The 82,995-nt window shown below is 73.7% G+C and carries 78 protein-coding genes, 2 tRNA genes and 1 pseudogene; 31 read left to right on the top strand and 50 right to left on the bottom strand.

What is annotated here, in order from left to right; all coding sequences use genetic code 11:
- Positions 1-289: 289 nt before the first annotated feature.
- Together ACFYML_RS26910 and ACFYML_RS26905 are read right to left on the bottom strand one after the other, a co-directional pair.
- Positions 290-1,834 (bottom strand): sensor histidine kinase, encoded by a 1,545-nt coding sequence (locus ACFYML_RS26910; RefSeq protein ID WP_387423285.1) that lies wholly within the window; start codon positions 1,832-1,834, stop codon positions 290-292.
- A gap of 25 nt (positions 1,835-1,859) precedes the next feature.
- On the bottom strand, positions 1,860-2,891 hold the full coding sequence (locus tag ACFYML_RS26905) for an SIS domain-containing protein (RefSeq protein ID WP_387423329.1): 1,032 nt from the start codon (positions 2,889-2,891) through the stop codon (positions 1,860-1,862).
- A 183-nt stretch (positions 2,892-3,074) separates the two neighbouring features.
- Here ACFYML_RS26905 and ACFYML_RS26900 point away from each other — a divergent pair, with 183 nt between their 5' ends.
- Positions 3,075-4,901, top strand: a complete 1,827-nt coding sequence (locus ACFYML_RS26900) for a tetratricopeptide repeat protein (protein ID WP_387423284.1) — start codon at positions 3,075-3,077, stop codon at positions 4,899-4,901.
- An 88-nt stretch (positions 4,902-4,989) separates the two neighbouring features.
- Here the strand turns inward: ACFYML_RS26900 and ACFYML_RS26895 are convergent, their stop codons facing one another.
- Positions 4,990-6,582 carry an MDR family MFS transporter gene (locus ACFYML_RS26895; protein WP_387423283.1) on the bottom strand — a complete coding sequence of 531 codons (1,593 nt, stop codon included), beginning with the start codon at positions 6,580-6,582 and terminating at the stop codon, positions 4,990-4,992.
- A 113-nt stretch (positions 6,583-6,695) separates the two neighbouring features.
- Between ACFYML_RS26895 and ACFYML_RS26890 the strand changes: the two genes are divergently transcribed.
- Positions 6,696-7,265, top strand: a complete 570-nt coding sequence (locus ACFYML_RS26890; protein ID WP_387278838.1) for a TetR/AcrR family transcriptional regulator — start codon at positions 6,696-6,698, stop codon at positions 7,263-7,265.
- Between the two features lie 16 nt (positions 7,266-7,281).
- Here the strand turns inward: ACFYML_RS26890 and ACFYML_RS26885 are convergent, their stop codons facing one another.
- Entirely contained in the window at positions 7,282-7,794 is a 513-nt protein-coding gene (locus ACFYML_RS26885; RefSeq protein ID WP_387423282.1) for a GNAT family N-acetyltransferase, read from the bottom strand.
- Positions 7,791-8,012 (bottom strand): biotin/lipoyl-binding carrier protein, encoded by a 222-nt coding sequence (locus ACFYML_RS26880; RefSeq protein ID WP_198940289.1) that lies wholly within the window; start codon positions 8,010-8,012, stop codon positions 7,791-7,793. The genes ACFYML_RS26885 and ACFYML_RS26880 overlap by 4 nt, the downstream gene beginning before the upstream one ends.
- Positions 8,013-8,221: 209 nt before the next feature.
- On the opposite strand from ACFYML_RS26880, the gene ACFYML_RS26875 reads away from it, so the two are divergent.
- Entirely contained in the window at positions 8,222-8,296 is a 75-nt protein-coding gene (locus tag ACFYML_RS26875; protein WP_369700219.1) for a 50S ribosomal protein bL37, read from the top strand.
- 109 nt (positions 8,297-8,405) lie between these two features.
- On the opposite strand, the gene rsrA is transcribed toward ACFYML_RS26875, so the two are convergent.
- From rsrA to ACFYML_RS26850, 5 genes are all read right to left on the bottom strand, one after another.
- A complete protein-coding gene (rsrA, locus tag ACFYML_RS26870; protein ID WP_387423281.1) occupies positions 8,406-8,693 on the bottom strand; it encodes a mycothiol system anti-sigma-R factor in 288 nt (95 codons plus the stop codon).
- Between the two features lie 2 nt (positions 8,694-8,695).
- Positions 8,696-9,502 carry a sigma-70 family RNA polymerase sigma factor gene (locus ACFYML_RS26865; RefSeq protein ID WP_387423280.1) on the bottom strand — a complete coding sequence of 269 codons (807 nt, stop codon included), beginning with the start codon at positions 9,500-9,502 and terminating at the stop codon, positions 8,696-8,698.
- A 294-nt stretch (positions 9,503-9,796) separates the two neighbouring features.
- Entirely contained in the window at positions 9,797-10,414 is a 618-nt protein-coding gene (locus tag ACFYML_RS26860; RefSeq protein WP_387423279.1) for an alpha/beta family hydrolase, read from the bottom strand.
- A 251-nt stretch (positions 10,415-10,665) separates the two neighbouring features.
- Positions 10,666-11,058 carry a WhiB family transcriptional regulator gene (locus ACFYML_RS26855; protein WP_073834731.1) on the bottom strand — a complete coding sequence of 131 codons (393 nt, stop codon included), beginning with the start codon at positions 11,056-11,058 and terminating at the stop codon, positions 10,666-10,668.
- A gap of 211 nt (positions 11,059-11,269) precedes the next feature.
- Positions 11,270-11,980: an SOS response-associated peptidase gene (locus ACFYML_RS26850; protein ID WP_387423278.1), complete on the bottom strand. Its 711-nt coding sequence runs from the start codon at positions 11,978-11,980 to the stop codon at positions 11,270-11,272.
- 102 nt (positions 11,981-12,082) lie between these two features.
- Between ACFYML_RS26850 and aroA the strand changes: the two genes are divergently transcribed.
- The 4 genes from aroA to ACFYML_RS26830 all read left to right on the top strand — a co-directional run bounded on the left by aroA (position 12,083) and on the right by ACFYML_RS26830 (position 16,434).
- Positions 12,083-13,384, top strand: coding sequence for a 3-phosphoshikimate 1-carboxyvinyltransferase (aroA, locus tag ACFYML_RS26845; RefSeq protein WP_387423277.1), 1,302 nt, complete (start codon positions 12,083-12,085; stop codon positions 13,382-13,384).
- Positions 13,354-14,460, top strand: a complete 1,107-nt coding sequence (rsgA, locus tag ACFYML_RS26840; RefSeq protein ID WP_387423276.1) for a ribosome small subunit-dependent GTPase A — start codon at positions 13,354-13,356, stop codon at positions 14,458-14,460. The genes aroA and rsgA overlap by 31 nt, the downstream gene beginning before the upstream one ends.
- A gap of 237 nt (positions 14,461-14,697) precedes the next feature.
- Positions 14,698-15,507: a histidinol-phosphatase gene (hisN, locus tag ACFYML_RS26835; protein ID WP_387423275.1), complete on the top strand. Its 810-nt coding sequence runs from the start codon at positions 14,698-14,700 to the stop codon at positions 15,505-15,507.
- A gap of 60 nt (positions 15,508-15,567) precedes the next feature.
- Positions 15,568-16,434, top strand: a complete 867-nt coding sequence (locus tag ACFYML_RS26830; protein ID WP_387423328.1) for a hypothetical protein — start codon at positions 15,568-15,570, stop codon at positions 16,432-16,434.
- Here ACFYML_RS26830 and ACFYML_RS26825 read toward each other — a convergent pair.
- Positions 16,431-17,627 (bottom strand): glycosyltransferase, encoded by a 1,197-nt coding sequence (locus ACFYML_RS26825; protein WP_387423274.1) that lies wholly within the window; start codon positions 17,625-17,627, stop codon positions 16,431-16,433. The two genes, ACFYML_RS26830 and ACFYML_RS26825, sit on opposite strands and share 4 nt — an antisense overlap.
- Before the next feature lie 180 nt (positions 17,628-17,807).
- On the opposite strand from ACFYML_RS26825, the gene ACFYML_RS26820 reads away from it, so the two are divergent.
- From ACFYML_RS26820 to ACFYML_RS26810, 3 genes are all read left to right on the top strand, one after another.
- Complete coding sequence (locus tag ACFYML_RS26820; RefSeq protein ID WP_387423273.1) at positions 17,808-18,806, top strand: SDR family oxidoreductase; 999 nt, start codon at positions 17,808-17,810, stop codon at positions 18,804-18,806.
- Positions 18,807-18,865: 59 nt separating this feature from the next.
- Positions 18,866-19,594: an ATP-binding protein gene (locus ACFYML_RS26815; protein WP_387423272.1), complete on the top strand. Its 729-nt coding sequence runs from the start codon at positions 18,866-18,868 to the stop codon at positions 19,592-19,594.
- 109 nt (positions 19,595-19,703) lie between these two features.
- Entirely contained in the window at positions 19,704-20,279 is a 576-nt protein-coding gene (locus ACFYML_RS26810; RefSeq protein WP_387423271.1) for a DUF5709 domain-containing protein, read from the top strand.
- Between the two features lie 13 nt (positions 20,280-20,292).
- Here ACFYML_RS26810 and ACFYML_RS26805 read toward each other — a convergent pair whose 3' ends face one another.
- Positions 20,293-20,937 (bottom strand): response regulator, encoded by a 645-nt coding sequence (locus ACFYML_RS26805; protein WP_387423270.1) that lies wholly within the window; start codon positions 20,935-20,937, stop codon positions 20,293-20,295.
- Complete coding sequence (macS, locus tag ACFYML_RS26800) at positions 20,934-22,058, bottom strand: MacS family sensor histidine kinase (protein ID WP_387423269.1); 1,125 nt, start codon at positions 22,056-22,058, stop codon at positions 20,934-20,936. The genes ACFYML_RS26805 and macS overlap by 4 nt, the downstream gene beginning before the upstream one ends.
- A gap of 115 nt (positions 22,059-22,173) precedes the next feature.
- On the opposite strand from macS, the gene ACFYML_RS26795 reads away from it, so the two are divergent.
- Positions 22,174-22,608 carry an ATP-binding protein gene (locus ACFYML_RS26795; RefSeq protein WP_387423268.1) on the top strand — a complete coding sequence of 145 codons (435 nt, stop codon included), beginning with the start codon at positions 22,174-22,176 and terminating at the stop codon, positions 22,606-22,608.
- Between the two features lie 95 nt (positions 22,609-22,703).
- Here ACFYML_RS26795 and ACFYML_RS26790 read toward each other — a convergent pair whose 3' ends face one another.
- Both ACFYML_RS26790 and ACFYML_RS26785 read right to left on the bottom strand, forming a co-directional pair.
- Positions 22,704-23,642 carry a ribose-phosphate diphosphokinase gene (locus ACFYML_RS26790; RefSeq protein ID WP_387423267.1) on the bottom strand — a complete coding sequence of 313 codons (939 nt, stop codon included), beginning with the start codon at positions 23,640-23,642 and terminating at the stop codon, positions 22,704-22,706.
- 92 nt (positions 23,643-23,734) lie between these two features.
- Positions 23,735-24,568, bottom strand: coding sequence for a phosphoribosylaminoimidazolesuccinocarboxamide synthase (locus ACFYML_RS26785; RefSeq protein WP_387423266.1), 834 nt, complete (start codon positions 24,566-24,568; stop codon positions 23,735-23,737).
- Positions 24,569-24,718: 150 nt separating this feature from the next.
- Here ACFYML_RS26785 and ACFYML_RS26780 point away from each other — a divergent pair, with 150 nt between their 5' ends.
- Positions 24,719-26,038, top strand: a complete 1,320-nt coding sequence (locus ACFYML_RS26780) for an ABC transporter substrate-binding protein (RefSeq protein ID WP_387423265.1) — start codon at positions 24,719-24,721, stop codon at positions 26,036-26,038.
- Positions 26,039-26,133: 95 nt separating this feature from the next.
- On the opposite strand, the gene ACFYML_RS26775 is transcribed toward ACFYML_RS26780, so the two are convergent.
- The 7 genes from ACFYML_RS26775 to ACFYML_RS26745 form a co-directional block, all read right to left on the bottom strand.
- Positions 26,134-26,382, bottom strand: coding sequence for a hypothetical protein (locus ACFYML_RS26775; protein ID WP_387423264.1), 249 nt, complete (start codon positions 26,380-26,382; stop codon positions 26,134-26,136).
- A 95-nt stretch (positions 26,383-26,477) separates the two neighbouring features.
- A tRNA-Met gene (locus ACFYML_RS26770) sits at positions 26,478-26,551 on the bottom strand.
- A gap of 146 nt (positions 26,552-26,697) precedes the next feature.
- Positions 26,698-26,774 (bottom strand) — tRNA-Met (locus ACFYML_RS26765).
- A gap of 48 nt (positions 26,775-26,822) precedes the next feature.
- Positions 26,823-27,737 (bottom strand): hypothetical protein, encoded by a 915-nt coding sequence (locus tag ACFYML_RS26760; RefSeq protein ID WP_387423262.1) that lies wholly within the window; start codon positions 27,735-27,737, stop codon positions 26,823-26,825.
- Positions 27,727-28,236, bottom strand: a complete 510-nt coding sequence (locus ACFYML_RS26755; protein ID WP_387423261.1) for an RNA polymerase sigma factor — start codon at positions 28,234-28,236, stop codon at positions 27,727-27,729. Before ACFYML_RS26755 ends, ACFYML_RS26760 begins: the two co-directional genes overlap by 11 nt.
- A 149-nt stretch (positions 28,237-28,385) precedes the next feature.
- A complete protein-coding gene (locus ACFYML_RS26750) occupies positions 28,386-31,370 on the bottom strand; it encodes a UPF0182 family protein (protein WP_387423260.1) in 2,985 nt (994 codons plus the stop codon).
- A gap of 124 nt (positions 31,371-31,494) precedes the next feature.
- The gene (locus ACFYML_RS26745) at positions 31,495-32,508 is read right to left on the bottom strand and encodes a PDZ domain-containing protein (protein ID WP_387423259.1); all 1,014 of its coding nucleotides are present in this window, start codon (positions 32,506-32,508) and stop codon (positions 31,495-31,497) included.
- 184 nt (positions 32,509-32,692) lie between these two features.
- Here ACFYML_RS26745 and ACFYML_RS26740 point away from each other — a divergent pair, with 184 nt between their 5' ends.
- Positions 32,693-33,898, top strand: a complete 1,206-nt coding sequence (locus tag ACFYML_RS26740; RefSeq protein WP_387423327.1) for a zinc-dependent metalloprotease — start codon at positions 32,693-32,695, stop codon at positions 33,896-33,898.
- Positions 33,899-33,960: 62 nt separating this feature from the next.
- On the opposite strand, the gene ACFYML_RS26735 is transcribed toward ACFYML_RS26740, so the two are convergent.
- Positions 33,961-34,608, bottom strand: coding sequence for a hypothetical protein (locus ACFYML_RS26735; RefSeq protein ID WP_387423258.1), 648 nt, complete (start codon positions 34,606-34,608; stop codon positions 33,961-33,963).
- Positions 34,609-34,792: 184 nt separating this feature from the next.
- Positions 34,793-35,323: a M48 family metallopeptidase gene (locus ACFYML_RS26730; RefSeq protein WP_387423257.1), complete on the bottom strand. Its 531-nt coding sequence runs from the start codon at positions 35,321-35,323 to the stop codon at positions 34,793-34,795.
- 524 nt (positions 35,324-35,847) lie between these two features.
- Here ACFYML_RS26730 and ACFYML_RS26725 point away from each other — a divergent pair.
- From ACFYML_RS26725 to ACFYML_RS26715, 3 genes are all read left to right on the top strand, one after another.
- Positions 35,848-36,015: a DUF5679 domain-containing protein gene (locus ACFYML_RS26725; protein WP_165945332.1), complete on the top strand. Its 168-nt coding sequence runs from the start codon at positions 35,848-35,850 to the stop codon at positions 36,013-36,015.
- A gap of 201 nt (positions 36,016-36,216) precedes the next feature.
- Positions 36,217-37,329, top strand: a complete 1,113-nt coding sequence (locus ACFYML_RS26720) for a TOMM precursor leader peptide-binding protein (protein ID WP_387423256.1) — start codon at positions 36,217-36,219, stop codon at positions 37,327-37,329.
- Positions 37,330-37,339: 10 nt separating this feature from the next.
- Entirely contained in the window at positions 37,340-38,686 is a 1,347-nt protein-coding gene (locus ACFYML_RS26715) for an AarF/ABC1/UbiB kinase family protein (protein ID WP_073834752.1), read from the top strand.
- 365 nt (positions 38,687-39,051) lie between these two features.
- Here ACFYML_RS26715 and ACFYML_RS26710 read toward each other — a convergent pair whose 3' ends face one another.
- The 3 genes from ACFYML_RS26710 to ACFYML_RS26700 all read right to left on the bottom strand — a co-directional run bounded on the left by ACFYML_RS26710 (position 39,052) and on the right by ACFYML_RS26700 (position 42,089).
- Entirely contained in the window at positions 39,052-39,417 is a 366-nt protein-coding gene (locus ACFYML_RS26710; RefSeq protein WP_089005380.1) for a WhiB family transcriptional regulator, read from the bottom strand.
- Positions 39,418-39,550: 133 nt separating this feature from the next.
- Positions 39,551-39,805, bottom strand: a complete 255-nt coding sequence (locus tag ACFYML_RS26705) for a hypothetical protein (RefSeq protein WP_357439837.1) — start codon at positions 39,803-39,805, stop codon at positions 39,551-39,553.
- A 130-nt stretch (positions 39,806-39,935) separates the two neighbouring features.
- The gene (locus ACFYML_RS26700; RefSeq protein WP_387423255.1) at positions 39,936-42,089 is read right to left on the bottom strand and encodes an ATP-dependent DNA helicase UvrD2; all 2,154 of its coding nucleotides are present in this window, start codon (positions 42,087-42,089) and stop codon (positions 39,936-39,938) included.
- Between the two features lie 89 nt (positions 42,090-42,178).
- On the opposite strand from ACFYML_RS26700, the gene ACFYML_RS26695 reads away from it, so the two are divergent.
- Entirely contained in the window at positions 42,179-42,421 is a 243-nt protein-coding gene (locus tag ACFYML_RS26695; RefSeq protein WP_357439833.1) for a mycoredoxin, read from the top strand.
- 82 nt (positions 42,422-42,503) lie between these two features.
- On the opposite strand, the gene ACFYML_RS26690 is transcribed toward ACFYML_RS26695, so the two are convergent.
- Positions 42,504-43,781 carry an MFS transporter gene (locus ACFYML_RS26690; protein WP_387423254.1) on the bottom strand — a complete coding sequence of 426 codons (1,278 nt, stop codon included), beginning with the start codon at positions 43,779-43,781 and terminating at the stop codon, positions 42,504-42,506.
- Positions 43,782-44,007: 226 nt separating this feature from the next.
- On the opposite strand from ACFYML_RS26690, the gene ACFYML_RS26685 reads away from it, so the two are divergent.
- The 3 genes from ACFYML_RS26685 (at position 44,008) to ACFYML_RS26675 (ending at position 45,825) form a co-directional block, all read left to right on the top strand.
- The gene (locus ACFYML_RS26685; RefSeq protein ID WP_387423252.1) at positions 44,008-44,988 is read left to right on the top strand and encodes a helix-turn-helix domain-containing protein; all 981 of its coding nucleotides are present in this window, start codon (positions 44,008-44,010) and stop codon (positions 44,986-44,988) included.
- Positions 44,989-45,062: 74 nt separating this feature from the next.
- Positions 45,063-45,302 (top strand): DUF397 domain-containing protein, encoded by a 240-nt coding sequence (locus ACFYML_RS26680; protein WP_387278895.1) that lies wholly within the window; start codon positions 45,063-45,065, stop codon positions 45,300-45,302.
- A gap of 247 nt (positions 45,303-45,549) precedes the next feature.
- On the top strand, positions 45,550-45,825 hold the full coding sequence (locus ACFYML_RS26675; protein ID WP_073834759.1) for a hypothetical protein: 276 nt from the start codon (positions 45,550-45,552) through the stop codon (positions 45,823-45,825).
- Positions 45,826-46,107: 282 nt separating this feature from the next.
- Here ACFYML_RS26675 and nudC read toward each other — a convergent pair whose 3' ends face one another.
- The 3 genes from nudC to ACFYML_RS26660 are packed head-to-tail and all read right to left on the bottom strand — an operon-like array spanning position 46,108 to position 49,737.
- Positions 46,108-47,052 (bottom strand): NAD(+) diphosphatase, encoded by a 945-nt coding sequence (gene nudC / locus ACFYML_RS26670; RefSeq protein WP_387423326.1) that lies wholly within the window; start codon positions 47,050-47,052, stop codon positions 46,108-46,110.
- 40 nt (positions 47,053-47,092) lie between these two features.
- A complete protein-coding gene (locus ACFYML_RS26665; RefSeq protein WP_387423251.1) occupies positions 47,093-48,430 on the bottom strand; it encodes a M16 family metallopeptidase in 1,338 nt (445 codons plus the stop codon).
- Entirely contained in the window at positions 48,427-49,737 is a 1,311-nt protein-coding gene (locus ACFYML_RS26660; RefSeq protein WP_387423250.1) for a M16 family metallopeptidase, read from the bottom strand. The genes ACFYML_RS26665 and ACFYML_RS26660 overlap by 4 nt, the downstream gene beginning before the upstream one ends.
- 229 nt (positions 49,738-49,966) lie before the next feature.
- Between ACFYML_RS26660 and ACFYML_RS26655 the strand changes: the two genes are divergently transcribed.
- Genes ACFYML_RS26655 through ACFYML_RS26640 form a run of 4 tightly spaced genes read left to right on the top strand, consistent with a single transcriptional unit; the run spans position 49,967 to position 53,129 of the window.
- Positions 49,967-51,031, top strand: coding sequence for an ABC transporter substrate-binding protein (locus ACFYML_RS26655; protein WP_387423249.1), 1,065 nt, complete (start codon positions 49,967-49,969; stop codon positions 51,029-51,031).
- Positions 51,028-51,807 (top strand): ABC transporter ATP-binding protein, encoded by a 780-nt coding sequence (locus tag ACFYML_RS26650; protein WP_387278905.1) that lies wholly within the window; start codon positions 51,028-51,030, stop codon positions 51,805-51,807. The genes ACFYML_RS26655 and ACFYML_RS26650 overlap by 4 nt, the downstream gene beginning before the upstream one ends.
- Entirely contained in the window at positions 51,797-52,681 is an 885-nt protein-coding gene (locus ACFYML_RS26645) for an ABC transporter permease (protein ID WP_387423248.1), read from the top strand. The genes ACFYML_RS26650 and ACFYML_RS26645 overlap by 11 nt, the downstream gene beginning before the upstream one ends.
- Before the next feature lie 4 nt (positions 52,682-52,685).
- Entirely contained in the window at positions 52,686-53,129 is a 444-nt protein-coding gene (locus tag ACFYML_RS26640) for an RrF2 family transcriptional regulator (RefSeq protein WP_387423247.1), read from the top strand.
- 25 nt (positions 53,130-53,154) lie between these two features.
- Here ACFYML_RS26640 and ACFYML_RS26635 read toward each other — a convergent pair whose 3' ends face one another.
- From ACFYML_RS26635 to ACFYML_RS26605, 7 genes and pseudogenes are all read right to left on the bottom strand, one after another.
- A complete protein-coding gene (locus ACFYML_RS26635) occupies positions 53,155-53,346 on the bottom strand; it encodes a hypothetical protein (protein WP_387423246.1) in 192 nt (63 codons plus the stop codon).
- 198 nt (positions 53,347-53,544) lie between these two features.
- The gene (locus ACFYML_RS26630) at positions 53,545-54,852 is read right to left on the bottom strand and encodes a DEAD/DEAH box helicase (protein WP_387423245.1); all 1,308 of its coding nucleotides are present in this window, start codon (positions 54,850-54,852) and stop codon (positions 53,545-53,547) included.
- Positions 54,853-55,070: 218 nt separating this feature from the next.
- A complete protein-coding gene (locus ACFYML_RS26625; protein ID WP_007464836.1) occupies positions 55,071-55,274 on the bottom strand; it encodes a cold-shock protein in 204 nt (67 codons plus the stop codon).
- A gap of 205 nt (positions 55,275-55,479) precedes the next feature.
- Positions 55,480-58,986, bottom strand: a complete 3,507-nt coding sequence (locus tag ACFYML_RS26620) for an ATP-dependent helicase (protein ID WP_387423244.1) — start codon at positions 58,984-58,986, stop codon at positions 55,480-55,482.
- A 16-nt stretch (positions 58,987-59,002) separates the two neighbouring features.
- Positions 59,003-62,578 (bottom strand): ATP-dependent helicase, encoded by a 3,576-nt coding sequence (locus ACFYML_RS26615; protein ID WP_387423243.1) that lies wholly within the window; start codon positions 62,576-62,578, stop codon positions 59,003-59,005.
- Between the two features lie 160 nt (positions 62,579-62,738).
- Positions 62,739-63,284 carry a TIGR00730 family Rossman fold protein gene (locus ACFYML_RS26610; RefSeq protein WP_387278916.1) on the bottom strand — a complete coding sequence of 182 codons (546 nt, stop codon included), beginning with the start codon at positions 63,282-63,284 and terminating at the stop codon, positions 62,739-62,741.
- Between the two features lie 134 nt (positions 63,285-63,418).
- Positions 63,419-64,252: pseudogene (locus ACFYML_RS26605) on the bottom strand (TIGR00730 family Rossman fold protein); the annotation flags it as partial.
- 156 nt (positions 64,253-64,408) lie between these two features.
- Between ACFYML_RS26605 and ACFYML_RS26600 the strand changes: the two are divergent.
- Positions 64,409-64,570, top strand: a complete 162-nt coding sequence (locus tag ACFYML_RS26600; RefSeq protein ID WP_357439789.1) for a hypothetical protein — start codon at positions 64,409-64,411, stop codon at positions 64,568-64,570.
- 67 nt (positions 64,571-64,637) lie between these two features.
- On the opposite strand, the gene dapE is transcribed toward ACFYML_RS26600, so the two are convergent.
- Positions 64,638-65,708: a succinyl-diaminopimelate desuccinylase gene (gene dapE, locus ACFYML_RS26595; RefSeq protein ID WP_387423242.1), complete on the bottom strand. Its 1,071-nt coding sequence runs from the start codon at positions 65,706-65,708 to the stop codon at positions 64,638-64,640.
- Between the two features lie 130 nt (positions 65,709-65,838).
- Between dapE and dapD the strand changes: the two genes are divergently transcribed.
- The 3 genes from dapD (at position 65,839) to ACFYML_RS26580 (ending at position 67,588) form a co-directional block, all read left to right on the top strand.
- Positions 65,839-66,798 (top strand): 2,3,4,5-tetrahydropyridine-2,6-dicarboxylate N-succinyltransferase, encoded by a 960-nt coding sequence (dapD, locus tag ACFYML_RS26590; protein ID WP_387423241.1) that lies wholly within the window; start codon positions 65,839-65,841, stop codon positions 66,796-66,798.
- 102 nt (positions 66,799-66,900) lie between these two features.
- Complete coding sequence (locus ACFYML_RS26585; protein ID WP_387423240.1) at positions 66,901-67,023, top strand: hypothetical protein; 123 nt, start codon at positions 66,901-66,903, stop codon at positions 67,021-67,023.
- 7 nt (positions 67,024-67,030) lie between these two features.
- On the top strand, positions 67,031-67,588 hold the full coding sequence (locus ACFYML_RS26580) for a sugar O-acetyltransferase (RefSeq protein WP_387423239.1): 558 nt from the start codon (positions 67,031-67,033) through the stop codon (positions 67,586-67,588).
- 12 nt (positions 67,589-67,600) lie between these two features.
- On the opposite strand, the gene ACFYML_RS26575 is transcribed toward ACFYML_RS26580, so the two are convergent.
- Together ACFYML_RS26575 and ACFYML_RS26570 are read right to left on the bottom strand one after the other, a co-directional pair.
- Positions 67,601-68,254: a nucleoside/nucleotide kinase family protein gene (locus ACFYML_RS26575; protein WP_387423238.1), complete on the bottom strand. Its 654-nt coding sequence runs from the start codon at positions 68,252-68,254 to the stop codon at positions 67,601-67,603.
- 5 nt (positions 68,255-68,259) lie between these two features.
- Positions 68,260-69,285 (bottom strand): prephenate dehydrogenase, encoded by a 1,026-nt coding sequence (locus tag ACFYML_RS26570; RefSeq protein WP_387423237.1) that lies wholly within the window; start codon positions 69,283-69,285, stop codon positions 68,260-68,262.
- 274 nt (positions 69,286-69,559) lie between these two features.
- Between ACFYML_RS26570 and ACFYML_RS26565 the strand changes: the two genes are divergently transcribed.
- Complete coding sequence (locus ACFYML_RS26565; protein ID WP_387423236.1) at positions 69,560-71,401, top strand: M48 family metallopeptidase; 1,842 nt, start codon at positions 69,560-69,562, stop codon at positions 71,399-71,401.
- Positions 71,402-71,463: 62 nt separating this feature from the next.
- Here the strand turns inward: ACFYML_RS26565 and dapC are convergent, their stop codons facing one another.
- Both dapC and fdxA read right to left on the bottom strand, forming a co-directional pair.
- The gene (gene dapC, locus ACFYML_RS26560; protein ID WP_387423325.1) at positions 71,464-72,573 is read right to left on the bottom strand and encodes a succinyldiaminopimelate transaminase; all 1,110 of its coding nucleotides are present in this window, start codon (positions 72,571-72,573) and stop codon (positions 71,464-71,466) included.
- Positions 72,570-72,896 (bottom strand): ferredoxin, encoded by a 327-nt coding sequence (gene fdxA, locus ACFYML_RS26555; RefSeq protein ID WP_007464872.1) that lies wholly within the window; start codon positions 72,894-72,896, stop codon positions 72,570-72,572. Before fdxA ends, dapC begins: the two co-directional genes overlap by 4 nt.
- A 79-nt stretch (positions 72,897-72,975) precedes the next feature.
- On the opposite strand from fdxA, the gene ACFYML_RS26550 reads away from it, so the two are divergent.
- On the top strand, positions 72,976-73,971 hold the full coding sequence (locus ACFYML_RS26550) for a GNAT family N-acetyltransferase (protein ID WP_387423235.1): 996 nt from the start codon (positions 72,976-72,978) through the stop codon (positions 73,969-73,971).
- Between the two features lie 22 nt (positions 73,972-73,993).
- Here the strand turns inward: ACFYML_RS26550 and ACFYML_RS26545 are convergent, their stop codons facing one another.
- The 3 genes from ACFYML_RS26545 to mshB all read right to left on the bottom strand — a co-directional run bounded on the left by ACFYML_RS26545 (position 73,994) and on the right by mshB (position 76,525).
- On the bottom strand, positions 73,994-74,458 hold the full coding sequence (locus ACFYML_RS26545) for a hypothetical protein (protein WP_073834779.1): 465 nt from the start codon (positions 74,456-74,458) through the stop codon (positions 73,994-73,996).
- Between the two features lie 649 nt (positions 74,459-75,107).
- Positions 75,108-75,584: a hypothetical protein gene (locus tag ACFYML_RS26540; RefSeq protein WP_387423234.1), complete on the bottom strand. Its 477-nt coding sequence runs from the start codon at positions 75,582-75,584 to the stop codon at positions 75,108-75,110.
- Between the two features lie 17 nt (positions 75,585-75,601).
- Complete coding sequence (mshB, locus tag ACFYML_RS26535) at positions 75,602-76,525, bottom strand: N-acetyl-1-D-myo-inositol-2-amino-2-deoxy-alpha-D-glucopyranoside deacetylase (RefSeq protein ID WP_387423233.1); 924 nt, start codon at positions 76,523-76,525, stop codon at positions 75,602-75,604.
- 86 nt (positions 76,526-76,611) lie between these two features.
- On the opposite strand from mshB, the gene ACFYML_RS26530 reads away from it, so the two are divergent.
- Positions 76,612-78,756: a prolyl oligopeptidase family serine peptidase gene (locus tag ACFYML_RS26530; protein ID WP_387423232.1), complete on the top strand. Its 2,145-nt coding sequence runs from the start codon at positions 76,612-76,614 to the stop codon at positions 78,754-78,756.
- 87 nt (positions 78,757-78,843) lie between these two features.
- Here the strand turns inward: ACFYML_RS26530 and ACFYML_RS26525 are convergent, their stop codons facing one another.
- The 4 genes from ACFYML_RS26525 to ACFYML_RS26510 all read right to left on the bottom strand — a co-directional run.
- Positions 78,844-80,589: an ABC transporter substrate-binding protein gene (locus ACFYML_RS26525; RefSeq protein ID WP_387423231.1), complete on the bottom strand. Its 1,746-nt coding sequence runs from the start codon at positions 80,587-80,589 to the stop codon at positions 78,844-78,846.
- A gap of 94 nt (positions 80,590-80,683) precedes the next feature.
- Complete coding sequence (locus tag ACFYML_RS26520; protein ID WP_387423230.1) at positions 80,684-81,670, bottom strand: ABC transporter permease; 987 nt, start codon at positions 81,668-81,670, stop codon at positions 80,684-80,686.
- 12 nt (positions 81,671-81,682) lie between these two features.
- The gene (locus ACFYML_RS26515) at positions 81,683-82,681 is read right to left on the bottom strand and encodes an ABC transporter permease (protein WP_387423229.1); all 999 of its coding nucleotides are present in this window, start codon (positions 82,679-82,681) and stop codon (positions 81,683-81,685) included.
- A partial coding sequence (locus ACFYML_RS26510) for an oligopeptide/dipeptide ABC transporter ATP-binding protein (protein WP_387423228.1) occupies positions 82,678-82,995 on the bottom strand: 318 nt, incomplete at its 5' end. The genes ACFYML_RS26510 and ACFYML_RS26515, both read right to left, overlap by 4 nt.

Genomic DNA, 82,995 nt, shown 5'->3' with positions numbered 1-82,995 from the left:
CCTCGCCCTCGCCCTCGCCCTCGCCCTCGCCCTCGCCCTCGCCCTCGCCCTCGCCCTCGCCCTCGCCCTCGCCCTCGCCCTCGCCCTCGCCCTCGCCCTCGCCAAGATCCTCACAACTTCCCCGAAAGAGTGCCCTCGACGCGCCAGGAGGCCACTCTTTCCGAGAACTAGTGCGGACCTTGCGCGCAGGCGCGAGGCGAGGCGGGCGCGAGGCGAGGCGGGCGCAAGACGAGGCGGGCGCGAGACGAGGCGGGCGCGAGACGCGCGGGGGCGAGACGCGGCGGGGGCGTCAGGTGGTGAGGCGGTCGGTGGTGCCGCGCGCGAGCGGGACGACCAGCACGGCCTCGGTGCCGCCGGTGGCGCCGTTGCGCAGTTCGATGGTGCCGCGCAACTCGCCGGTGACCAGGGCCCGGACGATCTGCAGCCCGAGGTTGCCGCCGCGCTCGGCGTCGAACTGCTCGGGCAGGCCGCGCCCGTTGTCGGTGACGGAGACGTGCAACTGCTTGCGGAACCGGTGCGCGGAGACCACCACCGCGGGCTCTGCCCCGTCCCGCGGGCCGGCGGCACCCTCCTCGCCGGCCGGGAAGCCGTGCTCGACGGCGTTGAGCAGCAGCTCGTTGAGGATCATCACCAGCGAGGTGGCGATCTCGGCCGGCAGTACGCCGAAGCTGCCCTGCCGGCGCATGCCGACGCTCACCTCGGTGGCGGCGACCTCGGTGGCCGCGCTGGCCACCCGGTCCACGATCCCGTCGAACTCGACCGCCTCGTCGCTGGACATCGAGAGGGTCTCGTGGACCAGGGCGATCGAGGCGACCCGGCGTACCGACTCCTCCAGGGCGACCCGGGCCTCGGGCATGGCGACCCGGCGGGCCTGGAGGCGGAGCAGCGCGGCGACGGTCTGCAGGTTGTTCTTCACCCGGTGGTGGATCTCCCGGATGGTGGCGTCCTTGGTGATCAGGGCGCGGTCCCGGCGGCGTACCTCGGTGATGTCGCGGACCAACACCAGCGCGCCGATCGGCACGCCAGCCGGCATCAGGGGCAGGGCGCGGGTGAGCATGGTGGCGCCGCGGGCGTCGATCTCCCGCCGGGGCGGGGCCTCACCGCGCAGCGCGGCCAGCACCGCGTTGCCCGCGTCGGTGCCTTCGAGGGGGTCGCCGGCCAGCCGGCGGTGCAGCTTGGCCAGGTCCTCCCCCACCAGATGGGAGGCGTAGCCCAGCCGGCGGTACGCGGACTGCGCGTTCGGGCTGGCGTAGGTGACCTTGCCGTTGGCGTCGAGCCGGACCAGCCCGTCGCCGACGCGGGGCGCCGAGGTGGTCTCGCCCGGGTGCCGGGGCGGCGGGAAGGTGCCGTCGGCGATCATCTGGGCCAGGTCGTCGGCCGTGGTCAGGTAGTTCAGTTCGAGCTGGCTGGGCGTCCGCGCGGTGGACAGGTTGGTGTCCCGGCCGACCACGGCGATGACCTCGCCGGCCTCCCCGTCGGCGGTCCGCAGCCGCACCGGGATCGCCTCGTGCCGGGCGGGCACGTCGCCGTACCAGACCGGGTCGCCCTCCCGCCAGATCCGGCCCTGCCCGTGGGCCACGTCCAGGTGCGCCACCTCCGGCCCGCCGACGATCCGCCCGACCTGGTCGTCGAGGTACGCGGTCGGCGCGGTCGTGGGCCGGACCTGGGCCACGCAGAGGAACGTGCCGTCGCCGTCCACCGGCACCCAGAGCAGCAGGTCGGCGAAGGACAGGTCGGACAGCAGCTGCCAGTCGCCGGCGATCCGGTGCAGGTGGTCGATGTCGCTCGGCCGGAGCTGGGTGTGCTCCTCGGCAAGGTCGCGCAGGGTGGACACGCTGACCAGCGTGCCACGCCGGGCGTCACATCGTCGCGGTGACCTTTTTCAACCCGCGCGGAGCGTCCGGGTCCTCGCCCCGGGCCAGCGCCAGCGCCAGCGCCAGCCGCTGCAGCGGCAGGATGTCCAGCAGCGGGGCGTACCGCTCGTCGACCTCGGGCACGGCCATCCGGGCGGTCACCTCGACGTCGGCGGAGCCGACCACCACCACGTCGGCACGACGCTCCCCGAGCCGGGGCAGCACCTCGCGCATCGACTCACCGCCGGGGCCGGAACCGACCACGGCGAGCACCGGCACGTCCGGGTCGGTCATGGCGAGCGGGCCGTGCAGCAGGTCCGCGCCGGAGAAGGCGAGCGCCGGCAGGTACGACGTCTCCATCAGCTTGAGCGCCGCCTCCCGGGCCGTCGGGTACGCGTACCCCCGGCCGGTGGTGACGAGCTGGGCGGCGAACCGGTAGCGCGGGGCGAGCTGCGCCGGAGTGGCGTCGGACAGGGTGCGTTCGGCCAGCTCGGGCAGGCGGGCGAGGGCGGCCCGCTCCTCGACGGGGAGCACCCCGTCGCCGGCGCGTACCCCCTCGATCAGCATGAGCAGCGCGAGCAGCTCGGCCGTGTACGTCTTGGTCGCCGCGACCGCCCGCTCGTGCCCGGCGGCGATGTCCACGCTCAGCTCGGCGGTGCCGACCAGCGGCGAGTCGGGGTTGTTGGTGACGGCGAGGGTGAGCGCGCCCGAGGCGCGGGCCACCCGCAGCACCTCGGCCAGGTCCGGCGAGCCGCCGCTCTGACTCACGCCGACCACGAGGGCGTCGGACAGGTCCGGCCGGGCGCCGAAGACGGTGATCGCGCTCGGCGAGGCGAGACCGGCGGGCAGACCGAGCCGGATCTCGCTCAGGTACGCGGCGTACAGCGCCGCGTGGTCGGAGGTGCCCCGGGCGGTGAAGACCACGTGGCGGGGCCGGCGCTCGGCGATCACCGCCGCGACGCGGGCGATCGCCTCGGCGTGCTCGGCGCAGAGCAGGCGGTCGTAGCCGGCCGGCTGCTCCTCGATGTCGGCGGCCATGCCGGCCCCTGGACGCGTCACGGAAGGCCCCCTTCTGCGCGATTGCCGCGCGATCCGTGCTCAGTCTTGCACCTTTCGGCTGTGACGAGCAACGGAACGCGCAGTAGTGCGCAGTAGATCACCACCCGGACCGGTGATCGCCTAGGCTTGCCCGGCTGGCGGACCGACCACCGAGAGGACGACGTGCCCGAGGACGACCCCGCGCTCGCCGCGCAGGAGGAGCTGGCGCTGGCCCGGCTGGCGCTGGCCGACGGAAACCTCCCGCACGCCGCGGACCACGTCGCCGCCGCTCTCGTCCGGGCCCCGACGCTGCCGGAGGTGCACGAGACACTCGCCCGGGTGGCCGCAGCCAGCGGCGGTGACCTGGAGCTCTTCCCGCTCGGGCACCACGCCTTCGTCGGCGCGGTGGTGGCCCGCGCCCACCTGCTCGCCGCCACCGGGCACCCCGCCGAGGGGCTCGACCTGCTGGCCGCCGCGACCGGCTACGCGCCCGGTGCCGACTGGGCCGGGGTGCCCTGGGTGACGGCCCCCGACCTGCCCGAACGGCTCGACCCCGAACGCACCGCCCGGATCCTCATGCAGATCTGCGCGGCGGTGCCCGACCCGGTCCCCCGCCGCCTCCGCGACCCGCTGCGGCCGTACCTCGTGCTGGCCCGCAACGCGGTCACCGCGCACCCCGGGCACGCGCTGCTGCTGGGCGCGGCGTCCGCGCTGGCCCGGCGCCTCGGCGAGGTCGCCCTCGCCGTCACCTGGGCGGCCCGCGGGGTACGCGCACAGCCGACCAAGCTCGGCGAGGTGTGGCTCGGGTACGCGTACCGCAGCGCCGGCCGGACCCGGGACGCGCTCGCCGCGCTCGGCCGAGCGGTCACACTCGACCCCGACGACCTCGCGGTGTACGCCGACATCGCCGGCACCCTGGCGGACAACGGCCGGCTGGACGAGGCGCTGGACTGGATCGACCGGGCACTCGCCAAGGACCCCACGTTCGACTGCGCGGTGCACACCGCGCACCGGCTGCGCTTCCAGCGCGACGCGGACGTCGCCCACCTGGTCGCCCTCGCCGACTTCGTCCGCGACCACCCCGACGACACCCACGAGCACGGCGACCTGGCCGAGTGCTGCCGCAGCCGCCCCTGGCTCGGGCAGGTGACCCCGGCCGGCGGGCCGGTGCTGGACGCGCTGCGGCAGGCCCTCGCCGCCGAGGGCGCCGCCCGGGTCGCCGTACGCCTCGACGCGCTGGAACCGCCGAGCGCCATGCGTACCGCAACGGCGGCCGTGCCGGGGCTGGACGTGGAGGTGCTCGCCGTCGCCGACCCGGACCCGCGGGAACCCCGCCGGGCCACCACCTGCCAGCTGTGGCGGTACGAGGGCACGATCGCCGCGCCCACCGTGCCCAGCCCGTCGGCCGAGGCGGCGGAGCGGATCCGGCAGCTCGCCCACCCGGCCTGGCCCCACCCGCCGGCCGCGTACGACGGCGCGGTCGGGCTGGCCACCCTGGAGCTGGCCGACCTGCTCGGCCTGCTGGTGCATCCACCCGAGCCGCCGGTCACCGCGCTGGGCCGGGTGCTCGCCGGTCAGGACCCGTCGCTCTGGGTGCGCTGTGTGCAGGTCTGGACCTGCCTCGGGCTGCTGCACCACCGCACCGACGAACCGTGGGCGGAGTCGACCCGCCGCCGGGTGCTGGTGGAGCTGGTCTGGGGGGTGGAGGACTGGATCACCGAGGCGGCACTGTTCGCCCTCGTCACCGCCGCCTGGGTCGACCCCGCCGTACGCTCCGACGTGGCCGCGGTGGTGGCCGAGCGGATCGCCGACGTGGCGGCCGTGGCCCGCGAACGCCGGGTGCCGATCGCCACCTCGCTGGCCCACCTGGCGCTGGCCACCCCGGACCTCGACCCGGCGACCCGCGACCTGGCCCGCGAGCTGATCCGCGGCCCCGCCGACGCCCCACCCCGGCCAGGTCTGTTCACGCGCCTCCGCCGCCTTTTCGCCGCCCTCCTCGGCCGCACCTGACCGGCGACCCGGAGTCGATCAAGGGGCCGGTACGCGGCGCGGCCACGCCGTACCCCGGGAAGGGGTCGGCGTGGCCGCGGCGCGTGCGTCAGGCGACGGGAGCCCTGCCGAGGGCGGCCTCGGCCTGGTCCTCGGGGGTGCCGTCCGCCGGCCGGACGTCGTTCGACGAGCGGAGCGGGACCTCCTTGATGAACCAGGCGAGCACCGGCACCGCGACGGTGAGGAACACCGCCCAGACGAAGACGTGCGAGATGGCGTCGGAGAGCCCGCCGAGGACGACCTCACGCATCGGCCCGGTGAGCTGCTTGAGCTTCTCCAGGTCCATGGCGCCGCCCTCGCCACCCTGTCCGCCGGCGAACGCGGGACCGGCGGCCGAGTCGGCGAGCCGGTTGGCGAAGATCGCGCCGAACAGCGCGACGCCGAACGAGCCGCCGATCGAGCGGAAGAAGGTCGCCGCGCCGCTCGCCGCACCCAGGTCCTTCTGCTCCACGCTGTTCTGCGCGATCAGCATCGTCGTCTGCATGAGGAAGCCCATGCCGACGCCGAGCACGATCATGTAGAGCGAGGACTCGACCTTGCTGGTGCCAACGTCCAGCAGGGTCAGCAGGCCCATGCCGGCGGCCATCACCACGCCACCGATGATCGGGAAGGCGCGGTAGCGACCGGTCTTGGTGATGACCCGGCCGACCACCAGCGAGACCACCAGCATGCCGAACATCAGCGGGAGCAGCAGCAGGCCGCTGTTGGTGGCCGAGGCACCCTGCACGGTCTGCTGGTACAGCGGCAGGAAGTTCATCGAGCCGAACATCGCGAAGCCGAGCAGGAAGCCGATCACCGAGATGACGGCGAAGTTCCGGTTGGCGAAGAGCCCCAGCGGCAGGATCGGCTCGGGCGCCCGCCGCTCGACGAGGCCGAAGAGCGCCAGGGTCACCGCGGCCAGGGCGGCGAGGCCGAGGATCTGCGGGGAGGTCCAGTCGTACTCGTTGCCGCCCCAGGTGGTGACGAGGACGATCGCGGTGATGCCGACGGAGAGCAGCGCCGCGCCCAGCCAGTCGATCTTGTGCTCGGTGCGGTACTTCGGCAGGTGCATCGTGGTGGCCAGCAGCAGCAACGCCACGCCGCCGAGCGGCAGGTTGACGTAGAACGCCCAGCGCCAGGAGAGGTGGTCGGTGATGAAGCCGCCGACCAGCGGGCCGGCCACCATGGCGATCGCCATGATGCCGGCGATCATGCCCTGGTAGCGGCCCCGCTCCCGGGGCGGCACCAGGTCACCGATGATCGCCATCACGCCGACCATCAGGCCACCGGCGCCGAGACCCTGGACGGCCCGGAACGCGATCAGCTCGATCATGCCGTCGTCGACGCCGCCGAGGAGGCTCGAGCCGGACATGCCGCACAGCGCCGAGCCGATCAGGAAGATGACCACGGAGGTCAGGAAGACCGCCTTGCGGCCGTAGAGGTCACCGAGCTTGCCCCAGATCGGGGTGGAGACCGTGGTGCCCAGCACGTACGCGGTGACCACCCAGGTGAAGTGGTCGGCCCCGCCGAACTCGAAGACGATCCGCGGCAGCGCGGTGCTGACGATCATGTTGTCGAGCATCGCGAGCATCATCGCGATCATCAGGCCGAACAGCACGACCCGGACATTGGGTCGCGCTATCGCCTCGGCTGATTGACTCATGGGTAAGCTCCCCCGAAGATTTGTGACCGACTTACTTGCCGCCCGGCTAGTTACCTTACTAGCCGCACGGTAAGTTGGTGTCGGAAAGTCGTCAAGCGAGATAGGTGGTCAGGGTGAGGGAGAGCACAGGCGGCACGCGGGAACGCATCCAGGCCGTCGCGCTGGAGCTCTTCACCGAGCAAGGGTACGAGAAGACCTCGCTGCGGGAGATCGCCGAGCGGCTCGGGGTGACGAAGGCTGCGCTCTACTACCACTTCAAGAGCAAGGACGAGATCGTCAACAGCTTCGTCGAGGACCGGCTACGCCGGATGGACGAGCTGATCGAGTGGGCGCAGACCCAGCCCGCCACCCTGGCCACCCGCCGTGTCCTGATCGCCCAGTACGCGGACACCATGTTCGCCGGCGAACTGCCGGCGGTCATGCGCTTCTTCGAGCAGAACCAGACCGTGCTGAAGAGCCTCGCCGCCGGCCAGCAGATGCGGGAGCGGATGATGCGGCTGGCCAACGAGCTGTGCCGGGGCGACGAGTCGCCGGCCGCCCAGCTCCGGGCCGCGCTGACCCTGTTCGCGGTGCACAGCAGCTGGTTCGCGGTACGCACGCCGCACATCACCGACGACGACCGCCGGAAGATCTCCCTCGAGGTGGCCGACGAGCTGCTGGCGCGGATCGCCGACGGCGACTGACCGGCTGCGACCCCGGTCAGTCGCCTGCGGTGAGGTCCAACCGCAGGCCCAGCAGCTGCACGCCGGGCAGCGGCGACCAGTCCTTCTCCGGCACCCGGACGAAGCACAGCCGCTCGTAGAGCCGGTGTGCGGTGGCGGCCATGCCGCTGCGTACGCAGATCACCACGGCCGTGCAGCCGAGCTCGGTGGCCCGCGCCACGCAGGCCCGGACCAGGGCCACTCCGGCCCCGCGCCCCTGCGCGGCCGGATCGACCGCGAGCATCCGGAACTCGGCCTCACCGGGACCGGACAGTTCCGCGTACGGGGAGCCGGGCAGCACGAACGTCACCGAGCCGAGCACCTCGCCGGTGGCCTCGTCGACGGCGACCAGCACCTCGCCGGTCTCCGCCCGGGTGGCCACGTCGGCGAGCACCAGGCCGTAGCCGTTCTCGCCCTTGAGCTGGCCGTCCGCCTCGTAGGCGGCGACCGTCAGGCGCGCCACCGCCGGATGGTCGGCCGGCTCCGCCCGGCGGACCAGGAGGCCGCTCAACCGATCACCGCGATCAGGTCGCCGTCCTGCACCACGTCACCCTCGTTGACCGCGATCTGCTGCACGACGCCGTCGGACTCGGCGACCACCGGGATCTCCATCTTCATCGACTCCAGGATCACCAGCGTGTCCCCTTCGGACACGGTGTCCCCGGCCGACGCGACGACCTTCCAGACGTTCGCCACCATCTCGGCGCGGATCTCCTCGGCCATCTCCAGGCCCTCCCTCTCCACCGGCTGCTGCGAACGGTATCCAATCATGACCGGGCCCGAGAGCGGGGCGACCCGTCGGTTCCGCCCCCACCGGAGCCTGGCGACCGCCACCGGCACTAGCATCAGCGGGTCGGTCTCCGGCGCCCGGAGCACCGGTACGCGACCTCCGCCGCGCTCGCCGCGGCCGGACCGTGACCAGCACAAGGAGGCAGAGCATGGCGAAGAAGGCCCGCAAGAAGAAGGCCCGCAAGAAGAGCGGCGCGAACCACGGCAAGCGCCCCAACTCCTGATCGTCGGCGTACGCCGGATCAGCGACCGTGCCGGCCGGTGGCCGGACAGACCGGTGGCCCGGGTCCGATCGGACCCGGGCCACCGGTGTCTTCAGCTGGTCGCGCTCGCTCAGTCGGCGAGTTCGCGGGACTCGGTGGTCTCGAAGACCACCAGCTCGGTCAGGCGGACCCGCAGTCGCTCGCGCAACTGCTCGGGCGCGATCTCGTTGCCGCAGCAGCGGGCGACCAGCGCCTTCACCTCCTGCTCGATGCCGTACTCGCGCAGGCACGGCCCGCACTCGTCCAGGTGGTGCCGGATCAGCAGGCGCCGCTCCTCGGCGCACTCCAGGTCCAGGTAGAGGTAGACCTCCGCAAGCACTTCCCGGCAGTCCGTCTCGTGCGGATCTCCACAGCTCACGGTCACACCTCCCGGCTGGCGGCAGCGGTCGAACCCTTCGGCGCTGCGCTGAACCCACGCTCCGCCGCGTACTGCTCGAGCAGCTTGCGCAGATTACGACGGCCGCGGTGCAGCCGCGACATCACGGTGCCGATCGGGGTGCCCATGATGTCGGCGACCTCCTTGTAGGAGAAGCCCTCGACGTCGGTCAGGTAGACCGCCAGGCGGAACTCCTCCGGCAGCTGCTGGAGGGCCTCCTTGACGTCGCTGTCCGGCAGCCGGTCGAGCGCCTCGGTCTCCGCCGAGCGCAGCCCGCTGGAGGTGTGCGACTCGGCCTCGGCGAGCTGCCAGTCGGTGATCTCGTCGGTGGGCGCCTGGACGGGCTGGCGCTGCCGCTTCCGGTAGGAGTTGATGTAGGTGTTGGTCAGGATCCGGTAGAGCCAGGCCTTCAGGTTGGTGCCCTGCTCGAACTGGTGGAAGGCGGCGTACGCCTTCAGGTACGTCTCCTGGACCAGATCCTCGGCATCCGCCGGGTTCCGCGTCATCCGCAGCCCGGCAGCGTAGAGCTGATCGACGAAGGGCATCGCGTCCCGCTCGAAGCGGGCCCTGCGCTCGTCCGTCTTCTCGGTGGTCAACCACACGTCCCCTCGCGTCGGATGCTTCCCCGCCGAGGATACGCGTACCCGCCTGCCCACAGATTCACTTCCGGCCGGTGTGCTGGCACTCACCACCACCGGCACTTCCGCGGGCCACTCCGGCGCGTCGAGCAGCTGCCTGAGCTGCCGCGCGTCCCGTTCGTCCCGCTCCCGGCTCCGCGTCTCGGTCGGCACCGGTCACCCCCCTCGGCTGGAAATGGCGTCCGGGGGTAGTAACGCGCGCCGTGGGTCGCCACATTCCGCCACCCGCCGTTCCTGGCCCCGGCGTCGACCGCGACCGACGCTGGGACCAGGAAGGGCCTGGGAGGATGGCCTCCGACGCCCGAACCGCGGGCGTCCGACACCATCCGATGCAACGACCCGCCGCCACCGACGGTCACGCCCCCGCAGACCCCGCCAATCCGGGAAGTAGTCCCCTCAATCGGACGGGGAGGCCACGCTCGGGCCGGATCCGGGTGGCGGGCGACGTCAGGCGGGCGTCCAACCTCGGGCGCGCAGCCAGTCGCGGACCACCGCGGCGGTGCCCGCCGGATCGACCCGCAGGTCGTGCCGCTCCCCTGGGCGGACCACCACGTCGACGCCGGGCGCCGGGGCGGGCACGCCGAACGGGTCCCGGTCGCCGTTGACCACCAGGGTGGGCAGACCGGCGGACAGCTCGTCGGCGCGCGAGCGCTCCGGGCGCCCCGGTGGGTGCAGCGGAAACGCCAGCGCGACGATCCCGGCCGCGCCGACGGCACCGGCCGTCCGGCAGGCGACCCGGGCGCCGCTGGAACGGCCACCCACCACCCAGCGGGCCACATCGGGATGGCGGGCCCGGAGGGCGGCCAGCACGACCGTCCACGCCTCGTCGAGGTGGCCGGCCGGGGCCGGAGCACGCCGCCCGGCGACCCGGTAGGGCTGGGTCACCCGGATGACGCCCACCCCGGCCTCGGTCACCGCGTCGCGGACCGCCTCCAGGTCGGGGGCGTCGACGTCACCGCCCGCGCCGTGCCCGAGCACCAGCAGGGTGTCCACCGGGCCGGCCGGCACGTCGGTGTCGGCGCGGGCCGGCCCGCGGGGCGTCTCGATCTCGTCGCTGTGCCGCACCCGCCCATTCTCCGCACGGCCGACGCCGCCCGCCCCACCCGGCACGTTCTTCGCCGGTCCGGTCCGACCCGCGGCGGTTCGCCGCAGCGGGTTCCGCCGCACCGCGGGCCCGTGCTACCCGCGGGCGCCGGCAGTCACCACCGTCGAGGGTGTAGCGGGTCGGCAGCACCCTGCCCGGCGGGTCCGTGGCCGTGGGCCGCCGCTGACGCCACCGCCCGCGCCCCGATGCGGGGAGCGGGCGGTGCACGGCGTCAGCGCGACGGCACCAGGGTGAGCAGTTGATCCCGGACCGGCGGGCCGGCCTCGTCGGCCGCGTCCGGATCCGGCTGCACCTCGCTGCGCCAGGCGACGAGCATGGCCCGCCGCTCGCGTGGGGTCGTGCCACCCCAGACGCCGTGGCAGTCGCCCACCTCCAGCGCCCAGGCCAGGCAGGATCCCTGGACGTCACAACTGCGGCAGAGCGCAACGGCCGCGTCGGCCGGTTCGTTGGGTGCCGGAAAGAACGTTTCCGGGTCCACACTCTGGCAGGTTCCTCTGGTCCGCCACGCGTCGTCCTGTCGCCGCTCGTGCAGAGCCCGCAGCAGTCGCGGATCTCGTCGTGCGGCGGCGACTTCGTGCGGGCGGGGCATACGCGCCCGTGTCAATACACCCACCTCCCCCGTGGGACCGGCAAATGATCATGGTGGATCGATGGGTGTCATCCGCCCCGTGCGAACAGACGCCCAACACCGGCGCTGTGTTTTATCGCACTTTCGGACACGGGGACAAGACTCTGCCGCAAACACGGCTAAACAACCGGGCGACGTTTCAGGCGCAACCCCGGCAAATCAGCACACGACAATGTGCTGACGATCATCAGAACAAGGTCATTTCCGAGCCGATCTCCTCTCGGCGCGCAGGCACCCGGGCAGTGAGTTCGGGACCGTCGTTGCGCACGTCGCCGACCGCCGGCGAGACCGGGCGGACCTCCAGCCCGGCGAGCCACTCCGCGGCGGGCGGAGCGAGCAGCGCCCCGGTCTCGCCGCCCGGAGCGAGCCAGGACGCCCACCGCTCCCGGGGCAGCAGCAACGGCATCCGGTCGTGCACCTCGGCCAGCTCGCCGACCGCCGCGGTGGTCAGCACGCTGAAGGTGAGCAGGTCGTGCCCCGCCGACTCCCAGACCGACCAGATGCCGGCGAACGCCAGCACCGAGCCGTCCGTCGGGGTCATGTAGTACGGCTGCCGGCGGCCACCCGGCTCGCGCACCCACTCGTACCAGCCGTCGGCCGGGACCAGGCAGCGCCGGCGGGCGAAGGACGGAGCGTACGCCCGGCTGGTGGCGACGGTCTCCGCCCGCGCGTTGATCATGCGGGCGGCGCCGGCGGCGGTGCGGGACCAGTGCGGGATCAGCCCCCAGCGGCCCACGGAGAGCACCCGGTGCCCCTCCGGCGTCAGCCGGACCAACGGCACCGGGTCGGTGGGGGCGACGTTGAAGTCCGGGCCGACCCCGGCGCCGGTCTCGTCGGACGACTCGAACAGCGCGCTCAGGTCGCCCGCGCTCCTGCTCGTCGCGTACCTCCCGCACATGGCGCACACGCTAACCCGCCGCCCGGGTTCCGGCTGTCCCGCCAACCGGGAGCAGGCAGAACGGGCAGCTCCACCGGTCCCGGGACTTGGCAGAATGTGAGCGTGGGGAACCTGACCGCGAGCCGGCCGCCGCAGCCGTGGACCGCACCGACCGCCACCGACCCGGTCGGCGCCACGCTGCGCCTGCCGGGCTCCAAGTCCATGACCGCTCGGGCGCTGGTGCTCAGCGCGCTGGCCAGCGGCCCGTCGACGCTCGACCGGCCGCTACGTGCCCGGGACACCGAGCTGATGGCCGGCGGGCTGCGCGAGCTGGGCGCGCACGTGTCGACCTCCGACGACGAGCGCTGGCTGGTCCGGCCGCACCAGCTGGTCGGCCCGGCCCACGTCGACGTCGGCCTGGCCGGCACGGTGATGCGCTTCCTGCCCCCGGTGGCCGGGCTCGCCGAGGGCCGGGTCACCTTCGACGGCGACCCGCAGGCCCGGGTCCGCCCGCTCGGCCCGCTGATCGGGGCGCTGCGCGCGCTCGGCGTACGCATCGACACGCCGGCGGCGGGCAGCCTGCCGCTGGCGGTCCTCGGCGCCGGCCGGGTCGCCGGTGGCGAGGTGGTCATCGACGCCTCCGCCTCCAGCCAGCTCGTCTCCGGGCTGCTGCTGGCCGCGCCCCGCTTCGACCGGGGCGTGGTGGTCCGGCACGAGGGGCCGCCGGTCCCGTCCGCACCGCACCTGCGGATGACCGTGCAGATGCTCCGGGCCGCCGGGGCCGCGGTCGACGACGCCGTCCCCGACGTGTGGGTGGTCGAGCCCGGCCCGCTGACCGGGCGCGGCTGGGAGATCGAGCCGGACCTCTCCGGTGCCGTGCCGTTCTTCGCCGCCGCGCTGGTCACCGGTGGCGAGGTGACCCTCCAGGGCTGGCCGCGCAGCAGCATGCAGCCGGTCGAGCAGCTCCGCACGCTGCTGACCCGGATGGGCGGCGAGGTGACGTTGACCACCGCCGGGCTGACCGTCCGGGGCACCGGCAGCGTGCACGGCCTGGCCGCCGACCTCTCCGACGTCAGCGAGCTGACCCCGGCGCTGACCGCGCTGGCGATGCTCGCCGACTCGCCGTCCCGGCTGACCGGGATCGGGCACATCCGGGGGCACGAGACCGACCGGATCGCCGCCCTGGCCAAGGAGTTCGCCGCGCTGGGTGCGGACATCACCGAGTCCGTCGACGGGCTGGAGATCCGGCCCCGCCCGCTGCGTGGCGGGACCTTCCGGACGTACGCCGACCACCGGATGGCGCACGCCGCGGCGGTCGCCGGGCTGGCCGTCCCCGGCATCGAGGTGGACGACGTGACGTGCACCTCGAAGACCATGCCCGAGTTCCCGGCACTATGGTCAGGGATGGTGACCGGCAAGAGCTGACCCGACGGGGGGATGTCCTGGCGACCAGGCGACGGGAGTACGACGAGGACGACGTCCGGGTCCGGCCCGGGAAGTCCTCGCGCCCGCGCACCCGGACCCGGCCCCGCCACGAGAACGCGGTCGACGGGTTCGTGATCGCCGTCGACCGGGGGCGGTACACCTGCGTGCTCCCCGACGCCGGGCCGGACGCCCCGACCGTCACCGCGATGCGCGCCCGCGAGCTGGGCCGCAAGTCGGTGGTGGTGGGTGACCGGGTCGGGCTGGTCGGCGACACCTCGGGCGCGCCCGGCGCGCTGGCCCGGATCGTCCGGATCGCCGAGCGCACCTCCGTGCTGCGGCGTACCGCCGAGGACGACGCGACCACCGCCGAGGGGCGGCTGGAGCGGGTCGTGGTGGCCAACGCCGACCAACTCGTGATCGTCAGCGCGCTGGCCGACCCGCCACCGCGTACCGGGTTCATCGACCGCTGCCTGGTGGCCGCGTACGACGCCGGCATCGAGCCGCTGCTCTGCCTCACCAAGGCCGACCTGGCCGGCCCCGAGGCGGTCCTCGACTACTACACCGAGCTGGAACTGCCGTACGTGCTGATCCGGCCGGACTCCCCGCTGGACGCGCTGCGCGCGCTGCTCGCCGGGCGGGTCTCGGTGCTGGTCGGGCACTCCGGGGTGGGCAAGTCGACGCTGGTCAACCGCCTGGTGCCGGAGGCCGACCGGGCGGTCGGCACGGTCAGCGCGATCGGCCGGGGCCGGCACACCTCGACCAGTGCGGTGGCGCTGCGGCTGCCGGATGCCGCCGAGGGCTGGATCATCGACACCCCCGGGGTGCGCAGCTTCGGGCTGGCGCACGTCTCCGCGGAGAGCCTGCTGCACGGCTTCCCCGACCTGGTGGAGGCGACTGTCGACTGCCCGGCGAACTGCCCGCACACCGCCGACGAGGTGGACTGCGCGCTGGACGCCTGGGTGGCTGCCGGCAAGGCCGACCCGCGCCGGCTGGCCTCGTACCGCCGCCTGCTGGCCTCCCGCAGCGGCGAGGTCGACCCCCGGGAGCCGAACCGGCGGGGCCCCGGCGAGGAGTGAGCCGGTCCGCCGGGGGCCGGACCGGGTGCGCCCGCCCTTCGTTCGGTCCGAAGCGCCGCCTGGCAGCGCGGAGGCCGAATTGTATGGCCGCCCGGCCTTCATTCGGTCCGGAGCGCCGCCTGGCGGCGCGGAGGCCGAATTGTATGGCCGCCCGGCCTTCATTCGGTCCGGAGCGCCGCCTGGCGGCGCGGAGGCCGAATTATGGCCGCCGGTCCGGCGACCGATAGCGTGTCCGGCATGACCGGGTACGCCGACGACCTCGCCCTCGCCCACCTGCTCGCGGACGCCGCCGACGCCGTCTCCACGGCCCGGTTCCGCGCCCTCGACCTGCGGGTCGAGGCGAAGCCCGACCTGACCCCGGTCTCCGACGCGGACACCGCCGTGGAGCGGAGCATCCGGGCCCTGCTGGGCGAGCACCGGCCGGGCGACGGCCTGCTCGGCGAGGAGTACGGCGAGCAGCCCGCCACCGGCCCGGACGGGCGGCGCTGGGTGATCGACCCGATCGACGGCACCAAGAACTTCGTCCGGGGCGTGCCGGTCTGGGGCACCCTGATCGCCCTGCTGGAGGGGGACCGCCCGGTCCTCGGCCTGGTCTCCGCCCCGGCGCTGGGCCGGCGCTGGTGGGCCGCGCTCGGCGCGGGCGCGTACGCCGGCCCCGACCTGGCCGCCGGCACGCCGATCCGGGTCTCCGCCGTCGGTGAGCTCGCCGATGCCAGCTTCTGCTACTCGTCGCTGACCGGCTGGGAGGAGGCGGACCGGCTGGACGCCATGCTCCAGCTCATGCGGGACGTCTGGCGCAGCCGGGCGTACGGCGACTTCTACGGCTACATGCTGCTGGCCGAGGGGGCGCTGGACGTGATGGTGGAGCCGGAGCTGTCGCTCTGGGACATCGCGGCGCTGGTCCCGATCGTCACCGAGGCGGGCGGGACGTTCACGGACCTGTCCGGGCGGCCGGCGCCGGCGGGCGGCGAGAACAGCGCGATCGCGACGAACGGCGCGCTGCACGACGACATCCTGGCCCGGCTCGGTCGGCCGGCCGCGCGCTGACCCGCCGGTAGCCTCTATCCTCGCCAGGTGGTGTCCTCCGGTTGGTGCTTCCTCGCGGCCATGATCGTCGCGTACGGCTTCGCCAACCTGCTCCAGTCGGTGGCCGCGGCGCGGACCACCGTGCACCACACCTTCGACCCCGGGCTGCTGCTCCGGCTGGCCAGCCACCGCACCTACCTGGTCGGCCTGCTGTGCCAGGTCACCGGCTTCGTGTTCGCCTTCCTGGCCCGCCGCGACCTGCCGCTGTTCCTGGTCCAGGCCAGCGTGGCGGCCGGGCTCGGGGTGACCGCCCTGCTCGGCGTGCTGGTGCTCAAGTGGCGCCTGCCGGCCGCCGAGATCGCGCTGCTCGGGCTGCTCTTCGGCGGGATCACCGCGCTGGTGCTGGCCGCCCAGCCGGCGCCGTCGCGGCAGCTCGGCACCGCCGGGCTGATCGGCCTGGCCGGGGCGCTCGGGCTGATCGGCGTGCTCGGCTTCTTCGCCGCCCGGCTGCACGGCGCGCCCGGCTCGGTGGCGCTCGGCTCGCTGGCCGGGATGGCGTTCTCCGCCGCGGCGGTGGCCGCCCGGCCGCTCGCCTCGGCCGACACCGTGGAAGCGTTCGTCCGCGACCCGCTGCTGTATCTGCTGGTCGCCCACTCGGTGGTCGGGCAGTTGCTGCTCGGCCTGGCGATGCAGCGCGGCTCCACCACCGCCGCGGTGGCCGCGATGGACGCCGCCGGGGCGGTGCCCGCGGCGATCATCGGCCTGCTGCTGCTCAACGACCGGATCTGGCCCGGACGGGAGTGGCTGGCCGGGATCGGCTTCCTGGCCACGCTGGTGTCGGTGGTCGGCCTGACCCGGTACGCCGAGCCGCAGCACCACCACGCGGTCGCCCGCGACCGGGAGCGCCCGATGATCGGCGCCGGCGCCGCCGCCGAGTCAGGCCGCTAGGCCGCCTCGACCGGCTTGCGCCGGCCCACCACCCGTTCGTAGAGCCGCTCCAGCGCGCCGGCCGTCCGCTCCCACGTGTAGCTGCACCGGACCCGATCCACGGCGGCGTGCCCGTACGCGAACCGCCCGGCGTTGTCGGCGAGCAGCCGGCGCAGGGTGACCCCGAGGACCCGGACGTCGCCGGGCGGGACGAGCCGCCCGGTCACCTCGTCGACCACCGCGTCGGCGATGCCGCCCATCGCGTAACCGACCACCGGCACCCCGCAGGCCATCGCCTCCAGCGACACCCGCCCGGCGGACGAGTAGTGCGGGGTGCAGGCGACCACGTCGGCGGAGCGGTACCAGGTGGCCATCTGGTCGTGCGGTACCGCGCCCACCAGCTTCACCTGCTCGGCCACCCCGGTCTGCTCGGCCAGCTCGCGCAGCCGGCGCGCCTCCGCGTGGTCGGTGAGCCGCTCGGCGGGCGGGCCGCCGGCGATCACCAGCTCGGCGTCGCCGACCAGCCGCATCGCCCGGATCAGGTCCTCGTGGCCGTGCGCCGGCGAGAGCCCACCGACGGAGAGGATGCGGGAGCGCTGGTCCCGGGGCGCCGCCTCGCCGTCCGGGTGGAACTGCTCGGTGTCCACCCCGGTCGGCACCATCGCCACGGAGGTGCGCTGCAGCCCCATCCGAGTCAACTCGTCGACCTCGTCGTTGCACTGCGCGACCGCGATGTCCACCGCCCGGGTCAGCGCCCGTTCCAGCGGGATCCGCTCCCCCGGCCCGTCGTACCGCCGGCCGAGATGGCGCAGTTGCTCGACGCCGAGCGAATGGAAGGTCTGCACGACCGGTATGTCGGTCTCCCGTACGGCGTGCGCGGCGGCCAGGCCGCCGACCCAGTAGTGCCCGTGCACCACCTCGGGCGTCCAGTCACCGTGCCACCGCTGCGCCAGCCAGCGACCGAAGTCGGACACGTGCGGGACCAGCTCGGCGGTGGGCAGCGGGCTGGGCGGACCGACCGGCACCCGCTCCAGCCGGTAGCCGTCCACCTCGACGCACTCCGGCTGCCCGGACTCGTCGCGGCGCTCGTAGACCCGGACGCCGTGACCCCGTGCGGCGAGCTCGGCCGCCACCCGCGCGATGTGCTGGTGGGTGCCGACGGTGGGACCGTCGACGGACGGGCCGGCGTGCGCACACACAAGGCCGACGCGCATGGTGCACCTCCATGCGTTCTACGGTGGGTCCTCCGGTCAGAGGGTCCCATTAACCCGGCCCTGGTGCGCCGAAACCTGGCAGATCGGGAGCGGACCGACGGACCGGCGCGAGGTGGGCCGGGCCGCGATCCGGGCGATCCCGGCGGCATGATCGCCCCCGGCCGGGGGTACCGGCGAGGAATGCCGCTCACCCGCGACCTCGGCGACGCCACGGTGGTGATCACCGGCGCGTCCAGCGGCATCGGCGCGGCCACCGCGTACGAGCTGGCCCGGCGGGGCGCCGACGTGGTGCTGGCGGCCCGGACCGAGGAGGCGTTGCGCCGGGTCGCCGACCGTTGCCGAGGACTGGGCGGACAGGCGCTGGTCGTGCCCACCGACGTCACCGATCCGGTGGCCGTGGAGCGGCTCGCCGCGCGGGCGGCGGCGGAGTTCGGCCGGATCGACGCCTGGATCAACAACGCGGCGGTGGGCGTGGCGGGGCTCTTCGACGAGATCCCGGTGGAGGAGTTCCGCCGGGTGGTGGCGGTGAACCTGCTCGGCACGGTGTACGGGACCAAGGCGGCGCTGCCCTGGCTCGAGGCGGCGGGCGGCGGGGTCCTGGTCAACAACGCGTCGGTGCTGGCCGAGGTGGCGATGCCCTACCAGTCGGCGTACAACGCGACGAAGCACGGCATCCGCGGGCTGGCCGACACGGTCCGGCAGGAGCTGCGGGTCACCGGCCGGGCCAACATCTCCATCTGTACCGTGCTGCCCGCCAGCATCGACACCCCGATCTTCCGGCACGCCGCCAACCACAGCCGGCATGAGCTGACCCCGCCCCCGCCGGTCTACCCGCCGGAGATGGTCGCCGAGACGATCGTGCGACTGCTGCGCCGGCCGCGCCGCGAGGCGTACGCCGGGGGCGCCGCAAGGCTCGTCGGGCTGCAGTGGCGGCTCGCGCCGGCGCTGACCGAGCGCGCGCTCGGCTGGTACACCGCGCGCACCCAGTTCGGCCCCGGCCTCCGCCTGAACAGCACCGGCAACCTGTTCAACCCGCACGCGGAGGCCGAACGGACCGGCGGCTGGCACGGCCGGCGCCGGCAGCTGGTCCGGATCACCGCGGCCTTCGGGCTGGCCGCCGCGGGCACCGCGGTGGGCACCCTGGCCGCCCTGACCCGGCGCGGACGGACGGACCGCTGATGGACCGCGCCCACCGGTCGGATGCGTGGGCCGGGCCGGGCAGGCACAATGGGACGATCATGCCGATGGACGTGCGCTGCCTGGTGGAGACGGACGAATCCTCCACGGTCGTCAGGCTGACCGGCGTGCTCGACCTGGCCGGCGTCGACGCCGTCCGGGAGGCGCTGCTCGCCCTGCTCTGGCAGCGGCCGGGGCCGGTGATCGTCGACCTGTCCGAGGTCCGGATCGCCCACCCCGGGGCCCGCGCCGCCATCGACGACGTGCACCGCACGGTGGCCGACTGGCCGGCCGCCGGCGTGCTGGTGCTCGACCCGGCGGGCCGCGCCGGTGAGGCCGCCCCGGTCTATCCGTCCCTGGACGAGGCGCGGGCGGCGCTGGCCGGCGCGCCGCTCGCGGCCGTGCTGGCCACGGACCTGCCCCCGGCGGTGGGGGCGGCCCGCGAGGTCCGGGCGCTGCTCACCGACGGCTGTGCCCGGTGGGGTGTGCCGGAGCTGGCCGAGCCCGGGTGCATCGCGGTCACCGAGCTGGTGAACAACGTGGTCGCCCACGCCGGGACGCCGATGACCGTCCGGGTGGCCCCGCAAGTCAGCGCCCTGCACCTGGCGGTCCGCGACCATTCGGCCCGGTTGCCCGCGTACGCCGGGCTGGCCCCGCTCACCTCGACCGGTGGCCGTGGGTTGCTGCTCATCGACACGGTCGCCCGGCGCTGGGGCAGCACCCCGCTGCCGGACGGCAAGGTCGTCTGGTGCGTCCTGCGCGCCGAGGACGAGGCCGCCTTCCGCGGTTGACCGGCGATCGGGCCGGACAACCCGACCGTCGGCCCTTTTCTCCCCGTTCCTCCCGATCCACGCCGCCGGACCCGGTTAGTGCGGTCAGCTCGGCGGGTAGTGACCGGTCATGCGCGACGACGAGTACCCCACCCCCGTGTCCGACCCGGAGGCGGAGGGTCTGCCCGACACCGCCGACGACGACTCGACGGCCAAAGACGACGTGCTGACCGGGCGGGAGGCGGATGGCCCCGAGCCCGCCCAGCTCCCAGGCGACCGCGACCCGGTGGCCGTGGACCGGTACGGGACCACCGCCGAGGAGCAGCTCGACGGCGAGTCGCTGGACTACAAGCTCCAGCGGGAGGTGTACGAGCGGCCCGCCGACGACCCGCTCGCCGGCCCGGTCGACCCGGACATCGCCGCGGAGGCGGACAGCGACGAGGCGGCCGCGCAGGCCCAGTTCGACGCCGACGTGATCGACCCGGGCCCGACCTCCGACCCGCACTCGGCGGTCTCGATCTACGACCACGGCCAGCTCGGCGCGATCGCCGACCACCAGGTGGGCCGGCTGGTCGAACCGGACGAGGGCGCGCACACCGACCAGGAGACCGACAACATCGGGTACGACGCGGGCGCGGCCGGTGGCGGGGCGACCGCCGAGGAGCTGGCCGTGCACGAGACGCTCCCGCCCGAGGCGACCCCGTGACCGGGCCGGCCGCTCAGGCGTCCAGGCCCCGCTCGATGGCGTAGCGGGTCAGCTCGACCCGGTTGTGCAGTTGGAGCTTGCCCAGCGTGTTCTGCACGTGGTTCTGCACCGTCCGGTGGGACAGCCCGAGCCGCTCGGCGATCTGCTTGTACGACAGGCCCTTGGCCACCAGCCGCAGCACCTCGGTCTCCCGCTCGGTGAGCCGGGGTGCCGGGTCGTGCGGGGCGGCGGCCAGCCGCCGGTACTCCCCCAGCACCAGCCCGGCCAGGCCCGGCGTGAAGACCGGCTCGCCGGCCGCCGTGCGGCGCACCGCGTCCAGGAACTCGGCCGGCGCGGCCGACTTGACCAGGTAACCGGTGGCGCCCGCCTTGATCGCGTCCAGCACGCTCTGCGGCTCGCCGCTGGCCGACAGCATCAGCACCCGTACCTCCGGCAGCACGGCGCGTAGCCCGCGGATCACCTCGACGCCGGAGACGTCCGGCAGTTGCAGGTCGAGCACCACCACGTCGGGGCGGACCGCCGCGGCCACCCGGACCGCCTGCCGCCCCTCCCCGCTGGTCGCCACCACCAGGTGCCCGGCCTCGGTGAGATCGCGGGCCACCCCCTCCCGCCACATCGGGTGGTCGTCCACCACCATGACCCGTACGCCGGTGCTCATCGGCCGCTCCTCGGCACGCTCAACTCGATCTCCGTGCCGGTCCCGGGGGCGGACACGATACGTACCTCGCCGCCCAGGTCGACCACCCGGCCGCGGATGGACTGCGCCACCCCGAGCCGGCCCTGCGCCGCGGCCTCGGCGAGCCGCCCCTCCGGGATACCCGGCCCCCCGTCACGTACCGAGACGGTCACCGTCTCCCCCTCGTCCTCGATCAGCAACCAGGCGCGCCCGCCGGCGTGCCGGGCCACATTGTCCAGTGCCGCCCCGACCGCGGCGGCCAGTTCGACGGCCATCCGGGCGGGCAGCGGCACCGGGGTGGCCGGCGCGGCGACCTCGACCGTCGCCGAGGCGTACCCGTTGAGCAGGTCGCGCAGGTCGCGGGTGTCCCCCTCGTCGGCCGGCGGGGTCCCGGCGCGGCCGATCAGGGCGCGCAGGGCGGCCTCCTGCTCACCGGCGAGTCGGGCCAGTTCGCCCGCCTCGCCGTCCAGGTGCGCGCCGCGCCGCTGCACCAGCGCCAGCACCTGGAGCACCGAGTCGTGGATGTCCCGGGCCAGCCGCTCCCGCTCCCGGGTGGCGGCCTCCAGCTCCACCGCCCGCTGCAGCCGCTCCTCGGCGGTGACGGCCAGGCGGGCCACGTGCCCGACCACCACCCCGGCGAGCAGCAACAGGATCACCCCGGTCAGCGAGGACTGGCTGATCCGGGTCCGGGTGGCCAGGTCGACCCCGCCGAGCGCCAGCGCGGCTATCGCGCCACGCCGCCGGCCGCCGGAGACCGCCCAGGCCAGGACCGGCCCGGCCAGCCAGGCGACGGTCAGGGTGGGCACGCCGGCGGCGAGCGCCGCCCGGCCCACCACCCACGGGGTGGCCAGCATGAACGCCAGCACCACCCCGAGGTCGGCCAGGAGCAGCGGCCAGCGCCGCCCGGCCGGGCGCGCGTAGCCGGCCGCGGTCACCCCGGTCCAGGCCAGCATCCCGAGGAGTACGCCACCCGCGGCGATCGGGTGGGCGTACCGGTGGGCATCGCGGAGCACCAGCACCCCGACGTACGCCAGCGAGGCGAACCGGAACACCGCGATGGACCGCCAGAGCGGGACCTCCAGGCCACCCGGGGACGACGGCATGCGCGACACCATGCCACAGTCCGGTGCGGGCAGGGTGACGGGTGCGCCCCCGGAAACCCTGACGTACGGTGGAAATGCCGCGAAAATCGCCGAGATCGACCGCCGGGACGGGGCCATGACAAACGCAGAAACCCCCGCACCGCGTACGGTTGTGCCCATCGAACCCACCGTCCTCATCGCCGAGGTCTTCGACCAGGCCCGGGTGACCCAGCTACGGCACTCGGTCACCTCCTGCGCGCACGCCTCGGGACTGAGCGGCGAGCGGCTGGACGACTTCGTGCTCGCGGTCAACGAGCTGATCACCAACGCCGTCCGGCACGGCGGCGGCCAGGGCCGGCTGCGGCTGTGGTGCCAGGACGGGGAGCTGGTCTGCGAGGTGGCCGACCACGGCCATGGGATCAGCTCCCAGCGGCTCAGCGATCGGAACCGGCCCGCCCCGGACACCGCCGGCGGCTGGGGTCTGTGGCTGGCCCGGGAGCTGAGCGACACCATGGCGGTCGAGACCGGCGAGGCCGGCACCGTCGTCCGGATCACCGCCGCCGTCGGCTGAGCCCGCCTCGATGCGGGCAGTCGCGCCGGCCACTTTCGCCCTCGTTACGCACAGTAGCCGCGCGGGCGTTCTTCGTGAGTGGATCACTCGACCGGTCAGGCGAACAGGGCGCTCACCGACTCGCCGTTGTGGATCCGCCGCATCGCCTCGGCCAAGGCCGGCGCCACCGAGAGCACCACCAGCTTCGGCACGCGCTTCTCCGCCGGGATCGGCACGGTGTTGGTGCAGACGATCTCCAGCACGCCGTCCTGCTCGCTCAGCCGGTCGAGCGCCCCGCTGGAGAAGAGACCGTGGGTGCAGGCCAGCCGGATCGAGCGGACGTTCCGCTCGCGCAGATGGGCCATCAACTCGATGACCGTGCTGCCCTTGGCGATCTCGTCGTCCAGCACGATGACGTCCCGGTCCGCCACGTCTCCGATCACCGTACTGATCTTGACCCGGTCGTCGCTGAACCGCTGCTTCGCGCCGGCCGCGACCGGGGTGCCGAGCATCCGGGCGAACGCCGCCGCCTCCTTGGCGTTGCCCAGGTCCGGCGAGACCACCACGGCGTTGCTCAGGTCGCGGCCCCGGAAGTGGACGGCCAGTTCGCGCAGCGCGTGCAGATGATCCACCGGGACGCTGAAGAAGCCGTGCACCTGCGGCGAGTGCAGGGTCATCGCCAGCACCCGGTCCGCGCCGGCCGAGGTGAGCAGGTCGGCGACCAGCCGGCCGCCGATGGAGATGCGCGGGGCGTCCTTCTTGTCCGACCGGGCGTACGCGTAGTGCGGCAGCACCACGGTGATCCGGCCGGCCGACGCGCCCCGGGCCGCATCGGTCATGAGCAGCAACTCGACCAGGTGCTCCTGCACCGGCGGCACCAGCGGCTGGATCAGGAAGACGTCCCGTTCCCGGCAGTTCGCCGGCAACTGCACCTCGAGGCAGTCGTTGGCGAACCGGGACACCCGCACCGGATGCAGCGGGACGCCCAGGTGGGCGCAGATCTCGGCGGCGAGCTCGGGGTGGGCGGTCCCACTGAACACGGCAATGTCACGCACGACTGCCGATCGTACGGGCTGCCCGACTCAGGGTCGGCGATCTGATGGGCCTGCGGTGCGGCCGGCAGACCAGTGTGCTCCAGCCTTCCGGGTCAGCTCCAGGTGTTGCCGGTCAGCCGCTCGTACACCTCGACGTAGCGGGCCCGGGTCGCGTCGACCACCTCGGCCGGCACCTCCGGCGCCGGCGGCTGCCGGTCCCAGCCGCTCTCGGTGGCCCAGTCCCGGACGTACTGCTTGTCGTAGGAGAACTGGGCACGGCCCGGCTGGTAGGACTCGGCCGGCCAGAACCGGGACGAGTCGGAGGTGAGCACCTCGTCGGCGAGGAGCAGGGTGCCGTCCGGCGTCCAGCCCAGCTCGATCTTGGTGTCCGCGATCAGCACGCCCTGCTCGGCGGCGATCTCCGCACCACGCCGGTAGACGTCGATGGTGATCTGCCGCAGCCGCTCGGCGGTCTCCGCGCCGACCTTGTCGACCACCTGCGCGTACGTGATCGGCTCGTCGTGCTCGCCCTTCGGGGCCTTGGTCGACGGGGTGAAGATCGGCTCGGGCAGGATGGACGCCTCCACCAGCCCCCGGGGCAGCTCCACCCCGGAGACCGCACCGGTGCGCTGATACTCGGCGAAGCCACCGCCGGTGAGGTAGCCGCGGGCCACGCACTCGACCGGCACCATGTCCAGCCGGCGGCAGCGGATCGCCCGGCCGGCGAACTCCTCGGGCACGTCGGTGGCGGAGATCACGTGGTTCGGCACCAGATCGGCGAGCTGCTCGAACCACCACAGCGACAGGGCCGTGAGCAGGCGGCCCTTGTCCGGGATCGGGGTCGGCAGCGGCACGTCGTAGATCGAGATGCGATCGGAGGCGACCAGGATCAGGTCGTCGCCGTCGGCATAGACATCCCGGACCTTGCCCGAGTGCAGAAGTTCCACGGCGCCTAGTACACCACGCGCCGGATTCCCGCCCGGCGCGGCCACCGGCCACCCCGCCGGCACGGCGTACGGCCCCGGCGTTGACACCCCCGCGTGGGGCCTGTGTAAATGATCCGTCCGCAGCAGCCGCCCGTCCCCCAGGGAGAGCCCGTGCGCGCTCCGCAGTCCGTACCCCGCCCCGGCGTCGACCGGCGGCGGCTCCTCGGCGCGCTGGCGGGGGTGCCGCTGCTCGCCGGCGGGCTGGTCGGCTGCGGGCCGGAGGAGCAGCACCCGGTCGACGACGGGCCGGTCGAGCTGTCGGTCTTCTGGTGGGGTGGGACCGCGCGGACCGAGGCCACCGAGCGGGCGCTACGGCTCTACTCGGCCCGGCATCCGAAGGTGCAGTTCCGGGTCACCTGGCAGGGCCTCACCGGCTACTACGACCGGCTGGCCACCCAGGCCACCGGGGGAAACGTGCCCGACCTGTTCCAGATCGACGACACCGTGCTCACCGAGTACGCCCGGCGGGAGATCGTCCTCGACCTCAGCGGGTACGTCGCGGAGCGGCGGCTCGACCTGCGCGGCCTGCCGGAGAACCTGGCCCGGTACGGGCAGGTGGACGGCCACACCGTGGCCGTCCCCGCCGCGCAGACCTACGCCGCGCTGGTCTACAACCGCGACCTGCTGCGTCGCCTGGGGTTGCCCGAGCCGCGTCTCGGCATGCCGTGGCCGGAGTACGTGCAGTGGGCCGCCCGGCTCACCCGCGCCTCGGGCAACCGGGTGGCGGGCACCACCGATCCCTCCGGTGACTACCGGGCCCTCTGGCTCTGGCTGCGTGGCCAGGGCGGCGAGCTCTACCGGGGACGGCAGCTCGGCTTCGACTCCGGCGAGCTGCTCCGCTGGTTCGAGTTCTGGGAGGTGGCCCGCAACTCCCGCGCCACCGCGGGCACCCCGTTGACGGAGCTGGCGGACACCGGCGACCTCGACCGGCAGCTCGTGGTGACCGGGCAGGCGGCCGCCTCCTTCGCCTGGGCGCACGAGTTCCCGGAGCTCCAGAGCCGCACCCGCGACGAGCTGGGCCTCACCAGCTTCCCCGGCAGCCCGGCCGCGCAATGGCCCCGGGCGTCGATGTACTGGGCCGCGTTCCGGGGCACCCGACACCCGGCGGTGGTGGCCGACGTGATCAACTTCCTGACCACCGACACGGAGGCGGGCCGCATCCTCGGCACCGAACGCGGGCTGAACCCCAGCGTCCCGGTCCGGCAGTCGGTCGTGGACGGACTGGCCGACCCGGCCGCGAAGCAGTTGGCGATCCTCGGCGTCGACCTGGACAGCGTCACCGGACCGGCGCCGGCGCCGCCACCCCGGGGTCACGCGCGGGTGCGGGCCCTGCTCGTCGCCGCGGCGGAGAGCATCCGCGGCAAGCGGTCCGGGGCCCGGGCCGCGACCTCCCGGTTCATGGCGCAGGCGAACGCGGCGCTGGCCGAGTGACCGCCCCGGCCCGGGCCGCGTGACGCGCGCCCCCAGGCACGGCGGGCCGAGCACGCGGGCCGGGACGTGCGGACGGCGGTCAGCGCGGCCGGCGGTCAGCGCGGCGGGCGGTTCCGCCGGCCGCGCGTCAGCAACAGCACCAGCAGCACGATCCCGCCGACCACCACGAGGCAGCAGAGCAGCCCGAGAACGCCGAAGCCGCCCCGGGACCGCCGCCGGGCGGCCTCCACCACGAGCTCGCCGGTACCCGTCGACGCCCAGGCCGCGACCGGTACGAACACCGCGAGCGCGACCCCACCGAGGACCGCGCTCAGCCGGCCCCACCACCTGTTCCAAGCAGACATGCCCCCATCCTCGCTCAGCAGCGCAACCGGGCAGGACGGCGGGGCCGGGAACGACGAAAGGCCCCGGAGCGGACTCCGGGGCCTTTCGTGACGAGTAGCGGGGACAGGATTTGAACCTGCGACCTCTGGGTTATGAGCCCAGCGAGCTACCGAGCTGCTCCACCCCGCGTCGGCTCGTACAGCCTATCGCATCCCCGCCGTGGAGATCAGCCCGGTCCCCGATCGCGGCGTTTCGCCTGTTGGCGGCAGACGTTCGCCTGTGGGCGGCAGAAAGAGAACGGCCCCGAGGATCGGATCCTCGGGGCCGTTCCGGCGTGGTAGCGGGGACAGGATTTGAACCTGCGACCTCTGGGTTATGAGCCCAGCGAGCTACCGAGCTGCTCCACCCCGCGTCGGTCTGTAAACCGTAGCGCACCGACCCCAGGAGGCGCAAAACGGGGTCAGCCCAGCCACCTCCGGACCGCCTCGGTCGCCCGGCGGCTGTCCGCCTCGAACTGCGGCCGATCCGTCGACGTGCCCTCCCAGCCCTGCTCCCAGAGCACGGTGACCACGTCGCCGATCCGTACCGCCCGGACCAGGTGCACCTCGTCGCCGCCGGTCGGGTCGCCGTTGACGTCCCGGTACGGCGTACGGGTCTCGAACAGCACCGACTCGTCGCCGTACCCGGTGCCGGCGAGCAGCCGCTGGGTGACGGTCCCGCCCGGCGCGTCCGGGAGCGGCTGCTCAGGGCAGTCCCGGACCGCCTGCCGCAGCTCGCGCAGCGCGTCGTCGGCCCGGCCGGCCCGGTAGACCGTGACGCTCTGCCGGTAGCTGCCGTCCGGCACCGCCTCGGCCGGCGCCCCCGCGAGCTTGAACGCCACCGTCCGCGCCCGGCGGGTCGCGATCTGCGCCCCGCCGGGCGTTGCGCCGCAGAGGTCCGGCAGCACCGGGCCGGGGACGAACTGACTGCCCGTGCCGGCGTCGTTGGCGGCCGGCAGGGTGAAGAAGGCCCGGTCCGGGATGCTGGTCGGGGTGGCGGCCGGAGGTCGGGCACTGGTCGTCGGGGCTGCGGGCGTACCGGACGGGGTGGGCGCGCTCCGGCTCGGCGACGGCGGGCCGGAGCTGGGCGGCGTCGACGGCCCGGGGGTGGGGGTGGCGGCGGGTGGCCCGGGCGGGGTGTCCGGCCCGGCGGCGAGCACGAGCTGCGCGCCGACGGCCGCGCCGGCGACCAGCACGGCGACGGCCGACGCGCCCAGGGTGGCCCGGTAGCCCGCCCGGCGATCGGCCCGGCGACGCACCTGGTCCGGGTCCGGCAGCGCCCGCGGGTCGGAGTCGGCGGCCAGCGCCCGGTAGAGGCGGGTCAGTTCACGCGACATCGTCGACCTCCAGCTCCGCGGTGGTGAGGCCGGGCAGCAGCTCGGCGAGGCGGGCCCGGCCGCGGGACAGCCAGGACTTCACCGTGCCGACGGGAACCCCCGCCTCCCCGGCGATCTCCGCCACCGACATGTCGAACAGGTAGTGCAGCGCGAGCGCCTGCCGGTGCCGGACGGGCAGCTGCCGGAGCGCGCCGACCAGCAGCACGCTGTCCTCCCCCGGGGGTCCGACGTCGTCCGGCGGGCCGGTCCGGCTGGCCGCCAGCCGCCAGCCGCGCAGGCGGCGCCACCGGTCGGTGGCCAGCCGGCTGATCACCAACCGCAGCCAGGCCTCGGGGGCCGGGTGGGCGGCCAGCGTCGGCCACTGCCGCCAGGCCCGGGCGTACGCCTCCTGCACGAGGTCCTGGGCCTCGCCAGGATCGTGCGCCACGGCGTAGCCGTACCGCAGCGCCCGCGCCGACGTGCTCCGGTAGAAGTCGTCGAAACCGTTCGTGTCCCTCATCTGGAGATCCCGCCTCCCCTCGGTCCACCTGCACTGATGACGGGCGAAGCGGGTGCCGGGTTGCGAGCGTTCCGTCCGGTATGCGACAAAGCCCGTGGCCGGAGACCACTAGGGATCTCCAGACCACGGGCTCGCTGGTCGGGTCGGCGTCAGCCGTTCGCTGACGGTGAGGACGAGGGTGCGGCCGGCGGCGACGCGGACGGGCTGCCGCTGGCCGACGGGGCGGGCGACGGGTTGGCCGCCACCTGCGCCTCCTGGAACGCCGTCATCGCCTCGTCCAGCGCCTTCAGGGCCCGCCCGTACCGCTCGAAGTCGCCGGACGTCTGGGCGGCCTTGACCTCGGCGATGGCGCTCTGCACCTTGCCGGCGGCCTCGGCCAGCGCGCCGGTGAGCACCGGCGGGCTGGTGCCGCCACCCGTCGGCGGGTTGCCGCCGGTGCTGGGCGGGGTGGCCCCGGGGGCCCGTTTGCCCTGCTCGACGAGCTGCTTGATGCCGTCGGTGAGGTTGTTCGCCAGCACCACGTACGAGCCGCCGTCGCCGTACGAGAGCAGCACCTTCTGCAGCAGCGGGTACGCGTCCTGGTTGCTGCTCTTCACATAGACCGGCTCGACGTAGAGCATGCCGTCGGCGAAGGGCAGCGAGAGCAGGTTGCCGTACTGCACCTGCGCCTGGTTGGAGGAGAGCAGGTTGAGCTGCTGCCGGATGTCGCCGTTGTTGCTCATCTGCTGGTGCACCTGGACCGGCCCGGAGATCCGGGTCTGGTCCGGCAGCTCCAGCACCTCCAGCCTCGGCTGGCCGTCGACGTACGACCCGGAGATCAGCGCGGCCAGGTTCTGCCGGCCGTTCGGGGTGACCGCGGAGGTGAGCTGGAACCGCGGCGCCTCCTGCCCGGGGAACTGGGTGAACAGGTAGTACGGCGGCTGCTTCTGCCCACTGTCCGGCGCGTCCGGCACGTTCGGCACCTGCCAGAAGTCCTGCCCGGAATAGAAGTCGCCCGGGTCGGTGACGTGGAACTTGGTGAGCAGGTTCCGCTGCACCTTGAACAGGTCCGCCGGGTAGCGGAAGTGCTCGGCCAGCTCCGCCGGGATGTCGCCCTTCGGCAGCACCAGCTCGCCGCCGAACGCCTTGTTCCACGCCTTGAGCACCGGGTCGGTCTCGTCGAACGCGTAGAGCTTGACCGTGCCGTCGTACGCGTCGACGGTCGCCTTGACCGAGTTGCGGATGTAGTTGACGTTCTCCCGGGCGAGCTGGAACGTGCCCCGGCCGGTCAGCTCGTCCGCCGTCTCGGCCTGCAGGTTGACCCGCTCCGCGTACGGGTAGGTCGCGGCCGTGGTGTAGCCGTCCACGATCCACAGGACCCGGCCGTTCACCACCGCCGGGTACGGGTCGCCGTCCAGGGTGAGGAACGGCGCGACCTTCTCCACCCGGTCCCGCGGGTTGCGGACGTAGAGCAGCTTGGAGTCCTGGTTCACCGCCTCGGAGAGGAGGAAGTTCGACTCCTGCTCCTTGATCGCGTAGAGCAGCCGGCGGGTGAACGAGCCGATCTTGACGCCGCCCTCGCCGGTGTAGGTGTAGTACTGCTCGCCCCCGCTCGAGGTCGGGCGGTCGAACTCGACGTTACGCTCCCCGGTCTGCCCGACGATGGCGTAGTCGTCGGCCTTCATCCGCTCGCCGTAGTAGATCCGCGGCTGCTTGGCCGGGATCTGCTCGGTCGCGGACGCGCAGCCCTGCGCCTCCTTGCCGGAGTCACCGAGGAAGCCGGAGACGAAGTACGGCTGGCCGCCGCAGACCACCTGGTTGGCCGGGGCGGCCACCAGGCCGTAGCCGTGGGTGTAGACGGTGTGCCGGTTGATCCAGTTGCTCTGCTGCGGGGTCAGCTCGTCGTAGTTGATCTCTCGGACGCCGACCACGTAGTCCGAGGTCTTGCCGTCCACCGCGTATCGGTCGATGTCCAGCTTCGGGCCGAAGTCGTAGAAGCCGCGCACCTGCTGGAGCTGGGTGTACGTCTCGGAGACCAGCTGCGGGTCGAGCAGCCGGGCGTTCCCCACCACCGAGGTGTCGGTGGCCAGGCTGGGTGGCGGGGTGAGGTTGCTCGCCGCGTACCCGGCGGACTTCGCCCCGGCCAGCCCGTACGCGGCCCGGGTCGCCTCGATGCTGCGCTCGATGTAGGGCGCCTCCTTGTCCCGGGCGCTCGGCTTCACCTCGAAGGTCTGCACCGCCCACGGGTAGATGCCGCCGATCGCCACCGCCGAGACGCCGAGCAGGGCGAGCGAGATGCCGGGCCAGACCAGGTTCCGCATCACCGCGTTGGAGAACACGATGATCGCGATGGCCACGACGACCGAGATGTAGGCCAGGATCTCCTTCGCCGGGAGCAGCGCGTTCACGTCGGCGTAGCCGGCGCCGTAGAGCTTGGCGCCCTCGTTGTACTCCAGCAGCATCGCCCGCCGGTCCAGCACGTACGCGACCGCCTTGAGCAGGACGAAGACCGCGACCAGCGTGCTCAGGTGGGCGCGCGCGCCGTTGGTCATCCGGTCGCCGATGCCCTGCAGCCGCACCCCGCCGAAGACGTAGTGCATGGCCAGGGCGCCGAGCAGGGCGAGCACCACCACGGTGAAGCCGACGCCGAGCAGGTAGCGCCAGAACGGCAGCTGGAAGACGTAGAAGCCGACGTCGACGCCGAACTCCGGGTCCTTGACGCCGAAGCTCCCGCCGTTGCGGAACAGCAGCCACTGGCTCCACCGGCTCTGCGCGGACAGCCCGGCGAAGAGCCCGATGACGGCGGAGACCAGGGCGATCCAGGTGCCGAGCCGGGGGCTCAGCAGCATCCGGTACCGCTCCAGGGTGGCCTGCTCGGCGGAGTGCGGGCGCAGCTGGGGTCGCAGCCGGTAACCCAGCCAGAGGTTGCCGGCGACGATCAGCGCCATGCCGAGCCCGATCACCAGGAAGAGCAGCAGCCGGGTGCCGAGCACCCCGGTGAAGATCTGGGTGTAGCGGACCTCCTCGAACCAGAGCCAGTCCGTCCAGGCGTTGACTCCCCACCCCAGCAGGGTGAAGAGCACGAACACCCCGATCAGGACCCCGATGGTGGCGCGTCCGCGCCGGCTCATCCTCGGCAGGGGACTGCTACGCATGACCACTGTTGGCTCCGCACGCTCGATGTGATCGGCTCCGACCAGGCACCCAGAGTACGGGGTGTTCCTGAATACGTCGGGTCAAGGTCACGCCACGATCCTCGCGCGGGTCACCGGAGCCGGGTCAGCAGCGGGTCGGCTGCCCTCCGGCGCGGAGCGTCTCCAGCGCCTTCAGCGCGTCGTCGAGCGACGCCACCCGGAGCAGCGGCAGGTCCGGCTGCGGGTTGCGGACCGCCTCCGCGCAGTTGTCGGCGGGCACCAGGAAGACCTTCGCACCGGCCTCCTTGGCGCCGACCAGCTTCTGCGCGATGCCGCCGATCGGACCGACCCGGCCCTCGTCGTCGATGGTGCCGGTGCCGGCGATGATCTTCCCGCCGGTCAGGTCGGCCGGCTCCAGCTTGTCCACGATGCCCAGGGCGAACATCAGCCCGGCGCTCGGGCCGCCGATGTCCGCGAGGTCGATCTTGAGGGTGAACGGGTGCGGCTGCTGCTGGTCGATCTCGATGCCGATCCGCGGCCGGCCGTCCTGCTCCCGGCTGGTCACCGCGGCGGTGGCGGTCACCCCGTCGCGGACGTACCCGATCTTCAGCGCGCTGCCGGCCGGCTTGGCCCGGATCAGCTCGGTGAGCTTGGCCGCGCTGGTCACCTGCTGGCCGTCGACCGAGGTGAGCACGTCGCCGGGCCGGAGCACGCCGACCGAGGGCCCGCCCGCGGTGACCGCCTTCACCAGCACCTCGATCGGGTAACCCAGCTTGCGCAGGGCCGCCGTCTCCGCGCTGGTCTGCGAGTTCTGGAAGTCCTCCACGTTGCGCTTCTCGATCTCCTGCTGCGACTCGCCCGGCGGGTAGACCAGCTCGCGCGGCACCACCGCCTCGTCCCTGGAGAACCAGCCGGCCAACGCCGAACGGAGCCGGACGGTGGGCTGCACCCCGACCGTGGTGAGCCGCAACTGCCCGGCGGAGGTGGACGTCGGCCGGCCGGTGACCTGGATGATCTCCTTGCCGTCCTCGGCGCCGAGGGTGTTGACCGTCGGGCCCGGACCGAGCACCACGTACGGGATGGGCACGCTCAGCACCCCGACGCTGAGCAGGGCGGTGAGCAGTGCACCGAGGAGTACGGTCACGCCGCGACGTCTCATGCGGCAGAGCGTACCGATCCGGGCGCGGGCGTCCGGCGCAGCGACCGGCGGACTTCGCCCTCAGCGCAACGCCAGCGGGCGCGACCTGCGGCAAGGCACGCGTACCGTAGACCTCGTGCCTGATATTCCGTTCGGATTCGCGCTCCCGGGTGGGCAACCACCAGACCCCAACGATCCCGCGCAGATGCAGCAGTTCATGGCGCAGTTGCAGCACCTGCTCTCGGCGCCGGGCAGCGGGCCGGTCAACTGGGACCTCGCCCGGCAGGTGGCCGCGAGCCAGCTCGCCGCCGCCGGCGACCCGGCGGTCTCGCCGTTCGAACGCAACGCGGTGGAGGAGGCGCTGCGCATCGCCGACCTCTGGCTGGAGCCGGCCACCTCGTGGCCCTCCGGCATCCGGGCGTCGGTCGCCTGGAACCGCAACGAGTGGATCTACAAGACCCTGGACGTGTGGCGCAAGCTCTGCGACCCGGTGGCCAGCCGGATGGTCGGCGCGATGGGTGACCTGGTGCCGCCGGAGGCGCGGGCCCAGCTGGGCCCGATGCAGTCGATGGTCGCCACGCTGGGTGGCGCGCTCTTCGGCGGCCAGCTCGGCCAGGCGCTCGGCTCGCTCGCCGCCGAGGTGCTCTCCGCCGGCGACATCGGCCTGCCGCTCGGCCCGGCCGGCACCGCCGCGCTCATCCCGGCCAACATCCGGGCGTACGGCGAGGGCCTGGAGCTGCCCGAGGACGAGGTACGCCTCTACGTCGCCCTGCGCGAGGCCGCCCACCAGCGGCTCTTCCAGCACGTGCCGTGGCTGCGCGGGCACGTGCTCACCGCGGTCGAGAACTACGCCGCGGGCATCCGGGTCAACCGGGAGGCCATCGAGGAGGCGATGGGTCGGGTCGACCCGACCGACCCGGAGTCGATGCAGGCGATCGCCCTGGAGGGCATCTTCACCCCGGAGGACACCCCGGCGCAGAAGGCGTCCCTGGCCCGGCTGGAGACCGTGCTCGCCCTGGTCGAGGGCTGGGTGTGCCACGTGGTCGACACCGCCGCCGGCGAGCGGCTGCCCAACGTCGTCCGTCTCGGCGAGGCGTTCCGCCGGCGCCGGGCCGCGGGCGGGCCGGCCGAGCAGACCTTCGCCGCCCTGGTCGGCCTGGAGCTGCGCCCCCGCCGGCTGCGCGAGGCCACCGTGCTCTGGGCGGCGCTCACCGAGCAGCGGGGCATCGCCGGCCGGGACGCGGTCTGGGGTCACCCCGACCTGCTCCCCTCCGACGACGACTTCGCCAATCCGGAGGCGTTCGCCGCGACCAGCAGCGACCTGGACGAGGAGCTGGCCAGCTTCGACTTCACCGCCCCTGGCGCCCCCGAGGAGCAGCCCCCCGCCGAGGGCGACGACAAGTCCTCCTGACCGCACAGCGCCAAGATCCGCACATCTTCACCGAAGTTGTGCGGATCTTGCTCGTCCGGGGGTCAGCCGGGTTGACCGGAGAGCAGGGCGCGGGTGGCCTCCCAGCCCTCGAAGGCCGGGTCGAGGGTGGCCAGGTCGGCCGGGCCGCGCAGCCGGCGCCAGCCGGCCGTGACGGCCACGTCCCCCGGGCGCGGGGCGGCGGCGCGCACCTCGGCGGGCGCGGCCGTCGCCAGGTCGACCGCCGGCAGCCATGCCGGTACGGGCAGCCGGGCGGCCACGCCGAGCAGGCCGGGGCCGTTCCCCTCCACGGGGGCCACGGCCACCGGCCGGCTGGAGAGGGGCCGCAGCAGCTTGCCGAGGGTGAGCCCGGGCACGTCGGGCGCGTCGGCGGCCACCACAGCCGCCTGGTCGTAGCCGGCGCCGGCCCGCCCGGCATCGGCGTCGGTGGGCCGGTCGGTGCCGGCCAGCGCGGCGAACACCGCGTTGACGGTGGGTTCCGGCACCTCGTGGACGGCGGTGCCGGGCCACACCACGGCGTCGGCCAGCCACCGGTCCGCGGGCGTCACGGCCACCGCGGTCTCCACCTCGTTGAGGGTGGCGAGCAGGTCCACCACGTCCTCGGCGAGCGCCGTACGCCACCGGGTCGGGTCGATCCCCGGCGGCGTCCAGCCCACCGGCGCGAGCAACGCCACCACGACACGTCGAGCCACGCTCCGACCCTAGCCCTCCGCCCGAGCCGCGGCGGGCCCGGCCAGCGCCCGGTCGAGCGGGTCACGACGCGACCAGCGCGCTTCGGCCCGCGCGGTCGCGCCGACCGCGGCTCGGAGCCACCGCACTCCAGGTCGCCGGGCGGGAGGCCGGCCTCGGGTGCGCTCGCCGAGGCGCCCTCGGGTATCAGTCGGTGAGGGGGACGCCGGCGGTGGCGGCCACGCCCTCCAGGTAGCCCCGGGCCCGCTCGGTCTTCGGGTACCGCCCCACCAGGGCCCAGAAATGGGCGTTGTGACTGGGCACGATCAGGTGCGCCAGCTCGTGCAGGAGCACGTAGTCGATCACCCAGTCGGGCATGTCCTGGATCCGGTGGGAGATCCGGATGGTGCGGTCGGCGGGGGTGCAGGAGCCCCAGCGGCCGTTCTGGTTGGTGACCCAGCGGACGCTGGCCGGTACCGCCGCGGCACCGTGCTCGGGCAGGTAGAGGTTGATCAGCCGGGTGGCCCGGGCGAGCAGCTCGGCGTCGGAGCGGGCGAGCCGGCCCTCGCGCGCGGCGAGCCGGGCCAGCATCCGGTCGACCCACTCGCTCTCCTCGGCGCGGGAGAACTGATCGGGGATGAGCACCACGACCCGTTCCCCGTCCCGGTACGCGGACACCGTACGTCGCCGGCGCTGACTGCGCCGTACCTCGACGACGGGCTTCCGCGTCCCGGCCATTACCGGTCCGCGCAGCCTCGGATGACTGTCACGACAGCAAGCTAATGCGTACTGACCAGGGGTCCGCAAGAGTCAACACGACGACACGCGCCCGGAAAATGGTGGTTGGTCGGCAGGAGTCCCAAAAAAAATCTTTACGGCAGCCCGACAGGCGTCCTCGGTCACCCTTCGTGGCGACCCGAGCCGGGCCACGCCCGTCACCTGCCCACCCCCGCACACGTTAAGTGATCTACGGACGGGCCTCGCGCGGGGGCGGCCCCAAGGGTGATCTGAGGGCCTTCGCCCGGCGTGTCCCTGCGGAACTGACTTATCGGACGTGACTCGGCATGCACACTCTCGACGTCGACTAGCTCACAGTGTCGATGCTGAGCTGACATGGAACCGCCCAGACCTGGGTAGGGTCCGCCAACCAGCGGTCATGAGCGTGGCCGCAGAGAACGACCCAGCGCCGGTGCCCCGCGTGGCCCGCCGCCGGGGAACCGCCGGGACGGCGTGTCCGGCGGACGAGACGAGGAGGGGCTACCGTGGCCGACCAGGCCCAGACCTACAACGGTTACTGCGTCAAGTGCAAGGAGAAGCGGGACTTCGAGGGGCGTATCGAGGTCTCCAAGACCGGCATGAACATGGCCAAGGGCAAGTGCCCGGTGTGCGGCACAACAGTGAACCGCATCCTGGGCAAGGCCAAGGTCTGACCGGTACGGATCAACGCGGGGAGGGTTGGCCGGCCGGCCAACCCTCCCCGCGTCCGTTCGGCCCCTACTGTCGGCTGCGCGACACCGGTTACCGCCCGGTTGTGGAAAAGCCGGCTTTTTCTGTGGACAGCCCTGGCCACAGCCCGGCGCACCTGTGGACAACGATCGACGGAACGCGCGGACACGGTCACGATTCGTGGCATGGCCGATCCGACGCCCCTCGCCCGCCCGACCCTCCTGCCGGGGCTGGCCCGCCTCTGGCGGGACCGGCACACCCTCCAGCTCGGGGTCGAGCCCGGCCGGGCCGTCCTGCTGGAGGTGGCGAACCCCCGCGCCGCCCGCCTGCTCGACCTGCTGGACGGCACCCGGAGCGAACGTGCCGTCCTCGCGTACGCGGCCACCGCGCGGGTCGCGCCGGACGAGGCGCGCGTCCTGCTCGACACGCTCCGGGCCGCCGGTCTCGTCGTAGCAGCGCAGAGCCTGCTCCCCCGGGACCTCGCCGGGCCGGCCCGGGCCCGGCTCGCCGGCGAGGCCGACGCCCTGGCGCTGGCCACGTCCGCACTGCCCGGCACCCCGGCCCAGGTGCTGCGCCGCCGCCGGGCGGCGCGCGTGCTGGTCACCGGCGCCGGCCGGCTCGGCGCCGCGATCTCGGTCGCGCTGGCGCAGGCCGGCGTCGGGCACGTCGTACCCGAGCTGCCCGGCCCGGTCCGTCCGGGCGACCTGGTCGGGACGGGCCTGGCCGCCGCCGAGGTGGGCCGACCGCTGGCCGCGGCGGTCCGCGCCGCGCTGGGCCGGTCCGCCCCGGGTACGGAGACCGGACCGCTCCGTCGGGGCCGCGTCGACCTGGTGGTCCAGCTCGGCACGGACCGGCCGGCGTCCGTGCTGGCCACCGGGTACGCCCAGCGCCGCCAGCCCCACCTCCTGGTCGATCTACGCGGCGGGGTGCCGGTGGTCGGCCCGCTGGTGCGCCCGCCAGCGGGTCCCTGCCTGAACTGCCTCGACCTGCACCGGGTGGACCGCGACCCGGACTGGCCCACGCTCGCCGCCCAGCTCGCCACCGACGGCACCGAACGGGCCTGCGCCGCCACCACCCGGCTCGCGGCGGTGGCGTACGCGGCCGCGGAGGCGCTGGCCCACCTCGACGGCGGCACCCCGGAGACCCTCGGCTGCGCCGTCGAGATCGCCGGAGCCGGCCGGTTCCGCCGCCGCCAGTGGCCGCCGCACCCGTCCTGCGGCTGTTCCGGGCGTCGCCCGATCCGGGTCAGCCCCACCGGTACCGGCTTCGTAGCAGCAGCAGGGCCGTCGAGTCGGTAACAATGACCGGGTGACCGACATCCCGCGCCGGGCCGTGTCCCGGACCGCCAAGCTCGCCGCCCTGCCACTCGGCTTCGCCGGCCGGACCGTCCTCGGCATGGGCAAGCGAGTCACCGGGCTCGCGTCCGAGGTCATCTCCGCCGAGATCCAGCAACGCACCGCCGAGCAGCTGTTCAGCGTGCTCGGGCAGCTCAAGGGCGGGGCGATGAAGTTCGGCCAGGCCCTGTCGGTCTTCGAGGCGGCGCTGCCGGAGGAGATCGCCGGCCCCTACCGGCAGGCGCTCACCAAGCTCCAGGAGGCCGCCCCGCCGCTCCCCGCGGCCACCGTGCACAAGGTGCTCGCCGAGCAGCTCGGCCCGGGCTGGCGGGAGCGGTTCGTGGAGTTCAACGACACCCCGGCCGCCGCGGCCAGCATCGGCCAGGTGCACCGCGCGGTCTGGCGGGACCCGGGATACGGCCCGAACGGCGCCCCGAACCACCGGGACGTGGCCGTGAAGATCCAGTACCCGGGCGCCGGCGACGCCCTGCTCGCCGACCTGAAGCAGCTCTCCCGGCTGGGCGGCATGTTCCGCGCGATCCAGCCCGGGCTGGACGTCAAGCCGCTCCTGGTCGAGCTGCGGGAGCGGATCACCGAGGAGCTGGACTACGAGCTGGAGGCCGAGTCGCAGCGCGCGTTCGCCGCGGCGTACGCCGACGATCCGGACATCTACATCCCCGAGGTGTTGGACGCCTCACCCCGAGTGCTGATCACCGAGTGGGTCGAGGGCACGCCACTGGCGGCGATCATCCGGGAGGGCACCGAGGAGCAGCGCGACGAGGCGGGGCGGCTGATGGCCGAGCTGCACCTGTCCGCGCCGATGCGGGCCGGGCTGCTGCACGCCGACCCGCACCCGGGCAACTTCCGGCTGCTCCCGGACGGCCGGCTCGGCGTGATCGACTTCGGCGCGGTGGCCCGGATGCCGGACGGCACCCCCGAGCCGATCGGCCGGATCGCCGCGCTGGCGCTGCGCGGCGACGCCGAGGCGGTGGTGGCCGGGCTGCGGAAGGAGGGCTTCGTCAGCCCGACCGAGCCGATCGACGCCGAGGAGGTGCTCGACTTCCTCCGCCCGATGCTGGAGCCGATCGCCGCCGAGGAGTTCCGGTTCACCCGGGCCTGGCTGCGGTCCGAGGCGGCCCGCCTGGCCAACCCCCGCTCGCCGGCCTACCAGCTCAGTCGCCAGCTCAACCTGCCCCCGTCGTACCTGATGATCCACCGGGTCACGCTGGGCTCGATCGGGGTGCTCTGCCAGTTGGAGGCGAAGGCGCCCTACCGGGCGATCCTGGAGCGCTGGCTGCCCGGCTTCGCCCCGGTGGGCTGAGCGCGGCGGCCGCCCGCAGGCACGGCCCCGCCTGTGCCACCTCGGTGAGCTGCGCGCGGCGGCCATCCGCAGGCACGCCACGGGGGCGGCGGCCATCCGGCCGCCGCCCCCGTGCAGGTGGGTATGGATCTAGAGAACGCCCAGGTCACGAGCCGACTGGCGCCGGCTCTTCATTGCGACGGTACGGGCGGAACGGGCTGCCTCAGTGCTCGTGGTGGTGCGACCGGCCTGAGGCCGGGGCATTCGAGCCCGGGACAACGCTTCGTGAAGTAGTTGCATCTCGGTTCCGTTCGGCAGGTGCAGCATCGGTTTCGACTTTCTCGCGGCCGGTGGGCTCACCGGCGGGACGTGTGGAACGGGGTGTGTCAGGCCGCCAGCCGGACCGCGTTACGCGACTCGGACAGCCCACTGGCCGCCAGTCGCGCCTCGGCCTCGACCCGGAGCTGCGCGTCGCGGGCGAGGTCCTCCTTGCGCGGACGGCCACGGGGCCGCTTACGCGGGACGACCGCGCCACGCTCGAAGATCTCGCCGCCCCAGACGCCCCAGGGCTCGGCCCGCTCCACCGCACCGGCCAGGCACTCGACGCGCAGCGGGCAGTCCCCGCAGAGCGACTTGGCCAGCTCGAGCTCGGTGGGCGAGTCGGAGAACCACAGGTCGGGGTCGAACTTCCGGCAGGGCAGGTTCGCCTCCACCTCGACGCTCACGTCGAGCGGGGCCAACGCCAGACTCATCCTCCGGTCACCTCTCTCTCACTTCGATCTCGTGGATCGCATTTCCGACGTACTTCGGCGGTGCAAAAACACTGAGGCCGCGGATCCCTTGTGCGGGTTCCGCGGCCTCGAGGTGAGCCGGTGGTCTGATGGATCAGACCGGTCTACCTCGAGGTGGAACACCGCGGACATCCGTGCGCTTCTTGGCGCCATCGATGCCCATGCCCGTGAAGCCACTGGTCCCCTCGATCCCCGCCAGCGGCGCAACGGTCAGGTTCAGCTCGGCCTGAACCTGGACCTGGTGCACCTGCGGGACCGACGGTCGAGCGGCAAGGGCCACCCGGACAGCCGACAGCGGAGCGCAGGCAACTGGCATCGCCAGCGGACGCTCGTAGATGTAGGTCTCCATTGATGCCACCTCCCTGACTTTCCTCGTGCCAACCATGGACTCGTCCCCCGTGAGCAGCCGGAATGGCGCCGCTCGCGAGGTGTGTCCTGAGGCTATTCCTCGCCTCGGGGCGAGGGCAAACGATTTACGGCTAGATTTCGAAACTTTTCTGCGGGCAGACATCGTCCACCGCCGCGCCCCCCACCAGGGCCAGCACCGTATCTCCGTAAAGTCCCAGTTTGCGGGGGCCGATCCCGGCGATCGCGATCAGTTCCTCGCTGCGTCCCGGCCTCCGCTCGGCCAGCGCGGTGAGCGTGGCGTCGGTGAAGACGACGTACGCCGGCACCTTCTGCGCCTCGGCCACCCGCTGCCGCCACTCGCGCAGCCGCTCGTACAGCTCCTGGTCCAGGTCCGACGGGCAGGTGGGGCAGCGGCCCAGCTTGCGGTCCGCCCCGGCGAGCAGGGTGGCGCCGCAAATCCGGCAGGAGACCACCTGGGCGCGCCGCCGCTCGGTGCGCCGGGCCGCGCCGGCGCCGGCCCGCTCGGTACCCCCCGAGCGGTCGAGCTGCGGCAGGAACCGGCAGGGCCGCCGGGCCCGACCGCCCGGCGAGCGGGCCGCGGCGTACGACAACCAGAGCCACTCCCGGGCCCGGGTGATCCCGACGTAGAGCAGCCGCCGCTCCTCCTCGACCTGCTCCGGGGTCTTCGCGTACGTGATGGGGAGGGTGCCCTCGGCGAGGCCGACCAGGAAGACGGCGTCCCACTCCAGCCCCTTGGCGGAGTGCAGGGAGGCGAGCGTCACCCCCTCCACGGTGGGTACGTGCTGCTGGGCCGCCCGTCGGGCCAGTTCCTCGGTGAAGTCGGCCAAGGTCACCGGGCGCTCGACGGCGGCGGCCTCGCCGATCGGCACCACCTCGGGGGTCGCCGCGTACTCCTCGGCGAGCTGGACCAGGGCGGCGAGCGCCTCCCACCGCTCACGCGCGGCACCGCCGGCCGGGGGCGCGTCGGGCGCCCAGCCCACCGCGGCGAGCCCTTCCACCACGGCGGCCGGCAGCGGGGTCTCCCCAGGGATCGACCGGGTGGCGGCGCGCAGCGCCACCATCGCCTGCCGGACCTCGGGCCGCTCGAAGAACCGCTCGGCCCCCTGCACCACGTACGGCACCTGCGCCTCGGTGAGTGCCTTCTCGTACGCCTCGGACTGCGCGTTGGTGCGGAACAGCACCGCGATCTCCCGGGCCGGGGTGCCGCCGGCGATCAGCGCCCGGCAGCGGGCGGCGACCGCGTTGGCCTCGGCCGGCTCGTCGGTGAAGATCCGCAAGTCGGGTTCGGGGCCCGGCGGGCGCTGGCCGTGCAGTTCCAGCCGCAGCCGGGCCTCGGTACCCCGGGCCTGCGAGATCACCGCGTTGGCCAGCCCGACCACCTGCGGGGTGGAGCGGTAGTCGCGGACCAGCCGGACCACCGTGGCGGTCCGGTGCAGGCGCGGGAAGTCGACCAGGTACGACGAGGTCGCCCCGGTGAACGAGTAGATGGTCTGGCTGGCGTCGCCGACCACGGTGAGGTCGTCCCGGCCGCCGAGCCACGCCTGCAGCAGCCGCTGCTGGAGCGGGTTCACGTCCTGGTACTCGTCGACGACGAAGTGCCGGTACTGGCCGCGGACCTGCTCGGCGACGTCGGCGTGCTCCTCGATCCCCCAGACGGCGGCGCGCAGCAGATCCTCGAAGTCGATCACCCCGTTGCCGCGCTTGAGCCGCTCGTACGCGGCGAAGACCTCGGCCACCTTCGCCGGCTCGTACGGGGTCTCGCGCAGCGCCTTGGCCGCGGCCACCACGTACTCGCCCGGCTCGACCAGGGACGACTTGGCCCACTCGATCTCGCCGGCGAGGTCACGGGCGGCGGTCCGGTCGGCGCGCAGGCCGACCTTGGCGGCGGCCAGGGTGACCACCCGGACCTTGCTCTCCATCAACTCCGGCATGGCGCGCCCCTCGAGCAGCCGGGGGGCGAAGTAGCGGACCTGGCGCAGGGCCGCCGCGTGGAAGGTGCGTGCCTGGACGCCCGGCACCCCGAGGACGGCGAGACGGCTGCGCAGCTCGGCGGCGGCGCGGGCGGTGAAGGTGACCGCCAGCACGTGCCGGGCGGCGATGTCACCGGTGAGCGCGCGGTGCGCGATCCGGGAGGTCACCGCGCGGGTCTTGCCGGTGCCGGCGCCGGCCAGGATGCAGACCGGGCCGGCCGGGGCGGTCACCGCGGCCCGCTGCTCCGGATCCAGCCCGGCCAGCACCCGTTCCGCCGTTGAGTGAACCGCCACAGCCAGGAATCATCTCAGCCCCCGGCGATGTTGCAGCGATTAGCCTGGCCTGACTGGGCCGGGCGCGCCACCCCTTGGAGGAGTTGACCATGTTGACGATGTATTCCACCCCGTGGTGCGGCTACTGCCACCGGCTGAAGTCGCAGCTCGACCGGGAGGGCATCGCGTACGAGGTGGTCGACATCGAGCAGGACGCGAAGGCCGCCGAGTTCGTGATGGGCGTCAACGGCGGCAACCAGACCGTCCCGACCCTGCGCTTCGCCGACGGCAGCGCGCTCACCAACCCCTCCATCACCCAGGTCAAGCAGCACCTCGCCACCATCTCCGCCTGACCCACCCGCCCCGGAAACAGCGGCCGCCCCACCCGGGCCGGCCGCTCTTCCGCGTTCGCGCCGGCGGTCGATGATCATGAGATTAGCGGCCTCGGGATCGGCGTGTCGCCACGGCAACCTCATGATCGACGGACGGCGGCGGGCGGCGCGGGGCAGGGATGCGGGCGGGCGCTGACGGCGGGGGTGGGCTGAGGTGGCGGGCGTGCCAGAGGTAGGCGCCGGCGGCCATGGTGATCATCCCGACCAGGGCGAAGAGCAGGCGGTAGTCGAGGACGCCGACGAGCAGCGCACCGGCCCCGATGGAGACCGCCTGCGGGCCGCTGACCAGTGCCTCCGAGGCGGCGGCGACCCGGCCGAGCAGGGCCGGCGGGGTCCGCCGCTGGACCAGCGTGTTGAGCCCGACCATGGTCAGCGGCAACGACAACCCGGCCAGCAGCAGCGCCACCACGCCCAGCCAGAGCCGGGGGTACGCCAGCGCCAGCGCGGCCGGCCCGAAGAGGGTCACCCCGGCGGCGAGCGCCCCCACCTCGCCGGTCCGGCGTACCACGGCCGCCGAGAGGAGCGCGCCGACCAGCCCGCCGACCCCCTGCACGGTGACCAGCACGCCGACGAAGGCGACCTCCCGGCGCAGCCCCTGGTCCACGTACGCGAAGATCAGTGACTCGGTGAAGCCCATCACCAGCGAACCCAGCCCGTAGCCGAGCAGGGCCCGGCGCAGCGCCGGCTCGCCGGCCAGGTGTCGCAGCCCGGCGCCCAGTTCGGCCGGCCAACGCAGGTCGGCCCCGGAGGGCGGGGGCTCGGTGACCCGGAGCAGGCCGACGACGGCCGCGGCGGTCAGGAAGCCGGCCATGGCGAGCGCGGCCAGCAGCCAGCCGCCGACCGCGGCGTACAGCCCGGCCCCGGCCAGCGGGCCGACCAGCCGGAGGCCCTGCCGGACGGTCTGCAGCACCGCGTTCGCGTCGGCCAGCAGTTCGCTCGGCACGAGGTGCCGGATCAGCCCGCTCAGCACCGCGGTCAACGTGATGTACGACAGGCCGTAGAGCGCCGCCACCACGTAGATGACCCACACGTCGGCCCGGCCCCGGACCGCGAAGAGCGGGGTGAGCAGCACCGCCGCGCCCAGGTTGGCGGCCACGAAGAAGGGCCGGCGACGGTACCGGTCGACGAACCAGCCGACCAGTGGCGCCAGCGTCATCGGGGCGATGATCGCGAAGATGGTCGCGCCGGCCATGCCGTCCGAGCCGGTCAGGTCCTTCACCCAGACGGCGAGGGCCAGCAGCAGGATCGACTCGGCCGCCATGCTGGCCAGCACGGCGACGAAGAGCAGGCGGAAGTCGGGGCGGCCCAGGACGGTGCGCATCAGGTTCCTCCGGCGGGGGTGCGCCCGAAGGCGCGACGGGGGCGGGTGCCGGGCCTTGGACGTCCTCGTCCGGGCCGGTCGGACCACCTCCACGGTCCTCTTTTTGTCTCGAGACACGCCCTCGCCGGAACCTCCGGCACCGGCCGCGGCGTCCATACTGACCGTGGGGGGCGAATTCCATACAGTTACCGTCGCGCCTCGCGACGGTCGACGGAAAGAGGGCACCGTGCCTCCTGCCGCACCAGGCCCGATCCTGCGCCGTCGCAGGCTCGGCACCGAATTGCGCCGGCTGCGTGAGCAGGCCGGCCTCACCGGCGACCAGGTCATCGAGCGGATCGGCTGGGCCTCCGCGTCCAAGCTGTCCCGCCTGGAGAACGGGCGCAGCCGCCCCGACCCGGACGACGTCGACATCCTGCTGGCCCTCTACGGCGCCGACAACGAGCTGCGCGAGGAACTGCTGGGGATCACCCACGAGGCCGGCGACATGCGCGGCTGGCTGCGGAACTTCCCGGTGATGACCCAGCAGCAGCGCGGCTTCGCCGAGCTGGAGGCGGGCTGCGCGGAGATCTCCGAGTACAACCCGGTGCTGGTGCCCGGGCTGCTGCAGACCCCCGGGTACGCCCGGCACCGGATCCTCTCGGCGACCCAGGTGGCGGCGGAGGCCGGCGACCCGGACACCGAGGACCCGGACACCGAGGTACGCGCCCGGCAGGCCCGCCAGTCGCTGCTGACCCGCTCCCCCGACGCGCCCCGCTACACCGCCGTGCTGGAGGAGGCCGCCCTCGGTCGCCGGGCCGGCCCACCCGAGGTGCTGCACGAGCAGATCGTCCACCTCTGCGAGCTGGCCATGCTGCCGAACGTGACGCTGCGTCTGCTGCTGCGCGACACCCGGGTCGGCGACTGGTACCTCCCACCGACCGCCTTCTCGGTCTACCGGTTCGCCGATCCGCTCGATCCGGAGACGCTGGCCATCGAAGGTGGGTTCACCGACGTCATGTCGACCGAGGTAAACACCCTAAATCGCTATAAAGTGGTGTTCGAGTGGCTATGCTCGGCGGCGCTCTCCGCATCGGACACCCTCTCCTGGCTCATCGAGGCGACGGGACGGCTGACCGATACGGCGGCCGAGTCCACAGTGGCGTTCGGGCCGGCAACGGCGCCGGCCCAGCGCCGCCGCGACCCGGGGCGCCTGGCGACGGACCGGTGATCCACGGGGACCTCGCCGTCCGACCTGCGGCGCCACTCGTCCCCATCGGAGCACTCCAGACCAGGAGCAGAACCATGAACGAGATCCGCAACAACTCGTCCGACCTCGCGCCGAATCTCGTCGGCGCCGCCTGGCGCAAGAGCACCCGGAGCCAGACCTCGAACTGCGTGGAGGTCGCGCCGCTGCGTACCGGGCCGGCGGCGGTGGCGCTGCGGGACAGCAAGGACCGGAGCGGGCCCGTGCTGCTGTTCAACCGGGCCGGCTGGCTGGGCTTCATCGCCGGCGCGAAGAACGGGCAGTTCTCGTTGAACTGATCCACCGAACACCAGGGGCCGCCGGCGTCGCGCCGGCGGCCCCGCCGCCTGTCCACCCGGCCACGTCACCCCGGGCCGACGTCACCGTCCTCCCGACAACCGTGCTGACCTGGGGTCAGCCGATCGGTCGGCGTGCGCGAACGACAGTCGGGTTTCACTTGCTGGGACGACCGCCAGGCGTAACATGTCGAATGAGTGACGTGGAAGTTCCATTGCGTATCCGTCCATCCGTATCCGGGGGACACCCATGCGGTTTCTGATCGTCCGCACCGAGATCCGAGCCGCCGCCGACATCGACATCGCGGCCGCCTGGGCCGGCGGTGGCCGGCTGCGGGACGAGACCACCGCGCCGGAGCCGCGCCGCCAGGTCGTCCACGCCGAGGACCGGGACGCCGCCCTGCTGCTGGCCCGGGCGCTGGCGTCCGTCGGAGCGGTACGCGCCGGCCGGCACCGGGTGAAGGTGCTCCCGATCGAGGACCCGGCCCCGGCACACCCGTACCGATGGGACACCACGAGCACCTGACCTGACGTCCGTCGTGGTCGGACCGGCTCCCCCGCCGCGTTCCCTGCCTCACCCGGCCACGACGGCCCGTGTTCCCGGCCCGTGACCGCCGCGGCAACGACGGTCACGGGCCGGGACCGCGTCTGCCGCTGATCAACGCCACGTCGGCGAAGTGGCGGTATCCCGCTGGCCGCAACCCCGCCACGTCGGCGAGGTGCCGATGACCCATCCGCCGTGTCGGCGAGGTGGCGAGGTGGCGATGGCCCATCCGCCGCGTCGGTCAGGTCGCGGCGGCCCCAGCACTCAGCAGGGGCCGTCGAGCCAGCGGTGGATCAGGAACAGGGCGATGGAGGAGGGTGGCGGGAGGGCCAGCCGGTGACCGTCGACGTCGACCGCCTCCCCGGCCAGCGCGGCGCCGATCTCCCGCCGGGTGAACCAGCGGGCGTAGGCGATCTCGGCCGGGTCCACCCGGACCGGCTCGTCGGCATCGGCCCGGGCCAGGAAACCGAGCATCAGCGAGCCCGGGAACGGCCAGGACTGGCTGCCCGCGTACGCGATCTCGTCGACCCCGACGCCGACCTCCTCGCGGACCTCGCGGAGCACGGCGGCCTCGGCCGACTCCCCGGGCTCGACGTAGCCGGCCAGGCAGGAGAAGCGGCGCTCGCCGGGGGTGCGTGCCCAGGCGGCGTTGTTACCGAGCAGGCATCGCCCCTCCGGGCCGGCCACCCCGTCGTGGACCAGCACGATCATGGCCGGGTCGGTACGCGGCCAGACCCGGTCGCCACCCGGGTCCACCCGGGACCAGCCGGCCTCGTCGACCTGCGTCGGCTGCCCGGTGACCGACGAGTAGCCGTGCCGGACGTGCCAGTTCAGCAGGGCGAGGGCGGTGGTGAAGAGGCCCGCGTCCCGGTCGGCCAGGAGGTGCCCCACCTCGCGCAGGTTGGCCCGCCGGGTGCCCGGCAGCTCCGGCAGCGGCGCGTCCACCGCGAAGACCGGTACGCCGTCGGGCTCGACGCCGAGGAACATCGGCACCGACCGGGGCACGTCGGGCAGCTCGGCGGGACCGACCAGCACCAACTCCGGCGCGGCCGACGCGTCGCGGACCAGGGCCCGCCCGTCGTCGGCCGAGTCCAGCACCAGCACCCGGGCCTGCTCCCACGCCTCGGCGAGCCAGTCCGGGTCGGTACGCCGGTGCGCGGCCCGGTCCAGCGTGGACCGGGCCAGCGGCGGGCCGGCCTCGCCGGTCACGCGCGACACGCCCCGGTGCTGAGCCAACTGGTTCGCTCCCTCACGCCGACTCCGTCCGCACCGGCCCGAGCGTGGCCAGCGAATCCGCGATCCGCTCCGCGTCACCGAGCACCACGGTGACCGCCTTCGCCGGGGCGAGGTAGCGCGCCGCCACCTCCGCCACGTCGTCCACGGTCGCCTTGGCGAGCCGGGCGGCATGCTCGGCGAGGAAGTCCAGGCGCAGCCCGTTGCCGGCGTACGCGCTGGTCAGCGACGCCAGCCCGGCCTGGGTGGACATGCCGAGCTGAAGCGTGCCGAGCGCGTACTGGCGGGCCTGCTCCAGCTCCTCGGGCTTCGGCGGCAGCGATGCCAGCCGGCCCAGCTCGTACCCGGTCTCCAGCAGGGCGGGGGCCGTCACCTCGGTGGCCACCTCGGCGGCGGCGATCAGCACCGACCCGGCCACCGAGTGCTCGACCAGCGAGTGCGGCCCGTACGTGTAGCCCTTGTCCTCCCGGATGTTCTCCACCCAACGGGAGGAGAAGTAGCCGCCGAAGACCAGGTTGGCCAGCTGCAGCGCGGCGTGGTCCGGGTGGGTGCGGGGCACCGCCGGCAGGGCGATCCGGAGCGACGACTGGACCGAGCCGGGGCGGTCGACCAGCAGCAGCGGGCCGGGCTCCAGCGGCGGGGCCGGCGGCAAGTCCTCGGCACCCCCGGCGCCGTTCCACCCGGACAGCGCCTGCTCGGCGACGTCCACGGCCCGCTCCGGCTGCACGTCGCCGACCAGCACCAGCACCGCACCGGCCGGGTGCACCCGGTCGGCGTGCAACCGCCGCAGGGCGGGCGGGCGGACCGCGCGCACCTGGTCGGGCTCCGGGGTCTGGACCGCATACGGGTGCTTGCCGTAGACCCGCTTGAGCAGCGCGGTCCGGGCCAGGTGGGCGGGTTGGCTCTGGGCGACCTGGATCCGGTCGACCAGCCGGTCCCGCTCGGTCTCCACCCAGTCACCCGGGTAGGTGGCCCCGGTCAGCACGTCGGCGAGGATCTCCAGCATCCGGTCCAAACCGGTGACCAGGCTCGCCCCGGAGAGCATCAGCCGGTCCGGGTCGATCCCGGCGGACAGCCCGCCGCCGACCTTCTGCAGCTCGGCGGCGATCTGCGTCGCGGTGAGGGTCGCCGTGCCGGCGAGGATGGTCTGGGCCAGCATCGCGCCCCGGGCCAGGTGGGTACGCCCGGCCGGCATCCAGAGCCGCAGCTCGACCAGCGGGACCGCGGGCCGGCGTACGGCGATCACGGTGAGCCCGTTGGCGAGCGTGCGCTCGGCCTGCTTCGGCAGCTTGAGCCGGCGGTTCGGGCCGAGCGGCGGCAGCGGCCGGGTCCCGGTCTCCACGATTGCCGTCATCGGGCACCTCCGGCGATGACCTCGATGGACGCGCGGCGCTGCGGCCGCAGGGTGGCGGCGGCGGCGAGGACCTGTTCCTCGGTCACCTCGCCGACCAGCCGGGGCAGCTCGTTGAGCAGGCCCGGCTCGCCGCGTTGCTGTTCGAGGACGGCCATCCGCAGCGCCCGGCCGAGCACCGCGTCGGTGTCCCGCAGCAGGTGGGTGGCCATCCGGGCCTGGGTACGCGCCAGCTCTCCCTCGGTCAGCCCGTCGGTGGCGAGCCGGTCCAATTCCTCGTCGATGGTGCGCAGCACCTTGTCCACGTCGCCCCCGGGCGGCAGGTGTGCCTGGAGCAGCAGCGCCGTGGGGTCGCGCACGTCGAACGGGTCGCCCATGAAACCGAGGTAGCCGCCGAGGCTGGTGACCGTGCGGTCTCGCTGGACCAGCCGTTCGACCAGCCGGGACGCGTCGCCGTCGGTGAGTACCTCGGCCAGCACCACGTACGGCAGGTAGCCCGCGAAGTCGGTCACCGGGTCGGGCACCCGCCAGGCCCCGGCCACCGCCGGCAGCGGGGCCAGCTTGTCGGTGTAGGACCGGCGCCGTTCGGCGGTCAGGTCGGGCTCGGCGAAGTCGGGCCGCGCCGGGGCGGGGCGGGCGGGCACGTCCCCGAAGTGCCGCTCGATCAGCTCCGTCGCCTCGGCCACGTCGATGTCCCCGCTGACCGCCAGTACCGCGTTGCCGCTGGCGTAGTAGCGCCGGAAGAAGTCGGCGGCGTCCGCCACGGTGGCCGACTCCAGGTCGTCGAAGGAGCCGTAGCCGTCGTGCGCGTTGGGGAAGGTGTCGAACATCACCGGCGGCAGGGTCAGCCAGGGAAACCCGCCGTACGGCCGGTTGAGCACGTTGACCCGGATCTCCTCCTTGACCACGTCGACCTGGTTGCGCAGGTTCTCCTCGGTCAGCCGTGGGCCGCGCATCCGGTCGGCCTCCAGGAAGAGCGCCCGTTCCAGGGCGTTGCTGGGCAGCGTCTCGAAGTAGTCGGTGTAGTCCAGGTGGGTGGAGCCGTTGAAGGTGCCGCCGGCGCCCTGGACGTGCCGGAAGTGGGCCAGCTTCTCCAGGTTCTCCGAGCCCTGGAACATCAGGTGCTCGAAGAGGTGGGCGAAGCCGGTGCGGCCCTCCGGCTCGGACCGGATGCCGACGTCGTAGACCACCGCCACCCCGATCACCGGGGCGCTGCGGTCGGGGGTGAGCACCACCCGCAGGCTGTTGTCGAGGCTGAACCGCTCGACCGGGTACTTCGTCGCTGGAATTTTCGTTCTCCGCGTCGGCACGAGATCGACCCTAACGCGTCGGCACCGGCCGCACCGCCGGTGTGGCCCGGCGCCCTGGACGGTCGTTCCGGTGGTGGGCCGACCGGCACCGCTTACTCCACCGAACAGGTGGGAATTACCGGGAATACCCAGGTCGCCCGTCCCGGATCGTGGATGGGTCTTGACGTCGACTCCAGCCTGCCCCACTCTTCCTACCAACTAAGTAGGAATACTGTGGATTGGACACACGATGAGACGGCTCCCCTTCCGTCGGCTGGTCTCCCTGGCCACCCTCGCCGTGGTCGGCGCGGCCACCCTGGGCACCACGGCGGCCTGCGGCGGCGGCACCGACGACGCGGCCGGCACGTCCGGTCCGGTGACCCTGCGCCTCGGCTACTTCCCCAACATCACCCACGCGCCCGCCGTGGTCGGGGTGGAGAAGGGGATCTTCAAGGAGAAGCTCGGCGGCGACGTCACGCTGGAGACCAAGACCTTCAACGCCGGCCCGGCGGCCATCGAGGCGGTCTTCTCCGGCGCGCTCGACGCCACGTACATCGGCCCGAACCCGACCGTGAACGCCTTCTCGAAGTCCAAGGGTGAGGCGGTCCGGGTCGTCTCCGGCGCCGCCTCCGGCGGCGTCGCGCTGGTGGTCAAGCCGGACATCACCTCGGTCGAGCAGCTGCGCGGCAAGAAGATCGCCACGCCGCAGCTCGGCAACACCCAGGACGTGGCGTTGCGCTACTTGCTGCGGGAGAAGGGCCTCAAGACCACCAAGGAGGGCGGCGGCGACGTCAAGGTGGTCCCCCAGGAGAACGCGCAGACGGTGGACACCTTCGCCAGCGGCGCGATCGACGGTGCCTGGGTGCCGGAGCCGTACGTCTCCCGGCTGGTCAACGCCGGCGGCAAGGTGCTGGTGGACGAGCGCGACCTCTGGCCGGACCGGAAGTTCGTCATCACCAACCTGATCGTCAGCACCAAGTTCCTCAAGGCCCACCCCGACGTGGTGAAGAAGCTGGTGGAGGGGCAGGTCGCGGCGAACGAGTTCGTCAACGGCAAGCCGGACGAGGCGCAGCAGGCCATCTCCGACCACATCGGCAAGATCACCGGCAAGCCGCTGGACGTCAAGCTGATCAAGCAGGCCTGGCCCACCCTGGAGTTCACCAACGACCCGATCGCCGCCTCGCTGAAGACCGGCCTGGACCACGCGGTCGCCGTCGAGCTGACCCAGCCGGTGGACCTCAACGGCCTCTACGACCTGTCCTTCCTCAACGAGGTGCTCAAGGCGCAGGGCAAGCCCGAGGTCACCCAGCCGTGACGTCGACCACGACGACCCCGCGCAGCGCGACCGGCGCGGTCGCGCTGCGCGGGGTGACCAAGGTGTACGGCCAGGGCGAGCAGGCCGTCCTGGCGCTGGACGGGGTGTCGCTGGACGTCGCACCCGGCGAGTTCGTCTGCCTGGTCGGTGCGTCCGGATGCGGCAAGAGCACGCTGCTCAACCTGGTCGCCGGGCTGGACCGGGCCAGCGGCGGCCAGATCGAGCTGGGCGAGGCGGTCAACCCGGGCCTGATGTTCCAGGAGCCGGCCCTGTTCCCGTGGCTCACCGTCGAGGCCAACGTCGAGGTGCCGCTCAAGCTGCGCGGGCTGCCCCGGGACGAACGCCGGGCGAAGGTGGCCGACCTGCTGCGTACGGTCCACCTGGCCGAGTTCGGCCGCAAGCGCCCGCACGAGCTCTCCGGCGGCATGCGGCAGCGCGTCGCGCTGGCCCGCACCCTCGCCCTGGACACCCCGGTGCTGCTGATGGACGAACCGTTCGGCGCGCTCGACGCGATGACCCGGGACATCCTGCACGACGAGCTGGAACGCATCTGGTCCGAGCGCCGGCTGAGCGTGCTCTTCGTGACGCACAACGTCCGGGAGGCGGCCCGGCTCGCCGACCGGATCATCCTGCTCTCCAGCCGGCCCGGCCGGATCATCTGGTCCACCCGGGTCGACGTGCCCCGGCCCCGGCGGATCGACTCTCCGGAGATCGCGACCATCGCCGCCGAGGTCACCGACCGGCTGCGTACGGAGGTGGGCCGCCATGGCCAGTGACACGCTCGCCGGATCCGCGCGTACCGACGCGGAGATCTCCGGCCTGGACGCCCTGGAGACCGCCGGCCGCCAGCGCGGGCCGTCCCGGGTACGCCGCGCCTGGTCGGGGCTGTGGCCGAAGCTGGCCGCCCTGGCCCTGGCCGTCGCCGTCTGGCAGGTCGTGGTCTGGACCGGGTGGAAGGACCCGTGGGCGCTGCCCGGGCCGGCGACGGTGTTCGAGGACCTCGGCCACTACCTGGTCAGCCCGGCGCTCTGGGACGGCCTGGCCACCACCGGCCGCCGGGCCGCCGTGGGCTTCGCCGCCGCGGTCGCCGTCGGGCTGGTGCTCGGCCTGGCCGTGGCCCGGGTGGCGGTGCTGCGGGCCGCGCTCGGCTCGATGATCACGGCGCTGCAGACCATGCCGTCGATCGCCTGGTTCCCGCTGGCCATCCTGCTCTTCCAGCTCAGCGAGCAGGCGATCTTCTTCGTGGTGGTGCTCGGCGCGGCGCCGTCGGTCGCCAACGGCGTCATCCACGGCGTCGACTACGTACCGCCGCTGCTGGTGCGGGCGGGCCGCAACCTCGGCGCCCGCGGCCTCAACCTCTACCGGTACGTGATCGCGCCGGCCGCGCTGCCCGCCATCGTGGCCGGGCTCAAGCAGGGGTGGGCGTTCGCCTGGCGCAGCCTGATGGCCGGCGAACTGCTGGTGGTCATCGCCACCCGGACGTCGATCGGCGCGCAGCTCACCTACGCCCGGGAGCTCAACGAGGCGCCCCGGCTGATGGCGATCATGATCGTCATCCTGGTGGTGGGGCTGATGGTGGACGCCGCCTTCGGCGCGGCGGACAAGGCGATCCGCCGCCGGTGGGGCGTGCTGGACCAGGCCGGCAACTGACGCCGTGTACGTCTCCGCGCGCGCCGACTACGCGCTCCGGGCCATGCTCGCCGTCGCCGACGCCGCCGGGTCCACCGGCGACGGCGGGCTCAGCGGCGGCGAACTGGTGAAGGCGGCGAGCCTGGCCGAGCGCCAGGACATCCCACTCAGCTTCCTCCAGGGCATCCTGCTCGACCTGCGTCGGGCCGGGCTGCTGCACAGCCATCGCGGCACCGAGGGCGGGTACGCCCTCACCCGGGCCGCGGGCGAGATCAGCGTGGGCGACGTCCTGCGCGCGGTCGGCGGCGCGCTGACCAGCGTCCGGGGCATGCCCGCCGACCGGACCGGCTACCACGGGGTGGCCAGCGGGCTGCGGGACGTCTGGCTGGCGGTCGACGGCGCGATCGCGCTGGTGGTGGACCGCACCACCCTGGCCGACCTGCTGGCCGACCGCTCCGCCGCGCGCTGACCTCGACTGTCGACCCTTCCGGGGGTCAGCTCGCGACGGGATCGGTGTCCCACCCGGTCGGGCTGTGCAACTCGACCAGCCCGGCCCGGGCGGATCCGTCCGACGTCGGGTGCCAGGGACCGAACGCCACCGCCATGGCGAGCAGCAGCCCCGCCCCCGCGACCGCGAGGACCAGCAGCAGCTCGCGCACCTCCGCCGAGCCGGCGTCGCTCGCCATGGTCCCCCCTCCGCGCTCGGCCGGTTCGCCCAGCCTCATTCCCCGAGAGGCGAGTATCGCGAGAACGACGGCTGCACGCAGTCGCCCATCGGACGCAACCACCGCTGATCCCCGACCCAGGGGCGGGCCCTCACCCCGGTATCTCGACCGGACCGTGGCCGCCCCGGGGGCCACTTTCCGCCGTGCCCTGCTGAGTGATCAGGCGGATCGGGGGCGACGCGGGCGGCGCGAGCGGCTGGAGGTGCGGTGCGGGGAGCGGGTGCCGTCAGCCCCGCCCGCCCGATGGGGCCGCGAGGTGGGAGCCGGCTGCGGAGCGGTGATCGTCACCGGCACGCCGGACGGCTCGCGGGCACCGGTCACCTGGGCGAGGGCCTCGTCGCCGGGGTGCACCTGCCTCGACTGCGGCCTGATGCCGGCCGCGCTCATCAAGCGGGCCACGTCCCGGCGTTGCTCGGGTAGGACCAGGGTGACCACCGTGCCGGACTCCCCCGCTCGAGCGGTACGCCCACCCCGGTGCAGGTAGTCCTTCGCCTCCGTCGGGGGATCCACGTTGACGACCATGTCGAGCCCGTCGACGTGGATGCCGCGCGCCGCCACATCGGTCGCCACCAGCGCGGTCACCTGACCGGTACGGAACTGCTCGAGGATCCGGGTGCGCTGCGGCTGCGACTTGCCGCCGTGCAGCGCGGCGGCGCGTACCCCCTTGGCCAGCAACTGGCGGGCGAGCCGGTCGGCGCGGTGCTTGGTTCCCATGAACAGGATGGTGCGGCCCTCGCGGGCGGCGATCTGGGCCAGCGCGGCCGGCTTGTCGACGGCGTCGACGTGCAGCACGTGGTGCGTCATCCCGGTCACCGTGGCGGTGCCAGGGTCGACCGAATGCGACACCGGGTTGGTCAGGAAGCGGCGGACCAGCTTGTCGACACCGCCGTCCAGGGTGGCGGAGAAGAGCATCCGCTGGCCGTCCGGTGCGACCTGCTCCAGCAGCTTGACGACCTGCGGCAGGAAGCCCATGTCGGCCATCTGGTCGGCCTCGTCGAGCACGGTGATGGCGACCTGGTCGAGCCGGGCGTCACCCCGGTTGATCAGGTCGTGCAGCCGGCCCGGGGTGGCCACGACCACCTCGGCACCGGCGCGCAGCGCGTCCGCCTGACGCTGCATGGAGAGGCCACCGACCACGGTGGCGCAGCGCAGCCCGACGGCGCGGGCGTACGGGGCGAGTGCCGTGTTGACCTGCTGGGCGAGCTCACGGGTCGGCACCAGCACCAGGGCGAGTGGACGGCCCGGGCGGGCCCGGCGACCGGCGGTGCGGGAGAGCAGCGCAAGCCCGAAGGCGAGCGTCTTGCCGGAGCCGGTACGGCCCCGGCCGAGCACGTCCCGGCCGGCGAGCGAGTCCGGCAGGGTCGCCGACTGGATCGGGAACGGCTCGGTGATGCCCTGGGCGGAGAGCTCGGCGAGCAGCGCCGGAGCCAGCCCGGTATGGGCGAACGACGGAATGACGGTGGTCATGCGAAGGACCTTCCTCGACGCGGCACGTGTCGAGGGAGGGCGCCGGGAAACGGCGCTGTCCGGGCGGACTCGTCCGCCGGGACTCACAAGCACGAACCGAAGGGGTGCGGACCGGTCCGCCGCAGCGCGCCGCACCCGCGATACGGGTGGGCGGCGCGGCGGACCGGTCGGTCACCACACCCGGAGGGCGTGGTGGGTGTTACTGGTCGATCCGAAGATCAGAGCGGGCGGATGTTCTCCGCCTGCGGGCCCTTCTGGCCCTGGGTCACCTCGAACTCGACCCGCTGGTTCTCGTCCAGGCTCCGGTAGCCGGAGGACTGGATCGCCGAGAAGTGGGCGAAGACGTCGGCGCCGCCGCCGTCCGGGGTGATGAAGCCGAAGCCCTTGTCAGCGTTGAACCACTTGACGGTGCCAATAGCCATTTGTTTCGTCTCCTTGACGGAACGTTCGAACCCGCACCTGTTGCGGGCCGAAAAGGAGCGCCCCACGCGTCTGATGCGTGGACCGCCTGTCGCTTCTGGTCGCCCCGCCCGGAGAACTCCGGACACAACAAAGAGCGCCTGGGGCCACAATCCGCCAGGCGCACACAGAGTCTCTGGAAACCAAAACTGCAACGCGCCTAACCTATCACGGATTGGGCAACGCCGGGACGTCCGGAGAAATTTCCGGCACCCCGGCGACCAGCGCGGTCAGCCCGGCGGCGTCGAGCAGGTCGGCGGGGCGGACGGTGACCCCGTCCCGGACGTAGTGGAAGGCGGCACCCACCCGCTCGACCGGTACGCCGGCCAGCTCGGCCCAGGCCAGCCGGTAGACGGCCAGCTGCACCGCGGCCGCGTCGGCCTCCCGCCCGCCGGGCTGCCGGCCGGTCTTCCAGTCGACCACGTCGTACCGGCCGCCGGGGCGGGCGAAGACGGCGTCCATCCGCCCCCGGACCACCACCCCCGCGATCACCGTGGCGAACGGCACCTCCACCTCCACCGGCATCCGGTCGGCCCACTCGCTGGCCAGGAAACGCTCCTGGAGCTCGGTGAGCGCCTCGTCGGGGGCGGCGTCGTCGTCCGCCGCGCCGGGCAACTCGTCCACGTCGAGCAGCCGGTCGGCGCCGAAGCGCTGTTCCAGCCAGGCGTGGAACGCGGTGCCGCGCCGGGCGTACGGGTTCGGCTCGGTGGGCATCGGTCGGCGCAGCGCCCGGGCCAGGGCCTCCGGGTCGCGCCGCAGCGCCACCAGCTGGGTCACCGACAGATGGCCGGGCAGTTCCACCTCGACCGCCTCGGCGCGGCGGGCCAGCTCGGCCCGCTCGGCGAGGAGCAGGTCGGCCTCCCGCCGCCAGCGGACCACCTCGGGGTCCCCGGCGGACGGCTCGCCGGCTCCCCGGGCCGGCTCCTCGGCCACGTCGGCAGCCGAGGCGTGCCCCGGCGACACCGCGGCCTCGCGGCGGGCCGGGGCGACCCCGGCGGTCGGGGCGGGCCCCGGCGACCGCGCGGCCTCACGGCGGGCCGCCTCGGGATCGGCGAGGTAGCGGCGGACCAGCACGGCGGCCTCGGCCAGCGCCGGGCGGCGGGCACCGAGCGGGTCGGCCGGCCACTCGGCCCGGAGCACCGTCTCGGTGGTGGGGTTCACCGCGTCGCCGGCCGGCTCGGGCGCCCACTCGTCGACCAGGTGCCCGTCCGCGCCGGCCAGCCCGGCGTCGTGCACCTCGCGCAGGAACACCGACGGACCGCGGAACTTCTTCGTGCCCTCCCCCCACCAGTAGCCGGAGCAGAGCAGCAGCCGCCGGGGCCGGGTCACCGCCACGTACGCCAGCCGGCGCTCCTCCCGCTCGTCGTGCGCCCGCCAGGCGTCGGTGAAGTCCTCCAGCGCCCGGGCCACCCCGCGCTGGTCCTCCGCCCCGGCCAGGCCCAGCTCGGGCAGCCCGTCGGCGTCGCCGCGCAGCGGGAACGGCAGCACGCCCAGCCCGCCCAGCCAGTGGTCGGAGTTGCGGACCGGCCCCGGCCAGACCCCCCGGGTCAGCCCGGCCACCGCCACCACGTCCCACTCCAGACCCTTGGCGGCGTGCGCGGTGAGGATCTGCACCGCGCCTTCCACCACCTCGACCTCGCCGGGGGTGAGGCCGCGCTCCTCGTCCTCGGCCGCGGCCAGGTAGGCGAGGAAGCCGGCGAGGGTGGCGCCGGGCGTCTCGCCGGAGAACCGGGCCGCCACGTCACCGAGCGCGTCCAGGTGGCCGCGGGCCAGTCCGGCGTCGCCGGTGCCGTCCCGGCCGGCCCGGACCGCCACCTCCACGTCCAGGCCGATGGTCCGCTCGATGTCCGCGATCAGCTCCGGCAGGGACTGGTCCAGCCGGTAGCGCAGCAGCGCCAACTCCATCCCGTACGACCGCAGCCGGGCGTACCCCTCCGCCGAGTACGCCTGCGCGGGCCCGAGGTCGGCGAGCGCCTCGACCAGCGTGGCCTCGTCCAGCGCGTCCACGGTGATCTCCGGCCCGTCCTCGCCGGCCAGCTCCCGGCGCGCCTTCGCGATGGCCTTCGCCCGCCGGTGCAGGGCGACCAGGTCACGCGGCCCGATCCGCCAGCGCGCGCCGGTGAGCAGCCGCAGCAGCGCCGCCCCGTCGGTCGGGTCGGCGAGCACCCGCAGCGTGCAGACCACGTCCCGGACCTCGGGGGTGTCCAGCAGGCCACCGAGCCCGACCACCTCGACCGGCAGGCCCCGGGCGCGCAGCGCCGACTCGATGGCGGGGATCTGGCTGCGCAGCCGGACCAGCACGGCGGTGGTGGGCCGCCGGGGCACCGGGATGTGCTCGGGCAGCGCGTCCGGCATCCCCGCCGCCCCGCACCAGGCGGCGAGCACACTGTCGGCGATCCACTCGGCCTCGTCGGCGTACGTCTCGAGGAGCGCGCAGTGCACGGTGCCGGCCGCCTGCCCGCGGGGGCTGCGGTGCGGGATCGGTTCGCGGACGCTGAACGCGGCGTGCAGCTCGGGCACCCGGGCGCCGGCCGCGCGCAGCGGCACCGACAGTGCGTTGGCCACGCCGAGGATCTCCGGCCGGTTGCGCCAGCTCGTGGTGAGGCTGAGCACCTGGGCCGGGGTGCCGTCGGTGCGGGCGAACTCGGTGGGGAACCGGTCCAGCGTGCCGGCGCTGGCGCCGCGCCAGCCGTAGATGGACTGGCAGGGGTCGCCGACCGCGGTGACCGGGTGGCCGCCGCCGAAGAGCGCGTTGAGCAGCACCACCTGGGCGTGGCTGGTGTCCTGGTACTCGTCGAGCAGCACCACCCGGAACCGGTCCCGCTCGATCACCCCGACGCCGGGGTGGTCCCGGGCCACCCGGGCGGCCCGGGCGAGCTGGTCGGCGAAGTCCATCGCCTCGAAGTCGTCCTTGCGCCGGGCGTACGCGCGGACCAGCGGCAGCAGCTTCAACCGGGTCCGCTGGAACTGCAACGCCTTCCGCACGTCGGCGTAGACCCGGCCGGGGCGGGACTGCACCTCGGCGTAGAACCGGCCGGTCCAGGCGGCCAGCTCGTCCGGGTCGACCAGGTGCTCGTCCAGCTCCCCGGCCAGCGCCAGCACCGCGTCGGTGATGGTGCTGGGCATCCGGTCCACCTCGGACATGTCCCCGTCGTAGTTGCGCACCAGCAGGTCGACGAGCTGCCAGCGGGACGCCTCGGTGAGCAGCCGGGTGGTCGGCTCGTACCCGGCGCGCAGCCCGTGCTCGGTGACGATCCGCCCGGCGTACGAGTGGTAGGTGGAGACGGTCGGCTCGCCCGCGAGCGGGTCGTCGTGCGGGTCCCGGCCCCGCCGGCCGAGCCGGCGGATGAGCTGGTCGAGCCGGGTACGCACCCGGTGCGCCAGCTCGCCGGCGGCCTTGCGGGTGAAGGTGAGGCCGAGGATCTGCTCCGGTCGCACGTACTGGTTGGCGACCAGCCAGACCACCCGGGCGGCCATCGTCTCGGTCTTGCCCGAGCCGGCACCGGCGACCACGAGCAGCGGCTCGACCGGTGCGGCGATGATCGCCGCCTGCTCCCGGGTGGGCGCCGGCAGCCGCAACAACTTCGCCAGCTCGACCGGGGTGTAGCGCGGGCCGGAGTCGGCGGTCCGCGGCGCCGGGGTGGTGGCGGCGCCGAAGAGCGCGGGCTGGGTCACGGCATCGTCCTCGCGCTCACTCTTCCCGGGGCGCTGGGTTGGTCGGCGGTTCCACTACCTGGCGCCCCTGACCGGACACCGGGCAGCTCGTCCGGACCGGGCAGACCCGGCACTTCGAGTTGGCGACCGCGGCGAAGGTGGCCGCGGCCATGGTATCCGCGGTACGCCGGACCAGCGCCGTCGCCCAGCCGGCCGCCGGTCCCTCCCCGGCCGCGGCCTGGGCCTGCTCCTTGGCGTCCTTGGCCGACGTGCCGAGCTGCACGAGTGCGGCGCCCCCGGACTCGGCGCCGAACTCGGCGAAGCCCCCCGCCTCGACCGCTGCCTGGTACGCCCCGAGCTGCGGGTGCTCGGCCACCTCCCGCTCGGTGACCGCGGTCGACTTGCCGGTCTTCAGGTCGATCACCACGAGCCGCCCCTCGGCGTCGACCTCCAGCCGGTCCACCCGGCCGGCCAGCTCGACGGGCCGGTGCGGGTCGTCGAGGCGTACCGCGAACTCGTGCTCGATGGCGAGCAGCCGGCGCGGGTTGCCGGCCAGCCAGCGGAGCAGTTTGTCCACCATGGCCTCGGCGCGGGCGCGTTCCGGGCCGACCATCCAGCGGGCGGCCAGCTCGATCGCGTCGAACCGGGCGGCCACGTATTCCAGCAGGGTCGTCCGGTCGACGCTGGCGTCCTCGGCCAGCATCGCGGCGGCGTGCACCAGGTTGCCGACGCCCTGGGCGGCGCTGGCCGGGGCACTGCCGCCGTGCCGTTCGAGCAGCCAGCGCAGGCTGCACCGGAGCGCGCTCTCCATCGCCGACGGGGTGACCCGGACCGGCTCGCCCTCGTCGACCAGCGGCCGGTCGTCGGAGAGGCCGCGCAGCCCCCACCAGTCGTCGGGGTGGGCGCCGGGCACCCCGGCGGCGGCCAGCCGGGCCAGTTCGGCCGCCGCCGCGTGCCGCCGGGTGGGCGGTGCCGCCGGGTCGGTGACCGCGGTACGCAGCTCCGCCACCAGCGCGGACAGGGTGAGCCCGCGCGGCGGCAGGGTGACCGGCAGGGCGGCCGGCGGCGCCTCCTGCGGGTCCTCGTCGACGGTCGGCACCGGCCCGTCGTCGGGTGGTGCGGTGCCGGGACCGGCCGGCTTCGGCGCCGGGTCGGGGCCGTCGGGGGCCGTGCCGCCACCGATCGCCGGCGGCTCGGTGGCACCCAGCTCGTGCAGGAAGCGGCTGGGCTGCTCCTCGTGGTCGTCGCCGCCCACCGCCGCGGACGCGACCGCGGTGACCAGCAGTCGACGCCGGGCCCGGCTGACCGCGACGTGGAAGAGCCGCCGCTCCTCGTCGAGCAGTGCCGAGGTCTGCCCGACCAGGCTGGCCCGGACCCCGGTGTCGTCGGCCCGGCCGGCGAGCACGTCGACCAGCCGTTCCGAGCCGAGCAGGCTGCCCCGCAGCCGCAGGTCCGGCCAGACGCCCTCCTGCACCCCGGCGATCGCGACCAGGTCCCATTCCAGGCCCTTGGCGGCGTGCGCGGTGAGCAGGCGGACCGCCTCGCCCCGGTCGGCGCTGGCGGCCAGGGTGTCGGCCGGCAGGTCCTGCCCGAGCACGTGGTCGAGGAAGACCTCGGTACGCGCACCGGGCAGCCGGTCGGTGAACCGGGCCGCCGCGTCGAAGAGCACCAGCACCGCGTCGAGATCCCGGTCGGCGGCCTCCGCCCGCCAGCGCTGCGCGGTCTCGTGCTCGCCGGTGGCCGCCCGGCCCCGGGTGATCGCGCCGGCCCAGCGCTCGGCCAGCCCGCTCTCCCGCCACACCGCCCAGAGCACGTCCTCCGCGGTGGCCCCGGGCGTGGCCGCGGCCTGCCGGGCGGTCGCCAGCAGGTGCGCCACCGTCTGGGCGGGCGCCGCCCAGCGCCGCTCGATGGTGGCCAGCTCGGCCGGGTCGCCCAGCGCCTCGACGATCAGCTCGCCGGACGGGCGGCGGTCGCCGGCGGCCAGCGCGAGCGCGCGCAGCCCCTGGCGCAGCCGCCGCTCGGCGAGCGGGTCGGCGCCACCGAGCGGCGAGTGCAACAGCGCGACCGCGGCCTCCTCGTCCAGCCGGTCCGGCTCAAGGGCGCAGCGGAGCAGGAGCAGCAGCGGGGCCACCCCGGGCTGGAGGTGCAGCGGCAGGTCCTCGCCGTGCACCACGGTCGGCACGCCGGCGGTGTGCAGGGCGCGTTGCAGCGACGGCAACTGCCGGCCGGTGGCGCGGACCAGCACCGCCATCCGGGACCAGGGCACCCGGTCGAGCAGGTGCGCCTCGCGCAGGGCGTGGGCCAACCAGGCGGACTCGCTGGTCGCCGAGCGGAAGGTGCGTACCTCGACCGTGCCGGGCGGCGCGTCGGGCAGCGGACGCAGCCGCCGGTGCCCGGCCGGGCCGCGCAGCCGGCGGGCCAGCCGGGCGGTCGCGGCCAGCAGCTCCGGACCGGCCCGGTAGGACGTGGTCAGCGTGACCTGCGCGGCCGGCGCCCCGGAGGCGGTGCGGAACCGGTGCGGGAAGGTGGTCACGCCGGCCGGGTCGGCGCCCCGGAAGGCGTACGTGGAGGAGTCCGGGTCGGCGAAGGCGACCAGGGACTTGCCCCCGCCGGCGAGGACGGCGAGCAGTTCGAGCTGGGCGGGGTCGGTGTCGGCGAGCTCGTCGACGTAGATGTGGGCCAACCGGCGGCGCTCGGCCGCCAGCAGCTCCGGGTCGTCGCGCAGCATCCCGGTGGCGGCCCGGACCAGCTCCGCCGGGTCGTACGCGATCGAACCCCGGTTGCTCACGTCGCGCAGGGCGAGCACGGCCACGTACTCCCGGAGGAAGCGGGCGGCGGCCGGCCAGTCGGCGCGGCCCAGCTTCTCCCCCAGGCGGGCCAGCTCGACCGGGCCGACGCCCCGCTCGGCGGCGCGCATCAGCAGGTCGCGGAGCTGCTGCGCGAACGCCCGGGTCCGCAGCGCGGGGCGCAGGTCCGCCGGCCAGCCGACGGGGTCGTCCGCGGGCTCCTCGCCGACCACGTCGAGCAGCTCGCGGATGATCAGATCCTGCTCGGGACCGGTGAGCAGCCGGGGCGACGGCTCGCCCCGCTCGGCGGCGGCCCGGCGGAGCAGGCCGAACCCGAACGCCGGGAAGGTGCGGACCAGCGGCTCGCGGACCACCCGGGCGGGCCGGGTCGCGGTGCTGCTCGCCGCGGGCGGACTGCTGGCCGCTCGCCCGCTCTGGTGAGGCTGGCCCGCGCCGGCGATCCGCGCCTCGATCCGGTGGCGCAGGTCGGTGGCGCCCCGTCGGCTGAAGGTGAGCACCAGGATGCGTTCGGGGTCGACGCCCTCCGCCACCCGCGCGGCGACCGCCTCGATGAGCGTGTCGGTCTTGCCGGTGCCCGGGCCGCCGACCACCAGCATCGGGCCGTCGGTGTGCGCGACCACCTCGGCCTGTGCCGGGTCGGGCCGGCGCGGCGGCGGGTAGGCGGCATCGTCCGCCGACCCCCCGGATCGCGGCTCCGCCAAGGTCGCCCCACCACCGGGCCGACCGACCCCCTGCCCCGCCCCGCCGGCACGGCCGACCCCCGTCGCCGCCCCGCCGGGCCGGCGCACCAACCGGTACGCCTGCACCGCCTCATCCCACCACGCCGGTACGACACCCCACCGCCCCCACCCGCCCCTTCTGCTTGATCATGAGGTTGGCGGCACCCGCAGAGATCAACTTCACGGTCAACCTCATGATCAACTGGCCCGGAGTGGGCCCGGTCCGGTGGGGGTGGGGTGGGGTGGGTCAGGTGAGGTGGGTGTCTAGGAGGTCCAGGGCGGCGGGGACGGTGTCGGCGACCAGGAGGAGGTCGAGGCCCGCCGGCTTGAGGAAGTGGTGGTCGGCGAGGGTGCGCAGCCAGTCGAGCAGCGGTCGGTAGAAGCCGTCCGCGTCGACCAGCACCATCGGCTTGGCGTGCAGGGCGAGGGTGGCCGTGGTCCACACCTCGAACAGCTCGTCGAGGGTGCCGAGCCCGCCGGGCAGCGTGATGAAGGCGTCCGACTTGTCGATCATCAGGGTCTTTCGGCTGGCCATCCCGTCGGTCACCAGCAGCTCGTCGGCGGCCAGGTCGGCGACCTCCAGGTCGACCAGGGCCTGCGGGATCACCCCGAGGGTGTAGCCGCCGGCGGCCCGCGCGCCGTCCGCCACCGCGCCCATCATCCCGACGCAGCCGCCGCCGCTGACCAGGGTGTGCCCGCGCCGGGCCAGCTCCGCGCCGGTCTCGGCCGCCAGGTCCAGCCAGCGCTGGTCGAGGGTACGGGAGGAGGCGCAGAACACGCAGATCGCGGCCACGGTCAGCCCCGCCCCGCCGGGCGTTCCCCGGGCTGGCCCCCGGCCGGCCCCTCGGGCGCGGGCTCGGGTGAAAGCCCCGCCGACGGCTCGGCAGCAGCCCCGGCCGGATCCTCAGACGCAGGCTCGGGCGCGGCCTCGGCGGCGGCCTGCTGGTCGGCGGCGCCCCGGGCGACCGCCTCCTCGCGGATCGCCTCCTGCTCGGCGGAGAGCACCGCCTCGGCCTCCACGATGTGCCGGACCGCCTCCTCGACGTCGTCGGTGAGGCAGATCAGCTCCAGGTCAGTCGGGCCGATCTTGCCCTCGCCGGCCATGCTGTCCCGCAGCCAGTCGATCAGGCCCCGCCAGTAGTCGATGCCCATCAGCACCACGGGGAAGCGGGTGACCTTGCCGGTCTGCACCAGGGTGAGTGCCTCGAACAGCTCGTCCATGGTGCCGAAGCCGCCGGGCAGCACCACGAACGCCTGGGCGTACTTGACGAACATGGTCTTGCGGGCGAAGAAGTAGCGGAAGTTGATGGCCAGGTCGACCCACTCGTTGATGCCCTGCTCGAACGGCAGCTCGATGCCGAGCCCGACGGAGAGCCCGCCCGCCTCGCTGGCCCCCCGGTTGGCCGCCTCCATCACCCCCGGGCCGCCGCCGGTGATCACCGCGTAGCCGGCGCGGGCCAGGGCGGCGCCCAGCTCCTCGGCGAGCCGGCACTCGGGGCTGTCCGGCTTGGCGCGGGCCGAGCCGAAGACACTGACCGCGGGTGGCAGGTCGGCGAGGGTGTCGAAGCCCTCGACAAACTCGGAGAGGATCCGCAGCGCCCGCCAGGCGTCCCTGGTCTTCCAGTCTCCCCGGCCCCGGGAGTCCAGCAGCCGCTGGTCGGCCGTGCTGGTCGGGATGGCCCGGTTGCGCAGCGTGACGGCACCCCGGTGCCGTTCTCCCCTCGGCCCGCGGCCGGGTTGCCGCCCGTTGCTCTGGCTCATGGAGCCACCGTAGTGGAGCCACCGCAGTGTGGTGCGGAGCCGGGCGAGCCGGAGAAATTCTTGGCGATCTTGGGCAACTAAATCGCTCGCTCGTACGTCTTACTATTCACATACGGGGTATGCCCCGGGCGCGACCTTCGGGGGAGGGAGCCAGCGTTGATCAGCAACACCGAGATGATCCGGATCCGCCGGCAGATGCAGCGGCGGATCCGCGACGTGGTGGCCGAGCGCCGCCGCGCCCGCATGATGGAAGCCCACCACACCGACCTCACCGGTGAGACCACCGAGCCGGACTCCTCGCTGACGACGGCCGGCTGACCGTCCGCCGGAACGACCCCGGGGGGTCCGCGTCACCGACGCGGGCCCCCCGATCACGTATCCGGGGTCAGGCGGCGAGCCAGCGGTGCAGCGTGGCCGCGCCGTCTCTGATCTTGGTCAGCTCGACGTGCTCGTCGGGGTGGTGGGCCAGGTTCGGGTCACCGGGACCGAAGTTCAGCGCCGGGATGCCCATGGCCGCGAACCGGGCCACGTCGGTCCAGCCGAGCTTGCCGATCGGGGCGGCACCCACCGCGGCGAGGAACTCCTGCGCGGGGGCGGCCGTCAGGCCGGGCGGCGCACCCGCCGCCGCGTCGGTGATCGCCAGCTCGAAGCCGGCGAAGACCTCGCGCAGATGCGCCTCGGCCTGCTCGGGCGTCCGGTCCGGGGCGAAGCGGTAGTTGACCTCGACCTCGCACCGGTCCGGCACCACGTTGCCGGCCACTCCGCCGTGGATGCGGACCGCGTTCATGCCCTCCCGGTAGTCGCAGCCGTCGATGGTGACCCGCCGCGCCTCGTACCCCGCCAGGCGCCGCAGCACCTCACCGGCCGCATGGATGGCGTTCACCCCGTGCCAGGAGCGCGCCGAGTGGGCGCGTACGCCGGTGGTCGACACGATCGCCCGCATGGTGCCCTGGCAGCCGGCCTCGACGATCCCGTACGTCGGTTCCAGCAGCACCGCGAAGTCGGCCTGGAGCCACTCCGGGTGGGCCTGGGAGACGAGGGTGAGGCCGTTGTACTTCGACTCGATCTCCTCGGCCTCGTAGAAGAAGTAGGTGACGTCGTAGCGCGGGTCCGGCAGGGTCACCGCCAGGTGCAGCGCGAAGGCCACCCCGGACTTCATGTCGGAGGTGCCGCAGCCATACATCAGGTCGCCGCGCATGGTGGACGGGAAGTTGTTGTTGAGCGGGACGGTGTCCAGGTGGCCCGCGAGCACCACCCGCTGCGCCCGGCCCAGGTCGGTGCGCGCCATCACCGTGTTGCCGTGCCGGAACGTGGTCAGGTGCGGTACGCCCCGCAGCACATCCTCGACGCAGTCGGCAATGGCCTTCTCGTTGAGGGAGACGGACTCTATGTCGACCAGGGCGCGGGTCAGCGCCACCGGATCAGCCAAGACCTCGGGGGTCAGCGGGTTCTGCATGGTTGGCACGGTACCGTCATGTGCGGTGAGCACGAGGAGCGAGCGTTCCTGGGCGGCTCGCGTGGGACGCGGTCGCGCGGGAACGGGAGACGAGCTTGCGAGCCCCCAGCCGCGAACGAAAGGTGCAACTGTGACGTCCTCAGAACCAGCCTGGGGCATCGGACTGGCCACCGTCACCGCTGACGACCAGGTGCTCGACACCTGGTACCCGACCGGCAAGCTGGGGCTCGGCGAACTGCCGCTGGTCCCCGGGGAGGACCAGGCCGACGTGCTCGACCTGCCGCCCGACGCGGTCGGCGAGCGGGCGCTGCCCGGCCTGCGTACGGTCGAGGTGGTCACCGTGATCGGCTCACTGGACGACCCGATCAAGGACGCCGCCGACGCGTACCTCCGGTTGCACCTGCTCTCCCACCGGCTGGTGCGGCCCAACGAGCTCAACCTCGACGGCATCTTCGGCAAGCTGGCCAACGTGGCCTGGACCTCGGCCGGGCCGTGCCCACCCGAGCGGGTGGACGAGCTGCGCGTCATCGAGCGGGCCGCCGGCCGCCACCTCGCCGTCTACGGGGTGGACAAGTTCCCCCGGATGACCGACTACGTGGTCCCCGCGGGCGTGCGGATCGCCGACGCGGACCGGGTCCGGCTCGGCGCGCACCTGGCCGCCGGCACCACCGTGATGCACGAGGGCTTCTGCAACTTCAACGCCGGCACGCTCGGCACCTCGATGGTCGAGGGGCGGATCGTGCAGGGTGTGGTGGTCGGCGACGGCTCCGACATCGGCGCGGGTGCCTCGATCATGGGCACCCTCTCCGGCGGCGGCACCGAGAAGGTCCGCATCGGCGAGCGGAGCCTGGTGGGCGCGAACGCCGGCATCGGCATCTCGCTCGGCGACGACTGCGTGGTGGAGGCCGGCTGCTACATCACCGCCGGCTCCAAGATCACTCTGCCGGACGGCCGGGTGGTCAAGGCGCGCGAGCTCTCCGGGGTGGACGGCCTGCTCTTCTGGCGCAACTCGGTCACCGGGGCGCTGGAGGCGAAGCCGCGTACCGGCCGGGGCATCGAGCTGAACGCGGCCCTGCACGCCAACGACTGACGCGGGACGGGCCGGGGCTGTGGCCGCCCCGGCCCGTCCGCCGTCGGGTCCGCGGCGGGGAGACCGCGGACCCGGACGACTCACCGCAGGCGGTACGCCTGGATGATCCGCTGGGACACGGTGTTGCCGGCGCTGTCCCGGGCGGTGGCGCGCAGCGAGACGTACCCCGGGCCGGCCGGCGCGCCGGGCTGCCGTTCCCCGGACCGGGCACCCGACCGGGCATGATTTCGTCGTGACCACCATGAAGGAACGCATGCTCGCCGGCGAGCTGTACATCGCGGACGATCCCGAGATCGCCGCCGATCTGGACCGGGCGGCCCGGCTCACCGAACGGTTCAACACCAGCTCGGCCGACGACCCCGAGGGACGGCTCGCCGCACTGCGCGAACTGCTCGGCACGGTGGGCGAGGGCGCCTGGGTCCGGCCACCGTTCTACTGCGACCACGGCTGGCAGACCCACCTCGGCCCGCGCACCTTCGTCAACTTCAACGCGGTCTTCCTCGACGTCGCCCGGATCACCATCGGCGCGGACGTCCAGCTGGGACCGAACGTGCAACTGCTCACCGCCACCCACCCGGTCGAGCCGGAGCCCCGGCGGGCCAAGTGGGAGGCGGCGAAGCCCATCACGATCGGGGACAACGCCTGGCTCGGGGGCGGGGTCATCGTGCTGGCCGGAGTCACCATCGGGGAGAACACCGTGGTCGGCGCGGGTGCCGTGGTGACCCGGGACCTGCCCGCCAACGTGGTGGCCGTGGGTAACCCGGCGCGCCCCGTACGCACCCTCGACTGAGCGGCGGGCCCGTCACCGCGGCGGCGGTTCGGCCAGCCGGACCACCAGGTCGGCGTGCCCGGCGGTCCCGGTGACCAGGGCGGCGTTCGACTCGTCGCTGCCGAGCGCCCAGGCTCGCGCCTGCTCCGGGGTCTTCCCGTACGCCTCGTGCCGGGCGGTCAGCCGGCGCACCCGCAGCTCGGCGTCCAGGTCGAGGAACCAGGCGTCGTGCAGCAGGGTGCGTACCTCCTCCCACGGCTCGTCGCGGAGCAGCAGGTAGTTACCCTCGGTCACCACCAGCCGGACCTCCGGCGGCACCTCGATCGACCCGGCGATCGGCTCCTCCAGGTCGCGCCGGAACGCCGGCGCCCAGACCGAGGTGGGCTCGATCCGGCGCAGTCGGCGCAGGGTGGTGACGAACCCGTTGACGTCGAACGTGTCCGGGGCTCCCTTGCGTCCGTCCCGGCCCAGCCGGACCAGCGCCGACTGCGCCAGGTGGAAGCCGTCCATCGGCACCAGCCGGGCGAGCGGCCCGACCTCGGCGACGATCCGCTCGGCCAGGGTGGACTTGCCCGCCCCGGGCGCACCGGCGATGCCGAGCAGCTGCCGCGGGCCGGCGTCAGCGAGGGCGCGCGCCCGGGCCACCAGCTCCTCGACGGGGAGCACCTGCGCCGGAGCGTCCGCCATGCTTCTCACCCTAGTGGCGTGGCGGCCGGAAGGTGCGCCGTGTAGGTGACGCCCCCGGCCGCGACCCGGCAGCCCGTCAGGTGGCCGCCGGCCGCCCCCAACTCCCGCAGGTACGCCAGCTCGCCCGCGTGCTCCGCGCCGGCCGGGAACTCGCACCGGTGGGCGGTGAACGAGCGCTCACCCAGCGCCGCCCGGGCCGCCCGTCCCTCGTCGAGCCGGCCGGTGAGCGCCCCGGCGTCCCCGGCCCGCAACGCGTCGGCGAGCTCGTCGAGGACGGCGCGGACCGCGTCCAGCTCGGTCAGCACCCGCTCCCGGTTGCCGAGCAGCATGTTCGCGGTCCGCTCGGGCGGGCCGCCGGCCACCCGGGTGCCGTCGGAGAAGCTGCCAGCGGCGAGCGACAGCACCGCGTCACGCAGCGCGGCCCGCTGCACCGCCCCGGCCAGCGCGCCGGCGAGCAGGTGCGGCACGTGGGAGGCGAGCGCCGCGGCGGTGTCGTGCTCCGGGGCGGACATCGGCACCACCCGGGCGTGGAAGACGTCGATGACCAGCGCGGCGAGCCGCCGGAACGCGTCCAGCCCGGTCGGCCCCGGGCAGAGCACCCAGGCGGCCCCGTCGAGCAGCGTCGGACTGGCTGCGGCGAGGCCGGCCCGGTCGGCGCCGGCCATCGGATGGCCGGGCACGAACCGGTGCCCGAGCCCGTGCAGCATGGCGGCGGTGGCGACGTCCGACTTGGTGCTGCCCACGTCGGTGAGCACGCACCGGTCGTCGGTGGCGGCAGCCACCCGGGTCAGCGTCCGGGGCAGCGTGGGCAGCGGGCCACAGAGGAAGACGACGTCCCGGCCGGCGACCGCCTCCTCCACCGTGTCCGTGGCGAGGACGCCCTGCCGCTGGGTGTACCGCCGGGTCGCCGGGTCCGGGTCCCAGCCGGTCACGTCGAGCCCGGCGTCCCGGAGCCGGAGCAGCACCGAGCCACCGATCAGGCCGGTGCCGACCACCGCCGCCCGCGCCAATCCGCCGGTCCCGCCCGTCATCGACCCACCTCGGCGTCCCGTCGTACGGGGGCCGGGTCGGCCCCGCTGGAAGTCCCGCCGAGGATAACGTCCGGGCCGCAGCCCCGACCCCCGGTCACCGTGCGCTGCCAGCGGCGGCCACCTGCGCCGCCCTCCCCCGTGATCGTCGCCGCGGATCGTAGGGGCCGGTCGGATGAGGACGGAAGGGGGTTGTCCGAGCAGCGCTCACGTCGTACGGTCCCCGGCGACCCGCCCGGCATCGACGGCGGGCGCTTCTCACGGGGAAAGGAAACACATGTCCGCGACGTACCGGGCACTCGCCTCGGTGGTCATGTTGATCGGTTTCTACGTCGTCGCGCTGCTGCAGCTCGCCGCGGTGGCCGCGCTCGGCGTGTGGTTGTTCCACCACACCACCGGCGTGCTGACCGTGAAGCTCCTGCTCCCGCTGCTGCTCGCTCTCGGTGCGGTGGCCGTCGGGCTGTGGAAGGCGATCAGGGTCAAGAGCGAGCCGGCGCCCGGCCTGATCCTGACCGAGCAGGGGGCGCCGCTGCTCTGGGCGACCGTACGGGAGCTGGCGCAGGCGGTCGGCACCCGGGCACCGGACGAGATCCGCCTGGTGCCGAACGTGAACGCCGCGGTCACCGAACAGAGCCGCCTGCTCGGCCTGCTCGGCGGCCGGCGCACCCTCTACGTCGGCCTGCCGCTGCTCCAGGGGATGCGGGTCGACCAGCTCCGGGCGGTGCTCGCGCACGAGCTCGGCCACTACTCGGGCAGCCACACCCGCCTGGGTGGGGTCGCCTACCGGGGCCGACTGGCCATCGAGGAGACGATCGAGCGGATCAGCCCGCGCAACCCGATCGGGTGGGTCTTCAAGGGGTACTCGAAGCTCTACCTGCTGGTCGACCGGGCCAACGTACGGCGACAGGAGTTGGAGGCGGACCAGGCGGCCGTACGCCTCGCCGGCCACGAGGCGATGACCTCCGCGCTGCGCACGCTGCCCGCGATCGGCGCGGCCTGGAACTTCTACGAGAGCCGGTACATCGAGCCGGGCTGGGCGGCCGGGCTGGCGCCGGACGACTTCTTCGGCGGTTTCGGCCACCTGCTCCAGGCGCGCCGCGACGAGATCGACGAGGTGCGGGAGAACGCCCCGGACCGGGAGCCGTCCCGCTGGGACACCCACCCGCCAGTCGGGGTCCGGGTGGCCGCGATCGCCCAGATGCCACCGGTGCCGGTGGCGCCGGACGACCGGCCCGCGTGGATCATGCTGGCCGACGTGGCCGCCGCCGGCCGCGCCCTGCAGGGCGCCGTCGTCGCGTACGGATCCCGGCGGCTGCTGCCCTGGGCCGAGTTCACCGCGGAGTCGGTGGCCGCCTCGGTGCAGGAGCAGGCGGACCACCTCTACCGAGCGGCCGGCCGGTTCACCGGCACGCCGTCGCCGGGCCTGCCGACCATCCTGGAGCTGGTCCGCGACCGCCGGCTCGGCGAGTTCGCCGAGCAGTTCTTCCCCGATGCCACCCGCAAAGAGGCCGCGGCGGCCTTCGCCGGGCCGATGGAGACGCTGCTCGACAACGCGGCGGTGCGCTCCGGGCAGGCGTACTGGCAGCTCTCCTGGTCCGGTCCGGCCCGGCTGGTCGGCCGCTCGGGCGAGCCCTGGGACCTGGCCGAGATCGCGAAGCTGGCGGTCTCCCCGGAGACCCTGGACGAGGCGCTGACGCGCCTGGCGGAACACGGTGTCGACGTACGGCAGTCGACGGTGGTGCAGGCCCGCGCCTCCGCGCGCAACGCCGACCTGATCGGCGCCCTCGCCAACATCAAGATCGACGGCCGGGAGCACGACGTGTTCGTGCTCGACAACGGGCTGGTCCTGGTCCCCGACCCGGGGAAGTCCCACGAGGGCGAGAAGCGGCTCAAGCAGGTGCTCGGCGCGACGCCGATCGCCGAGTTGGCCGCCCGCAACCCCTACCTGCCGTACGAGGAGATCCGCTCGGTCGAGGTGACCAAGCAGGTGCCGCTGAAGGCGACGCTGACCCTGCACGACGGCCGGACGGTGCAAGTGCAGGAGTTGATGGCCAGCGAGCTGCTGGAGAAGCACAGCCGGGACACCCTGCTGCGGGTGTTCGCACAGATCAACGACTGACGCGACGCGGCGGCCGGCCGCGGTGCGGGCAGGCCCCCGGGCCGACCGCCGCCCGGCGAGGGTCAGGGTTGGGCGAGCCGGCCGGCGACCGCCGCGATGTGCTCGTCGGACTCGGTCAGCGCCGCCCGGACGTACCGGGCACCGGCCGGGCCGTAGAAGATCCCGGCGGCGACCAGGATGCCCCGCCGGGCCAACCAGTCGACGGTGTCCCAGCAGTCCTCGTCCCGGGTCATCCACAGGTAGAGCCCGGCCTCCGAGTGCTCGACCGTGAAGCCGGCGCCGGTGAACGCGGCGTACAGCCGCTCGCGCCGGGCGCGGTAGCGCTCCCGCTGCGCGTCGGCGTGCGCCTGGTCGCCCAGCGCGGCCACCATCGCCGCCTGCACCGGGGCCGGCACGATCATGCCGGCGTGCTTACGGATCTTGAGCAGTTCGGCCACCAGCGCCGGGTCACCGGCGACGAACCCGGCCCGGTAGCCGGCGAGGTTGGAGCGCTTGGAGAGCGAGTGCGCCGCCAGCACGCCCTCGTACGACCCGCCGCAGACCTCTGGCGAGAGGATCGAGACGGGCTCGGCGTCCCAGCCGAGCGGCAGATAGCACTCGTCACTGGCGACCACCGCGCCGCGCTCGCGGGCCCAGTCGACCACCTTGCGCAGGTGGGTGGCGGGCAGCACCCGCCCGGTCGGGTTGCCGGGCGAGTTGACCCAGACCAGCCGCACCCGGGGGGTGGGGCCGACCGCGGTCAGCGAGTCGGTGCGCATCGTGGTGGCACCGGCCAGCCGGGCCCCGTCCTCGTAGGTCGGGTAGGCGATGGACGGCACCACCACCACGTCACCCGGACCGACGCCGAGCAGCGTGGGCAGCCAGGCGACCAGTTCCTTGGAACCGATCGTCGGCAGCACCCCGAGCCCGTCGACGCCGGCGCCGCAGGCCCGGGCCACCCAGGCCGCGATGGCGTCCCGCAGCGCGGGGGTGCCGGCGGTGAGCGGGTAGCCCGGGGCGTCCGACGCGTCGGCCAGCGCCTGCCGGATCAGCGGCGGCACCGGGTCGACGGGCGTGCCCATCGAGAGGTTGATGAGACCGTCCGGGTGCGCCGCCGCCGTCGCGGCCGCGGCGTCCAGGGTGTCCCAGGTGAAGTCGGGCAGCCGCGACGAGACCGGCGCGGGCCGGTTCAGTGGCCCTCTCCGCGCGGCGGCTGGGCGGCCACGAACGTCGCGTCCTTCTCCACCTTGCCGATCTTGGAGGCACCGCCGGGCGAGCCCAGGTCCTCGAAGAACTCGTAGTTCGCCCCGGTGTAGTCCTTCCACTGCTCCGGGACGTCGTCCTCGTAGAAGATCGCTTCGACCGGGCAGACCGGCTCACAGGCACCGCAGTCGACGCACTCGTCGGGGTGGATGTAGAGCATCCGGTTGCCCTCGTAGATGCAGTCGACCGGGCACTCCTCGATGCATGCCTTGTCGAGCACATCCACGCACGGCTCGGCGATGATGTAGGTCACCGGTCTTCTCCTCCGCAAGACTCATCGCGATCACCCGCGACGGTAAGAGCCTAGTATCTCGCCGGGGAGGGGGTCGATCGTGCTCCGACAGCAGGACGTAGGACACCGGATCGTGGTCCGCCGGATTGTGGGGATTCGCGAGGGCAGACCGCTCTTCTCCGACGCGCTCGGTGATCTGGTCGAGCTGAGCGAGACCCACATCACGCTGGCCACCGATCATGGGCGGTTACGGGTCCCCGTCGGCGAGGTGCACCGGGCCAAGCGGGTCCCGGCGGCCCGCCGGCCCACCGCCACCGCGGTGGCCGCCCTGGAACTGGCCGCCGACGAGGCCTGGCCCGCCCCGGTACGCGGCCGGCTCGGCGACTGGCTGCTGCGCAGCGCCGCGGGCTGGACCGGCCGGGCCAACTCGGCCCTGCCGGTCGGCGACCCGGACCGCCCGCTGCCCGCCGCGCTGGACGCCGTGCAGCGCTGGTACGCCGATCACGGCCAGCCGGCCCTGGTGAACACCCCGCTGCCGCTGGCCGCGCCGGTCGGCGCGGAGTTGGACGCCCGGGGCTGGGCCGCCCGGCCGCCGGTGCTGGTGCAAACGGCCGCGCTCGCCGCGCTGGCCGCGCCGCCTGCCGGGCGAGCGGGCGCCGACCTGGCCCCGGGGTCGCGGCCCGGGCGGGGCGAGCCCCCGGTCGAGCTCACCCCCGCCCCCTCCGACGACTGGCTGGCGATCGCCGCGGGCCGCAAGGGCGGCCTGCCGGACGCCGCCCGGCACGTGCTCACCGCCGTGGACCGGATCCGCTTCGCCCACGTGTACGCCGACGGCCGGCTGCTCGCCGCCGGCCGCGGCACGGTGACCGGTGGCGGCCGCTGGCTGGGGCTGACGTCGATCGAGGTGCTGCCCGAGGCGCGCCGGCAGGGGCTGGCCGGCCGGGTGATCCGGTCCCTGGTCCACTGGGGCCTGGCGGAGGGTGCCACGCACGCGTTCCTCCAGGTGGAGCAGCGCAACACCCCGGCCGTGAACCTCTACCGGGGGCTCGGCTTCACGACCCACCACACCTATCTGACCCGGGTCGCCCCGGCCTGACCGGGCCGGGGCGCTGCCAGGATCAGCGACGGACCACCTTGCGCGGCTTGGCCGCCTTCAGCTCGGCGAACCGCTTGAGCTGCTGGGAGCGGTAGTCCCGGCCGAGCGCGGTGAGGCTCAGGTAGCCCACCAGCACGCCGGCCGCGGTGGCCGCCAGGTAGAGCCAGATCTGGGCGAAGAACAGCCCGGCGCCCCCGCCGAACGGGTTCTCGCCGACCAGCAGCGGACCGACGAACACGGTCAGCGCCAGCGCCACGGCGACCGCGGCGGCCAGGTCACCGGCCAGGCGACCCAGCGGCCGGTCGGCGCCCCAGCGGAAGGCCAGCACGGCGAGGATCAGCCCGATCACCAGGAACATCGCCAGGGAGACGCGGTCACTGGCGGTGTCGTTGTCCGGAAAAGCAAACTTGATCAGCAACCGGGCCACCACGTTGACCACGAACAGCGCCGCCGCCAGCACGCCGACCGCGCGCCACCGCTCCCTCATCGCACGCCTCCCGCCGTAGCGCCCGCCCCCACGGCGGACTCCTTGGCAGGAATATCTACCACCGCAACCTATGCGGCGTCTGCACCGTGGCACCGAGGCGGGGCGCAACCGGTCCTCCGGCCGGGCCCCAGTCGGGGCCCAGGCCCGTCGTGCTGGCCGGTTCGGCCGCAACGGTCGTCGTGTTCAACTACGCAGCGCGACGACCTGGGGTCGATCACTCTTCGTGCGCGCCCGCGTCGCCGCTGGCGGGACCCTCTCGGCGCTTTGCTCTGCAGCCACGGGCGCAGCACCGTATTGAGCTGGCCATTCGTCGCGCGCACGGGCACACATCATCCCCGGCCGAGACCACGCTACGTTACTGGTGCGTGGATGGCTGCAGAGCAAAGGCAGCGACGAGCCGCCGCCTTGGCCAGCCCTTCATCACCGTGGGTCATCGACCTGGCCCCACGCCCGATCCGCCGGATGCGCCCACCGGGACGCCGCTCAACCGCATGGGATGCACGGTCGGAGCTGGCCGAACGGGCGCTGGTCCGCCACACCCGGGTGGACGTGCTGGTCGTTCTGCTCGTGGCGGTCGTGATTGCGGGCTGGCCCAGCGGCGACCCGGGGCGCATCGGCGTCACGCGGTCCATCCCGCGCGGTGCCAGCCTCAGTGGGCGGCGTTCGGCGGCACCACGAGCTGCCGGAAGCCCAGCACCGCGAAGGTGATCGCGCCGGCCACCACCAGCCCCAGGCCGAGCAGGTTGTCCCCGCTCAGCGCGAGGTCACCCTCGGCTGTCCGGATCCCGCCCGCGACGATCACCAGGAACCAGGGCAGGGCGGGCAGCGCCGCCGCCCAGCGCGTACCAACCGCGACGTGGGCGAACCAGCCCACCAGGATCGTCAGCACCACCACCGCGGCGATCCCGCCCACCGCGAGGGAAGTGCCGACCACCGCCTTGACCGCGCCGCCGGGCCGACCCTTGACCACCTCCCAGGCCCAGGTGGCGAAGAGCAGGTCCAGCACCGCGGCCACCACGCCCGCCCAGACCGCCACCACCCCGCCGGCGACCCGCAGGGCGAGGTCCAGCACCCGCGCCGGCCGCGCGGGCGGCGGAGCGGGCTGCTGCTCGGGGGCGACCGACATCGGTACGGCCGGCACCGTCACCGGAGACCGGCCGCCGCGACCGGGGACCGGTCCGGCCCGTCCAGTGGCAGCCCGGCGAAGAGGTCGTCCTCCCAGCCGTACGGGCCGCTGCCCGGGCCCTTCTCGCCGACCGCGAGGGTGAAATATTCCACGCCCATGAACTCGGCGCCGAAGTTGCTTGCGATCGAATAGAGCCAGGAGGTGGCCGGGATCTGGGTGGCGTGGGCCCGCATCGCCGCCTCCTTGGCGACGTGCCGCTCGGTGGCGTCGATCCGCGCGGCGATCTCCGGGTCCGGCGTGCCGAACGGCAGGTCGTCGACGCCGTCGATGCCGGCGAACGGGTTGTCCGAGGTCTCGGTGAACGCGTCCAGGCCGGCCTCCAGCACGCTGCGCGGCATCGCCGTCCAGTAGACCTTCGCCGGGGCGATCCCCTCGGCGACGGCCAGCTCGTGGGCGCGCATCGCCACCCGGTGAGCCTGGATGTGGTCGGGGTGGCCGTAGAAGCCGTTCGGGTCGTACGTGATCATGACCTGCGGCCGGATCTCCCGCATGATCTCCAACAGGTGGCCGGCAGCCTCGTCGACGTCGGCCCCCCAGAAGGCCCTTGGGTGCTCGTTGGTGGGCAGGCCCATCATGCCGGAGTCGCGGTAGCGGCCCGCACTGCCGAGGAAGCGGTGGTCGGTGACGCCGAGCGCGGCGCAGGCGGCGACCAGCTCGCCGATCCGGTACCCGCCGAGCTGGTCGGCCTCGGCCGCGGCGAGCTGGGCCAGCTCCGGTACGTGGATCTCGCCCTCCTCCCCCAGCGTGCAGGTGACCAGGGTGACGTGAGCGCCGGTGGCGGCGTAGTGCGCCATCGTCGAGCCGGTGCCGATGGACTCGTCGTCGGGGTGCGCGTGGACCAGCAGGAGGCGTCGATCGGGCAGCTTCGTCACGACCGTCACTCTAACCGGCGGTCCTCTTCCCCCGACGCTTACGCGTCCGCGCAGGTCGGCCACATCACGCACGACACGCCTCTACGATCCGAGGCGTGGACTATCCCGAGCTGGCCGCCCGTACCCGTCGGTTCAGCCACGGGGCGCCGCGCGCCGTCTCCGTCGCGGACGACGGTTCCCGGGTGATCTTCCTGCGCTCCTCCGGACCGGAGGACCCGGCCGACGCGCTCTGGCTGCTGGACGTCACCTCCGGCGAGGAGCGGCTGATCGCCGACCCGGCGGTGCTGCTCGGCACGGAGGGCGACCCGACCGCGCTGGCCCCGGGCGAGCGGGCACTGCGCGAGCGGCTGCGGCTCGCCGCCGGCGGCATCGGCTCGTACGCCCTGGACGCCGCCGGCCGGGTGGCCGCGTTCGCGCTGGCCGGCCGGCTGTTCCGGGCCGACCTGGTGCACGGTGACGTGGTCGAGGTGACCGCGATCGGCCCGGTGATCGACCCCCGCCCCGACCCCACCGGCGAACGACTGGCCTACGTCACCGACGCCGCCGAGGGGGTACGCCGGGGCCAGCTCCGGGTGGTCGAGCCGGACGGCACCGACAACCTCCTGGCCGGTGAGGACAGCGGCGTGACCTGGGGGCTCGCCGAGCACATCGCGGCGGAGGAGTTCGACCGGTTCCGCGGCTACTGGTGGGCTCCGGACGGGCGCTCGGTGCTGGCCGCCCGGGTGGACGAGTCCCGGCTGCCGCACTGGCACCTGCACGACCCGGCCGACCCGGCGAGCCCGCCGACGACCGTCGCGTACCCCCTGGCGGGTGGGCCGAACGCCGAGGTCAGCCTGCACCTGCTCGACCTCGACGGCGGCTGGGTCGACGTGCACTGGGACCGGGAGACCTACCCCTACCTGACCTCGGTCGACTGGGCGGACGGCGGGCCGCTGATCACCGTGCTGCGCCGGTCGCAGCAGCACGGGCTGGTGCTCGCGGTGGACCCGCGTACCGGGGAGACACAGGTGCACGCGGAGCTGGCCGACCCGCGCTGGGTGGAGCCGATCCCGGGTACCCCGGCGCACCTGCCGGACGGCCGGGTGCTGGTCGGCGGCGAGCTGGCCCACGACGGGTACGACGCGCGGTGCCTGTTCGCCGACGGCACCCTGCTCACCCCGCCCTCGCTCTACGTGCGCCGGGTGGTGGGGCGGCTGCCCGCCAGCGGCGGCGCCCCGACCGACCTGCTGGTCGAGGCGAGCGAGGGCGAGCCGAGCCAGCGCCACCTCTACCGGATCCGCACGGTGATCGGCGGCGGGGTGGACGCCCGCCGGATGGGCAGCGACCCGGGCTGGCACACCGCCGCGATCGGCGGCGCCACGCTGGTGGTCGGCATCGCGTCGCTGGAGCACCCGGGCACCCGCTGGACGGTGTGGCACGGCGACCGGGCGGTGGGCGAGCTGCGCTCGCTCGCCGCGACCCCGCCGTACGCGCCGCGGCCGACCATGGTCCGGGTGACCGACCGGCGGCTGCCGAGCGCGGTGCTCTACCCAGGTGAGCACGTCAAGGGCACGAAGCTGCCGGTGCTGCTGGACCTCTACGGCGGGCCGGGGCACCAGGAGGTGATCGCCGCCCGGGCGGTCTGGCTGGAGCGGCAGTGGTGGGCGGAGCAGGGCTTCGCCGTGGTGACCATCGACAACCGCGGCACCCCGGGCATCGCGCCGTCGTTCGAGAAGGCGATTCACCGCCGGGTGGCCGACGTGATCCTGGCCGACCAGGTGGACGCGCTGACCGCGCTCGCCGGCAAGCACCCGGACCTCGACCTGGCGCGGGTGGCGGTGCGGGGCTGGTCGTTCGGCGGCTGGCTGGCCGGGCTGGCGGTGCTGCGCCACCCGGAGCTGTTCCGCTGTGCGGTCGTCGGCGCCCCGGTCACCGACTGGGCGCTGTACGACACCGCGTACACCGAGCGCTACCTGGGCATGCCGGACGACGGGATGGACGTCTACGCCCACCACTCGCTGGTCGAGCTGGCCGCCGAACCAGTCGGCGACCCGGCGCAGGCCCGACCGATGCTGCTGGTGCACGGCCTGGTCGACGACAACGTGGTGGCCGCGCACACGCTGCGGCTCTCCGCGGCGCTGCTGGCGGCCGGCCGGCCGCACGCGGTGCTGCCGCTCACCGGGGCCAGCCACATGGCCGCCGGGGGCGTCGCCGAACGCTTGCTCCGCCTGGAGCTGGACTTCTTACGCCGGAACCTGTAGGGGAAGGGCACCTGGCCGCCCACGCGATAGCGCAAGAGCCCCTGCTCAACGCGCGGCGTTGAGCAGGGGCCCCTTGCGGTCAGGCCGTCACTGCTTCACGTAGGCGTTCACGAAGCTGGGCCAGCCGAAGATGCTGCCGATGAAGAGGCCGCCGGCCTTCTCGCCGTGGGCGACGGAGACCACCTCGTTGTACAGCGGCACCGCCGGCGCCGACTCCTTCATCAGCCGCTCGTCCAGCTTGCTCCACTCCTCGGCCTGCTTCGCCGGGTCCTCCGCGAGCACCCGGTCGAACTCGGCGTTGATGGCGTCGTTGTTGAGCTGGGACGTGTTGCTGTTGCCCTCGGCCTTGATGTTGCGGCCGTCGAAGAGCACCGGCAGGATCGAGGCGCCGCTGGGCCAGTCGGCCGCCCACGAGTCGACCCAGATATCCCACGGGTTGCTCTTCTTCTTCACGAAGTCGAGGTAACCGTCCTCGGGGATCGGCTTGATGGTGACGGTGAAGCCGGCCTTCTCCAGCGCGTTCTTGACCTGCGTCGCCGTCTCCTGGGACGGGGTGTCGTCGGAGGTGCCGAGCACCAGGTTCACCGACTTGCCGGCAAGCAGTTCCTTGGCCTTGTCCGGGTTGCCGCTCTCGCCGGCCGGGTAGGCGTCGAACTGCTTGTAGCCGAGCGTGGTGGGCGGCAGCAGGGTGGTGAGCGGCACGGCGCCGTACGGGCCGCCGAGGTTCTTGGTGATGCTGCTGCGGTCAATCGCGTAGTTGATCGCCTGCCGCACGGGCAGGTCGGTGACCCGGGTGGTGTTGATGCTCAGCCGGTACGCGTTCGGCGTCGCCGCGACGATCATCCGCTCCTTGAGCGTGGCGTCGCCGGTGACCTTGGCGATCAGCTCCGAGGGGACGCCGCCGGTGGCGACCGCGGCGGCGTCGTTGCCGGTGCCGGCGAGCACCCGGTTGGTCTGGGTGGTGTTGTCCGCGCCGAACGACCAGATGAACTTGTCCGGGTAGGCGTGCCGCACCGGGTCGGTGGCCGGGTCCCAGTTCTCGTTGCGCTCGAGCACCATCTCCACGCCGGGCTGGTGCTTGGTGATCTTGTACGGCCCGGACGAGAACGGCTGCATGTCGAGGTTGACGCCGGTGTCCTTGTCCGGCGGCAGCGGCGCGGTGGCCGGCAGCGACACGGCGAACGGCAGGTCACAGCGGGGCTTGTTGAACTCGAAGCGCAGCGTCTGCGCGTCCGGCGTGGTCAGTCCCGGCGGCAGCGACGTCTTGTTGGCCTTGAAGTTCCACTTGGTGTCGTACTGCGGGCTGTCGACCAGCCACTCCTGCAGGTAGGTCGGGCCACCGGTGAGGTCCGGGTCGAACGAACGGGCGATGCCGTACGCGATCTCCTTGGAGGTGATCGGACGGCCGTCCTCGAACTTGACGCCCTGCTTGATCTTGAATTCCCAGACCTTGCAGTCGTTGTTCACGTTCTTGCCGGGGGTCTCGGCCAGGTCACCGACCAGGGTCACGTTGCCCTTGCCGTCGTCCTTGAAGGTGGTGAGGTAGCGGGCGTAGAGCTGGCTGCCCATCAGGCCGGCGAACGAATAGACCCGCTGCGGGTCCAGGTGGGAGATCTTGCTCTCCCGCAGGATGTAGAAGGTGCCGCCCTTGGCCGCGCCGGGCACCTCGGCCGCGGGGCCGAGCGAGTCCTTGGGGTCGGTCGCGATGGCGCCGCTGCGGGGCTTGTTGGTGTCCACCTTGTCGGCGTTGTCGCCGGTGTTCTTGCTGCACGCACTGAGGGCGACCACCAGTGCCATCGCACCGCCCATGGCGGTGGCGAGTCTTGCTCGCATACTCACTCCTCCGGGTCAGATGAAGGAAAGCTTCGCTCAGCTTTCATCTGCGGTAAATTTCGAGCAGATAACGAATCGACGGCGACACGCGAGCTCAGCCGAGGCGTACCCGCGGATCGATGTACGCGTAGAGCAGGTCGACCACGATGTTCGCGACGACCACGAAGAGCGCGGAGATCAACACGGTGGCCATGATGGTCGGCAGGTCGCCCTGGCGGACCGCCTCCACGGCGGTACGCCCCAGCCCTTGGATGCCGAACGTGGTCTCCGTGATGACGGTGCCGCCGAGCGCGGCACCCACGTCCAGGCCGGCGATCGTCACGATCGGCGTGATCGCCGCCCGCAGCGCGTGCCGCCCGTAGACCTTCCGTTTCGCCACGCCCTTGGCCCGGGCCGTCCGCACGAAGTCCTCGGACAGCGTCTCGAGCATCTGGGCGCGGGACAGGCGCGCGTAGATCGCGGAGAAGAGCAGGGCCAGGGTCACCCAGGCGAGCACCAGCCCCCGGGCCCACTCCACCGGATTCTCGAAGATCGGCGTGTACCGGGGCGTCGGCAGGATCTTCAGCGAGTAGACGAAGATCAGCAGCAGCACGGCCCCGACGAAGTAGAGCTGCAACGAGGCGAAGGTCAGCGTGAGCCCGATCGAGATGCGGTCGAGCAGCGAACCTCTCCGGAGTGCCGAGATCATCCCGAGCCCCACCCCGATGGCCAGCCACAGGACCGCCGCCGGGAGCACAATGTTCAACGTCACCGGCAGCACCCGGGCGAAGGTGTCGCTGACCGCCTCGCTGTTGACGTAGGAGTAGCCGAGACAGGGCGCCTCGCACTTGCCGCCCTGCGCACTGCCCAGGTCGCGGCCGACGAAGATGCCCTTCATGTAGTTGACGTACTGCTGGGGCTTCGGGTCGTTCAGCCCCAGCTCGGTACGCACCCGCTCCAGGCGTTCGGCGTTGCAGTTCTTCGGGCACATGCCGGTCACCGGGTCGCGGGGCAGCGCGAAGAACATCAGGAAGCTGACGACGCTCACCGCGAGCAGCACCGAGACCGCCAGCAGCAGCCGCTTCAGCAGGAACCGCACCATGTGCCGAACCCCTTACCGTGACGACTTCGGGTCGAGCGCGTCGCGCAGCGCGTCGCCGAAGAGGTTGAACGCCAGCACGAGCGCGAAGATGGCGATGCCAGGGAAGAAGACGTACGCCGGATCGGTCTGCAGGTAGTCGATGCTGCGGTAGATCATCCGGCCGAAGCTGGGCACCGACTCGGGCAGCCCGACGCCGAGGAAGGACAGCGCCGCCTCGCCCGTCACGTACGACGGCACGGCGAGCGAGAACGCCACCAGGATCGGGGCCCAGATGTTCGGCAGCAGTTGCCGGAAGAGCATGTGCCCCAGCCCGGCCCCGCTGGCCCGGGCCGCCTCCACGAACTCCCGCTCGCGCAGCGACACCACCTGCCCGCGGACCAGTCGGGCGGTGCCGGTCCAGCCGAACGCGGCGAAGACCACGATCAGCGTGGTGACCGCGAACCAGGTCGGGATCGCGTCCCGGGGACCGTAGAAGCGCAGCGAGAACGTCGGCACCACGGCCAGCGCGAAGACGAGGAACGGCATCGCCAGGGCGACGTCGGTGAACCACCCGATCACCGCGTCGACCACGCCGCCCAGGTAACCGGCGACGATCCCGAGCACCACACCGATCGTCGTGGTCACCACGGCGGCGCCGAGCGCGATCAGCAGCGAGGTGCGGAGGCCGTAGATCATCCGGATGAAGATGTCCCGGCCCAGGCCCGGTTCGAGTCCGAACCAGTGGTCGCCGCTGACCCCGCCCACGTAGCCGAGCGGCATGCCGGTGGCGTCCAGCAGGTCCCCGAACTGCTGGCTCGGCGACGCCCCGTAGAGCCGCGAGATCAGCGGCGCCGCCAACGCCGCCAGGATGAGCACGGCCAGCACGATGCCGCTGACCAGCGCGGTGCGGTCCCGGCGCAGCCGGTTCCAGACCAGTTGGCCGGGCGAGCGCCCGACGAGCCCCTTCTCCTCGGGACCCCCGGTGGACTCGATCTCGGCGAGGGCCACACCCTCGACCGGGGACAGGCTCACTTCGACACCTCCTCGGCGGTCGCGCCGACCGGCCCGGCATCCTGGCTGATCGTTCCCGTCTCCGGGTAGTGGCAGGCGGTGAGCTGCCTACCGCCGTCGCGGGTGATCAGGGCGGGTTCCTCGGTGGCGCAGCGGTCCTGGGCTTTCCAGCAGCGGGTGCGGAAGCGGCAGCCTGATGGTGGGTTGAGTGGGGTGGGTACGTCTCCGGCCAGGCGGATCCGTCCGGCGGGGCCGAGGGTGGTGACGTCGGGGATGGCGGACAGCAGGGCTCGGGTGTAGGGGTGTTGGGGGTGTTGGTAGATGTCGTTGCGGTC

The sequence above is a fragment of the Micromonospora sp. NPDC007230 genome (assembly GCF_042869115.1).
In the GTDB taxonomy this organism is placed as follows: domain Bacteria; phylum Actinomycetota; class Actinomycetes; order Mycobacteriales; family Micromonosporaceae; genus Micromonospora.
Note: the sequence above shows the minus strand (reverse complement) of the source record. Positions and strands in the feature narration are given on the sequence as shown.

Excerpts from the sequence above, each read along its gene's own strand:
- ACFYML_RS26830 (WP_387423328.1), top strand. The coding sequence starts at position 15,568 with ATGATCGTCGCGTACGGCTTCGCCAACCTGCTCCAGTCGGTGGCCGCG.
- ACFYML_RS26665 (WP_387423251.1), bottom strand. The coding sequence starts at position 48,430 with ATGACGGCAATCGTGGAGACCGGGACCCGGCCGCTGCCGCCGCTCGGC.
- ACFYML_RS26760 (WP_387423262.1), bottom strand. The coding sequence starts at position 27,737 with ATGTCGCGTGAACTGACCCGCCTCTACCGGGCGCTGGCCGCCGACTCC.
- macS (WP_387423269.1), bottom strand. The coding sequence starts at position 22,058 with ATGCCGTCGTCCCCGGGTGGCCTGGAGGTCCCGCTCTGGCGGTCCATC.
- ACFYML_RS26520 (WP_387423230.1), bottom strand. The coding sequence starts at position 81,670 with ATGGTGCGGTTCCTGCTGAAGCGGCTGCTGCTGGCGGTCTCGGTGCTG.
- ACFYML_RS26625 (WP_007464836.1), bottom strand. The coding sequence starts at position 55,274 with ATGGCTATTGGCACCGTCAAGTGGTTCAACGCTGACAAGGGCTTCGGC.
- ACFYML_RS26805 (WP_387423270.1), bottom strand. The coding sequence starts at position 20,937 with ATGAGCACCGGCGTACGGGTCATGGTGGTGGACGACCACCCGATGTGG.
- ACFYML_RS26525 (WP_387423231.1), bottom strand. The coding sequence starts at position 80,589 with ATGCGAGCAAGACTCGCCACCGCCATGGGCGGTGCGATGGCACTGGTG.
- ACFYML_RS26635 (WP_387423246.1), bottom strand. The coding sequence starts at position 53,346 with ATGGCGAGCGACGCCGGCTCGGCGGAGGTGCGCGAGCTGCTGCTGGTC.
- ACFYML_RS26850 (WP_387423278.1), bottom strand. The coding sequence starts at position 11,980 with ATGTGCGGGAGGTACGCGACGAGCAGGAGCGCGGGCGACCTGAGCGCG.
- rsgA (WP_387423276.1), top strand. The coding sequence starts at position 13,354 with ATGGTCAGGGATGGTGACCGGCAAGAGCTGACCCGACGGGGGGATGTC.
- ACFYML_RS26645 (WP_387423248.1), top strand. The coding sequence starts at position 51,797 with ATGGCCAGTGACACGCTCGCCGGATCCGCGCGTACCGACGCGGAGATC.
- ACFYML_RS26795 (WP_387423268.1), top strand. The coding sequence starts at position 22,174 with ATGACAAACGCAGAAACCCCCGCACCGCGTACGGTTGTGCCCATCGAA.
- ACFYML_RS26675 (WP_073834759.1), top strand. The coding sequence starts at position 45,550 with ATGCGGTTTCTGATCGTCCGCACCGAGATCCGAGCCGCCGCCGACATC.
- ACFYML_RS26695 (WP_357439833.1), top strand. The coding sequence starts at position 42,179 with ATGTTGACGATGTATTCCACCCCGTGGTGCGGCTACTGCCACCGGCTG.
- ACFYML_RS26705 (WP_357439837.1), bottom strand. The coding sequence starts at position 39,805 with ATGGAGACCTACATCTACGAGCGTCCGCTGGCGATGCCAGTTGCCTGC.
- ACFYML_RS26825 (WP_387423274.1), bottom strand. The coding sequence starts at position 17,627 with ATGCGCGTCGGCCTTGTGTGTGCGCACGCCGGCCCGTCCGTCGACGGT.
- ACFYML_RS26680 (WP_387278895.1), top strand. The coding sequence starts at position 45,063 with ATGAACGAGATCCGCAACAACTCGTCCGACCTCGCGCCGAATCTCGTC.
- dapE (WP_387423242.1), bottom strand. The coding sequence starts at position 65,708 with ATGCAGAACCCGCTGACCCCCGAGGTCTTGGCTGATCCGGTGGCGCTG.
- ACFYML_RS26810 (WP_387423271.1), top strand. The coding sequence starts at position 19,704 with ATGCGCGACGACGAGTACCCCACCCCCGTGTCCGACCCGGAGGCGGAG.
- ACFYML_RS26755 (WP_387423261.1), bottom strand. The coding sequence starts at position 28,236 with ATGAGGGACACGAACGGTTTCGACGACTTCTACCGGAGCACGTCGGCG.
- ACFYML_RS26575 (WP_387423238.1), bottom strand. The coding sequence starts at position 68,254 with ATGGCGGACGCTCCGGCGCAGGTGCTCCCCGTCGAGGAGCTGGTGGCC.
- ACFYML_RS26585 (WP_387423240.1), top strand. The coding sequence starts at position 66,901 with ATGATCCGCTGGGACACGGTGTTGCCGGCGCTGTCCCGGGCGGTGGCG.
- ACFYML_RS26565 (WP_387423236.1), top strand. The coding sequence starts at position 69,560 with ATGTCCGCGACGTACCGGGCACTCGCCTCGGTGGTCATGTTGATCGGT.
- ACFYML_RS26820 (WP_387423273.1), top strand. The coding sequence starts at position 17,808 with ATGCCGCTCACCCGCGACCTCGGCGACGCCACGGTGGTGATCACCGGC.
- ACFYML_RS26545 (WP_073834779.1), bottom strand. The coding sequence starts at position 74,458 with ATGAGGGAGCGGTGGCGCGCGGTCGGCGTGCTGGCGGCGGCGCTGTTC.
- ACFYML_RS26570 (WP_387423237.1), bottom strand. The coding sequence starts at position 69,285 with ATGACGGGCGGGACCGGCGGATTGGCGCGGGCGGCGGTGGTCGGCACC.
- ACFYML_RS26745 (WP_387423259.1), bottom strand. The coding sequence starts at position 32,508 with ATGAGACGTCGCGGCGTGACCGTACTCCTCGGTGCACTGCTCACCGCC.
- ACFYML_RS26630 (WP_387423245.1), bottom strand. The coding sequence starts at position 54,852 with ATGACCACCGTCATTCCGTCGTTCGCCCATACCGGGCTGGCTCCGGCG.
- ACFYML_RS26710 (WP_089005380.1), bottom strand. The coding sequence starts at position 39,417 with ATGAGTCTGGCGTTGGCCCCGCTCGACGTGAGCGTCGAGGTGGAGGCG.
- ACFYML_RS26895 (WP_387423283.1), bottom strand. The coding sequence starts at position 6,582 with ATGAGTCAATCAGCCGAGGCGATAGCGCGACCCAATGTCCGGGTCGTG.
- ACFYML_RS26720 (WP_387423256.1), top strand. The coding sequence starts at position 36,217 with ATGGCCGATCCGACGCCCCTCGCCCGCCCGACCCTCCTGCCGGGGCTG.
- ACFYML_RS26730 (WP_387423257.1), bottom strand. The coding sequence starts at position 35,323 with ATGGCCGGGACGCGGAAGCCCGTCGTCGAGGTACGGCGCAGTCAGCGC.
- ACFYML_RS26750 (WP_387423260.1), bottom strand. The coding sequence starts at position 31,370 with ATGCGTAGCAGTCCCCTGCCGAGGATGAGCCGGCGCGGACGCGCCACC.
- ACFYML_RS26775 (WP_387423264.1), bottom strand. The coding sequence starts at position 26,382 with ATGTCTGCTTGGAACAGGTGGTGGGGCCGGCTGAGCGCGGTCCTCGGT.
- ACFYML_RS26690 (WP_387423254.1), bottom strand. The coding sequence starts at position 43,781 with ATGCGCACCGTCCTGGGCCGCCCCGACTTCCGCCTGCTCTTCGTCGCC.
- ACFYML_RS26540 (WP_387423234.1), bottom strand. The coding sequence starts at position 75,584 with ATGTCGGTCGCCCCCGAGCAGCAGCCCGCTCCGCCGCCCGCGCGGCCG.
- ACFYML_RS26740 (WP_387423327.1), top strand. The coding sequence starts at position 32,693 with ATGCAGCAGTTCATGGCGCAGTTGCAGCACCTGCTCTCGGCGCCGGGC.
- hisN (WP_387423275.1), top strand. The coding sequence starts at position 14,698 with ATGACCGGGTACGCCGACGACCTCGCCCTCGCCCACCTGCTCGCGGAC.
- ACFYML_RS26655 (WP_387423249.1), top strand. The coding sequence starts at position 49,967 with ATGAGACGGCTCCCCTTCCGTCGGCTGGTCTCCCTGGCCACCCTCGCC.
- ACFYML_RS26815 (WP_387423272.1), top strand. The coding sequence starts at position 18,866 with ATGCCGATGGACGTGCGCTGCCTGGTGGAGACGGACGAATCCTCCACG.
- ACFYML_RS26905 (WP_387423329.1), bottom strand. The coding sequence starts at position 2,891 with ATGGCCGCCGACATCGAGGAGCAGCCGGCCGGCTACGACCGCCTGCTC.